Raw genomic sequence first — 105558 nt, 5'->3', positions numbered from 1 at the left:
TTGGCTTTTCGAGAAGCATTTCTCTCAAAGCGGAGGTGAATTCTAGCGAGATAATTTGAAGAGTCAAACACTTTTTCCAAATTTATTTTCTCAAGAAGTTTTTACCTCTCTAACACCGCTGAAGCCTTGTAGCGTCTGCTGTGTCAGTGGGAGCGCATTATAGGGAGTTGATTCGATAGCGCAACCTTTTTAAATAAAAAAAATCAAAAAATTGACCACTCGCTCAATTTATAGGCAAAGGCATAGAAAAAGAGAGCTCTTTGCTCTCTTTTTAGTCAATTAAGGCCAGCTTTAAATGAAAGCGTAGGCATCCGCAAACATGCGGTCACTGTGTGCACCTTTCTCTTGGGTGAACTGTTCTCTTGCAGCTCCCGCCATTTCAAAGCGTCCCGCGATATAAATGTCATATTCGGCTAATGAGTCAAAATCTTCGCTTACCGCCTGAAGGACATTACCTACTTTACCTTGCCACTCAGGTGAGTTTTGCTCAATTACCGGGATAAAGCGAACATTATTGTGCTGGCTAGCAATATCGAATAGCTCTTCTTTCGCGTAAAGCTGGCACTCATCACGAGCTCCCCAATACAAGTAAATGTCGTTTTCTTTATTCTGCGCCACACAATGGTCAAGTATAGAACGAACGTAGCTAAAGCCCGTTCCACCAGCAATCAGTAGTAGAGGACGTTCGCTGTCTTCTTTTACCCAAGCGTCACCATGAGGGGCATCAATCGCAATATCGCTGCCGTTTTCAAGCGCGAGTTTCATTGCCTCCACAACTTCTAGTGCATATGCGTTGTGTTCTGCGGCTCCAATATGAAGTTCGAGTTCGCCTTCATGGCGACAAGGGCTACTAGCAATCGAGAAAGGGCGCTTATCTTTTTCACCCATTACAACCATCAGGTACTGACCTGCCTTAAAGCGGACTGGTGATTCTGGGTGAAGTAGAATTTGATATGTATTACAAGCTAATGGCTTGATGGACTTTACTTTACATTGAATGGTCATGGTGTTCCTCTTACTTACTCCTCAAAAGTAAGCACTAAATTACTTTCGGCAATTGCCTGACAAGCAAATATCCAACCTTGTTCTTGCTCTTTCTCTGTGAGCATAGGCTCAAGGTGATAACTTACTGTCCCTTCGAGTTTGCGGCACAGGCATGCTGCACACGCCCCAACCTGGCAACGGTGCGGGAAGCGAATATTGTTGTTGAGCGCGGCTTCCAACACGGTTTGCCCATCCTGCACTTCAAATTGAATTTGCTGTGGTGACAAGATGATTGTTTTACTCATGATATTCCCAGCTTACTCCATTTCGCGTCTACCTGCGCAACGAGCTGAGGATCTTTCTTAATCGGGACGCCCCACTCGCGTTGGACTTCCCCTAGGAATTTATTGGTCGCGTCCAAACCGAGTTTAGAGCTTTGACCGTCTTGGGCGGCGATTTGTAACGTATCACGCGCAGGATCCATGCGAGTGGTCATCGCCCAGATTACATCATTCCAATCATGTACGTTGACGTCTTCATCGCATAGTACAACAAACTTGGCGTCTGTTAGCGGCTTCAAAAATGCCCAAATGCCCTCAAGTACGCGTTTAGATTGGTGGGCCTCTCTCTTATGCATAGATACAATGACAAATCGATCCTCTCCTGCAGACTCAGGCATAGCGATTTCTATCAGTTCAGGGAATTGAGACTTTAATTGTTCAATATGCTCTGGCGATATGGGCGTTGCTGCCTCGTGATTCAACTCTGGTGCGGTCGCGTTCTCAGCATCCCACTTTATTGTTGCGTCCATCCCCATTTTTGAGCCAAGGCCGACAACTGGTGAGGCAAAATCAAGTGAGTCAATCGGTGTATTCTCGATCATGAGTGTATCGCGTACTGGTTCCATGTTTTCTGTCATGGCTTTGATGACATCATCCCAGCTGCGCGCATTGACACTTTCATCACACACAACAACAAACTTGGTATACATAAACTGACGCAAGAAAGACCAAACCCCGAGCATCACACGTTTCGCGTGCCCTGGATACTGCTTCTTGATGGTAACCACCGCCATACGATACGAACAGCCTTCAGGCGGAAGGTAGAAATCTTCAATCTCTGGGAATTGCTTTTGTAAGATCGGGACAAAGACTTCGTTCAGCGCGACCCCCAGCACTGCTGGCTCATCTGGCGGACGGCCTGTATAGGTACTGTGGTAAATAGGATCTTGACGCATCGTGATATGCGTAATGGTAAACACATGGTGCTTTTCTTTTTCGTTGTAGTAACCCGTGTGGTCACCATAAGGCCCTTCGTCAGCGAACTCATTCGGATCGATGTAGCCTTCCATCACAATCTCGGCACTTGCAGGAATTTCCAAGTCGTTACTGATGGATTTGACCACCTCAGTCTTACTGCCGCGCAGCAAACCAGCAAACGCGTATTCTGACAGGGTATCTGGTACCGGCGTAACCGCACCAAGTATGGTAGCGGGATCCGCGCCAAACGCGACCGACACAGGGAAAGGTTTGCCTGGGTTTGTTTCCATCCAGTCACGTAAGTCTAACGCACCGCCGCGGTGAGCCAGCCAGCGCATGATAATTTTATTCTTCGCGATTTTCTGTTGACGGTAAATCCCCAGGTTCTGACGTTTTTTATGCGGGCCACGGGTAACCGTTAAGCCCCAGGTCAGTAATGGTGCGACATCATCCTGCCAACAACTCATGACCGGTATCTTGTCTAGGTCGACGTCATCACCTTGCCAAACCACTTCCTGACACGGTGCTTTACGTAGCCTTTTGGCTGGCATGTTTAAGACTTGCTTAAACACCGGGATTTTTTCCAGCGCATCTTTAAACCCTCGAGGGGGTTCTGGCTCTTTCAGGTAAGCGAGTAATTTGCCCACTTCCCGCAATTCTTTGACTTCTTCTCGTCCCATGCCAATAGCGACACGCTCTGGCGTGCCAAATAAGTTGGTTAAGACTGGAACGTCATAGCCAATTGGATTTTCGAATAACAGCGCGGGGCCACCTGCGCGCAATGTACGGTCGCTGATTTCCGTCATTTCATAATGCGGATCGACAGGGTGAGAAATGCGTTTCAATTTACCTTGCTCTTCTAGGTGAGCAATGAAGTCGCGTAAGTCTTTAAAACTCATAGGCCTTCTGATGGGCTGGTTAAACTGCACGCAGTATAACAAAAAGAGGAATCATTCGATCCCTCTTTTTCATGGGGTTATTCAGCGAAAGAGAACCTTATAGAGAGAGGGCCTGATCAATCGCATTGCTGCGTACTTTTTTATTGCTGCTCGCAAGATCTTTTAACCACGATTGATATCCTTGACGAGCAAGCTCATTCGCTACGATAGATGCATCTTCTTTAATGGCCATTTTACCGACGAGAAACTCTCTAATGTCTTGGGTTAGCGGCTTGATACTCGCCAACTCCTGAAATGCTTTTTCTTTTAGACTGGGGTTTTGTGTGGCAAGCATTAATTGCTCTATAGAGAAACTGTCTGCACGCGTAGCCAACCTCGAAAGCTCTTGATAGCTATTAAAATCCGCACGCATCAACCATAACAGTTTGTATACTTGTGAGTCTTCACTGACTTGAGCAAGCCTTACCATGACTGCAGAAGATGGCAGCCAACTGGTCACCGCTTCTTGCGTCAATTGATGGCTTAGGGCACTAACCGCATCAGGTGATAGGCTATCAAGCTCGCGGATTAACAAGGCTTCACGAGTTTGGACCTTATAATCACTGCCCGACAACCACTCTTTCAGTTGGAGCTCTCCACGTTCAGCCTTCATCACAAAATCGAGGGTGGACTGATCCTGCTTCCAACGGTTAAGTAAGCGGTTAGCGATAGCTGGGTAGTTAAAGGCGGGGACGGAAAACTCATAACCATCACCTCTTTCAAGGATTTGGTAAGTCGGCACCATAGCTTGCTGACGCTCGACAAATAACGCCATTTTAGGCGTTAAGATAAGGTTCTGCGCCTCAATTTTGCTCAGCAACAAATAACGAGTAACCTCTTGTTGGGACAATGAGAGTCGATCGAGAGCAAAATTCAGCGAATCGATATTACCTTCGACTGCGTATTGTAGTAGCTCTGCTACTTTTTGGTGGACTTGCTCATCCTCAAGCAACACTTCCACACGAGCGGGTGTCATTTCCATCGCTGAAATGACAGGTGCCCCCATTAGCAAAGATGCAGATAGGAGAACCGACGACAACATTCCTTGTTGCATGTTAACCTCCTTGTAACATTCTCAGCCATTCTGCTTGGTCAGCTGGGAGAATGCAAACAAAAACGCCATCGATATGGTCGATGGCGTTTGAGTCAAACTTTAATTACTGGCGACGCATTGCGTCAAAGAACTCATCATTGGTCTTAGTCATAGCCAGTTTATCGATGAGGAACTCCATCGCGTCGATTTCGCCCATTGGGTGAACAATTTTGCGTAGGATCCACATTTTCTGTAGCTCATCTGTCTTGGTTAGAAGCTCTTCACGACGAGTACCAGAGCGGTTGAAGTCAATCGCAGGGAAGACACGCTTCTCAGCAATCTTACGGTTCAGGTGCAGTTCCATGTTACCTGTACCTTTAAATTCTTCGTAGATAACTTCATCCATCTTCGAGCCAGTATCCACTAGCGCGGTTGCGATGATAGTCAGGCTGCCACCCTCTTCTACATTACGTGCTGCACCGAAGAAGCGCTTAGGACGATGTAGCGCGTTTGCATCTACACCACCAGTCAGTACTTTACCAGATGAAGGTACGACTGTGTTGTAAGCACGTGCTAGACGAGTAATAGAGTCAAGCAGGATTACCACATCTTTCTTATGTTCAACCAGACGTTTGGCTTTTTCGATAACCATTTCAGCCACTTGTACGTGACGAGACGCTGGCTCATCGAAAGTCGACGCGACTACTTCACCTTTTACTAGGCGTTGCATCTCGGTAACTTCTTCCGGACGTTCATCGATAAGAAGAACCATCAATTCACACTCTGGGTGATTGTAGGCAATACTTTGTGCAATGTTCTGCAGTAGCATGGTTTTACCCGCTTTCGGCGGAGCTACAATCAGACCACGCTGGCCTTTACCAATCGGAGAAGCCAAATCCAATACACGTGCCGTAATGTCTTCTGTCGAGCCATTACCACGCTCCATCACCATACGCTCGTTGGCGTGTAACGGAGTTAAGTTTTCAAACAGGATCTTGTTGCGGGCGTTGTCAGGCTTGTCGTGGTTAACAGTATTGACTTTGAGAAGGGCAAAGTAACGTTCACCGTCTTTAGGTGGACGAATCTTTCCGGCAATAGAGTCACCTGTACGCAGGTTAAAACGACGAATCTGACTCGGCGATACATAGATATCATCAGGGCCTGCTAGGTACGAACTGTCAGCACTACGAAGGAAACCAAAGCCGTCTTGAAGTATTTCCAGAACCCCGTCGCCAAAAATATCTTCACCACTTTTAGCGTGCGCTTTTAGGATGGCGAAGATGATGTCTTGTTTTCTTAGACGTGCTAGGTTCTCAAGGCCCAAGCTTTCGCCAAGTTTTACAAGATCAGACACAGGTCTGTTCTTCAGTTCTGTTAGATTCATGGTGGTGGATACTTGTTTAGTCAAAATAGGATCTGTTATTTAGTTAAGATGGATTTGGTCAGCGGATCGACCAAGAAGAGAATTCTGTTTAATTAACGTGCGATAAATTAGCACTAAATACTAGCCTAGTCTAGATTTTGTTGGAGCACAAAAAACAAAACCGTGCACTGTTTATCATGCACGGTCTCATCTAACTATTACAGGTTTGCGTCCAAAAACTCTTTCAGTTGAGTCTTAGACAACGCACCTACTTTAGTTGCTGCTACGTTGCCGTCTTTAAATAGAAGCAACGTTGGAATACCGCGAATACCAAACTTAGGTGGTGTACCTGCGTTCTGGTCGATATTTAGTTTACCGATAGTGAGTTTGCCTTCGTACTCTTCCGCGATTTCGTCCAGAATAGGAGCGATCATCTTACAAGGACCACACCACTCTGCCCAAAAATCAACAAGAACCGGGCCTGCAGCGTTGATTACATCGTTTTCAAAACCGTCATCAGTTAGCTGCAAAATCTTATCACTCATCTTCCACTCCAATGTGTTTTTCAGAACTGGTTGGATGATAACCAGTATTAAGATGCCCTATTGGAATGTATTTACTTTCGTATTGCAAGCTTAAGCTGATATTCTATACCCATGAAAAAGACGCATATCACAGAGCAAAAGTTCGCCGATTTGGGATTACATCCTCAAGTTACTGAAGGTTTGATGAAAAAAGGGTTCGATTTTTGTACCCCGATTCAAGCCTTGGCGTTGCCGGTACTGCTCACCGGCCAAGACATCGCAGGTCAAGCTCAAACAGGGACAGGTAAAACCCTGGCTTTCTTGACTGCTACTTTTAACCACCTGTTGAATACACCAGCACATGAAGGTCGTAAGCCAACTCAACCACGTGCCATTATCATGGCGCCAACGCGTGAACTGGCGATTCAGATCTACAACGATGCGGCACCGTTGATCGAAAGCACCGGCATTAAAGCGGCACTGGCTTACGGTGGCGAAAGCTACGACAAGCAACTAGGCAAACTAGAACAAGGTGTTGATATTCTAATCGGTACCACAGGTCGTATCATCGATTTTTACAAACAGCGTGTATTCAACCTAAACAACATTCAAGCAGTTGTATTGGATGAAGCGGATCGCATGTTTGACCTTGGCTTTATTAAGGACATTCGTTTCCTATTCCGCCGCATGCCTGAGCCAAAAGAGCGTTTGAACATGCTGTTCTCGGCAACGCTGTCTTACCGCGTACAAGAGCTGGCGTTCGAGCACATGCACAATCCAGAGCACGTGGTAGTTGAACCAGAACAGAAAACGGGTCACCGTATTCAAGAAGAGCTGTTCTACCCATCAAACGAACACAAAATGGCGCTACTTCAAACTCTGATTGAAGAAGAATGGCCAGACCGTGCGATTATTTTCGCTAACACTAAACACAAATGTGATTCAGTTTGGGGACACCTAGCTGCAGATGGTCATCGTGTTGGCTTACTAACGGGTGATGTACCGCAGAAGAAACGTGAACGCATTCTAGATCAATTCACTAAAGGTGAAGTGGACATTCTGGTTGCGACCGACGTTGCAGCGCGTGGCCTACATATCCCACAAGTAACGCACGTATTTAACTACGACTTACCGGACGACTGCGAAGATTACGTACACCGTATTGGCCGTACAGGTCGTGCTGGTGCAAGCGGTCACTCAATCAGCTTTGCATGTGAAGATTACGCGATTAACCTTCCTGCGATTGAAGAATACATTGAACATACGATCCCTGTTTCTGATTATGACCCAAGTGCGCTGATTGAAGACCTACCAGCTCCGATCCGCATGCGCTCTAACCGTCCGCAACAACGTCGTACTAACACAGGTGGTTCACGTTCAAACAACCGCCGCCAAAACACTCGCTCTCGCCCACGCCAACAAAAGGATTCGTAAGTCGTCTATGAGCCAAGCAGTTTCATCTCCGCTATACGCAGCCATCGACCTCGGGTCGAACAGTTTTCATATGCTCGTTGTGCGTCACATTGATGGCAGCGTTCAAACTATGGCTAAGATCAAACGCAAAGTGCGTCTCGCCGCTGGGTTAGACGAACACAATGCTCTTAGTCTGGAAGCCATGCAGCGCGGTTGGGACTGCCTGAGCCTATTTGCGGAACGACTGCAAGATATCCCCACAGAGAACATTCGGATTGTGGGTACAGCAACTCTGCGTACCGCGACAAACATTGATAAATTTCTGGTGCAAGCAAACCAGATCTTGGGTCGCGATATTGAAGTGATCTGTGGTGAAGAAGAAGCGGCCACCATCTATAAAGGCGTGGCGCATACTTCTGGCGGCAGTGGTCGCCGATTGGTGGTCGATATCGGTGGCGCAAGTACTGAGCTTATCATCGGTGAAGGCTTTGAAGCCAAAGCGTTAACCAGCCTGAAAATGGGCTGTGTCACCTGGCTGGAGCGTCACTTTAAAGACCGTCAACTGACAGCTTCGAACTTCACTAATGCCATCCAGGCGGCCAAAGACACACTCCAACCTATTTTGGAGCAGTACACACAAATTGGTTGGGACGTCTGTGTTGGTGCATCTGGCACCGTGCAAGCACTGCAAGAGATCATGCTGGCGCAAGGTATGGACGAAGTGATTACGCTCGCTAAATTAAAGCGCCTACAAAAACAGGCCATGCGTGCTGAACACTTAGAAGAGCTAGAGATCGAAGGTTTAACGCTAGAGCGAGCGTTGGTGTTCCCAAGTGGCCTTTCTATTTTGATCGCCATCTTTGAGCTGTTAGCCATCGACTCAATGACACTGGCAGGCGGCGCTTTGCGTGAAGGTTTAGTCTACGAAATGGTCGACGAGCTAAAGCAAGACGACATTCGTGCCCGCACGATTGCCAGCGTACAAAGCCGTTACCAAATCGACACCCACTATGGTGATCAAGTGGCGTTGCTGGCCACAAAGCTACTCGCACAGTGTCAACCTGAGTGGATCAGCGAAGAGCAAGGACACTTTTTGCTCGATACGGCTGCGAAGCTCCATGAGATTGGTCTGACGATTGATTTCAAAAAAGGAGGCGAACACGGTGCGTACCTGCTGCAAAGCCTCGATCTACCTGGCTTTACGCGTGCGCAGAAACACCTGCTTGGGGAGCTTACCCGCCGCTATCGCGATCAACTGACGTCGTTACCTGAACAGCACGCGATTTCGGGCACCAGCGCCAAGCGTGTCTTGCGACTGTTGCGTTTAGCGGTACTGCTGTCGCATCGCCGTAAGCCAGCCTTAGAGCCTAACGTCAACTTAGAGTCAGACGGCGATAAGCTGACCCTTACTCTCGACAGCCAATGGTTAGAGGCAAACCCGCTGACCGCAGCTGAGCTGGAAATCGAAGCCAACCGACAAACTGATATCGGCTGGCCGCTTACTGTCATCGCTAAATAAACTGCCAACTGTTAAGCGAGCAAATAACAAAAAGCCCGAGTGAGAACATCACTCGGGCTTTTTTATTGCTAGTCTGGCTTAATTCGCACCGACAATCTTGAACTCGGGATTCACTGCGGTCAGCTTCTTCACCAAGTAGTTAAGCAAGACGCCGTACATCGGTACAAACAGACCTAAACTGATCACCAGTTTAAAGCCGTAATCGACCAAGGCGATTTCTGTCCAGTGTTCTGCCATAAACGGATCAGGGCTTTGGTAGAAAGCAATCGCGAAGAAAGCGATGGTATCCAGCGCATTACCAAATAGCGTTGAACAGGTAGGCGCGACCCACCACTGTTTTAGCTGGCGTAAGCGGTTAAACACGTGCACATCCAGAATTTGCCCTAGTAAGTAAGCCATAAAGCTCGCCAGCGCGATGCGCGCGACAAACAAATTGAACTCGCTCAGTTGAGCAAAACCTTGGAATTGACCTTCATAAAACAGTACCGACAGCCCATACGATACCGCTAAAGCTGGCAGCATCACCAAGAAGATAATGCGACGCGCTAGTTGTGCACCAAAGATACGAACCGTTAAATCCGTTGCTAAGAAGATAAATGGGAAGGTGAAAGCGCCCCAAGTGGTATGAAAACCAAAAATGGTAAACGGAAGCTGAACCAGATAGTTACTGGATGCAATAATGATCAGGTGGAACAGGGTCAAAAAGAAAAGGGCTTTGCGCTGCTGCGCAGGGGTAAAGTTACTCATGCGATACCTTTTTAGTTTGGTTTGGGGGTGAGGGAACCCAAATCGAATCCATCCCAATTATTTGGAATGACTCTTACCAACAATGTAAATAAAGAGATTAAGATATTTTAAATAGTTGGAGTTTCAACAAGGCGACAAATGAGTACTGCCCTATGAGCATAGGGAACCTATGTGATTAGGGAGGACGAATGCAGTCAACGACGATGAAACTTCAAATATGACAAATATCGCGGCGGGCGATTATACATTAACCAATTTTAGCCGCAAGCATCGGTGATTACGCAATCGTTGGCGTACTAAAATCCGCGCTGAAACAGGCTGGCTAAGAAATCCAGTTCTTCTTGTGAATCTTCAACAACAAGCGCTTCAAACCAGACACATTCACTGTAATGCTCTGCTTTAAGAAACAGTTGGCAGCCTTCAAAATCAACCAGCCAAGAGTGGATATCAGCATCCCACTGCTTTTCCTTCACACTGGCAGACAGCAGCGAGATTAAACGCGCACCTAGCTCTGGAAAAGAATCAAAATCAAAGCGTGGGGTACGAATAATGATGCGCCCCTCTTCTGCCTGGTATTCTTGCAGGCCAAATTCCGTTTGTTGCTCAGCCATGGTTGGTTAAGTGCTCCTGAATTAAATCTAAGAATGGATCGGCGTATTTATCTAGCTTGCGCTGCCCGACTCCGTTCACCGCTAACATTTCTCCGTAGGAGGTCGGCAGGATCTCGGCCATGTCGATCAGCGTCGCGTCACTGAATACCACGTATGGCGGTAAACCGTCTTCATCGGCAATCGCTTTACGTAGCTTACGCAGTTTGGCAAATAGCTTCTTGTCGTAATGTTTGTTGGACAGTTTGTCGGACTTCGCCGCGCGCGCGGCCGTATCTAAACGCGGTACTGCCAACTCAAGCGACATTTCGCCACGCAGCAACGGGCGCGCTTCTTCGGTCAGTTGCAACGTCGAATTGCAGGTAATATTTTGGAACAACAACCCTTTGTGAATCAACTGACGGAAGACACTCACCCAGTAATCGTGACTGTTTTCACGCCCTAAGCCGTAAGTCGAGAGTTTGTCGTGGCCATTTTCGCGGATACGGATGTTCTGCATGCCGCGCAACACTTCCACCACATAGCCCATACCAAAGCTTTGATTAACGCGGTACACGCACGACAGTGCTTTTTGCGCTTGCTCGGTGGCATCGAAATGCTTCGGTGGGTCGAGGCAAATATCGCAGTTGCCACACGGCTTTTCGCGGTATTCACCAAAGTAATTGAGCAGAACTTGGCGGCGACAGGTTTGCGCTTCAGCGAACGCACTCATCGCATTGAGTTTGTGCGCTTCGACCTGCTTTTGCGGGCCGTCGTCTTTTTCATCCAACATGCGACGCAGCCAACTGATGTCTGCTGGGTCATACAACATCATCGCTTCCGCGGGCAAGCCATCACGCCCTGCACGACCAGTCTCCTGATAGTAAGACTCGATATTGCGCGGAATATCAAAGTGCACCACGAAGCGAACGTTGGGTTTATTGATCCCCATACCAAACGCCACGGTCGCCACCACGATTTGGATATCATCACGCTGAAACGCATCTTGGACGTAAGCGCGCTCGTCCACTTCTAAGCCCGCGTGGTAACTCGCGGCACGTAAACCGTTGTTGCACAGCTTCTCGGTCAGCATCTCGACTTTCTTGCGGCTACCACAATAAATGATGCCGCATTGACCACGTTGCCCTTCAAGAAAACGAACCACCTGAGAAACAGGTTTGTGCTTTTCGACCAAGGTGTAACTGATATTTGGTCGGTCAAAACTGCCCAAATATACATGCGGGTTATCGAGTTGTAGGCGATGGGTAATATCGTTACGAGTGGCATCATCGGCGGTCGCGGTGAGTGCCATCACTGGTACATGCGGAAAATACTGTTTGAGCTGGCCGAGCGAGGCATATTCTGGTCGAAAATCGTGGCCCCACTGAGAAATGCAGTGCGCTTCATCGACCGCAATCATCGACAGCGGTAGGCTCTCCAAACGTTCGATAAAGTCGCGCATTAATACGCGTTCCGGCGACACATAAACCAACTTCAACGCGCCAGAATGCATGCGGTTATAGACCGAAATCAGCTCTTCACGCGACAAAGTCGAATTCACACATTCAGCCGCCACGCCGTTGGCCTTCAACTGGTCAACTTGGTCTTTCATCAGAGAGATCAGCGGAGAGATCACCAAAGTCAGTCCGCTACGTACCAACGCTGGGATCTGATAACAAAGTGACTTGCCGCCACCTGTTGGCATGATCACCAAGCTGTCTTGGCCTTTGACCGCGTATTCGATCGCTTCCTGCTGACCATCACGAAATTCCTGATAGCCAAATACCTCCTCAAGTACGCTTTGTGGAGTCACTTTAGAATCGGATTGTTCAGCTAACAGTGTGGCAGTCATTTATTTCTCAATAGGAATAGAGTGCAGAAGTGCAAAAAGCGAAGCGCACATTGTATACCCAAGTCACAGCTGGATGCTACGTCGATCGGCCAATTGACCGCCGCGAGTTTGACGACGATTTGCCAACCAATATGAAGGATAGTGCACCAAATCGCTAGGTGATTTGTATCACCATTCGTATACTGGATGTTTCAAATTGTAAAAATAGTGTTGAGATTATCCAATGACACCAGAAGAACAACAAAGAGCGAAGCAAGGCGTCTTGCTCGCCATTGGCGCCTACACCATGTGGGGCATCGCACCGATCTATTTCAAAACCATTAGCGATGTATCGCCGCTTGAGATCCTCAGCCACCGTGTCATTTGGTCATTTTTCTTATTGGCGCTACTACTCCATGTCGGCCGCCGCTGGCGCAGCGTAGTTGATGTGTTCAAATCGAAGAAAAAGATAGCTTATCTGCTTTCGACGTCGGTGATCATCGCGACCAACTGGTTGATTTTTATCTGGGCAGTGAACGCCAATCACATGCTGGATGCCAGCCTGGGCTACTACATTAACCCGCTGATAAATGTGGTGCTCGGGATGATCTTCCTCGGCGAAAGGCTGCGTAAGATGCAGTGGTTTGCCGTGGTATTGGCGGCGTGTGGCGTTATTGTTCAACTGGTCGCGTTTGGTTCAGTGCCTATTGTCGCGATCGCACTGGCCTTTAGTTTTGGTTTCTATGGATTACTGCGTAAAAAAGTCAGCCTAGATGCACAAACTGGTCTATTTATCGAAACTCTCGTTCTGCTTCCCGCTGCGGCTATTTATCTGTTGTGGTTTGCAAGCTCACCGACGTCGAACATGGCTGACAACGCTCTCAACCTCAATATACTGTTGGTTGCGGCCGGTGTAATCACGACTCTGCCATTGCTCTGTTTTACTGGTGCCGCGACGCGCTTAAAGCTGTCGACATTGGGCTTTTTCCAATACATCGGCCCAAGCCTGATGTTCTTGCTTGCGGTGCTCGTCTATGGAGAAACCTTCACCTCAGACAAGGCGATTACCTTCGCCTTTATCTGGGGTGCACTTGTCGTGTTCAGCTTTGATGGTTTTCATTCGAGTAAACAATCACGCCGAGCCGCGCTCGCGAAGTGATCGTTTTTTACAAGACAAACCCCGTTTAGCACTATAAGCTTGGTGAATATTTCACCAAGCTTTTTTGTTCCATGGATAAGGTCAACTACCATAAAACGCAAAACCAAGAGATAAGCCTGATAGACGGAAACTATAAGAAGTTTGCCTTTCAGCGCCATTATCATCTCGATTTTCACATTGGCCTTATCATCGACGGACAACAGAAGTTCCACTACCAAGGAGCTTCATACCAAGTCGGTGCTGGGCAAATTGTGGTGATGCCACCGGACGAGCTGCACGATGGGCATTCCTTGCTCGACTCCGGCTATCAAGTCAAAGTCTTCTCGGTGGACCCGCAGTGGCTAAGTAATTTGGCTGAGCTACAACGCCCGGGCAATACCATCAGCTTTAACCAGTTGATCGTGCATGACCCAAGTGTCTTCAAGCCGTTAGCACAGCTGCACCACTCACTGGCCAAAGATAATCTCAGCCAGCTCGCCAAAGATTGTTTGCCTTATGAAGGTTTCAACCAACTGTTTGCCCGCTATGGCGCCTTAAGCCAGAAAGCGGCCATTCCTTTGGGACAACAATCGGTGACTACGCTCAAAGAGTATTTGATGGCGAACCTCGACCAGCCGGTGCGGCTAGAGCAGTTGTCTGAGCTTTGCCAACTTAGCCCGACTCAATTTCAACGTCACTTTAAGGCTAAGGTCGGCCTCACGCCGTACGCGTGGTTAAGCCGTTTGCGCCTAGAGCAAGGTATGAAGCTGCTTAAATCCGGCCTGTGTGGAACAGACGTGGCCCACCAAATTGGCTTTTACGACCAAGCTCATTTCAGCAAAGCGTTTAAAGCCACTTATGGTGTCTCGCCTTCGCAAATCAGTTAGTGTCAGTTTTTTACAATCGCCACCCAACCATTCCATGCACAATGATGTTCTGTTTTTGACTGTATTGGCCTCTTGCAATGAATGAACTCTCTATCTTAGTCACCTTAGCCACCGTCCACTTTATCGCCTTAATGAGCCCGGGGCCTGATTTCGCCCTCGTGGTGCAAAACGCCACCCGTTACGGCAGGCAAACGGGAGTCTACATCGCGCTCGGGCTGTCGTTTGGCATCTTATTGCATTCCTTACTCAGCCTAACTGGCGTCAGCTATTTGGTGCATCAACAGCCAACCTTATTCGCACTGGTACAAATCGCCGGCGGTAGCTATCTGTTCTATTTAGGCTTTGGCGCACTAAAAGGTACATGGCAAACCCTAAGCTCAAAAAGCGAAACGTCTGCTGAAGAATCCGGTTCGAGCTTACTGCTGAGTAACAAACGCCAAGCCTTTTCTCGTGGCTTTGCCACCAACATTCTCAACCCAAAAGCATTGGTGTTTTTCGTCAGCCTGATGTCGACGTTGGTCCCTGCCAGCATGTCACTGACAGGGAAAGGCGTGGCGCTGTTTATTCTCTGGAGCTTATCTCTGGCTTGGTTCTCATTTCTAGCTTGGGCACTGTCGACCGAACGCCTACAAGCGAAGTTAAAATCACTGGCGGTATACATTGATGGCTTATGCGGCATTATCTTTACCTTGGTCGGGGCGAGCATCCTTTGGCAGTCACTGCATGCCCTGCTCAACACGATCTAAGTTCTGGCTCCAAGTTACATTTTTATAACAATGAAATAGACGCATTGCATATCCACTGCCAATCTTGTTGAGCAAATACAACAAGGAGAAAAATAAATGCAGTGGACATGGAAACTTATCACTACTTCCCTTTTGCTCACATCAACGTCTGGCTGGGCTGATCAGGCAGCGGACTCGGTTGCTCCCGAGCAGAGCACCGGCGTCGAACAAAAACGCTTAGTGACCGCCAAAGATTGGATGGTCACCGCCGCCAACCCAATTGCGACCCAAGCGGGGGCAGATATTCTCGCACAAGGTGGTAACGCAATTGATGCGATGGTGACTACTCAGTTGATGCTCGGCTTGGTTGAACCACAATCGTCCGGTATTGGTGGCGGTGCATTTTTGGTGTACTGGGATGCCAAACAAAAAAAACTCACCACCTATGACGGCCGCGAAACTGCGCCACTCGCGGCGACGCCTACTTTATTCCAAGACGCTAACGGTGAACCGCTCGCTTTTTACGATGCGGTAGTCGGTGGCAGATCTGTCGGCACACCGGGAACGGTAAAACTGATGTGGGACACCCACCAGAAATACGGCCAACTCGAATGGGGTAAACTGATTGAACCGGTGATCCAACTGGCTCAACAAGGGTTTGCGATCAGCCCTCGCTTAGCTAGCCTTATTGCAGGCGATGCCGAGCGTTTGAGCCGTTTCCCTGCCACAAAAGCGTATTTCTTTAACCCTGATGGCTCACCAAAAGCCGAAGGCACAATCCTTAAGAACCCAGAATACGCCGCCACCTTAACCACGATTGCTAAACAGGGTGCAAAGGGCTTCTACCAAGGTGAGATCGCCAAAGATATCGTCAATACGGTACAAACCGCCGCTGGGAATCCGGGCGTACTTGCCGAGCAAGACCTGAGTATCTACCAGACTAAACAGCGCGACGCAGTTTGTGCGCCCTACCAAAGCTTTGACGTCTGTGGCATGGGACCACCAAGTTCTGGCGCCCTGACGGTTGGACAAATCTTAGCAATGACCGAGCAATTTGACCTCAAAGGCTGGGGAGCCGAAAGTCCAAAGTCTTGGCAGGTGATCGCCGATGCGTCAGCTCTGGCGTTTGCGGACCGAGGCATGTACATGGCTGACGAAGACTTTGTACCGATGCCAACAACCGGGTTACTTAACAGCAACTACCTCAAACAGCGCGCGAGTTCGATCACTCCAGGTAAAGCGCTGGAATCGGTCTCGGCAGGCACTCCGCCGTGGAATTATGCTCAAGTACAAAGCCAGGATGAATCAATTGAACTGCCTTCCACCAGCCATTTCAACGTCGCCGATGGGGACGGTAACGTCGTTTCGATCACCACGACGATTGAAAACGCGTTTGGCTCTAGACTGATGGTGCGAGGGTTCCTGCTCAACAACGAACTGACCGACTTCTCGTTCCGTACCCATCGCGATGGTAAGCCGATAGCAAACCGACTTGAGCCAGGCAAACGCCCTCGCTCTTCCATGGCTCCAACCATCATTATGCAAGACAATAAACCCTACATGGCAATAGGATCTCCAGGTGGTAGCCGCATTATCGGTTATGTCGCCCAAGCGATCATTGCTCATACTCAGTGGGGAATGGATATTCAAAGCGCGATTAATCAGCCACATTTACTCAATCGTTTCGGAACAGTCGACATTGAACAGGGAACAAGCCTAGAAAAGATGAAACCTGAGCTTGAAAAGAGCGGGCTAAAAGTGAATATTCGCGACTTAAATTCCGGATTGCACGCAATTCGATTCACCGAAAGTGGCTTGGAAGGCGCCGCTGACCCTCGTCGAGAAGGAGCCGCCATCGGTAAATAACGACGATCTGCCCACTTGTTTGTGAGAGATCTCTTACAAGCAAGTGAGCAAAAGTAGCTTCTTACGTAAGGCGATTCAGAAAGAAATAAACTAAGTCATTGTTTTTAAATGCATAGTTTTATTTTTCAATAATATTTCTTTTATGTAATCGTTTTCTTAGCATTGCTGAAATCCGTCAAAGTCGTAATATTAATCCTGTCGGAAGGATACTGACACGGAACAGGAAATTACCAAGGATTAGGTAATCTTCAGGAAGAAGATACGGTTACTCAGGATGAGTGGTCGGCACGGATAGCAAATTGGACATTGAACGGACGCAATAGTAACTAGGATGGTTGCTACTAAGGATGGGAAATGGACACCTCTGGACGAGGAAAGGAACTTATCATCAGGATGATGAAAGGGACACCGCTCAGGGAACAAGCGAAGTGAGCTAACGAGGATTGTTAGCAGACCAGGATAGGGTCAAGGACACCGCTAGGAAGGCGATGAAAGGATTAGCTGAAGGAAGTCAGCATACTATCAAGGATTTGATGCATGGAGCACTTTTAGTAGCCGGATTGCTGCGAGTAAGACTATAACCCCGATGGGCGAAAGCCCTCGGGGTTTTTCTTTATCTGAATCTCACCCATCTTCATTTTTCAATAAATCTTGCCATTGCTGTTGACCTCTACTTAACTTGAGGTTTTAAAGTCATTACATCCACACCGAAAATCAACTTAAAACAAGGATGTAAGACCATGAGCTATTACCTAGAACACGCTAACCTGAGCGTTGATAACGCCCAAGCCACTGTCGATTTTTTACTCGCCGCAATCCCAGCTTGGAGAGTACGTGGCGGTGGTGATTGGGACTCACCAACCGGACAAACTGTTGATTGGTATCATGTGGGTGACGACAATCAGTACATCACAGTGCAATCTGGCGGAGACGGCCCAGCGCAAGACTGGACGCTAAAATGGACCGGCGTCAAACATCTCGGCATCGCAGTCCCCAACTTAGAAGACGTGATTGAACGCTTACGCCAACACGGTTACGAACTCGATCATTTAGGTGGTGAACATCCACATCGTAAAAGCGTTTACTACTTGGATGGCAATAATCTGCAATTTGAATTTATCGAGTATCTTTCCGAGCGCACCGATGAGCGCAATGACTACACGTTGTAAGCAATAAAAAAGCGCTAACTCGGTTAGCGCTTTCTCTGTCTGGTTATAGCTTTTCCAGCTTAGCGTATGCGGTCACGAGCCACTTGATGCCCTCGCCGTTAAACGCCACCTGCACTCGGCTTTGCGGACCGCTACCTTCAAAGTTGATGATGGTACCTTCACCAAACTTCGGATGCATTACACGTGCACCCAGACTAAAGCCGGTCTCGTTAAAGCTCTCTTTGACCACAGTTTGGCTAAATCGGCCAGAACTCGCTGGACGGCTCACCTGTGCTTTCATGCGCACTTCGTCTAAGCACGTTTCTGGCAATTCACGAATAAAGCGCGATGGCTTGTGGTATTTGTCTTGGCCGTAAAGACGACGCATTTCAGCATACGTGATGTAGAGCTTTTCCATCGCGCGGGTCATCCCCACGTAGCAAAGGCGGCGTTCTTCTTCCAAACGCCCTGCTTCTTCGGCGGACATTTGGCTTGGGAACATGCCTTCTTCGACACCAACCATAAACACCAATGGGAATTCGAGGCCTTTCGCGCTGTGCAGTGTCATCAGCTGAACCGCATCTTCAAATTCGTCGGCCTGGCCTTCACCCGCTTCGAGTGCTGCGTGGGTTAAAAACGCCGTCAGCATTGGCATCTCGTCCGCTTCTTCCGGTTTTTCAAATTGACGCGTTGCGGTGACCAATTCTTCCAAGTTTTCAATTCGCGCCTTAGACTTCTCGCCTTTCTCCTGCTCATACATCGCGAACAGGCCCGAGTATTTGATCACATGGTCGGTTTGCTCGTGAAGCGGCATTTCGCAAGTGTCGTCTTCCATCGCGTTGATCAGTTCAACAAATCGGCTTAAAGCACTGGCAGCACGTCCAGCCAACACTTTGTCTTCCAACAGGCGTAAACTCGCTTGCCACATGGTGCTACCTTGGTCACGCGCGGCAAAACGAATCGTTTCCAACGTTTTGTCGCCAAGGCCACGCGTCGGGGTATTCACAATACGCTCAAACGCCGCGTCATCATTGCGGTTCGACATCAAACGCAGGTAACCAAGTGCATCGCGGATCTCTTGACGTTCGAAGAATCGCATCCCGCCGTAGATTCGGTACGGTAAACCCGCCTGAATTAACGCTTCTTCCAATACACGTGACTGGGCGTTATTGCGGTATAGCATCGCGGCATCGTTAAGCGCGCCGCCTTTGTCCTGCCACTCTTTAATCTTATTGACCGTAAAGCGCGCTTCATCCAGCTCGTTATACGCAGAGTAAACCGAGATAGGCTCGCCTTCTGCCCCTTCCGTCCACAGCTCTTTACCCATACGCTCGGTGTTATTGGCGATCAACGTGTTCGACGCTTCCAGAATCATCTTAGTTGAGCGGTAGTTTTGCTCCAAACGGACAGTGGTTACACTCGGGAATTCTTGCGTGAATTTTTCGATGTTCTCGATTTTTGCACCGCGCCAGCCGTAAATGGACTGGTCATCGTCACCCACGATCATCACGTGCGAATCCGGACCCGCCATCATTCGAAGCCAAGCGTACTGAATGTTGTTGGTATCTTGGAATTCGTCGACCAGAATATGCTTAAAGCGCGCTTGGTAATGTTCACGGATATGCTTTTTATCGCGCAGTAACTCGTGCGTTCGCAGCAAGATCTCCGCAAAGTCGACCAATCCCGCACGGTCACACGCTTCTTGATACGCGGTATACAGCTGCAAGTAGGTCTTGGTCACCGGGTCGTGGTAAGCATCGATATGATTTGGGCGCAGACCTTCGTCCTTTTTGCCGTTGATCCACCACGCCACTTGGCGCGCTGGCCACTGTTTCTCATCCAAGTTCTGAGCTTTAATCAGGCGCTTAAGTAGGCGCTGCTGATCATCGGTATCGATGATTTGGAAATCTTCTGGCAAGTTCGCGTCCAGATAATGTGCGCGAAGAATGCGGTGACAGATCCCGTGGAAAGTACCATTCCACATCCCAGACGCGCTGCCCATCATGAGTTCTTCAATACGGCCACGCATTTCTGCCGCCGCTTTGTTGGTGAACGTCACCGACATAATCGAAAACGGCGAGGCTTGTTCAACCGACATTAGCCAAGCAATGCGGTGTACAAGCACGCGGGTTTTACCACTGCCTGCGCCAGCAAGGATAAGTAAGTTTTCTAGTGGGGCGGCAACGGCTTCACGCTGCTTGTCATTCAGACCGTCGAGAAGTAATGAAGGATCCATTCTGAGCTCAGCTACTGGTTATCTATACATAGAAATTGATTATAACCTAAACACCGATGCCATTTCAGGAGAAAAGGAAGAAAAAAGTGACTGATATTTTTAGCCAACTTATCAAACACTTAAATAAACACAATCAATAATTAATCCATTTATCATTATTTATCTGAAAGTTTTCCTGCGGCTTTTCTTTCTTTTTGAATAAGCAAGCTGGTCAAGAACCAAACACTTTGAGTAGCTCGTTTGACACCATTTAAGGACAAAAGAAAACCAGAGGAAACTACCATGAAAAAATCGAATCTTGCCGTAACTGCCGCTGTGACCGGACTACTTGCTCTAGGTGGCACTATGCTCACTGCCACTCCTGCCGTCGCAGCTGAAAAAGAAAAATGCTACGGAGTTGCCAAAGCCGGTAAAAACGACTGCGCAACCAAAACTGGTTCTTGTGCAGGTACTGCGAAAGAAGACAGCCAAAAAGACGCGTTTGTGGTCGTTCCCAAAGGGCTTTGTGACAAACTTGCTGGCGGTAGTACTGAATCGTCTTAAGTTTCCTGTTCGCCTCACAAAACATTGGCGGTCTAGCTTACGAATGGCCGCCGTTTCTTCCACTCACTCGCAAGGATTCGCCCGTGATTAGCCACCACTACCACACACAGGTCGGCGTAGGGTTACGCTCACCACACTTGGAATTTTTCTCTGGTGAACGGCCGGGACTGACTTGGCTAGAAATCCACAGTGAGAACTATTTCCAACCTTACTCGGCTGCGCGGCAAACCTTGCGCCAATTGGCCAATTATTACCAAATTAGCTGCCATGGCATTGGTTTATCACTCGGCAGTGTAGCTCGTCCGAGTCAGCCTCATCTTCAACAACTGAAACATTTAGTCGATGAACTACAGCCGTTTTTGGTCTCTGACCACCTAAGCTGGAGTGAGAATGGCGGCCACTACTTCAACGACTTACTGCCACTGCCCTACACAGAAGAAGCGTTAGAGGTGTTTTGTCGCAATGTCGACGAGGTACAAGATTATCTGCAGCGTCCAATGCTGATCGAAAACCCATCGAGCTACCTCAAGTTCAATCACTCCACCATTTCAGAGTGGGAATTTCTCGCCGAAGTGCAGCGGCGCACTGAGTGCCGACTGTTGCTCGACCTAAACAACGTTTATGTTTCAGCGTTTAACCACGGTTTTGATACCGAGACCTACCTCAACGCGATTCCAGCCGACGCGGTGGATGAAATTCATTTGGCCGGCTTTACCATCAAGCATCTTGAGCAAGGCGAAATTTGGATTGATACCCACAGCAAACCAGTCAGTGATGAAGTGTGGCAACTGTTTGAGAGATGGCTGAATCAGCACGGTCCTCGCAATACACTCATCGAGTGGGATTTGGATATTCCTGCCCCCGAAGTCCTGCTCGCAGAGGCAGAAAAAGCCAGCCAAAGGCTGCAAATGCTCCCTTCACAAAATGGGAGAAAAGCGTCATGAACTTATCTCTCGCGGTTCTGCAAAACCGATTTTCTGCCGCGCTGCACTATGACGCAACAGGCGAAGAGTGCGACGTCACCAATGATGTATTTAGCGCCGACGAGCGTATGCAGATCTATCGCAATAACTTTATTATTGGCTTAAGTGATGTGCTGCAAGCAACCTACCCTATGGTACTAGCTTTAGTGGGCGAGGAATGTTTCAGCCAACTTGCCAGACAGCATGTGCTGAATAACCCGTTAACTTCAGGCAATGTCAGTCATTATGGCGAGCGCTTTGCCGATACCATTCAACACTTTCCAGCGGTCATGAAAGCCGCGCCCTACCTCCCCGACGTCGCGGAGTTTGAATGGCACATTGACCTCGCTCAGCAGCGCCATGACAGCATTGCTCAAAACAAGCGACTGCCATTCACGCAACTCCGTGCACTCCCTGCCGACAAACACGCTGAGGTCATCTTGCATCTACAGCCAGGCGTTTTGCCCTTTAGTGCCCACTTTGCGGTGTTTTCACTGCAAGTCGCGATAGATAACCAACAGTTCGACGATTTAAACCTAAACCAAGCCGAGCAAGGGGTTGTTTGTCATCTTAGCGGCAGCGAAAGCTGGAGTTTGGCTTTGCCGTCAGACGTGTTTCAACTCTTACAAGCTATCTACAACGGGGCATGTTTGGCTAAGATTCCGAGCGAGTGTCTAGTGCACTTAAGCTTTCTCGTAGACCATCATCTGTTGGCAGGATTTACACTGGCTGAAGAAGGAGGCCATTATGTCGACTGCGATTAAAAATGTTATCGAGACTTACGAGTCCCTGATTGGTAAAGCGCAGTGCGTATTCATTCCTGTGCTGCTGTTGTTTTGCCGTTTATGGGTTGCCTATGTGTTTTTTAATTCGGGCCTGACCAAAATCGCCACTTGGGATAGCACGCTCTATCTTTTTGAATATGAATACCAAGTACCACTGCTGCCTTGGCAAGTCGCCGCTTATATGGGGACGGCTGCCGAGCTGATTCTGCCCGTCTTTATCGGGTTGGGATGGTTAACTCGACCAATGGCGGCCATATTGTTTGTCTTCAATATTATTGCGGTGGTGTCTTACCCACTGCTTTGGGAGCGCGGATTCTATGACCACCAGCTGTGGGGCTTGATGATTTTAATTGTGATCGTTTGGGGAGCGGGGCCTTTCTCTATCGATAAATTATTGAAAGAGAAGTTAAAGGGTTAAGATATTTAGCTACAGCCGATAAAACAATGCCCTCACATCAGAGGGCATTGTTGGTTGATATTACGGGGTTAAGCGGTAATACCAGAATGACGCAGCAGAGCATCGATTTCTGGCTCACGACCACGGAAGCGTTTGAACAGCTCCATTGGTTCTTCACTGCCACCCATTTCTAGGATGTTGTTTAGGAAGCTCTTACCCGTTTCCGCGTTGAATATACCTTCTTCTTCAAAGCGAGAGAAAGCATCCGATGATAATACTTCTGCCCACAAGTAGCTGTAGTAGCCAGCGCTGTAACCACCAGCAAAAATATGACTAAAGCTGTGCGAGAATCGATTCCACTCCAAGCTTGGTAACACCGCGACTTTCGATTTCACTTCAGCCAGCGTTTCCAGTACGCGCGGACCGACTTCCGGGTCAAACTCGGTATGCAGGGTAAAGTCAAACAAACCGAACTCAAGCTGACGCAGGATAAACATCGCCGACTGGAAGTTTTTCGCCGCCAGCATCTTGTCTAGCATCTCTTTTGGTAGCGGTTCACCGGTTTCGTAGTGACCCGAGATAAACGCCAGGGCGTCTTCTTCCCAACACCAGTTCTCTAGGAACTGACTTGGTAACTCAACTGCATCCCAAGGCACGCCATTGATACCAGAAACAGACCCCGTTTCCACTTGCGTCAGCATGTGGTGGATACCGTGACCAAATTCGTGGAAAAGCGTCACTACTTCATCGTGGGTAAACAACGCCGGTTTGTCACCGATCGGGCGGTTAAAGTTACACGTCAGATACGCTACTGGTGTTTGTAATTCCCCTTCACCGTTGATACGGCGCACACGGCATTCATCCATCCACGCACCGCCACGCTTGTGTTCGCGCGCATAAAGGTCAAGATAGAAGCTGCCGCGTAGTTTGTCGTTCGCATCGAAGATATCGAAGAAACGCACAGACTCGTGCCAAGTATCCACACCTTCACGCTCTTTGACTGTCATGCCAAACACGCGTTTCAGCACTTCAAACAGGCCACTGACCGCTTTTGCTTCAGGGAAGTAAGGGCGCAGTTCTTCGTCTGAAATTTGGAAGAGATGCTGCTTTTGCTTTTCGCTGTAGTACGCGATGTCCCATAGGTTAAGTTCTTCAACGCCGCATTCGCTCTTCGCAAACTGACGCAGCTCTTCGACTTCACGTTCACCTTGCGGTTTGGCTTTGCTCGCTAAGTTATTGAGGAAACCAAGCACCTGAGATGGGTTTTCAGCCATCTTGGTCGCCAATGATTTCTCACTGAAAGTATTAAAGCCGAGCATACGCGCAATTTCATGGCGCAGTTTGAGTTGCTCGTTAATGATATCGCTGTTGTCCCACTTGCCGGCATTCGGGCCACGGTCCGACGCACGGGTCACGTACGCTTCGTAAAGCTCTTTACGCAACTCTTGGTTGTCACAGTAAGTCATCACTGGCAAGTAAGACGGAATGTCTAGCGTTAATAAGTAACCGTCCAGCTCTTTGGCTTCCGCGGCTGCTTTCGCTGCTGATAACGCTGAGTCTGGCATGCCTGTGAGCTCTTTCTCGTCGGTCACATGCTTGGTCCAGCCCATGGTTGCGTCCAGCACGTTGTTTGAGAACTTAGAGCCTAGCTCTGACATACGTTTGCTGATCTCACCGTAGCGGTGCTGCTGATCGGCAGGGAGCGCGATACCAGAGAGCTCGAAATCACGTAAGGCATCGGTAATGGTTTTCTTCTGCGCTTGAGTCAACTCTTCATACGACTCATCGGCTTTGATCGCTTTGTATGCTTCAAACAAGCCTTTGTGTTGGCCGACCCAAGTGCCGTACTCAGACAACATTGGCAGGCAGCTTTCGTACGCTTCGCGTAACTCATCGCTGTTCACGACCGAGTTCATATGGCTCACCGGTGACCAAATGCGGCTTAGGCGGTCATCCACTTCTTCAATCGGCGCAATTACGTTTTCCCAGCTTGGTGCCGCGTTATCTTTTAGCACTTGCTCGATCTTCGCGCGGCAGTCAGCAATCGCCTGCTCAACCGCAGGTTTTACGTGCTCGGGTTTAATCTGAGAAAACGGAGGGAGGTCAGTAAAAGTCAGTAGTGGATTAGACATAAAGCATTCCTTTTGATTCAAAGATGTACCTCTCTAGTCATCTTTGTACGTATCGTTTGTGTTAGATAGTAAATATAGGTAGGTTCTGCAATTTTCAATAGTAACGTATACTAAGTGCCATTATTCATGATGCACCTCGCACCGATTCTGAGAGAAATATTTTGTTAAGTTATCGCCATAGCTTTCACGCAGGAAACCACGCTGACGTAATAAAGCATATTGTTCAAAGCCTTATCCTAGATTCCCTCAAACAGAAAGATAAGCCTTTTGTCTACCACGACACACATTCTGGCGTGGGTCGTTACGATTTAACGCACGAGTGGTCTGAGAAAACTGGCGAATACAAACAAGGTATCGCGCGTGTGTGGGATCAGAAAGACATCCCAGCGGAAATTCAGAGTTACTTAGACTCAGTCAAAGTACTCAATAACGGTGACAAACTACGTTACTACCCGGGTTCACCGCGTGTGGCGCGTGCGCAGATCCGCCAGCAAGACCGCATGGTGCTAACCGAGCTGCACCCAAGCGACTACCCATTGCTTGAACAAGAATTTCACCGCGATCGTCAGGTCAGCATCTATAAAGAAGACGGCTTTCAGCGCCTGAAAGCGAGCTTGCCGCCAAAAGAGCGCCGTGGTTTGGTGCTGATTGACCCGCCTTACGAGCTGGCCAAAGAGTATCGCGATGTGGTGCAAGCGATCTGGCAAAGCCACAAACGCTGGGCAACAGGCATCTACGCAATTTGGTATCCTGTGGTCAATCGTCACGATATCGAAGACATGATCGAAGGATTGGAAGGCCTGGGCATTCGCAAAATCTTACAAATTGAGTTAGGCGTGGCACCGGATACCAACGAGCACGGCATGACGGCATCTGGCATGATAGTCATCAACCCGCCGTGGAAGCTGGAAAGCCAAATGAAAGAGATTTTGCCGTTCCTTAAAGAAGCAATTGCCCCGGCAACCGGTCATTGGAAAGTAGATTGGATTGTGCCTGAATAACCTTCAGTCGCAGCAAATTTAAATAGGATGGATTGAGTTCAACCGATTCGTCCTCAACTATATAAAGATTAAACACATTTAACACTCTCAGGGAGCTTGCGGCCTCACGAAAAGTGAACACCCTGCCCTCGCCCCTAGATAAACGGAGAAAGTAATGGCGACTCATTTTGACTATATCTGTATCGGCGGCGGCAGCGGCGGTATCGCATCAGCAAACCGCGCGGCAATGTACGGTGCTAAAGTAGCGCTAATCGAAGCTCAAGACCTTGGCGGTACGTGTGTAAACGTTGGTTGTGTGCCAAAAAAAGTGATGTGGCACGGCGCGCAAATCGCAGAAGCGATGAACTTGTACGCAGAAGACTACGGTTTTGACGTTGACGTAAAAGGCTTTGACTGGAGCAAGCTGGTTGAGAGTCGTCAGGCGTACATTGGTCGTATCCACCAATCTTACGACCGCGTTCTTGGCAACAACAAAGTCAACGTCATCAAAGGCTTTGCTAAGTTCGTTGACGAAAAAACCGTGGAAGTAAACGGTGAGCACTACACCGCAGATCACATTCTGATCGCAGTCGGTGGTCGTCCAACCATCCCTAACATTCCGGGCGCAGAATACGGCATCGATTCGAACGGCTTCTTCGACCTAGCAGAGCAACCAAAACGCGTAGCGGTTATCGGCGCGGGTTACATCGCGGTTGAAATCGCAGGTGTTCTTCACGCTTTGGGGACTGAAACTCACTTATTCGTTCGTAAAGAATCGCCGCTGCGTAGCTTTGACCCAATGATCATCGAGACGTTGGTGGAAGTGATGGATGCAGAAGGCCCTAAACTGCACACCCACTCAGTACCAAAAGAAGTAGTGAAAGAAGCAGACGGCAGCCTGACTCTACACCTAGAAAACGGTGAGAGCCAAAACGTTGACCAATTGATCTGGGCAATCGGTCGTCACCCAGCGACAGACGCGATCAACTTAGCGTCCACTGGCGTTGCGACTAACGACAAAGGCTACATTAAAGTCGACGAATACCAAGAAACGAACGTTCCTGGCATCTACTGTGTGGGTGACATCATGGAAGGTGGTATCGAACTCACTCCAGTGGCAGTGAAAGCGGGTCGTCAACTGTCTGAGCGCTTGTTCAACGGCAAGACTAACGCGAAGATGGACTACGATTTGGTTCCAACCGTAGTATTTAGCCACCCACCAATCGGCACTATCGGTCTAACGACTCAAGAAGCGGAAGAGAAGTACGGCAAAGATAACGTTAAGGTTTACACGTCTGGTTTTACAGCAATGTACACCGCGGTCACTAAGCACCGTCAACCGTGTAAGATGAAGTTAGTCTGTGCTGGCGAAGAAGAAACGGTCGTTGGCCTACACGGCATCGGTTTCACGGTGGATGAAATGATCCAAGGTTTCGGTGTAGCAATGAAGATGGGCGCAACCAAAGCAGATTTCGATTCTGTTGTGGCGATTCACCCAACTGGCTCAGAAGAGTTCGTTACCATGTAAATCGGTGTCTGGAAAATCCACCCTGTAGATTTGTAAACTCTGGAAAACATACTAGCCTCTATGTATATCAAATACATTGGAGGCTGGTATGGTTACTGTCGTAAATTCGAACAATTTTGACGTTCCCCGAATCTATCCGCCTTCAAGTAAATCAACATCTATTCATCTAACTGGGTTTCCTACCTTTTACTCCAAAGACCACGAATATCTACTACCGGTTAACCTTTGGCTCAATTACTTAGTGAACATTCGAAAAGCAGCCGATATAACAGCAAGTGTTCGTGCTCTTAAAAGATATTGGCAGTTCTTAGAATCGAATAATTATTCCTGGGACAACTTCCCTGCGAATGACTACCTAAAACCGACCTATCGATTCAGAAATGATGATCTGTTAAAAGCAGCCAGGTGTGGTGAGATCGCCTTTTCTACAGCGTCTATGTACATTCTTCATGTTATCAAATTCTATGAATGGGCAGCTCATGAGAGATTCATAACCTTTACTGAAGAGAACAAACCATTTAATTATCAGATAGTCCATATAGCTAACTCTGGGGTGATGAACCATAACAACCCTCGGTTTGCAGTACGCTCAACTGATCTAAGAATCAGAAAACCAGCAAGAAACGAACAACAAAAACTCAATCCATTATCTCAACAAGAACTACTTTTCTTCGCTGACTGCCTCAGAGAATGTTCCGAAGAATTTATCATTCATCAACTACTCCAGATACAGTCTGGATTACGCGTTGAAGAAGCTTGTACATTTCCATTTGATGTTGTTGAATTTCCTCAACAAAATATTCGCCGATACGAAGTTGAAATCGGAGCTAATAACGGCGTACACACAAAATTCAACAAAACACGCAAAGTAGAAATACCTAACCAGCTAATGCGCAGGATGTATGACTATTTGGTTAGTGAGCGGCGACTAAAACGGGTGAGGAAAACTGATAATACACATAAAACACTTCTCCTGAACAATTTAGGTAACCCTCTTTGTAGTAACAACGTCCAACAACATTTTCGTCGCTTAAAGCACCAAATCCAACGGAAACACAATATTGTCTTTAGCCACCGCACTCATGATTTAAGAGCAACCTATGGTACCTATCGACTCGATTCACTAATGAACCACCTACCTGTTGGTGATGCTTTAGCTTTGATCATGGGGTGGATGGGACACAAAGACGATAAAACCACATGGAAATACCTTCGATACTTAAGAAAAGAAAAAGCAAATCAAAATGCGATTGTAATGCTTGACCAAATATTGGAGGAAGCAATGTTATGACTTACACGCCTCCTAAGCTAACAATCAAACTTCGCACCGGAATCAAACAAACGTTCACTTATGACTTCACTCGTTTTTTCTACAAAGGCGTTGCTTTTAAGAGAGATTTACAGCGAGCAGAACCTGCACATCGAGATGCTGATGTTCTGAGATGGTACAGAATATTTACTGAGACAAACGAATACTCTGATCTGACAAAACAAAGCTACCTAAGAGATTTTGCAAAATACGTTCGCTTTTGTGATACGAAAAGACTTAATCCGGAAAGCTCTGCTGCCGTTGAATCATGGGAGAGACACTTGATAGAGCAAGTTCGTATATCTTCAATGAACGTCAATTCTGCGCGGAAAATGATTTCTTGTTCAAAAAAATGCTTAGAAATGCTTGGTAATCCAAGCTCAGAATGGTTCTCTCCTTATGGATTATTTCGCTCTGAACCTAATCCTACTCAAGGTTATTCAGATCGAGAGCTGTCTTCCTTAATCAAAATTATTAACTCATTTTTCAGACAGATATCCAAACAAATCATGGAGAACCCAAGCATACATCTGAATGCTTCAACCAATAAAAGAACTGCGACCTTTACCTACAACAACCATACACATGAAATCGCCTCACCAATAACAAAATGCTTTAGTGCCGCCTACTTCATGTTGTCCTATTACACTTGGGGCAATACAACCGTCCTCCTCAACATGACAAAGCCGAAAGAAAAAATATTTGAAGGTGGTAAGTGGTTTGAGCAAAGTGTTTTAAAGCCTAGAGCAAATAAGTATGTATCTATATCGATTGGGGATAACGGTACATTTCATGTTCCCAAAATAGCACTTAGATTTTTTGAGCAGCTATTGCAACTTAGTAGCCTTATTTCTTCGGATCCTCATTTGCTCTGGCAAACCAAAAGAGGCCATATTGCACCTTTGGAACAAGGACATATACAAACCTTCTCTAAATGGCTGTATGAGACGTTTGATCTAAAATCTGATGATGGTGAGCCACTAAGGCCAATGGCTTCGAAATTTCGTGCCAGTGGAAGTTACCGCTATTTAGCAAAAACGGGAAATACAACTGAAACAGCATTGCTCCTAGGCAACACCCCATACACGTTATCAAAGCACTATTCTTCCGGAAATCAGGTTGAGAACCAAAAACAATTGCTTGCAGCAACTCACACAATTGAAGGCGCAGCTCGGTGTTCAGATATTAATGCCGCAAAAGAATTTGCAAAAAAAGAGTTGGGGGTAGAAGTTCTTCCGTACGAGGAGTTCCTTGCAAAATATGCAGATAAGCACGGCGAAAAAACGATTATAGGAACGGGCTGTAAAAATGTCTATTCCAGTCAGGCTGACAAATACCGAAGGAGGAATCACTTCAGTCCGAAAGACTTTAATGTTGACCACCTGGCATGTTCTGACATTCATAATTGCTTCGATTGTGAAAATCAGGTCATCATTGAAAGTGTTGAGGATATCTGGTGTCTACTGAGTTATCGAGAATCGATCATTGATTCAAAAGTTCACCACCTTAGTGAGCAGCATTTTAATAAAAACTATTCAGACCTTTTAAACTCGATCAATCGAATTGTCTTCACCATCCATCCCAAAGTAAAAAGATTAGCAGAAAAGAAACTTCAGAATGAAGGAAGACACCCTCTATGGCCAGAAGGAATCAACATCGATTTTTAAGGACAACCTATGACACCATTGTTTGAACTACCTAAAAACATACTCAAAGAAAACATTTCCGAATATAAAAAGGTTATAGAGTTGTATGTAAATAAAAACTATAGAGAATTAGATAATGTAGTCGTAACTAAAAAATATGATGGAAGCCCTCAAAGCTACTTTGGCGATGAGGAATGGAACTTTTCCGCTTACTTAGATGCCAGAATAGTCCATAAAAAACATACTGTATTTTCATCATTCTCAGATGAGAACTTGGCTAGAGAGATGAAACTTATCTGTTTCTCATGGCTTTACATATCCGGTCATCATAGAAAAGGGGCAGTTATTAAACCAACAACACTTCTCGCACGCTTTTCAAAACTATCTCAAGTGTATAAATTTATTGAAAAAAATGGTTTTTCTTCTATTAACGATCTTTCAGCAAATATTGTTTTTCTCGAATTTCGTAACCACCTTCAATCCCAAAATTATCAACATGCTCAAGTAGCAGCAATCTATAATACATTGACCAGTATACAAAGAGTTAGTAGATACCTTCCTATAACATTCTCCATACCACCAGATCAAAATTCGACTAAGTTCTCCTTTGAATTAACAGGAAAAAATAAAGAGGAAGGATCTAATCAATTTTATGCTATGCCAACTAGAATAATGGAAAGGATATACGGCTATTGTTTTAACACCATTGATGAATACTACCCATATAGAGAAGCACTTCACGAACTATTACATGACTTAAGAGAGAACTACGTCGAAGGAAAAAGGCGAGTTGATGAAAAAATTGAAAATGGAATTTGGAAATGGATGAGCAAAGATTCTTATGACTACAGAGTAGAAGTTAACAAACACATGCCTTCAAAATATAAATCCATAATAGATGCTCATTTAGACAATACTCCTCTCGGCAATAAGCTTCCTAGAGACGCACGCAACCTCCAAAGTGCAATTATTGAATTACAAACGGTCTGCTTTATCACCTGTGGGGCTCTGACAGGAATGCGTCGTTCAGAACTATATTGCCTAAACTCGAATAGTTTTAGAGAAAAAGAAATATATGCTCGAAAATACTACGTTCTTCGCTCTGAGCATCATAAATTTACCCAAGGAAGAGGAAAACCTGCAGAGTGGGTAACAACTAAACTAGCTGGAAAAGCCATTGATATTGCAGAAGCTCTTTCTAGATACATGCGAATTCAGTTGTTAGAAGATGAAGATCCTATGAGTGAGTATAACTCTTCATGCTTGTGGTTGGGACAAGGACGAAAATCACAGAAACCAGTAATCACACAAGACAATAATATGAGGAAACACTTTCGTCGCATATGTCAAAAAGCAAACGCCATAATCACTGAAGATGATCTTGAAGAGTTTCGTCTCATCAATCCCAATAGAGAGCCACAAAAGGCTGCTGAGAATTTAAAAGTTGGTAATATCTGGCCATTAACTACTCATCAACTACGCAGAACTTTTGCTGTATTTTCAAAACGTCATAACCTTTGTCACGATATTGCGATAAAAGAACAGTTCAAACACCTAGATCTACCCACAACAGAATGGTATGGAGAAGGTGGTCTTGCCAGCAAAATAAAAGCACTACAGATCGATACAGAGCTTCAATCATTCCTCAATGACGTAATCCAAGAATCTACGACACAAAAAATTCATGAATGGTATAAAGGCTGGTATTCAGGTCAACTGATGGGTCATATGGCCGGTTCAATCAATAAAAACCGAATATCTCTTCACAAAAAATATAAATCATGGGATGCGATTAATGGGCATGTAAAAGCTGGTCGATTAACCCTTGTAGGCACGCTACACTCTTACTGTATGGCTGGCTACGAATGCCAGATGCATAAGGTTAGTTCCCCAGCCAACTGTATGAGCTGTGAAAATCAACTCATAGATAAAGAAAAAGCTGAAAACTGGAACAAACGCTATCAATGGGTGTGCAAACAAGTTATTGATATGGAAGCAATCGGTTCGTTAACCGCTTCCATGTATTCACATTTTATTACCCAAATCAGAGCCGCTGAAAAAGTTCTCCACAAATTTCAGATTCCATTCACAAGATTTGAGATAGGCAACGGTAAATATGAGCAAGTCCCAAATTACGAAGGCTGAACTAGAGCAAGCGCTAAAAAGAATCCTATCGGGAAAAACTCACCGCATTGATCCTGCGCGGAAGATTTCAGTTAAAGCGGTAGAAGAAGAAGCTGGGCTAGGCGATGGCTCTGCCTATTATTACAAAGACATAGTACAAAAAATAAAAGACTCAGTTATCCAAAACTCACCGAAATCCAAAGCTCAAAACGCATATGAAGATAAGATTTCCAGCTTAAGAGAACGGTTAAAAAAAGAAATAAGCCTGAAAGAAAAATACCGAGCGCAAACAGAAGATTTAAAAGAACAACTCTCTAATATGGCGAGCCAACACAACCAGCTCGCCTTAATGATTCAGCAATATCAGTACAAGATTGCTGAGTTAGATTCTGAAGTATCTCTGCTTCCTTACCCTACACCTAAAAGCCACCAATAACAGTGCAGATCAGATGCACGATACTTACAGACTATACTCGAACTCGGTTAGCAACTTTTACCGCTTGTAACGTCTGGTTTTGCTGAAGAACCAAGTTATAAGTATTGTTATCACCCTGCGCTCTAATAGATATCACAAGTGAGTAGTTAAGTGGCTCCAGTTCTGTTTGGCTATCTCCACCTTGCTCTCTAGCGTGATACTTAACGTCAAACACCGGCTTGAAGAGGGTATCTTTTTTGAATCGTTGAGATCTAGAAATACACGTTTCCCATTTATGTGCATCTTCCCTTAATTCCTCTTCAGTTTCATATAGATTACCAACGGAAAAGAACGTTTTAGAATCAGCATGATCAGATTCATCGCTTTTTTTCTTACTTTCATTTCCTCTAAACACAATATCAAGACCACTTCTCGTATAATGCAATGGGTGCTCTGGATCTGTAATTGCGTTGAAGCAAAACGTCGCTTTGAGGTGAACCCAAGTACAATCAATCCCATCAGGAATAGGGATAGGTATTCTCAAATGCTCTGACTTATTCAGTTCACCTTGATATACGATAATTGCTTCATCATCCAAGCATTCCACAATGGACTCTGGAGAATTTGGTAATAACCCCCACCCAACATCATTTTGTTCTTTTTCCTCACGACTTGCATGATGCACCATGAGCGCCTTTACTGTAGACGGATTCAAGTCAAAATCTGTAATCGCATCGATGCCAGCCGCTACTCTTAAAGCATAAGGGGCAGCATAGCTTGTCCCTAATGTCCCTATGATTGAATGAGTCAAAGGAGAGTAAACTTTGAAAAGTTCACTGTATGAACCTCCAAAAATGACACCATCAGGCTTAACTACACCAGGGCTTCTGCCTGGTCCAATACAGCTGTAGGGAGCTCTTTCCCACTTATCACTTTTCGAGTCACTCGCCCCAACAGCAAAACAATTAACCATGTCACTTGGAGGTTGTATCCTAGCAAACTCACCGTCGAGCTCTCCATCATTACCAATGGCAACAGTGGCAAAGCAGTGGCCATCTTGTAGAAGCCTGTCAATAACCGAGGTCCATACGTGCACATCATCATCATCTATCGCCAGTCTTGGCCCTAGACTCAAATTTATGTATTTATATTCCTTTTTCTTTAAAACATCTTCTACTCTAGTCAATACATCGAATAGATCGGGATCTGTATCCGTAGCTGATAAAACACGAACAATATCAACTTTAGAATATGGTTCTCCCATTTGGGGACTTCCATCTATGTATGGCCCAAAGAGAAATGCAGAACATACTTCACTACCATGGGCTAACAAGCTTGGGTGTCCATGAGTAACATCTGATGGAATATACTCTGTCACCCAATCATGGAGAATATGTTCAGTACCTATTCCACCATCGAATATACATACCTTAAAATCATTGTTTAACGCTTTGAACTGAGGTAGTTCAAAGACTTCTTTTAGGGACTCTCTCAGCACATCAGGGTGATTAAACCTGAGTTGAGGCATACTCCTTAGCGCTCTTAGATGAGAAAATTGTGCCAATTCCTGTTCTGTACCAGTGCCAATAGTCACGGGCAAGAAAGTCAGTCCCCCTACAGTCTTGGCTCTTTTCCAATCAACTGTTCCCCCTAGGGAGACTGAATAGTCGTTAAATGAACGTTTAACGAATTCATCATGCTCAGAAGCATGCAACACTACCTCTAACTTGAGCTCATCACTCTGCTCGTCTATATGCTTGATCTTTTCATCAGGAGTTATAGAGCTAATATTTTCGATTGATCTAATGATATCTTTTGTAGTCTCAGGTAAGTTGTCATACTGAATACTGTTCAACATTGCTTCGAACTTCGATTTAGTTCCTGACACAAAAATACACGATGTAAGCCCTTCTTCAGGGTGTTTTTTAACGGCCCACTTTTCGGGCTTTATACGCTGGGATTTTGAGCCTACATCCTTAATATCATATCGATTAAATAACTTTGTCGGGTAATAGGACTTGGCAAGGTAAGAAGGGTGTTGTAAGAACTTTATTACAACCTCACCATTTGCACATTGTGCCTCTGGTTTTAAGTCAATGTCTTCGATAACGCTAGACAGGTCTTTTACCAATCTATCTCTTGCTTCATAAAAAGTGTATGGATGCTTCTTTTCACCCCCACCGCTCCTTACTTCCACAGAGTTAGTAAGCGATTCACCATAGCCAATAATAAAGTTCTTCATTACTTTTACCCTTCCCCAGAGTCTTCAATCGACTTTTTAACCGTTGGTCTACTAATACCCAGCTTATTTGAGATAGCTCTTTGAGAGAGTCCTTGTTTATGAAGCTTTACAGCCATTACTTTCTTCTCTTCCAAGCTCAACTCTTCGTGATAACTTACGTTCTCTTCTCCAACTAGCTTCCTAAGCGTCAGTGATGAAATTACATTAGCTCGCTTTTGCTGGGTCAGTTCACGATCAATATTGCTGAATGACATACCTTCAAATTTATCGAGATATTCTTCTTTCTTATCAGCAACATCTGGCCAATAATTGGATAAGTACTCATTTACCATTCCCTTTGTAGGCATTGTAAATGATATTTCCATATCAAACCGTCTCCATATAGCAGGATCTAGAAGCTCACCATGATTTGTGGCTGCAATAAGTAATGATGTTGCAGGCCATTCATCTATAGTCTGGAGAAGTACCGTAACCAGCCTTTTAAGCTCACCTAGCTCACGATCATCATCTCGACGTTTCGCTATAGCATCAAACTCATCAAGCAGTAGTACACAAGGAAAAGACATAGCATGCTCGAGTACAGCCCTTACATTACTTCCTGTTTTTCCTAAAAAGCTACTCATCACGGTCGCTAAATCTAGAGTTAATAGTGGGAGATCCAACTGGTTTGCCAACCACCTAGCGGAAAGAGTTTTACCAACTCCAGGTGGGCCTTGGAATATAATCGACTTAGTTGGCTGTAGCCCCTCTGATAAAAGAGCGTCTTTATACTCTCTCTCTAATAACACTTGCTCAAAAGCTTCCGAAACATCCTTAGAGTAAATGGGCTCCTTCAAAAGCGACACTGGCTCTTCTACTTTGATTAAACTTTGTCTGCTATCTGCATCTACAGGTAGAGGCAATCGCCTAACGTTACTGCTCCTTAAAGCATCTGTAGCCAATTTTTTATTTATCTGCTCATATAGCGATGGGCTATCTAGTCGAACTTTTGAAGCCAACTTTCTAACAATCATTTGAGCTGTAGATTTATCTCCCTTAAGGGCAACATCTATCAAATTTAATATGAATTTATCTTCCATTTTAACCTACATGTTTAGGTTTCAATTTCAAAATGGTAAACCAACCACCAAACAATTACCACCAAAACATCTTATATTTACCACAAAGAATAAATGTTTAACCAAGAATCAATCAAAAAAACCCACCCAGACTGGTAACCAATAAGAACTACGAAAAAGCAGAAATGACGCGCTGTTTGAATACCCCTAACCGAAGGTCATCAACAGCACTAGGCGAGCCACCTGAACTGGAGCCGCTTTTAACTGTATTCCCCCAGATAAGATTTGAGTTAACTACTTCTTCACCTAACAAAGAGTTGTTTTGATCTAGTAGCCTACGGTTGTCAGCAAATTCAGATTCTTCTTGCGTAGCAAGTTTGGCAAAAAGACATGATTCAGGAATGTCTTGTTCTATCCGTTCTGCAAATTCAATCAAGCTTTTCTCTGCAAAAGTAAATAGCCAAGCTTGCTGGTTTATCAGCCCATTTACTCGAAGAATGCGTCCAAGTACTTGCCTAAAGTACAATTCAGTTTTGACCGAACTCATATGGCAACAAACTTGAAGGCGAGGAATATCAGTACCTTCGCTAATCATTCCAACACTAACGATCCACTGAGCATCACTTTGACGATATCGTTCTATTTCAACTAAAGGCTCTTCATGACGGTATGTAACTATTGAGACTGTTTGGGAGTAAAAATAGGTATGGATGAAAGCTCGGCAAGCCCAAGGATGAATCAGTACGAAAAAGGGAAACATTCGCCTGATGTTCAAACGCTGAAACTGATTGCGAATGAACTTGGTGTACCTTTAAGTTACTTTTTCTGTGAGTATGAGTTATCTGCGCACCTAGCTATTGCAATAAGTCGACTAACTCCTTCACAAAAAGAAGTACTACTCAACTACATCTCACAGCTAGATGTTGATAGCTAGTTTACTATTGCTTGAGCTAAGTACTATTAAAACTAGTAAGTTGTGGTATATCATTCTCTGTGCATATGAACGGATATACTGCGATAATGACACATATTAACCTGCACTCAAAACTATTAGATAGTACGAAGACGTTCTGCGATGCTTCTCTTGTTTCTACCTGTGCTGATGAACAGAACACCGCGCTGACCGAGCTCGTTTTCAATATTTCTAGATATCAAGAAGAAGGCACTAAGCTGCACCCCAAAGTGTATCTCACCAGCAATATTAAACTTGCGCTCCAGATGTTACCTGGTTCAGATTCGATGCAAATTGGCTCAGAAGTTAACTTATCTAACGCTATGAGATCTGCGCTTAAAAAGTGTGCACCTCTCGCCAATAATGGTTGGTGTATTTACATAGCCCAAGAAGATGCACAGGTATGCTACGGTATATTCAGAGGTGATACTAATCCTATTACGACTTCTATCGATGAAGTGGTTCTTACTACAGATGTTCCTTACAACACAATTAAAGTCCACCAAGTTACACAAGACCAAGTTGAAGTAAGATCGAACAAAGGCCCTACGTTACACATCTCTTTAAGCCCAACAGCTAACCACACATCAACACAAAGCGACTTATCAAAGCTCATAGACTGCATCACAAATGAAGTCCAAGAAAATAAAGAGTTCGTACATAGAATACTGTCAGACTCTCTATCAGAAGCAATTAAAAAGAGTCATGGATGCTTAATTGCCGTATCAACCTCCGAACAAACCCCACCCACTTTCAATGGCGATGGGATACAATTGTCACCTGTAATAGATTTTCATAAGCTCGTAACTCTATGTATCAACGAAGATAGAGAGGCTGGTGCGCTAATCAGCTTTACTCATATTCTTGAAAGTATGATAAACACAGATGGTATAGTTATCTTCAATCAAAAAGCCCAACTACTAGGTTTTAATTTCTTTGTTCAATCCTCGTCCACAAATTCTTTTGGAGGGGCAAGAAGTCGCGCCTTTGAAGCGCTGTGTTCAAAACTTGATACAGAGCTATGTGGAGCTTACATGCAATCGCAAGATGGTTTAACTCAATTTAAAGGAGCTGATAATGAGTAATATCACACTCTGGCAGCCAGATAGCCTCGTCACTATTCCTGAAACAGCAGTTACCGCTGCTGCAATTGCAGATTGTGCTCTACAGCTAAATACAAAGGATAAACATCAAATATCTTTTGCTTTAGACAACGGCTTCTATGAAATGGGTATGAACTACCTTTGGTCTCGCACGATACATGCACTTAAAGCAGAACTATCGAATGTCGGTGTTAGTCTAATAGGTGAAATGTTAGGTAAAGCTGACATCACCGAAGATGATGATATCAACGATATTATTACTACGAGAGAATCCATTAAAATCGCAGAAGAACTAGGTATGATTAGTTCAACTGAAGCAATGAGACTAAGGCACTCACATGAGCTAATAACTCATTTCTCTACGCTAAGTATGACAGAGAGTGAACAGCAAAATATAAATAAAGAAGAAGCTATCATGTCTCTAAAGGCATGTGTAAAAGCTGTTTTGGGTAAACCAAAAATTCCTGTAGCAACGCCCTTTATCGAGTTTCGTGAAGCGCTAGAAACAGAGACACTCTCAGAGTCTGACCCTAAAGTCGACATGCTCAAAAGTTCTCCATATTTTTTCTATAAGTTAACAATTAGCGTTTTAATGAATGCAGCAAAAAAATCTAATGGCGCCACCTTAGAGCACGCTCTAGCTAACAGCAACCTACTCATACCACTTATGTGGCCAAACTTACTCGACTCTGAAAAATGGCAAGTTGGTCATACGTATGCTGAAAGTTTTGCTTCGGGGAAAAATATCTCTGTTAGTGGGCTTAAAAGAACATTACTAAAAGTCCATGGATTCGATTACGTTCCTGAAAACCTTAGAAGTGACTCATTCGTAAAAGCTGCGGATGAGATAGTTAAAGCTCATGAAGGCATAGATAATTTCTACAATGAGGCAGCGCCAGTCAAAAACCTAGCTAATTTAGGTACAACAATTCCTACACCAGCTCTTCCTGCGTGTGTATCTGCTTTACTTTGCGTTGTACTTGGCAATCCATATGGAACATCTCATTCTGCTAAACCTAAAGCGCAAAACTTGCTAGATATGCTCACTCCTGACCGCTGGGAATACTACCTAAACCATGTTTTACCAAGTGACACTAGAATTCTAAACAAACTTTCGATTTCTAAGCCGAGTGAAAACTGGGTAGATGACGTAGTAAAAAGATATAAGCTTGATCAATTAACCATTAAAAATAAGAATGTTAGTTCCCTTATCAACGTATCTAAACGTTCTAACTACTCCAAGATTAGAACTCTAGCGTCAGATTTAACCTCAGCTTATTACGGAAGAAAAAACTAATAGTGAAGTATCTAATACCTAGCTGGAAAGCACTGAGAGTTCTTGGTGAAAGTAACACTGTTAAGCTAACTATGCTAACGCCCATAGTTGGATACATGATCATTTTTAGTGAAAAATTCCAACAGTGGTTCACCATAGCGTCATCCGCTCTGGGAATAGACTCTGCACAAGCAGCAGCAACCACGATTTCCAACAGTTACTTGCTTTACTTTGGGTTAATCGCCATTGCACTTGCATCAGGGCTTTACAGTTTATTAGCCCCCTCGCTTGCTAAAGAGTACCGTTCTAATCGTGAGTATGTACAAGAAAACATTGAACACATCACTCCATCCAGGCTATTCGGGCTGTCATCTTTTGTTGAGAAAAAATACGGTGACGAAAAGGAAAGGCATGAGGTGTTTGTCAAGATTTCACTGTTTGAGTCTTCTTCAAAATCAACAGGGAACTCAGATGAATCAACGCTCAGAACTCTTGCTATAGATCTACATAATCACTTCTGGAACTGCACTGTATACAGTCGAGAAAAATGTAGAGCTTTAATTACTCTGCTGTATATTTCTGGATTTGTATTGCTGATGATACCGACCGTAAAATTATTCTGGAACGTTATCTTTTAATTAATCCTCTAAAGTCTGGAAAAACTGTTTTCCAGACTCCAATTTTTTTCGAAAATCATCTAATTTTCGTGTTTTCTGGAAAACTACCTTTAGTACTTGCCAACAAAAGCTTTCCAGAAAATTTACAGAGTCGAAAATAAAGAGTATGTGATTACCATGCGATAAGCATGACGCATTAACATTCGATAACGTTTATGTACAAAAAGCAGCCGACTTCGGCTGCTTTTTAGTATGTTAACTATCAATAAAAGCTATAACACTCTCAATTTTAAGAAAAATAATGAGATAGTCATTCCAATTTTTAATACACTGTGCCGCAGATAAAATAATATTAATCAACGCGCAGTGAATCTAGATACGGGTAAAACCCAGCTGTATTATTTGTTGTTGGATTTAGACGAGCAACAAAAGCAAGCAACGCTTCAACAGCTGCAGAAAAGTCGGCCAGACCTATACAAAGAAATCTCGGCATTGGTTGATGCAGAAAGCTCTGACGATTTAGATCAGATTTTTCAGCTGACGCTGCAAAGTAGCGTGTTACAGCAAGCGGATTACAGTAATCAACAAGTCGACAAATATCAGATCCTGCATGAAATTGGCCGGGGCGGTATGGGCGTGGTATATGCAGCTTGCCGCGCGGATCACGCCTTTGATCAGCAACTCGCGATCAAATTTCTCCAATCCGACTTAACCCAAGTTTTCAGTGACCAAGCTTTATTTAATGAAGCCCAAATGCTCGCCAAACTGAACCACCCTCATATTGCCAAAGTGTTCGATGGAGGGATCCACAACGGTGACGTTTATATTGTCATGGAGCAAGTTGACGGCTGCTCGCTTGACCAGTATTTAGAAACACACAGCCTAACCAAACATGAGAAACTACATACCTTTGCGCAGCTTTGTGGCGCGATTGAGCACTCGCATCAACAAGGCATCGTTCATGGCGATCTTAAGCCCGAAAACATTCTTATCGATAAGCAACACAACGTTAAGCTGATTGATTTTAATCTGACGCAGAAAGTCTCGGAGTCCTCTGATACCTCGCTAGACTGCTTGCGCGCCTTTAGCAAAGAGTACGCCAGCCCCGAGCAACAAGCCGGGCAAAGCATAAGCAGCGAGAGCGATACCTATTCGTTAGGTAAATTACTGGAGTGGTTGTTCCCTAATGAGTCCGCCCTGTCAGACTTATGGGTGATTCAAAAACAAGCGACCAAAGCGAGTATGACTGAGCGCTATGCGTCCGTGAGCGATATGCGCAAAGACATTGAAGCGATCATCGCCACTCGTCCTGTCTCTTTAAAGCAGCATATTCCTTTTTACCCTTCTGTGCGCTTGTTTCAACGCCATCCCCTGACCTGTACCTTGTGCCTTATGCTATTGCTGTCTGGGACTTACTTCTCCATCGCTCTGGTGAACAAGAACCAGCAATTGGAACGTGAAAAGCTCATTGCTGAGAATATGATTTTTGAAGTCTCTAGCATGATGTTCCACTCCAAAAGTCAGGCCGCACAGAATATGCCGTTACACATGGTGGTCGATTCCACCAGACGCCGCATTCTGGCCAACCCGGATATACCAAAACACATCAAGCAGAAACTGCTGTTAGTCATGATGACCCCGATTGAAGAAAAAGCCCCTGCGGCAACCGTGAACAAAGAACCGAGTTAGTATCATGAAACGATTCCCTACCCTATTCCTATTGAGCGCGCTTATCCCAACGATGGCGAGCGCTGCCGAAGCTGACATTCAAACGGGTTACTTTATTGATTCACCGGTATCGGGCCTGTATTACCAAACCAGCTCTGACTTATCCGGCCGGACCGATAAAGGCTCATTCCAATACCGCGCAGGCGATGTAGTCAGCTTTTTTCTCGGTAATGACGAAAACAGCTACTTGCTGTCTACCGTATCCGCTCAGGAAGTGATTACACCTACGCTGATCTCCACCAAGCCCAGTCGCAGTATTAACATTACCCGCTTACTGTTGTCGCTAGACAGTACACCGGAAAATCGCCAAGAAATATTGTTGCTCGATTCACAGTTAAGTGATGAGCAGTTTCAAGCCAAACTTAAAACGCTCGATCTCAACCACTTGCTGGAAGAAGACATGGAAAGATTGGGGCTCCGTGAGTTAGCGTCCGCCGACGAGGCCGTGCAGCATCTCAATGAGAGCCAACAATTTATTCAGGCCAACTTCCAATCCGACAAAGTCATCTTTGAACCACGCCATCGACGCTTAAGTAACGTAGTAATCAAAAAGCGTGATGTGTATGGCCGAATCTGTGCGTATGACCTTAGGCTCAAAAATCACCCGAAATATCATCCACCCATCGGCGAGTTATCCTATGAGCTGACGGAATCATCGATCATCGAATACCCAAGCAAAGGGGATTACTTTTATAACTGTCAGATCCAGCCCAACTCCATCAAGGAAGTCACCACCACCGCCTTGGAAGATTTTCCTGATGATTTTGGCACCTTCCAATGTGCTGAAGATGGCTGCACCCGGAACGACCTCAATGGTTTTACTATCGACAACTACGATGACGAGGGAGACTGGAAATACCGCTCAATAGCCATCAACTTTGACCCGACCACCCAATTGCTGATGGAAAAATCGCAGGGCATGGGATCACAGCCCCAAATCAACCACCCAAACCGAGGGGAAGAGATTTGGTTTACCTACCCAGAAGAAAAACGCGCTTTGCTGAGTTACCAAGGGGTCTGGCGTCAAACCAATTACCTAGAAAACACCATCCAAGAAAACTGCCTGCTGATTTCAAACGGACACATAAAACAAGCCTCACTGGTCGATGGCCAATGCCCTGCAGATAGCAACCTGTATACGCAAGATGTGACACGCCAATATTCCGATATGTGGTGGGTCAACACAGACAGCAACACGGCAGCCATCGAACAACTCAATATCGTTGTACGCTGGTACCAACCGCAGCCAACTTACACCACGTGGGAATATTTACCGGCAGGCAGTCAGTGGGATAAAGGCATTTTGTACCGCTATCAACAAACACTATCGAAAGCCCCAGACGGCTCGGACGTACTCAAAACCTACGCAATTTCTGAATACGTAAAAGTGAAGGAGAATATCTAATGGGATCTTTGTCTTCTTTAACCCATATCATTCACCAATGGCAATCCGGCGACAAACAAGCCGAAAACCAGCTGTATCAGTTTGCTTATCTACAGCTCAGAAAAATTGCTCAGCAAGAACGAGAGCGCAGTGCCAAAAAATACGGTAACGAGAACAAGGTACTGTCAGACAGTGTGAACAGCACCACCGCCCTGATCCACGAAGCATACTTAAAGATGTCAGGTTCGGATTTAGGGGACGTGAACTCGCAAAAGGAGTTCTACCTGATGGCATCGAAAGTGATGCGCCAGATTCTGATTGATAATGCGCGTGCTCATCAGGCGCAAAAAAGACAGCAACGAGAGACTAATGATCCAAGCGGCGAGCAGTCATTCGAACAATTGCTCATTTTGGATAAAGCACTGGATAGTTTTAGCGTGCGCTACCCTCGTCAATCTAATGCCTTGAAACTCAAATATCTGATGGGCTTAAAGAACCAAGAAATCAGCCAACTGCTTGAATGCAGTAGCAGCTTGATTGAAAAAGACCTCAAGTTTTCTCGCAGCTGGTTACAGTCACGAATTGCATCATAATGAAGAAGCGATGGATTCTCAGCCTAACCTGTGTGTTAGGCATAGTGAGTTGGTTTCACTTACAACAGGCAAGCGGCACGCTAAATGCGAGTGCCACGGCAGCGCACCCGCAGAACGCCTCAAACTTTGAAACGAAGGCCACTTTGGACTCAGTTTCAAATAGACAAGCCTCCCAGCAAACAGGAAAAAGCCCCATTTCCGCCTTGGTGTTGATCACTGAAGACGCGGCAGATTCAGGCAATCCAACAGGCGCAGTACAAGAAAACGTAGCCGACAGCTCTAGCCATGAAGAACAAAGGCAACAAGAGGCAGAATACTGGCCCGAAACCCGAACAATAAATGGGGAAGCCAACCTTTCCAATACCGCGACGAGCACAAACGGTAAGCCCTACATCAACCAGCATGTTTATCAGCGCCTACAGCAAGAGCTGTCTGGATGGGAGTTGGTTGAAGACAAACCGACCAATTTTCGCCTATGGGTTGCGGATCTTTTTGATGACCCTGAACATGACTTTGTGTCGATACGCATTGAGCTGAAATTACAAGGCGTCAAAATGTCTGGCTCATCGGCGCTGACCTTTAGAGGGATCCCGAAAGCCACAGCTTCGCCGCAACTCAAAATATCCGCCAAAGATGACCACCACGGGAACGATGAAGAGGCTTGGGTGTCTGCCCACTTTGATCTGTCACTGACTCATGCAGCAGAACTTAACAGGCACCCGCTGGAAGGCGAAACCGTCTATCGACTGGAAACCACTCATAACTTAAACAATCAATACACGTTGTACGAAGTGGTGTACTGCGAAGCGTTTAAGTTTGTGCAGCAAGAAGTGTTCTACGCAGCGTCAAACAACAAAACCCAATGCCCAACTGAAGAGCAGCTCAGAAAAGTGGGTTCCTACACGGTTAATGCGGATACGCTTATCGTCTCGAGTAACCAATCATTTTTAGATGCAGAGCAAACGTGGAAGCTAAAAAAACAGTACCCGTCGGTTAAACATCCAGAGGTCACCAACTACTTTGTTAGCGTGCACAACGGCAAACAGTTTGAAAGCTACACCATGCAAAAAGATCGCGCGGTGTTTGAAGAGCGTATCAATGCCACCACAGGACAGTATTTGTACCAAATCGCTTGGTTCGATTATTTACTCCCACTACCAAGCGGTGACTACCTCATCACTGAAGTCGGTAACTATATTTATGACCACGGCAGTGAGAGCGTCGGGCCATATAACGAAACCATCGACTCAGACTTGAACCTGCGCAGTTACAACAAAAACCTGAGCTGCCGAAACATCGCCACTTGGTATGAGAGTCAAGTGATCGCGGGGAAAGGTAACTACGACATCGACCTGATATCGTCTCAACTGCCCTATGAGCCGACCTACAACATTGATTGCTTTGAGTATGTCAGCAACCTTGTCACTGGGCAGCGTTCATTGGCCTTTGACCTTAATTATTCACCTTATGATGAACCCGTCGCGGGCCAAGTTTACAGTTACATTCTTCGCCCAAAACCTCAGTACGCAGAGCGGCTAGAGGAGCTTAAGTTGAATCTGATTTATCACCATCCACGTAACTGACTCTCTATGTTTAAAAACGCCACAGAGCTTGCAAGCCCGTGCTAAACGTCAGCGTTTCGGCTTCTGGTAATGTGGCTTTTTTATTCTCGGTGACATACTCCTGGCATTGGCCATCCGTCATGGTGTTACAGTAGGTTGCACTCACAACATGAGAATCCGACTCTAGGCGTTTCTCAAACCCTACCATCGCGAACCACCCCAAATGCAAACCTTCCATAATTTCGTAACTCACAGTACCTTCCAAACTGGTACGGATACTATGACTATCGAAATTTGTATCACTAAATTGAGTAGAGGAAGTCTGGCTATATAACGGCAGACCAACGAGAGCTTTGCCTGAGATGTGCCATTTGTTACCTGAGAACAGTGTACCGTCATCATATACCACACCTAAATCAGCAAAGATGCTGGTCGTGGTTTCTTCCCACGTTCCCATGAAGAACTTATTACCCTGTTCGGTATAGTTTTTAACTCCGTAGCGAGTAAAGGTTTGATAGGTTAATGATGGACCAGCCACTAAACGCCAGTTATTTTCTAATTTGTAATGAAGCAGAATATTGGTCGCGGTTTTAAGGTATTCGGCTTCATTATCTTGAATAACCTGCCCATTCCAACGCCACTTTTCTTCGCTGTTTGCCGGAGAGAAGGTTGCAAGAGCGTCGATGGAGAAATCAAAATCATCGTTGACACGATATAATCCCCCGGTGTTAATCACTGGGTTAAGCAAATTCACCGAGGAATGAGCAGCACCTGACTCCTCATAGCTCACGTTCTCCATCCCCATGGTAAAATACGAATAGCCATAACGATCATCCATTTCACCCGCTACTACGGTAGGTGCCAAACACATCAAAGCTAAACCCGCGTATTTCTTCATTATTCTCATCCTTTGTATTCGTCAGTGCGGCAGATGATAACGTTGAGCAAATCAATTCCAAACTCGTAATTGATAAAAAAAACAAAATAAATTTTACGGATTTCTTGCTGTTTTTCGTGCCTTGAATTTGCTCATTTTCACTGATAAAAACGCCATCTATATATGCCGATAGCGGCGTAAAAGGCTAATTCTCCCTCTGAGTAGTGAGACTTCAATTCGATTCAAGGACATAATAAAAATGAACAAGCTTAGTTTACTAGCAGCGTCAGTAGCAATCGCCCTTACTGGATGTGGGGGCTCGGAGGGAGATTCATCGGGTGGTACACCACCGACTCCTGGAGGCTTAGTCATTACCGCTGTCGATGGTCTGTTGTACAACGCCAGCGTCATGGTAGATGCTGACCAAGATCTGTCAAATGGCTGTGAGCTCGATACTGGCGTAAAAACCAACCAAGAAGGTCAAGCTCGGATCAGTGAAGACTATGCAGGCCTAACGATTTGTGTCGAAGCAAAAGCAAACCAAACAATCGACATGGAGCGCGGTATTCTAAGCCATAACTTTGCTTTATCTGCCATGAACGTCAAAGATGGCAGCGTGGCCAGCCCGATGACTCACATGGTAGTCGAGCAGATCAAAGCCGATGGCTCTCTTACTCAAGAGCAAGCAGAAGCGAACGTTGTGGCGTCGATCACCGATTCTGGCCTAGAGGCCGATTCTGCGTTGATTTTCGGTAACTATCTAGAAACAGATAGCGATGATGCAAAAGCTCTAAAGATCATTGGTGAAACGCTGGTGGATAACGCTGATATCGATGTTGAGAAGCAGCTTGAAGTCGCAGATCTTGTTGCGAAAGAAGCGAACGATATTATCGAAAACAATGGTGATATGACCGATTTTGCACCTGTTATTACTGTACCAAAAGATGACAGCCCAGTTGTGGTCGAGGAAAACCATCGCCCAACAAGTTCTCAGACGGTCGAGCCAATCACAATCGTGCTAGGCGATGCTAGTACACCATTCACTGCATCATTTACCGATATTGACGCTGACACACTGACATACGAGCTAAAAGCTCTGAAACTAGCGAATGGACTGAACGGCTTATCCATTGACTCGACAACTGGCGAAATCAGCGGCACTCCAGAATCCGCAGGCGTATTTACCTATCAGGTGTTTGCGACTGATGAGCATAAAGCGCGCTCTTACCCGCTAACCTTCACAGTAACGGTTGAAGCGCCAAACACAGCGCCAGTAATCAACGAAACAGTGAAAGCTGAACTTCAAGCAGAGATTGATACTTGGCAGTGGGTCGAAGGCGAACAACCTCTAGATACATTAAACATTTCAGCACTATTTGACGATGCAGACTCAGACCTTCTGACTTACCGAGTACTTAGCTCACTAAGCAAAAACGGTGATGCAGAGACAGGCTTCCAAGTTCATGTTGATGGTAACGGCAACATTTCATTTGATGGTCCGCTGCCGTTCAAAGCACCCGCTGGCGCAGAGAATCTATATGTTTATGCTAAAGACAGCGTTAACGCAGATGAGCCTCTAGTAATATTTACACTGCCAGAGATCATCGAAGGCACACCTGTTGTACCAGAGCCGCCTGTCGCTTCAGTTGCCGACCTACAAAATAAATTCCTTCACTTTGTTGAAGTGGGCAGTAACGGAACAAACTATGCTAAGGCTTGGTGTGACTCGATTTACTTTGATTCAGCATCACAAAAGATTTACTGGAGCAATCGAACAGACGCTAACAAACAAACTTGTGTCGACGAAGACTTAAACAACTTCACTTCAGATATCACTTACACAATTGAAGATGGTCTGATTAAATCAACTAACTTCGCTCAAGATGGCATTAGTTTCGAACTGGTTGAAAGCTCGATTTATGATGATGACATGTCAAACCATTACCTCGTCAAGTTCAACTACATTGACGATGAGAGTGAAGAGCTTGAATCTGTGACTGAAGTTTACGGTTACTACACTGACAAACGTGAAGTTGAAAAAGAGATTTATCAACCAATCGGTCGTTCAATGGATAATGCACCTTGGGCGGTTGGTCTTACACACACGGTGATTGATGGTAAGGTCCAAGAATTTGATGTGAGCGGCATCGTTCAGCAATTTGATTATGAAGGTACGGATGGCCAGGTTCATACCTACACCGCAGCATCTCTGTACGCAGAAGATGCCCATGCGTGTGATGTGCTGAAAAACGATTACACAATTCGTGTAATGGGCTCCAACGACGCAGCAGGCTCTCACTTTGTGAGCCGAGAGTTCAAAGTCGACAACGGTTGTTATTTGAACATGCTTCCGTTCAATCAAGAAGAAGCTATTCCTGCTGGCCTTTACACTATCGAAGCAAAACCTAACCGCCTTGACGAAGGTGAGCGAGTGATCTTCAGCTTTAAGAAGTAACATTGTAAAAAGCCCCGCATTGCGGGGCTTATTTTATTTTCTCACTTTCAGCGTTCTGATTAATCTACTTCACACACAACACATTTAACTTCGAGCTACCTTTAAGGTGATTCACCTTACCACTGTAGAACAAGCCCGACTTTTCCGCGCCCCAATACGGTAGGTGAATAGGCCACTTCCCTTTTGTCATCACTTCAGAATCCAGTAACGCTCGCCATTCAGCGGCCGTGGCCAAATGCATCCCTAAGCGATAACAAGTTTTATACGCCCCTTCATAGCTCATACGATTCCATGGCAACTCATGCTCCATATAGAACAAGTCATCACTAAACATCACATAAGGTACTTTGTACTCTTTGCCATTTAGGATGGTTTGTACACGAATCGACACATCCGTTTTTTTCTGCTCTGTCACTTTTTTGGGAACTGGCTGTGTTTTTGTTGCTGTAGGTGCGGGCAGCACGGTTTGAGTTCGTTTAGGAGCTGGGCTTGCAATGGGTTTATTTTGTGAGGCTTTTGCGACTGGTTTAGCTGAAGAGGATTTGCGCACCTCTCGGATAAAGGCGTCTTTGTAACCTTGTTCTTTCCTCACCTGAGACAGTTCGCGGCTTGCCTGTGCATAATCTGAGTACGGGCCAATCAAACAGCGATATTCCTTCTTTTCTGGTTTCATCCATACATCGGTAGAAATGTGCTGATACAGGCGCTTAGCGCGCTTTAGGGGGAGTGACTCTGGATAAATACCGCATTGAATCCAAAACTGGGACTGCTGGCCTTTCGGTTTTTGCCTACCCCATAAGCCATCACCGATCGGGCAGGATTGATCGAGCTGAGGAAGTTGCTGGGTTGACGCTTGGGTTGCATCACATAAAAACTCTTCAGCGTACGCTGACACAGATACCATCGGCAAAGATAACGCCGAAATGCTTAGTAGTTTCACCAAAGGTCGCTTTAGTGTCACAGCTATCTTCGTTTCCATACTCTTATTTCAAACCTCTGTTTTATGTCCGAGCACCGGGATATGGCGACAATGTGGCGGCTCAAAGCCCTCTGGATCAAAATGCAAAAAAAGAGCCGTAATCGCTTACGGCTCTTAGTTTAGTGAGGTTTTTAAAGTGAAATCTTAGGCTTAGATCACCCTTTATAAATTTTTGGGTTAAACACATCACGTAACCAGTCACCCAACAGGTTGATGACAAGCACCAGTGTCACAAGAACGATACCCGGGAAGGCGGTAATCCACCAGGCGCCCGAGAAGATGTAGTTAAAACCAATACTGATCAGCGCGCCTAAAGATGGCTGGTCTACCGGTAGGCCTAAACCTAGGAAAGAGAGTGCCGCTTCAGACATGATGGCATTTGCCACCTGTACCGTGGAGATCACCAAGATGGGTGACAAACAGTTCGGCAGAATATGGCGGAACATGATACGAGGCGATTTAAAGCCCATCACACGCGCCGCTTCGACGTACTCTTTCTTCTTCTCGGCCAATACTGAAGCACGAATGGTACGCGCGTATTGCGGCCACTCTGCGACACCAATGATCACCACCAGCATCACAACCGCGTATTGACTGTAAAAGTCGCTACCGAAGCTGGCCTTGAAAATGGCAGAAACGATGATCGCCACCATCATGGTCGAGAACGACAGCTGAACATCGGCAAAACGCATCAGGAAGCTATCAACACGACCACCAAAGTATCCCGCCGATAGACCAATAACGATGCCCAAAATCAACTGCAGACCAACCGCTAAAAAGCCGATCGTCAGGGATAAACGCGAGCCATAAAGAATGGTCGAAAGAATGTCTCGCCCCTGCTCATCGGTCCCTAAAACAAAACGCTCTTCGCCCCCTTCCATCCAAGATGGCGGCAGTTCGGAGTCCATAATATCGATAGACGCCAAATCATATGGATCCGTCGGTGACAACAAAGGAGCCGCTAATGCCGTCACGAGGAAAAGCATAAAGACGGTGAAACTGGTCATCGCCACTTTGTCGCGTTTGAAGTGGTACAAAAAGTCCGATTGTTTGAAACGCTCCCAACGAGAAGGAGCTGCTGCTAATTGGCTCATGGTTATGCTCCCTTTCCAGTTAGGTTAACGGTTGGGTTAATCAGACCGTACAGAAGGTCAACGATGGTATTGGTGACCACGAAAATCAATCCAACAAAAATAACGTAAGCGGTGATCAACGGTGTATCGACTCGGTTGATCGCTTCAAGGAAAAGGAATCCGGTACCCGGCCACTGGAAAACCGTTTCAGTGAGGATGGTGTACGCCACCATAGTACCGATCTGCACGCCACCGACCGTCAGCACTGGCAGCATGGTATTTTTTAACGCGTGTTGGTAGTAAATCTTGTTGAGTGCCAAGCCTTTAGCTTTAGCAAACTTAATGTACTCCGAGCTCAATACTTCCAGCATTTCAGAGCGCACCAAGCGGATGAAGAGCGGCAACATAATGGATGCCAAAGAAATACATGGCAAAACTAAGTGTGCTAAGCCATCAAGCGTGAAAAAGCCTGATTCCCAGCCGAGTACATTGGCGGTTTCTCCCCGTCCATAGGAAGGCAGCCACCCCAATTCAATCGAGAATACATACATCAGCATAATCGCGGTTAAGAACACCGGAATAGAGATACCGACGCTACTGAAAGCCATAACGACTTTGGTGAAGAAGCTTTTGGGATGTATGGCGGAGTAAACGCCAAGTGGAATGGATAAAACGACAATGATAACGGTCGCCCCAAACACCAGCTCCAGTGTCGCAACCAATTTATCTAAAATCACTTCAACCGCCGGGCGTTTGAAGAAGTAAGATGTACCCAAGTCACCCTGTAGAGCGGCGCCTACAAAGCGAGTGTATTTTGTGATGAAGGGATCATTGAGGCCTAATTCGTCACGCAAAGCTTGACGCTCTGCTTCGGATACCGACTGACCGACTAACTCACGCAATGGGTCACCCAGATTATCCTGAATGGCAAACGCCACCAAACTGATCACAAACATCACTATCAGTGCCTGAAACAGGCGCTTGACCAGAAACGAAAACATTCCTTGCCCCTTAACTTTCCATAGTTTTTCAGCCTACAAGCGAAAAAGAACTGTGGCTGTTTTTTTTCAGCCTTAAAAGTGGCACTTAACCCGACTGAAACAAAGTTAAGTACCAAAGATTCCAGCTGGCATCCGACAGGTCGGATGCCATTTATTCCTTACTGACGATGGATTATTTCACCATTAGATCGCCAAAGTAAGGGTAGTTCATCGCATTTACGATTGGCGCGATATCAACGTTCGATTTTGCACCCCAAGCTAGGTTCTGCCAGTGTAGAGGTACGAATGCCGCGTCGTTGTACAAGGTTGCTTCAATGTTTTGTAGCATCGCCGCACGCTTCGCAGGGTCGGTTTCTACGTTTGACTCTTCAACCAGCTTGTCGACTTCAGGGTTCGAGTAGTAACCACAGTTGTACTGCCCTTTACCTGTCTCTTCGTTACGCGTCATGGTCAAGAATTCAGAGAAGTTCGCTGAATCTTCTGTATCTGAGTGCCAGCCGATCATTAACATGTCTGCGGCACACTTATCGAATTCAGGCCAGTATTGCGCTTTCGGCATGGTCTTCAGATCAACTTTGATGCCAATCTTAGATAGCATCGCCGCTGAAGCCTGAGCAATTTTCGCATCGTTCACGTAACGGTTGTTTGGCGCCATCATCGTCAGCGTGAAGCCTTTTTCATAACCAGCTTCTTTCATTAGCTGTTTCGCTTTCTTCAGGTCATAACGAGGCACAAGCTCCGCATCATAGCCAGCATACCCTTCTGGACCTTGCTGACCTGCAGTAGTGGCGAAACCTTTCATGATTTTCTTCACAATGCCTTCGTTGTTGATCGCGTGAACAATCGCCTGACGAACGCGCACGTCTTTCAGTGCTTCATTGCTGCTTTGGTTCATTTGGAAGGTGATGATACGCGTACCAGGCAACGTCACTAGGTCCACACCTTTCGCGCTTTTCACACGCTGGTGGTCATTTGGCGCAACTGGCGCAATCATGTCGACATCACCAGACAGCAGTGCCGCAACACGTGTTGCGTCTTCTTTGATAGGAACCAGTGTAAGCTTATCAACGTTACCTGTGTCATTATCCCAGTAGCCGTCAAATCGCTCGAACGTCACTTTCACGCCTTGCTCTCGTTGAGTAACGATAAACGGACCCGTACCAGAAACATTAGTCGACGCAAATGAGTTACCGTGCTTAACCACTTCGCCTTTATCTTTACCGTCTTCGGTTTGGCCCGAGTAGAACTTGCTGTCCATTGGGAAGATGTAAGTCGCGGTTTGTAGAACAAGCGGGTAAGCGCCTTTTGAAACTAGCTCAACCGTGTAGTCGTCTACTTTCACCATCTTTTCGTATGGTTCGAAGATAGCTTTAAAGTCTGGCGAGTTTTGCAGACGCTCAAAAGTCCAAACCACATCATCCGCCGTTAACTCGTTACCTGAGTGGAATTTCACGCCTTTACGCAGTTGGAAACGGAAAGTGGTGTCATTAACACGTTCCCACTTCTCAGCAAGACGCGCTTCAAAATCTAACTTTTGTGTATAGCGAACCAGCGGATCAAACACCATGTGAGACATTTGCAGTGTACCGCCAGATAGCTGCTCATGCGGATCAAGAGAAACTGGATCAGCATCGTAAGCGACGGTGATATCTGCTGCAGCTGCACTAAAGCTTAAGCCTGCTGCCATTAAAGCCACTGCTAGTTTGCTTTTCATGGTTTTCATTGCATAACTCCTTATGCGGGATTTATCCCTAGTTGTTGTATTTGCTTATGGTTTTTGCCCAATCAAGCGTTGGGAAATTCTATGACCTAAGCCGTCTTTACGTCTTCTCGTAAGCCGGTAAATTCTGGCATTAGTGAAATCAGTTGTTTGCTGTACTCGTGCTGAGGCGAGTTAAACAATTGCTCCGTCGGCGCGACTTCCAGCAAGGTGCCCATCTGCATGACACCCACTCGGTCACACATTTGGCGGATAACCGGCAAATCGTGACTGATGAACAGCATGGTCAAATTCAGCTCATCTTGTAAGTCTTTCAATAGATTCAAGATCTGTGCTTGGACGGAGACATCGAGTGCCGAGGTTGGTTCGTCACAAATCAGTAAGCGAGGACGAGTCGCCAGAGCGCGCGCAATAGAAATACGCTGGCGCTGACCACCAGAAAATTCATGTGGATACTTCACCCCAGCCATTCGACCCAAACCAACGTGATCAAGTAGATCATTGACGATCTGTCTGGTTTCGGCTTCGCTGTTGGTCAACTTGTGGAAACGGATTGGCTCGGCAATGATATCCGCAATTTTCATCCGTGGGTTCATGGATGAATATGGGTTTTGAAACACCATCTGCATCTGGCGACGAATTGGACGGCGTTCTTTTTCAGATTTGAGTGAAGTCAGGTCAATACCTTCAAAAGTCACTTTGCCTGAGTTAGGTTGGTAAAGACCGGCAATCACACGTGCAATGGTAGATTTACCCGAGCCGGATTCGCCCACCAAGCCGAAGGTTTCGCCTTCAAAGACCTCAAAGCTGACATTATTTGATGCCTGTACGTACTCACGGCGGCTTTCAAATAACGAGTCTTTCGTAACAAAGCGTAGGTTTACATTTTCCACATTCAATAGCGGACCGGTGTATTTACGCTGATCTTGGCTTTGACCCAGCCAGTGATTTTTCACATCGAGCAGTTCCATCTCGTGGGCTTCTTCGATATAGCTCACCAATGGGAAACGGTCGAGTTTAACGTCGGAACGTGGCACCGCTGAAATCAAACTGTGCGTATATGGGTGCTCGGGCGTTCCCAACACTTGCTTCGTTGGTCCAAACTCTACCAAGTCACCACGATACATCACGGCCACGCGATCGGTAACGTTAGAAACGACCCCCATATCGTGGGTCACCAACATGCAACCCACGTTATTTTCAATACACAAATCACGAATCAGTTGCAGGATTTGGTCTTGGATAGACACGTCGAGCGCGGTCGTCGGTTCATCAGCAATGATCAGATCTGGCTCACCAGCCAAAGCAATCGCAATCACCACTCGCTGACGCATACCACCTGAAAACTGGTGAGGGTACTGTTTAAGACGGTTTTCCGGTTGTGGAATGCCCACTTGCTGCATCAAAGCCAACGAGCGTTGGTAAGCTTCTTCGTCTGAAACGTTCATATTGGCATGAATCGTCTCTTTAAGCTGCTGCTCAACCGTAAAGAGTGGATTAAGCGAAGTCATCGGGTCTTGGAAAATAAACCCAATTTTTGAACCACGAACTTTACGCATTTGTTCTGGCGATAAACCGGAAATTTTTTCACCATCCAGGTAAACATCGCCGCTTGCGATCTGGCCTGGAGGGCTCAGCAAATCAATAACGGCGTTACCCACCGTTGATTTACCCGCACCAGACTCACCAACAACGCCTACTATTTCCCCTCGCTCAATATTAAACGAAAGAGATTTTACGGCGGCGTGTACACCATGGCGGGACGGGTACTCAATACGAAGGTTTTTAACTTCTAAAAGTGACATTAACCAGACCTCTACTGCTTCGGCAGCTTTCTGCCCTGTCTGAAAATTGAATCCATTCAAGCCAGTTAGGCACTGGCAATTTATAAGCTCATCAATTTGGCAAAAAATTCACAAAAAAGCAACAAAGGCAGAATAAAAACTCGAAGTTGCGCAGAAAACAAGCACCTTAACAAAATAAATATGCATTAGTGCCACATGATGAGTTACCAAGCCTTTTCTAAACCAACTCGATATAAACCTCTATATCGTTAGCTTATAGTTATTTTCTAGCTCCAATAGTTATAAGGAAAACCAGTAAAAAATCGAATAAAAAGTCACAGAGTGCCAACTAGGTCAATTAACAAAAATAAAACATAAATCTAGTTAAAAGTGAATTAAAAGGTAATTTGGGAATAACAACACCAAAATAACGGAATTTAAGACCACCCATATAGATAATTATAGTTTTAATAACCAGTCGGGATAATGAATAGTTTCGTTGTTTGTGGAAGTGCATACTTTTGTAGTACCGATCACGCAAGATCAGCAACGCAATGCTAGATTTAGAGGTTATGCTTCATAAGATATTAGTAAAACACAGAGACGCAATGGCGAAAATTCAAAGCGAATAACGCCTGTTATTGCTGAAGATATTTTGGATAGCTGTCGGTGAAATGCCCACTCTTTGGTATCAAACGAACCTCGACAAACAATCAGCAAGCTCAGAACGTAAAAAAGCCCCTGTCTTTCAACTGAGGCTCTAATAGTGCTCGGTGAAGAGCCAGGTTTTGAATCTCAGGCGAACCCCCGACCCAAAAACTGGCAACATTTAACAACCGCAGAATGTAAAAAAGCCCCTGTCTTTCGACTGAGGCTCTAATAGTGCTCGGTGAAGAGCCAGGTTTTGAATCTCAGGCGAACCCCCGACCCAAAAACTGGCAACATTCAGCAACCTCAGAACGTAAAAAAGCCCCAGTCTTTCGACTGAGGCTTTAATAGTGGTCGGTGAAGAGGGATTCGAACCCCCGACCCTCTGGTCCCAAACCAGATGCGCTACCAAACTGCGCTATTCACCGAGCTTATTCTTTTATAAAGAATGGGGTGGCTAACGGGATTTGAACCCGCGACAACCGGAATCACAATCCGGGGCTCTACCAACTGAGCTATAGCCACCATCAAATTTTGTTGTTTACCGCTTTAAGCGAAAAACGAAATAGTGGTCGGTGAAGAGGGATTCGAACCCCCGACCCTCTGGTCCCAAACCAGATGCGCTACCAAACTGCGCTATTCACCGACAATATTTGATCTTTTACTAACTTTACCTGAGGCTCGCCCTCTGGTCCCGCTATTCTCAAGACCTCGATGCTCTACCAAATGTAGTATTCACCGACTTTTCTTTTATCCTGACATTTATCAGAAATGGAAGCAAGGCTACCAGAATAATGGGGTGGCTAACGGGATTTGAACCCGCGACAACCGGAATCACAATCCGGGGCTCTACCAACTGAGCTATAGCCACCACTGAATTTTACCGACTTTTCCTCCGGGATATGGTACGCCCGAAAGGATTCGAACCTTCGACCTTTGGCTCCGGAGGCCAACGCTCTATCCAACTGAGCTACGGGCGCATGCCCCATCGGCGGAGTGGAATAATACGTATATCACCTTGGGCCGTCTAGTACTTTTTCAACTTTTTTTACTGTTTGACGCCTTTTTGGACAATTAAAGTGTGATAAACCCCTATTTCCCATTAGATAACTGATATGAAGGGGGTAACTTGCTGTTTATTGCAACAAGTTATCAGGATATAATCACCCATTATTTACATTGATTTAACAGCAATTCGCCTGTTGATTCAAACCACACTCTAATAATTAGGTAAGCAAGAACTTACCTTCAGGAATGTAAAGTGAGTTTAATGGATATGTCTCGAAAAATCTTAACCGCTTTGGTCGCTGCAGTAACTTTTTCTAGCGCCTCTTTCGCAGCAAGTATTAGCCAAGAAGAACATGATGCAATTGCTGAACGTATTAAACCTGTCGGTGATGTTTACCTGGCTGGTTCTGAACCTGTGGTTGCTGAGCCAACTGGCCCACGTGATGGCGCAACGGTTTACGGCACTTTCTGTATTGCATGTCACGCGTCTGGCGTGAGCGGTGCACCTATCATGGGTAACGCAGATGATTGGGCGCCTCGTATCGCTCAGGGTAAAGACGTACTAAAAGATCACGCAATTAACGGTTTCAACGCGATGCCAGCAAAAGGCTCGTGTATGGATTGTTCTGATGATGAGATCGTTGCAGCTATCGAACACATGATCGCAGGTCTGTAATTTACAGATAGCCAGAATACAAAAAGGGCTTGGTGAACTCACCAAGCCCTTTGTTTTATTTTTTGTTGAACATCGCTCTTAGGTTCGCAATATGCGCTTGTCCCTTAGCCATGCGCTCTTCTTGAGTTTGAGGCTTCTTGTGAACTTCCCACTCAACGTCATCAAAAGGCAGTTCATCCAGAAAGCGGCTTTGAGTCGGCTTAATTAACTCCCCAAACTGGCGACGTTCTTTGCATATGGTAAAGGTCAGCTCTCGCTGAGCACGGGTGATCCCAACATACATTAAACGACGCTCTTCTTCGACGTTCTCTTCATCGATACTGGTCTGGTGCGGCAAAATGCCTTCTTCAGAACCAATCAAGTATACGTACGGGAATTCCAAACCTTTAGATGCATGCAGTGTCATCAATTGTACCGCATCGCTGTCATCAGCTTCTTCACCGCGCTCCATCATGTCGCGTAGCGTGAGACGCTGAACCACCTCTTTTATCGTTTTTTCTTCTTGGTCATAGTTGTCACCTTCCAGATCCGACACAATCCAAGAATAGAGATCGGAGACGTTCTTCATCCTCATTTCAGCGGCTTTCGGGCTTGGCGAGGTTTCATACAACCAATCTTCGTAGTTGATATCACGTACCAGTGAGCGCACCGCTTCCACCGTATCACCGCGTTCAGCTTGGTCGGCGATTTTGACCAGCCAAGCGGTAAAGCGTCTTAAGTTTTCCAAGCCGCGTCCGGTCAACGACTGCTCTAAGCCCATTTCGAAGCTGGCTTCAAACAAGCTTTTACTCCGCATGTTGGCATAACTGCCCAGTTTTTCTAATGTAACCGGACCAATCTCACGACGCGGCGTATTCACAATACGTAAGAAGGCATTGTCATCATCGGGGTTCACCAGCACGCGCAAATACGCCATGATGTCTTTGATTTCAGCACGCGCAAAAAACGAGGTACCTCCAGACAGCTTATACGGCACACGGTTTTGCATCAGCGAGCGCTCAATCAGGCGAGATTGATGGTTACCACGATACAAAATCGCGTAGTCTTTATAGTCCGTCCGGTTAAGGAACTTATGCGCGATTAACTCACCAGTGACACGCTCGGCTTCGTGGTCTTCATTCTTGGCCATTAAGACTTTGAGTTTTTCGCCATCGGGGATCTCAGAGAAGAGCGATTTCTCGTACACGTGCGGGTTGTTGGCAATCAAAATGTTCGCCGCACGTAAGATTCGGCTAGTCGAGCGGTAGTTTTGCTCCAGCTTAATCAATCTCAGATTTGGGTAATCTTCACCGAGTAACACCAAGTTTTGCGGCTTAGCACCACGCCAAGAGTAAATCGACTGGTCATCATCGCCTACCACGGTTAAGCGACCGCGCTCACCCACAATCAACCTGACCAACTCGTACTGGCTGGTGTTGGTGTCTTGGTATTCATCCACCAGCAAGTAACGAATTCGGTTTTGCCAACGCTGACGCACTTCTTCATTGGTGCGAAGCAGCAATACGGGCAGCAGAATCAGATCATCAAAGTCCAACGCGTTATAGGCTTTCATTTGCTTTTGGTACATTTCAAAGCAGAAAGCGAACAACTGTTGCTGCTCTCCTTTGGCCTGCGCTTTCGCTTGATCGGGCGTCAGCATGTCGTTTTTCCAGTTTGAGATGGTACTTAACAGCTGCTTGAGCAAGTCTTTATCACCATCTAACTGCTGCTCAGTTAACTCCTTGAGCAATGCCATTTGGTCTTGGTCATCAAATAGCGAAAATCCCGCTTTCAGTCCCAGCGCTTTATATTCACGTTTGATGATATTGAGGCCAAGGGTGTGGAAGGTTGAGACCATCAAGCCTTTGGCTTCGTTCTTACCCAGAGTCTGCCCCACACGCTCTTTCATCTCGCGCGCCGCTTTATTGGTAAACGTCACCGCCGCGATGTTACGCGCCTTATAACCACACTGCTGAACCAAATAGGCAATCTTGTTGGTGATTACACGGGTTTTTCCCGAACCAGCACCAGCCAATACAAGGCAAGGCCCTGATACATACTTAACTGCTTCATCTTGTCTTGGGTTCAGCTTCATATGGGTCTCTGAGATGAAAAATGGTGGCGCCTATAATAATGGTGCATTAGGTGGATTGCCACGTTTAATCATGCCCTCGTCACATTGATGGACTAACCTCAACAACAATAAATTTTCATAAATAATAAAATGTTTTATTGCACAACCGTACAGCTTTCGGTCTATAATGAATGAACGTTCATTCATTGGATGTACAGTTTATGTCTAATAACAGTTCTTTAGATAAGAAAGAGCAGATCCTTTGTGCTGCAGAAAAGCTGATTGCCGAATCGGGATTCCAAGGTTTTTCGATGCAAAAGCTGGCCAATGCGGCAGGGGTAGCTGCAGGTACGATCTATCGTTACTTTGCGGACAAAGACCACCTTTTAGATGAAGTTCGATTGAACGTAGCAAAGCGCATTGCAACAGCGGTACAAGCAGGCGTAAGCGACGATATGCCCTTGAAAGAGCGCTATCGAACTATGTGGCTCAATATATGGCGTTTAGCCGGGTCTAACATAAATACACTGAGCAACCGTGTTCAATATGAATCTCTGCCCTGTGCCAACACGAATGAAGCGCGAGAAATAGAGCGAAAAATGTTTGCTCAAGTGGATCGCTTATTTCAAGAAGGTAAAGAGCAAGGGATTTTTAAACCTCTCGACAATCAGATTCTTTCAGGGCTGAGTTTTGAAGCTAGCGTTGCGCTTGCTCGAAAACATGCTTTGGGATTCTACCAGCTGGACGAAGCGGCCATAGAAGCGGCGATCGAAGCCAGTTGGGATGCAATCATTCAACATTAACTTGGAGTTCTAATCAGAATGAAAAAGTGGATCTTAATGCTATCAATTGTATTGATTCTATTTGGTAGCGTATTTGGATATCGCATGTACGATATCCAAAAACAAATGGAGAAATTCGCCAATATGCCAGAGCCTTCCTTCCCAGTGACCGTTACTGAGGTCAACACGGTGGATTGGGTTCCGGTGATTGAAGCGATTGGCTTCATTGAACCAAATCAAGGTGTGACAGTAGCCAATGAAACCAGCGGTGTGATTGACCAAATTCCATTTGAGTCAGGTACTCAAGTCAAAGAAGGTCAGCCTTTGGTACTGCTGGACTCGGCGGTAGAAAAAGCCAACCTAAAGAGTGCTCAAGCAAAACTGCCTGCTGCGCAAGCTAAATACAAACGCTACCAAGGCCTGTATAAGAAAGGGTCTATCTCTAAAGAAGCTTACGATGAGGCAGAAGCGAATTACTTCTCGCTACGCGCGGACATCGAAAGTCTAAAAGCGGCGATTGACCGTCGTGAAATCAAAGCTCCGTTTGCAGGTGTGGTGGGTATTCGTAATGTTTACCTTGGTCAATACCTGCAAGCAGGTACAGATATCGTGCGTCTTGAAGATACCAGCGTCATGCGCCTACGCTTTACTGTGCCGCAAACCGATATCTCCCGCATCAATATGGGCCAACAAGTCGATATCTCTGTCGATTCTTACCCAGAAACTACCTTTACCGGTTCAATCACAGCGATCGAACCCGCGGTAAACGTTCAAAGTGGTCTGATCCAAGTTCAAGCTGACATCCCTAACAGTGATGGCAAGCTGCGCAGTGGTATGTTTGCCCGTGCGAACATTATCCTACCTAAGCTAGAGAACCAGGTCACTCTGCCACAAACCGCGATCACCTTTACGCTATACGGCAACAATGTATACATCGTAAGCGAAGAAGACGGTGAAAAACGCGTTAAACAACATGTGGTCAAAGTGGGTGAACGCGCGAAAGACATCGTCCACGTCCTTGACGGTGTCAAACCTGGAGATGTGGTGGTGACGTCTGGTCAGATTCGCCTAAGTAACAATGCGAAAATTCGTGTCGTAGAAAGCGATGCGATTACTCCACCCGCTGAAACACCTATGCTGTAATTGGAGGCGTCATGCGCTTTACTGATGTTTTTATTAAACGTCCAGTTTTAGCGGTATCGATCAGCTTTTTGATAGCTCTGCTTGGTCTACAAGCCATCTTCAAAATGCAGGTCCGTGAATACCCTGAAATGACAAATACTGTGGTAACGGTTTCGACCAGTTACTACGGTGCCAGTGCCAACCTGATCCAGGGCTTTATAACTCAGCCTTTGGAGCAAGCTGTCGCACAGGCCGATAATATCGACTATATGACTTCTCAATCCGTGCTGGGTAAATCCACCATCACGGTCAACATGAAGTTAAACACCGACCCGAACGCGGCATTGGCCGATGTTCTGGCCAAAACCAACTCGGTTCGCTCTCAGCTTCCTAAAGAAGCCGAGGACCCAACGGTCACCATGTCGACAGGCTCAACGACCGCGGTACTTTACATTGGCTTTACCAGTGATGAGCTTTCTTCAAGCCAAATCACGGACTATTTAGAACGTGTAATCAACCCGCAGTTGTTTACGGTTAACGGTGTCTCTAAAGTCGACCTTTATGGTGGTATGAAGTACGCACTGCGTGTGTGGTTAGATCCTGCCAAAATGGCGGCTCTGAACTTGACTGCAACTGACGTAATGGGCGTGCTAAGCGCGAACAACTACCAATCTGCAACCGGTCAGTCAATTGGTGAATTCGTACTGTACAACGGCAGCGCCGATACTCAGGTGTCTAACGTCGAAGAGCTGAAGAACCTCGTAGTTAGCACGACCAAAGGCAACGTCACGCGTCTAAGCGATGTGGCAAAAGTGACTCTTGAGAAGAGCCACGACGTTTATCGTGCAAGCGCCAACGGCCAAGAAGCGGTGGTTGCTGCAATTAACGCAGCGCCGAGTGCCAACCCAATCAATATTGCGACCGATGTGCTAGAACTGTTGCCTCAGCTAGAGCGCAACTTGCCAAGCACCATCAAAATGGACGTGATGTATGACTCCACTATCGCGATTAACGAATCGATTAATGAGGTAATCAAAACCATCATTGAAGCGGCGTTAATTGTACTGATCGTGATCACTCTGTTCTTGGGCTCGTTCCGCGCGGTTATCATCCCTATCGTCACTATCCCCCTCTCTCTGATCGGCGTGGCGATGGTGATGCAAGCGATGGGATTCTCGTGGAACCTGATGACCCTACTGGCTATGGTACTGGCTATCGGCTTAGTGGTGGATGATGCGATCGTGGTACTTGAAAACGTCGACCGTCACATCAAGTTAGGCGAGTCGCCGTTCCGCGCAGCCATCATCGGTACGCGTGAAATTGCGGTACCCGTTATCGCGATGACGTTAACATTAGGCGCGGTATACGCACCGATCGCGCTAATGGGTGGTATCACTGGCTCACTATTTAAAGAGTTCGCCCTCACACTCGCAGGTTCGGTATTCGTTTCCGGTATTGTCGCGTTAACACTATCACCAATGATGTGTTCGAAGATGCTGAAAGCGAACCAAGAGCCAAGCAAGTTTGAGCAGAAGGTTCACCACTTCTTAGATGGCATGACTGAACGCTACGGCAAAATTCTCGGCAGTGTGATGCAAAACCGAGCGGTGGTAATCGTGTTTGCCTTCGTCGTGTTTGCCAGCTTGCCGATGCTGTTTAAGCTGATCCCAAGTGAGCTAGCACCATCGGAAGATAAAGGCGTTGTGGTTCTGGTTGGTACTGCACCATCTAACGTGAACTTGGACTTCATGCAAAACACCATGAATGACGTGAACAAGATTCTGTCTGATCAGCCAGAAGTCGAGTTCGCACAGGTCTTCACCGGTGTACCAAATTCAAACCAAGCATTTGGTATTGCCTCGATGTACCCATGGAGTGATCGTGAAGCGAGCCAAGCTGAAGTTGCCGGCCGTGTTGGTGCCTTGGTGTCAAACGTCCCTGGTATGGCGGTAGCGGCATACCAAATGCCAGAGTTGCCGGGCGCAGGTGGTGGCTTGCCTTTGCAGTTTGTCATTACAACGCCAAACGCGTTTGAAAGCCTGTTCACCATCGCAACCGAAGTACTCACGGAAGTGAAGTCGAGCCCAATGTTCGTCTACTCAGACTTAGATCTGAACTACGATTCGGCGACGATGAAAATCCGTATCGACAAAGATAAAGCGGGTGCTTATGGCGTCACCATGAAAGACATCGGTATCACGCTGAGCACCATGATGGCCGACGGTTATGTTAACCGTATCGACCTCAATGGCCGTTCTTACGAGGTGATCCCTCAAGTAGAGCGTAAGTGGCGCTTGAACCCAGAGTCGATGAACAACTACTACGTACGTTCAGCCGATGGCAACGCCGTTCCACTGGGCAGCTTGATTACGATTGACGTTGTGGCAGAGCCTCGCTCACTACCACACTTCAACCAATTGAACTCTGCAACGGTTGGTGCACTACCTGCGCCTGGCACAGCGATGGGTGACGCGATCGACTGGTTTGAGAATATTGCTGAAACCAAACTGCCAAGCGGCTACAACCATGACTACATGGGCGAATCACGCCAGTACGTCACCGAAGGTAGCGCACTGTACGCAACATTCGGCTTAGCGTTGGCGATCATCTTCTTGGTTCTGGCGATTCAGTTTGAATCTCTCAAAGACCCAATCGTGATCATGGTGTCGGTTCCATTGGCCGTGTGTGGTGCTTTGATTGCATTAGCATGGGGCACCGCCTCGATGAACATCTACTCACAAGTTGGTCTAATCACCTTAGTTGGTCTGATTACCAAACACGGTATCTTGATTTGTGAAGTAGCCAAAGAAGAGCAGCTGCATAACAACCGGAGCAAGGTGGACGCAGTCATGGAAGCGGCGAAAGTTCGTCTACGCCCAATTCTAATGACGACTGCGGCGATGATCGCAGGCCTTATCCCACTGATGTACGCAACGGGTGCCGGTGCTGCTCAGCGCTTTAGTATTGGTATCGTTATCGTCGCTGGTTTGGCGATTGGTACGCTGTTTACGCTATTCGTACTGCCAGTGATTTACAGCTTCCTAGCGGAGAAACACAAGCCACTGCCTGTCTTTGTTGAAGACAAAGATCTGGAAAAGTTAGCACGTGTTGACGAAGCCAAAGCTGCACAACGCGATTTAGCGGATAACCGATAATAGGTTGAAAGATAAAAAGGTCACTTCGGTGGCCTTTTTTCTTCCCTGTCATTTGGGTGAACCCAGCTCGATTTTTTACCACCGAAATAGCGACTTTCCTGCATCAATTACATAGAATGTACGCAAAGAGACAGGAGTTTTAGTCACCATGTTTGACCCAAAGAAACTAGAGCAAATCGCTAAGCAAATTCACGACTCTATGCCAGCCCCCGTTAAAGAGCTAGGCTCGGATGTTGACCAAAAAGTTCGCCAGGTAATTCAAGGCCAACTAAACAAGCTAGATGTTGTCAGCCGTGAAGAGTTTGATGTACAAACTCAAGTGCTACTGCGTACCCGCCAAAAGCTGACAGAAATGGAAGCAAAACTGGCAGAGCTTGAAACAAAACTTGCCGACAAGTAAGCATCACTTTCAACAAAACTCAAAAGGCTGACATTAATGTGTCAGCCTTTTTTATACCTCTCTTCAAAGCAAACGCGCCGAAAACAAAAAGGCTTGGTCAACGGAGACCAAGCCTTTTAATTAGATGTTGTGTTTTATTTTGTATTTATCACTCCAGTCTGCCTGGAGTTCATTTTATGTTTTCAATGCTGTAAAGCTTAAGGTCGCGGAGGAAACACGGAGTTTGCGCGAGCAAATGAGTATTTCCGACAAAGAGATTAAGCTCTACAGCGAAGAAAATTAGCCCCCCACCGCGATGCGCTTCATATCCGTCATATACCCACGTAACTCTTCACCGATGTACTCAACTGGGTGATTACGGATGGCTTCATTCACTTCGATTAAACGCGCGTTATCTACTTGGTTAGACGTTTCACCGAGGCCTTTACCGATAACATCTGTACCGACTGAAGGCATGAACTTCTCGCGTAGTAGTGGTGTTGCTACGTTCGCGAATAGGTAGTTACCGTATTCTGCTGTATCCGAGATTACGACGTTCATCTCGTATAGGCGCTTACGAGCGATCGTGTTGGCGATTAGCGGTAGCTCGTGCAGTGACTCGTAGTACGCAGACTCATCGATGATGCCTGACGCTGTCATTGCTTCGAAAGCAAGCTCTACACCTGCGCGAACCATAGCGATCATTAGGATGCCGTTGTCAAAGTACTCTTGCTCGGAGATTTCTACGTCTGACGCTGGGTAGTTTTCGAATGCCGTTTGGCCTGTTTCTTCACGCCAGCCTAGTAGGTTTGCGTCGTCGTTCGCCCAGTCTGCCATCATAGTGCCAGAGAACTCACCTTCGATGATGTCATCCATGTGCTTGTTGTACAGCGGGCGCATTAGGTCTTTTAGCTCTTCAGAAAGCTCAAATGCTTTGATTTTCGCTGGGTTTGATAGGCGATCCATCATATGCGTGATGCCACCAAACTTCAGAGCTTCTGTTACTGTTTCCCAACCGTACTGTAGTAGTTTGCCTGCGTAACCTGGGTCGATACCTTCTGCAACCATCTTCTCGTAACATACGATAGAACCCGCTTGTAGCATGCCACATAGGATAGTTTGCTCGCCCATAAGGTCAGATTTAACTTCTGCTACAAATGAAGACTCTAGACAGCCTGCGCGGTGACCGCCCGTTGCTGCCGCCCATGCTTTGGCGATATCCCAACCTTCACCTTTAGGGTCGTTCTCTGGGTGAACCGCGATTAGCGTTGGTACACCGAAACCACGTTTGTACTCTTCACGTACTTCGGTACCCGGACACTTAGGCGCAACCATCACTACCGTTAGGTCTTTACGGATCTGCATACCTTCTTCAACTACGTTGAAACCGTGAGAGTAACCTAGTGCAGCGCCTTCTTTCATTAGCGGCATTACGGTTTCCACTACGTTAGTGTGCTGCTTGTCTGGGGTAAGGTTTACCACTAGATCTGCTTGAGGGATCAGCGTCTCGTAGCTACCTACTTCAAAACCGTTTTCTTTTGCGTTTTTGTAAGACTGACGCTGCTCATCGATCGCGGCTTGGCGAAGCGCGTAAGAAACATCAAGGCCAGAATCACGCATGTTTAAACCTTGGTTAAGACCTTGTGCGCCACAACCAACGATCACCACTTTTTTACCTTTCAGGTAATCGGCTTCTGTTGCGAACTCACTGCGGTCCATAAAGCGACAACGACCTAGTTGGTCTAGTTGCTGACGTAGGTTTAACGTATTGAAATAGTTAGCCATGGGCGGGCTCTCCTTGTAAGAATTTTTCCATTTGGTCGATATTTCTCTATCGAATGACTTGATACTAAAACAGACATTCGATTGCTTAAAGTGATATATTCACAATTAGTTATTGCAAGAAATGCAACAAGGAAATGACGCTTTCATGAACATTAAAAGTCTGCAGCTATTCATACATTTATGTGACAGCAAAAGCTTTGCCAAAACCGCCTCAGCCATGCATATCAGTCCTTCTGCGCTCAGTCGGCAAATACAAAAGCTGGAGGCGGAAACCGGGCAAGGTTTGTTTGTGCGTGATAACCGCAGCGTCGAGCTAACCCCTGCGGCCAAGAAGTTACTCCCTGTTGCACTGCGCATTATTGGAGAATGGCAGGCCTACAACTCGCAACTCAAAGGGATGGAAGAGGAATTAAAAGGAGAAATTCGCCTGTTTTGTTCGGTCACCGCCAGCTACAGTCATTTACCCAATTTGCTGACCGAGTTTCGTATTCAACACCCTTTTATCGAACTTAAATTGCAAACTGGCGACCCCGCCACCGCGATAGAACGCGTCATGGCAGATGATGTCGATGTGGCGATCTCTGCACTACCGGAGCAGCTGCCCTCTCGCATCGAGTTTGAAACGATCAGCGAAATTCCTCTCTCGGTCATTGCGCCGGTGGGCGTCAGTCACTTTGTTGATGAGTTGCAAAAAGAAAAGCCAGATTGGTCTGCAATTCCATTTATCGTGCCGGAGTCTGGCACCGCGCGTGGGCGTGCTAATGCGTGGTTTAAAAAAATGAAGATAAAGCCCAAAATTTACGCGCAAATATCTGGCCATGAAGCGATTGTGAGTATGGTCGCGCTTGGCTGTGGCGTGGGGATTGCGCCGGACGTGGTGATCAACAACAGTCCGGTCAAAGAAAAGATTCAGCGCTTAAAGGTCGCTCCTATTCGTCCGTTTAAACTGGGCGTGTGCTGTAAACGCTCCCAATTGGATAACCCTCTTGTGCAAGCACTTTGGAAAGTCGCCCAATCCACTTACATTGCCCCATAACGCAAAAAGCCACCTTAATCGGTGGCTTTTTCAATTAGTTGCTCGGTTAAATCACGCGAGAAAACTGTTGCTGACGCGCTTTGGCACGTAGGTACTTATCAAAACACATACAAATATTGCGGATTAACAAACGTCCACGCAGTGTGACTCGGATCTCGCTGTCATCCACTTCAACCAACTGGTCATCAATAAAGGTTTGCAGTAGACCTAAGTCTTCTTTGAAGTATTGATTAAAGTTAACCTCAAAACCTGACTCAATAGCGGTTTTATCCAACTTAAAGTTACAGATTAGTTGCTTGATAACTTCGCGGCGTAGCAAGTCGTCATTGTCCAGCGCGACACCTTTCCATAAAGCATGACGCTGCTCACCGACTTGCGCGTAGTACTTTTTCAGCTCTTTTTGGTTTTGCGCGTACGCGTTACCGATCATGGAAATCGCCGATACACCAAAGCCAACTAAGTCACATTCACCTTGAGTGGTGTAACCCTGGAAATTGCGGTGCAATATGCCGTTACGCTGCGCAACCGCGAGCTCGTCATCCGGCAGAGCAAAGTGGTCCATGCCGATGAACTGGTATCCCGCACCTGTCAGTGTGCTGATGGTATCTTGCAAGATCGTCATCTTCTCTTCAGCTAAAGGCAAATCTTCATCTTTGATTTTACGCTGCGCAGCGAAGAGTTGTGGCATGTGCGCGTAGTTAAATACGGATAGACGACCTGGTTGCATCTCCAACACTTGGCTCAGCGTCTTGGCAAACGACTCTTTGGTTTGCTTTGGCAGGCCATAAATCAAATCTAAGTTGGTTGAGCGGAAACCAAGCTGCTTAGCGCGTTCAACCATGGCGAAGATAAACTCTTCGTCTTGCTCACGGTTCACCAGCTTTTGCACTTCTTTGTTGAAGTCTTGTACACCGATACTCAGACGGTTAAACCCTTCGCCACGAAGGTGGTCCAGCACATCGAGTTCGATTTCACGCGGGTCGACTTCGATGCTGATTTCGGCGTCAGATTCAAAGCAAAACTCACCACGCAGAATGGCCATTAAACGACTGATCTGCGCTTTGCTCAAGAAGGTCGGAGTACCGCCGCCAAAGTGCAATTGGGTAACCTTACGACCATGCAGTAAGGCTGCTCGCGTGCGGATTTCCAGCTCTAAAACGTCTAGGTATTCATCTGCTTTGTGCGAGTGACGCGTGATGACTTTATTACAGCCGCAGTAGTAACAAAGCTTATGGCAAAACGGAATGTGAATGTAGAGAGACAGTGGTCGCTCTGGGTATTCGGTACACGCCATATCATAATCGGCAATAGTAAACGCCTCATGGAACTCCAACGCGGTCGGATATGAGGTGTAACGTGGTCCGGAGTAGTTGTATTTATCAAGAACTGCTTGGTCCCACACTATTTGCTGACTTGCGACAACTTGCTGCGACATAATGTTGTTTCCGTTTGGGCTGTAATAAATGTCCGGCGACTAAGCCTTCATCAATAGGCGGCTATTTTGCCATACACAAAGTGCACTCGTTGCTAGACAGTTCGCTTTTTAGTTAACAAAGCTAAGATTTGATAACCCGATCACTTAGTAAGAATAGAAAGTAATCGGGCTTTCTCTAGATCATTTGGATGTTGATCTGATTATTTAAAGGCTGCACCTTTTTATGAAGCAGTTTCAATTCTTCGATAATGGCATCTTGCAGACGAGATTCCGCCTTGTGACGCGCTAGATTTTGTTGCATACGCTCTTTCTTTGCCAGGTTTTGACGTTCGTCACCGCGCGGCATATCTTTTACGATATGAAACAGTTCTGAAGTGGCTGGATACTCTTTATCAAAATCAACGCGCTCTTCACCTTGAACATAGTCCATGATGTTATACACACGGATACTGATCTCAGACAAATCACACTGACCTTGGATCCCGGCCAAACACAAGACACTCACACTCTCGAAGATATTGGCGTTGCGCTTTTCAATCGCCAATTGCTTATGCTGCTCTTGCAACTCCTTTTGCTTTTTAAGCTGGAGCAGAAGGTAACCTGCATAAGACGCTAGGCCGAGAATAATGACTCCACCAGCAATGGCTAACAAGGTTACGTTCATAACAGGCTCTTATCCTTTAAATTGGTTCAGATCCAAATCTTCAAATTGCGATAGCAGATCGTCATCAGTCGCGACTTTCTTACTCGCTTTTTTCGGCGCGGTTTCTACCACTTCTTCTTCGCACTCTTCTTCCGCTGGCTCTTCTTCGTAGAGACCAAGCTGCTTCATAAGCACTTCAATGCGCTCTAGTTTCTCGTCTACGTATTTTTGCAGACCTGCACCTAGGCTATCACCGTTGTCTAGACGGTCGAGAAGCACGTTTAGTTGCGCATCGTTCTCTAGCATTTCCAGCTCTTTCTCAGCGTTAGCACGACGATCGGCTTTGCTCAGTTTTTTCGGCGCTTCAACGACTAGAGGAATTTTTTTCTTGCTACCAAGGCGTGGGTCCTGTTTTTGACCTGCGCTTTGTTGCTTTTGTGCTTTAGCTTCAGAGTTGCGCGCACCTGTCTTTAGACCTTTGCGCTTTTTCTCTCTTTTACGTAGACGTCCTTCCACGTCTGACTGTGTACGGTTACGAACAACGACTACGTCGACGTTACCACCTGATCTTGCTTTCTTACTACGGCTCATTACTGGGGCTTCCTCAGTAAAATTACATCATTACCAATAAATTCAAGCTCGAGCTGATCCCGCTCTGCCAAGTACTGAAACGTTCGGCGACTAAAGAAAACCACATGAGTTGGGTCATTTTTATAGTGCCAGCTTGCAAACGCTTCGACATTGATGACCATCTTGGTCATAAGACCAATCCAGCCACCTGGCTTAACCAAATTTAACCATTGCTGCCACACAGTATCGGGCTCGTATAAGTGCTCGATCACTTCTGTGGACGTCATAAAGTCATACTGTTTATCTAATACCGTTCTCTCTGGTTGGTAGTAGATATCGTACAAACTCATAGCATGGCCCTGTTCTTCCAACATTAATGATAACGTTGGACCTGGGCCACAGCCAAAATCTATCCCTTCAGATGCAGGGGCGATGCGTTCTAACATGGGGTCAGCAACCCGAGATAAAAAGCGTCGATAGCCTTCATCGTTTGGATCGTTTTCATGCATATCGTAGTGGGCTTTTTCAGCCTCTGCATCCAGTCTTTGTTCTGGATTGACGAACACGAGCTCACATTGCATACATTGAAGATACGCACGACGCTTATCTTCAAAGTAATGTTGGGTATCCAAGCTATGACAAAGTGGGCAATTGTGCATTGTTACATCTCCAAACAGGGATGCGAAACATACCAGAAACTGGCTTTGGAGTGGAGTACTCTTGTGCAAATAATCGTCAATTTAATAAAATTAACCAATAAAAAAAGCGATAGGTAAACCCATCGCTTTCTAAGTGCCTATTGGCGAAACTGTGTTGCACTCATGTTAGTGCACCAAATGTCCTTTTGTTTTTTGTGCTTTCCCTGCAAAAAGGTGTCGTTGTTCACCATCCTAGTGAGTTTTGGCTATCCTTTTTTACTTCCTGTATTTCGGCGATTCCTTCGCCTGATCCTTGTTACTGTCTAAACCATTAGACAAGTTGACCATCCCTATCTGGTAAGCATCCTGCCTACCCTTTCCTTTTCTTACTTGCGAGTAGAACTCACATCCCTTGAGACCATCATGGTCTGCTTTCCTGTATCAGCACCCCTGCCGATGTAGATACTTTAACGCTCTGGTTGATTGATACAATCCATCGAAGCAAAAAGTGACGCTTAAATTTCGTCAAATTTCATAAAGCTTTTAACTTCAATCAATTACAACACAGGGTTTCTTATATTTGGTCAATTGAATGGACGATCTCGCACAAAGTAATGAGAAAGATGAGAAAAGCACGCCAATCTATCAGTGTGACCGCGATCAAATGAAAAAGCCCAGAGAGAACTCTGGGCTTTTTCATTACAACTGTGCTCGAACGAATAAGTAGGGCTTAGTGCAGGCCACCAACGTATTTAGAAAGAACTGCAATATCTTCATCTGTCAGCTTTTTAGCTACATCACGCATCATCGCGTTCATGTCGTTCCCACGGTTTTCGTCGCGGAATTTTTCTAGCTGAGCTTTGATGTAATCTGCATGCTGGCCAGAGATCTTAGGAAAACCTGACAGCTCTGTACCATTACCACGTGGACCGTGACAAGCAATACAAGCAGTTAGGCCACGCTCTGCGTCACCTGCTGTGTATAGCGTTTTGCCTTGCTCCACAACATTTTCCGGTGTTGTGTTATGCGAGATAGGCAGAGATGAGTAGTAAGCCGCAAGATCTTTCATGTCTTGCTCTGACAGTGGCATTGCCATACCACTCATAACAGGGTCGTAACGACCTTGCTTACCATTACTAGTCATACCCAGCTTCAGGTCTTTCAGCTGCTTCTCAATATATTTAGCATGCTGACCTGCAAGTTTAGGGTACATTGCGAGTTGACTGTTGCCATCAGCACCATGGCAGGCAACACAAGTTTGGGATTTTGCTTTACCAGCTTCAATGCTGCCTTGGGCCCACACAGAGCAGCTGGCTAAAAGACTCAAGATTAGCGCTAATTTCTTCATGACATTCCATTATAATTATCAAGCTTCCAGTACCACTCTGCGTTAACACTCATGGTACAATAGGCGACCTTATGCCGAGCACGGTTATTTTACACAATTTCACAAAAAAGTAATCAATCGACTACACAAAGTCGAGATGGAGTTAACAGTGAGCGTAAAAATTCATTATCAAAACACCCATTTCATCACCAGCGCACCTGATATTCGTCATTTGCCTGAAGATGAAGGTATCGAAGTTGCGTTCGCAGGACGTTCCAACGCCGGTAAGTCTAGTTCGTTAAATCGCCTGACAAACCAAAAAAGTTTGGCCAAAACCAGTAAGACACCGGGCCGAACTCAGCTTATTAACTTATTCAAAGTAACCGATGGTTGCCACATTGTGGATTTACCAGGATACGGCTTTGCACAAGTACCACTCGAAATGAAGAAAAAGTGGCAAAAGTCGCTGGGCGAGTACCTGCAAAAACGCCAATGTCTGAAAGGGCTGGTTGTATTGATGGACATCCGTCATCCAATGAAAGACCTCGACCAGCAATTAATCTACTGGGCGGTAGACAGTGGTATTCCTGTGCAAGTGCTTCTGACTAAAGCAGACAAACTGAAGAGCGGAGCGCGCAAAGCTCAGGTTCTGAAGATCAAGCAAGATGCTGTCGGCTTTGGTGGTGATGTCAGCGTTGCGGCGTTTTCTTCATTAAAAGGCCTCGGTGTGGATGTGCTGCGCAACAAACTGGATGAATGGTTCGCGCCAGCATTCGCTGAAGAGCTAACGGAAGAAATCGTCCAAGAAGAGCAACAAAGCGACGAGCAAGAGTAACGTCCCAAAGCGCTCACTCTTTTAAATTGGCCTCACTATTAATAGTGGGGCTTTTTATTTGCACCGCTTTTACAGCCCCTTGTTGTGAATAGAAAGCTATAGATACAAAAATCCCCACCATCCTGGCGGGGAAACGGGAGAGAAATAGGAGGTAATAGTTATTATTTGTTTAGCATTGTTCAATCGCTCCTTTATTGCAATCCCTCACTCAAAGATAAAAACGGGCTCATTTCTTTACCAAAACAAACCTAATACATTGATCTTGATGCATTTAATAAATAGTCTCACGACAGTGCTTTACTTGGGTTATAGCTAAAAATAACCAAACTGTGATTGGAGTTTTCTTACAAAATTTGTCTAACTTTCAATTCAGGACAGAAACAGTCGAGTTGAGCTTTGGTGATGTGAATGAGGAGCGTTGCGGCGGAGCACTGGTTGGATTTTTCTTTGCCACAATAAAAAACGCCCCAGTCAAAAGGCTGACTGGGGCGGCTGAATCAGCCTAATCCAATAACGTGAAACAAAAGGTCTGAAAGATAGAACATCTTACCTCTGTACCCTACGCCGTTTAATGTACAACAATTGGTCAGAGATGCAAACTATTTTTGTAAGTTTTTTTCATTAAAGTTTTATTAAACTACATTTATCAATAACCACCTCAAACTTTTTTAGGGGTAAAAAAAAGCTGGCGTTTGTGCGCCAGCTCATGTTTAAAGGTCAATATTGGTCAATAAACGTCTAATGCGCTTGATCCCAGTTGTCACCGTGACCAGCTTCAGCAATTAATGGCACATCTAGCTGTGCTGCTGATTCCATCAATTGTTGTACTTTACTTTCAATTTCGGCCAAAGATGACTCTTGCACTTCGAAGACCAATTCATCGTGCACCTGCATCAGTAGCTTCACGCGACCATCACCTTCTTTTTGAATCCACTCATCCACAAGCAACATGGCTTTTTTGATGATATCGGCAGCGGTACCTTGCATTGGTGCGTTAATCGCCGCACGCTCAGCTGCTTTGCGGCGCATCCCGTTACGCGATTTAATCTCAGGTAAGTGCAGTCGACGACCAAAAATGGTTTCCACATAGCCCTGCTCTGCAGCCGTGCTACGAGTGTCTTCCATGTATTGCATCACACCTGGGTAACGCTCGAAGTATCGATCCATGTATTCTTGCGCTTCACCGCGAGGAATTCCTAACTGTTTGGCCAGGCCAAAGGCACTCATACCGTAAATCAGGCCAAAGTTAACCGCTTTAGCACGACGACGCTGTTCAGAGCTCACTTGATCAATGGTTGTACCCATAATTTCGGCAGCCGTTGCCGCGTGGATATCTTTACCTTGCTGGAAGGCTTCAAGCAGGGCTTTATCACCCGATAGATGGGCCATAATGCGCAGTTCAATTTGCGAGTAATCGACAGCCATGATCTTATAGCTATGCGGGGCAATGAATGCCTGACGAATGCGGCGACCTTCTTCGTTACGAATTGGAATGTTCTGTAAGTTTGGATCGGTTGAAGATAGACGACCTGTCGCTGTCACTGCCTGATGATAAGACGTATGCACTCGGCCTGTCTCTGGGTTAATCATCTTCGGCAACTTATCCGTGTAAGTTGACTTCAGCTTCGCCAAGCCGCGGTATTCCAGAATCAATTTTGGCAACGGGTAATCCAGTGCCAGCTCTTGCAGCACCTCTTCATTGGTCGAAGGTGTGCCAGATGGGGTTTTCTTGACAACTGGTAGGCCCATCTTCTCGAATAAGATCGCTTGCAGCTGTTTCGGAGAGTTCATATTGAACTCTTGTTCCGCCACTTCATACGCTTTTTGTTCAAGCTCATCCAAACGCTGGGCAATTTCTTGTGACTGAGCCGCCAGCTTCATGTCATCGATCATCACACCAGTACGCTCAATGCGCGATAACACTGGCACCAACGGTATTTCAATATCGTCGTAGATGGCCTTTAACTTGTCATCGTTCTCAATACTCGCGATCAGACGATTGTGCAAACGCAGTGTCACATCCGCGTCTTCCGCAGCGTAAGGAGCGGCTTCATCCAACTCAATCTGGTTGAATGTGAGCTGTTTTTTGCCCTTTCCAGCGATTTGTTCAAATGAAATGCAGCTGTGCTGAAGGAAACGCAGTGCCAGGCTATCCATATCATGCTTACCGCCGACACTGTTGTAGACGTAAGACGCGAGCATGGTGTCGTGCTTGATGCCCTTCATTTCAATGCCGTATCGCGCTAAAACGCTGGCATCGTATTTTAGGTTCTGCCCGACTTTGGCTTGCTCCTCGTCTTCTAGGATTGGTTTTAACTGCGCCAACACCCAGTCACGCTCTAACTGTTGTGGTGCATCAAGGTAATCGTGCGCCACAGGTACATAAGCCGCGACACCTTCTTCTGTCGCAAAAGATAAACCGACTAGGTTCGCGACCATGTAATCTAGGCTGTCGGTTTCAGTATCAAAGGCAAACACCTCTGCCGCTTTAAGCTTTTCCAACCAAGCGTTGAAAGTTTCTTGGTCTAGAATCGTTTCGTACTGACTACGATCGATAGTTACCGCCGGTGTGTCTAATTCAGGCGCTTTTTTCGCGGAAGATGCAGCTTTACCCGATTTTTCAACCGCTTCAACGACACCTGTACCACCATCTAGCAACTCGTTGAGCCAAGATTTGAATACCAGCTGACCATAAAGCTTGATCAGTTCATCTTTATTTGGCGTGGTTTTGATCAGAGAGTCTGGGGTTTCCTCTAACTCTACGTCCAACTTAATGGTCGCGAGTTGGTAAGAAAGCATCGCATTCTCTTTATTGTCTAGCAGCTTTTTCGCCATGGTCTTGGAGCCGCGGAAACCGAGCGGTGCGATGTCATCAAGGTTGTCATACAGCTTGTCTAAGCCACCAATGCCTTGGAGTAATGCTGTCGCTGTTTTATCACCAACGCCTGGTACACCCGGGATGTTATCCACCTTATCGCCCATCAACGCGAGATAGTCGATGATCAACTCAGGCGGGATACCAAATTTCTCAATCACACCTTCGCGATCCATCACGACGTTCGTCATGGTATTGATCAGGGTAACGTTGTCATCCACCAGCTGCGCCATATCTTTATCGCCCGTGCTGATCAAAACCGGCATACCTTGCTGTGATGCCTGGTATGCCAACGTACCGATCACGTCATCGGCTTCCACACCTGGAATGCAAATTAGTGGTAAACCCATGGCGCGAATCACGTCGTACAACGGTTCTATCTGGCAGCGCAAGTCATCTGGCATAGGCGGACGATTGGCTTTGTATTCCGTATACATTTCATCACGGAATGTTTTCCCTTTTGCATCAAACACAACCGCGATTCTTTCACTACTGAATTGACGCATCATACTGCGAAGCATGTTGACCACACCGTAAACAGCGTTGGTTGGGATATCACCATTGCTCATGGTGCCCGGATAAGCGTGAAATGCACGATATAGATAAGAAGAGCCATCAATCAGGATCAATGGGTTGTCTGGAATACGAGCCATAGTCTTTTAGTATCCATAAAATAAAGATCTGCTTAGGATGCCATGACTCCTCCAGTGAATCCATTTTAACTCCAACAATACTACTCACACATTGTGATGATTGTTTTTCCACTGCAAGCACCCACTTGTGGATAACTCTGTTTATATTATTTATCCACTGACTATTAACGGGGATAATCAAAGGCCAAAATAAAACCTAAACCATTGTAAATAAACAACAAAAATACAGATCGATCGCAAGAAGATCGATCTAATTACGATCCTCGATTGTGGACAAGACTATTGGTGCCCTTTTATTCACTCTTGATCTTCAGGCATAAAAAAAGCGACATCTAATGATGTCGCCTAGCAAAAAAGGGTCAAAGCGGATTCATATGAATATGGGCTTTGCCGTAAAGCTATAAATTACACTGGAAGCAATGTGAGCAATGTCGTGTCAAAAAGAACTCGTGCAAGTTCGTTTAAATTCAGTGTCATCACCGTCTCCAATATTGAATCTGGTAACTCGACGTCCTTGTGAACTTCTCTCATTCCCTAAGACGAGATAAATAATAACCATTCTCATTTGATGCGTCAACACCTAAATGAGAAAAAATCTCATTTAATTTTTATGACCGTTTTGTAAAGGCTTCACAAAGTGAATACGGTGTTCGATCACAAGCTCTTTTTCTTCGATTCCCTCAATCAGGTAACCATTCCTTAATAGCAGCCTGAGCATCGCTGGATACTGGTTGCGTGACTTCACTTTGATCCGATCATAGCCACGCTGGCGAACCCAAATTTCTTGTGCTTCTAATAGCGCCTGCGCAACACCTTTATTTCTCGCTCGGCTGGTCACTCCGCCGAACCAACTGTAAAACGTGTTCTTATCCCTCTCATAACCAATTTTAAAACCAAGAATGTGGCCTTTTTCTTCCGCGACCAGGATCAGAGAGCGCTTCCCCGCTAAACGGTCAGACAAAGACGCGACACTTTCTTTACTGACAAACTCGTCTATTTGGTTAGCCGCCAGAACACACTCCTGTAGCGTCCCTTGCCGATACGTCACTGCCATAACACTTTCCTCAGATAGAACAAAGGCCAGCAGTTGCTGGCCTTTGGCGATCATCGATTAACCAGATTTGTAAGGTCTCTTTTTACTCAGCGTCTTTCAAATACTGAGATGCTTGCGCATTTTCTGCCGCTAACCACTCCGCCACGTCTTTTGCAAAGTACGTTAAGATGCCATCTGCACCCGCACGCTTAAAGCAAAGTAGTGACTCCATTACGGTGTCTTTTTCTTTCAACCAACCATTTTGGAACGCGGCTTTATGCATCGCATACTCGCCAGACACTTGGTAGGCAAAAGTTGGCACCTTAAGCTCGGATTTAACACGGCGAACCACGTCTAGATATGGCATACCTGGTTTCACCATCACCATATCTGCGCCTTCACTCACGTCTAGCGCAACTTCATGGATGGCCTCATCACTGTTGGCCGGATCCATTTGGTAGTTCTTCTTATTGCCACCTTTAAGGTTGCTTGATGAGCCGACTGCATCACGGAACGGGCCGTAGTAGCATGACGCGTATTTCGCTGAGTACGCCATGATTTGTGTGTTGATGTGCCCTGCTTGCTCAAGTGCTTCGCGAATCGCACCAATGCGGCCATCCATCATATCTGATGGCGCAATCACGTCCGCGCCTGCTTCAGCGTGTGACAGTGCTTGTTTCACCAAGACTTTGGTGGTTTCATCATTTAACACGTAGCCATCTTCATCAATGATGCCGTCTTGGCCGTGGGTTGTGAACGGGTCTAGCGCCACGTCTGTGATCACACCGATTTCTGGCACGTGCTCTTTCAAAGAGCGGACTGCACGCTGCACTAAGCCTTCTGGGTTATACGCTTCTGTCGCACACAAGCTTTTTGCATCTTGGTTGACCACAGGGAATAGAGCAATCGCAGGGACACCTAGTTGAGCCAGGTACTGCGCTTCTTCTAGCATCAGGTCGATAGACAAACGCTCGATGCCAGGCATGGATTCAACGGTCTCACGACGATCTTTCCCCATCAGGATGAACATCGGGTAAATAAGATCGTTTACCGACAACTGGTTTTCAGCCATAAGACGACGACTAAAGTCATGTTTACGCATACGGCGCATACGACGGCCAGGGAATTGACCTTGAATGGAAACTGACACTCTATTCTCCTTGTCTGGTGAAAGTGTTGTGAAACTGCTTGAGCTGCATAATATCACTCCAAACGGTTGAGACCAGTGACAGAATAGAAAAATGCAAAAAATGACCAAAGGCTCACACTGCCTTATACTCTCCCCATCTAAGCAGACTTGAGAAACAACATGATCGATACGCACGCCCACATTTATGCCAGTGAATTTGATAATGACCGTGATCAGGTCGTTGAACGCGCTTTGGCTCAGGGCATTGAAAAGATTCTATTGCCAAACATCGACCTTGAGTCCATCGAACTGATGCTCAAGACAGAAGCGGCCTATCCAGAGGTGTGCCGCTCGATGATGGGCCTACATCCGTGTTATGTGGATAGTAATGTAGAGCAAACGCTTGAGGTGATTCATTCTTGGTTTGCCAAGCACAATTTTATCGCGGTGGGTGAAATCGGCATCGACCTGTACTGGGATAAAACCTATAAAGCAGAACAAGAAATGGCGTTCACCACTCAGCTCAACTGGGCCAAAGAAATGAATTTGCCTGTCGTGATCCATACGCGAGATTCAATTCAAGAAACATTGTCGCTGCTAGAGAAAGAGCAAGATGGCTCACTGTCTGGTGTATTCCATTGTTTTGGTGGCAGCGTCGAAGAAGCAAAAGCCATCAATGACCTCGGCTTCCACCTTGGACTCGGTGGTGTCACCACGTTTAAGAATGGTGGTATGGATAAAGTGATCCCCCACCTAAATATGGACTATGTTGTACTCGAAACCGACTGCCCTTACCTCGCACCGGTGCCACACCGCGGTAAGCGCAACGAGCCGTCCTACATCCCGCTGATTGCGGAGCGTATTGCCTCACTCACGGAATTATCTGTGGAAGATGTCATAAGAGTCACTGATAAAAATGTTAACCAGCTATTTCTATTGTGAAAATACGCACATTTTTAGTGGATATTATTGCAACATAATGTGAACTAATACTCATGTTCAACTTTAATACGAACAGCAACTAGATTACTATTACGCCTCTAACAAATATAAAACAGGTGTCATACATGTGTGATCATAGTAATTACTTACAAAGAAAGCACCGTACGTTTTGGCAAAAGTTGCTAGGTATTAAAGAAGTCTATGTGTGTTCAAACTGTGGGCATGTCATCAAGATCCGATAATGCTTAAGCGTTGTAACCTTAATCCAAGGCTTACTCTTCTACACTAAAAAAGGTTGGCATTTGCCAACCTTTTTTATATTTAACTCTCGCTTTCTGTCTCTTCATCGTCGTTTTCTTCTTTCTTACGCACATAAAAGCGCGCAAAGAACAAACCAACTTCAAACAGCAAACACATTGGAATCGCCAACAACGTCTGCGAGATCATATCTGGTGGTGTCAGCATCATCCCAACGACGAATGCCGCAACCACAATATAAGGTCGTTTCTCACCGAGACTTTTCGGGGTTGTCGCTCCAGTCCAACACAACAGAATAATCGCGACCGGCACTTCAAACGCGATACCAAACGCCAAAAACAGCGCGAGCACGAAATCGAGGTAACTCGAAATGTCCGTCGCAAACTCGACGCCACCAAGAGAAATAGCGGTAAAGAAACCAAATACCAGCGGGAAGACCACATAGTACGCAAACGCCACACCACAATAGAATAAGAGCGAACTTGAAAACATTAACGGCATAATCAAACGACGTTCATGTTTATACAAGCCAGGCGCCACAAACGCCCATACCTGATGAAGGATGAACGGTACGGCGACAAAGACGGATGCGATCAATGTCAGCTTTAGTGGGGTAAAAAATGGCGATGCAACGTCTGTTGCGATCATGGTCGCCCCTTCAGGTAAACGTTCTACCAAGGGCTTCGAGATAAACTCGTAAATTTCGTTAGAAAAATAGATCAGGCCAACGAACACCACCAAAATTGCTAAAATAGCTTTTAGTAGGCGGTTTCGAAGTTCTAAAAGATGGCTGATCAAAGGTTGTGTCTGCTCAACCGAAGACATGGCTAACCTCGTTTATAAGATCAAAAAGGAGCCGCACGACATGCAGCTCCTCCAGAGAGACTATTCGGCTTTCTTATCTGCTGTAGACTCGCGAGTGTCTGATGCAGTACCGCTTTCACTCTCTGCATCGTCCGCTTTCTTTTCTGCGGATTGCTCACTCGCATAAGGACGCTGGACTTCTTGCGCGGCTCGTTTGAGCTCTTCAACAGAAGATTTCAGCTGAGGAGCTAAATCCTCCATGCCCATCTGCTCAGCTTTACGCAAGTTATCTTGCAGCTCCTGTACCTTCAGCTCATGTGAGAGTTCGTCTTTCACACTATTCGCCATGTTTTTCGCAGCACCAACAAATCGGGATATACTACGAATGGCATGAGGTAAACGCTCAGGTCCAAGAACCACCAGCCCGACGACAGATATTAATACCAGTTCCCAAAAACCGATATCAAACACGTCTTATGCCTGCTCTTTGTCTTTCTTAGTTTCAGAAGTCTCTGCTGACTTCTGCTGTTCGATGTTCTTTGGTTCAAAGTCCGCATCTTTGCTCGCGTCCGCGTCTTTCTTTGCAGACTCGTCGTCATTGATTGCTTTCTTGAAACCTTTCACAGCACTACCTAGATCACCACCGATGTTGCGTAGCTTTTTTGTACCAAAAAGCAGAATAACAATCACAGCAATGATCAGAAGTTGCCAAATACTAATACCACCCATTTTTCTTTACCTCGGGTCTTATTAAAAATAACTTATTTAAAGAGTTTAACGCCTATTGACGGTAAGCTCGCCAACTAAGCAACCAAAATGTGACACCGCCAATAGCGCTTGCCATAGAAAGCTGCTCAAAGGTGCTGTTGACTAATATTGCCGAGCATACGACCAATGTAGCCCCAACACCAAATAAAAATTTCCCTGTCGCCTGCTGACGTTTAGTTGAGCGGTACCCTTGGTAGAGTTGATCCATGCGCTCATTCATCATTTTGCCCTGACGTAAGCTATCGTAAAGTAGCTCCGGCAGTTCAGGTAATTTCTCTGCCCAGAATGGTGCCCTGTCTTTTACGGCATTAATGACCGCTTTTGGTCCCACCTGATTCATCATCCACTCTTCTAGGAATGGCTTGGCCGTTTCCCACAGATCAAGCTGCGGATAAAGCTGACGCCCTAAGCCTTCGACGTAGAGTAGCGTTTTTTGCAACAGTACCAGCTGCGGTTGCACCTCCATATGGAATCGACGTGCCGTGTTAAACAGGTTCAACAGGACGTGACCAAAGGAGATTTCACACAATGGTTTCGCGAAGATGGGTTCACATACAATGCGAATCGCAAATTCAAACTCGTCGATATTGGTTTCACGTGGAACCCAACCGGACTCAACATGTAATTCTGCGACACGGCGATAGTCTCGGTTGAAAAACGCCAAGAAGTTTTCCGCCAAGTAACGCTTATCTTCGCTATTCAACGTACCGACAATGCCACAATCCAGCCCTATCCACTGAGGGTTTTCTGGATGCTTAGGCTCAACAAACACGTTGCCCGGGTGCATGTCAGCATGGAAGAAGCTGTCGCGAAACACCTGGGTGAAGAACACACTTACACCACGTTCAGCCAGAAGCTTCATGTTGGTGCCGTTTGCCTTCAACCCTTCAATATCAGAGACTTGAATGCCATATATTCGCTCAGAAACCATGACAGTTTTATTACTGTAGTCAGAAAAAACTTCTGGAACGTACAGCTCTTCGCTGCCTTCAAAGTTTCTGCGCAACTGAATCGCATTGGCGGCCTCTCGGCGCAGATCCAGCTCATCGAGCAAAGTCTTCTCGTACTCACGTACCACTTCAACAGGTTTCAAACGACGTGCTTCAGGAAGTGCTTTGGCGACTATACGTGCCATTCGGTACATCAGTTTTAGATCTGCATCAATGACGGGGCGAATATCTGGCCTGATGACCTTTAATACTACTTCTTGGTTAGTCTCTTTGAGCTTGGCAGTATGCACCTGAGCGATCGAGGCCGAAGCTAACGGTTTTACATCAAAGTCAGTAAACCAGTTCTCTAGCGCTCCACCCAGTTCTTCTTCCATCTGCTCTTTGGCGCGCTCACCATCAAATGGCGACACTTGGTCTTGCAGCAAGGCAAGTGGATCAGCGATATGAGGAGGGAACAGATCGCGCCGAGTCGACATCATCTGGCCGAACTTGATCCATACAGGCCCAAGCTCCTGAAGTGCTAATCGTAAACGCTCACCCAGCTCTTTTTCTGGGTGCTTGTTCTTGATCCAAAACAGTCCTTTACGCGCTAGCAAAGGGGCTTTGGAGAGGTGGTGATTAGGCAGCAGTTCATCAAGACCATATTCGAGCTGAACTTTAGTGATATGGTATAAACGCTTTAGTTCAGCCGGGGTCATGTGCGCTCCAGAAGTTGATTCAACTTGGCTTCTACGCGTGCGGCATGGCTTTTCAGTTCATCCACTTGATCGCAGAAATGCGCGACCTCTAACGGTGCTGGCGCAATTTTCCACTCTTCCGTCAGTACCTGACCAAGATGGCTTTGGTGCTTATTGGCCTGAGCTTTGACAAACTGACCGAAGTTCTCCGCCCCTTTCACCAACGTGTGTGCAACGACATCACCTGTGGCGCGGGACAGCCACTCTTCAATGTCTGGCTTGCAGTCGGTCATAAGCTGGGAAAACTTCTGCGCTAACTGAATATCCCCTTCCAGCACCAGCTTATCTTGTTTGATCAGCTTGGTGATGTTTGACTGATCGCGTAACTCTGGCAGTACGGCCAAGTTAAGCGATAAATAACAGTCCGGCTCACCTTCGTAGTTCGCCAACACATCGATTTGCTGACTGAAGACAAACGTCAGGGTTTTGTTGAGTTCTTTCAGATGCACCTGAATGACTTGGCCTTTCAAGCGCGCAAGACGACGACCCAACTCAGGATCGTCTTTAATCAAAGTGTTTAGGGACGTTTCAACGACCGCCGTTACCAGAGGATCAAATGGCATAGTACCCCTACCTTAGAACTTGTAACCACGGTGCAGAGCAACGATACCACCCGTCAGGTTGTAGTAGTTGGTTTTATCGAAACCCGCGTCTTCCATCATGCCTTTCAGTGTTTCTTGATCTGGGTGCATGCGGATCGATTCTGCAAGGTAGCGGTAGCTTTCTGCATCGTTCGCGACTAGTTCGCCCATTTTTGGCAATAGGTGGAACGAGTACGCGTCGTAAATTTTTGACAGTGGGTCAAACACTGGCTTAGAAAATTCTAATACCAATAAGCGACCACCTGGCTTAAGCACGCGGAACATAGAGCGCAGTGCTTTGTTTTTGTCTGTTACGTTACGCAAACAGAAACTGATGGTGATCGCGTCAAAATAGTTGTCTGGGAACGGCAGTTCTTCTGCGTTCGCCTGAACATAATGAACATTACCCACAATACCAATATCACGCAGTTTATCGCGACCGACATTCAGCATTGAATTGTTGATGTCGGCTAGGATGACGTGGCCTTTATCACCCACCATACGGGAAAATTTAGCCGTCAAATCACCTGTACCGCCACCTAGGTCAAGTACGCGTTGACCCGGACGAACACCACTACAATCGATCGTAAAGCGCTTCCATAGACGGTGAATACCACCAGACATCAAGTCATTCATGATGTCGTATTTTGCTGCGACAGAGTGGAATACTTCCGCCACTTTCTCGACTTTTTCTTCTTTTGCTACGGTGGTGAAACCAAAGTGCGTTGTTTCACTCGATTCTAAAGCTGTATTCGATTGCACGCTTGTATCCGTCATGATGTTTCCTCTTCAAGCAGTACTGATAAATAAAAATGACCTGAGCACTGCGGGCGATTAGTTTACTTTATCCTCAGCCGGATGTCTTTGTGCGATAGGCTCATTTTTATTCAGCGCTGTATTTTCTGTGAGCCCATCGTAGTGCGCCATTTCGGTCAGTTTGGTCGATATCGGCCGTTTGACCTCCACGCCCAGTTGCTTAAAGCTTTCAGCTTGTCGGATAACGTTGCCGCGGCCCGTCGCCAATTTATTCATCGCGCCTTGATAGTTTTGGTTTGCGCGATCCAGCGCGCCGCCCAAGCTTTCCATATCATCGACAAACAATCGTAACTTGTCATAGAGCTTACTGGCCCGCTCTGCGATCACTTGCGCGTTCTGGTTTTGCCTTTCATTGCGCCATAAATTGTCAATCGTACGCAGCGCCACCAGCAAAGTGGTGGGACTGACCAAAATGATGTTTTGCTCCATCGCGTCTTTGACCAAGCTTGGGTCGGCCTGAATCGCGACCTGAAACGCAGGTTCTACCGGAATAAACATCAATACATAATCAAGGCTCTGGATGCCCTTAAGCTGATGGTAATCTTTTTGCGATAAGCCTTTGATATGTGCTCGAAGCGCAAGTAAGTGGTCACTTAGGGCTTTATCTCTTTGGGTATCCGTTTCAGCGTTGAAGTAGCGCTCGTATGCCACTAAAGCGACTTTGGAGTCCACCACCACTTGTTTGTCTTGCGGTAAGTGAACAATCACATCCGGTTGATAACGCTTGCCCGCTTCGTTTTGCAAACTGACCTGGGTTTGGTACTCATGCCCTTCACGCAGGCCGGATTCTGCTAACACGCGAGCGAGTACCACCTCACCCCAGTTGCCCTGCTGTTTGTTGTCACCTTTTAAAGCTTGGGTCAGGTTGACTGCTTCGCGCGTCATTTGCTCGTTTAAGCGCTGCAGGTTTTTCAACTCGTGGACCAGGGTATGGCGCTCTTTGGCTTCGACGGTAAAGCTGTCGTTGACTTGTTTTTTAAACCCTTCCAGTTGGTCTTTCAACGGTGACAACAACCCTTCTAAACTTTGGCGGTTTTGCTGGTCAACTTTGGCAGTCTTGGCTTCAAACAACTGGTTGGCCAAATGCTCAAACTGCTGTTTTAGGCGTTCTTCGGCCTTCTCAAGCAATTGAAGCTTTTCATGGTTGGCTTTGTTTTCTTGTTCGTGGCGCGCTTCTTGTTCCCGTAGCTGAGCTTCAAGCTGAGATTTTTGCTCGCGAATACGGTTGAGGTCATCGGCGTACTGCTGCCTTTCTTGTTTTACGGCTTCGAAATAACGTAGCTTCTCCATCACCGCCATCAGTTTGCCGTGAGACTGTTTTAGCTCGTACGCCGCTTTATCTCTTTCACTATCTAGCTCATCAAGCTCTTGTTGCTGTTGTTCAAGCTCACGCTGCAATTGGCTAATTTGATTGCCGGAGAGTTGTTGGCTGGACTCTAACTGCTGCTCCATAAGCTGATGACTAAACAGCATTTTTTGCTTAATCCACCAGCCAACGCCTAACCCACTTACCACGGCGCCACTGAGCGCGCTGATGATTAGGCTCTGATTCTCTAGAATCCATTGCATAATAAAGGTTTAACTCGTTTTTCATCTATTGATTTAATGGTATTTTAGCACTGGATAAATGTCCAGTTTGCCGGCTAGATATCGAACAGATAGACTGGGCTCACCGTATTCCATCCCATTTTCTAAATAACAAGGGAAGTTACCCATTTTGGGTTTATGCAAGGAGCATTATGAACGAACGTCGCGCGCTAGGGTTCGGCCTGTCTGCCGTCCTATTGTGGTCAACCGTGGCCACAGCCTTCAAATTAACTTTGGCTGAGTTTACGCCTATTCAAATGTTAACGGTGGCCAGCATCGTTTCTGCCATTATTCTGATCGGTATTTGCGCGGTGCAAGGCAAGCTCTCTTTACTACCACGTACCTTTCTGTCCAACCCTTGGTATTACTTACTTCTTGGCCTGATCAACCCACTCGCTTATTACATCATCCTGTTTAAGGCCTATGATTTGTTGCCTGCCTCACAAGCGCAGGCGATCAACTACAGTTGGGCGATCACATTGACGCTGATGGCTGCCTTTTTCTTGGGGCAAAAGATCCGCAAACAAGACTGGATTGCCTGCTCACTGAGTTATTTTGGTGTGATTGTGATAGCAACCAAAGGCGATATCCTTGGGCTCAACTTTGAAAGTCCCCTCGGCGTGGGTTTAGCTTTACTGTCCACACTGCTATGGGCGGGCTACTGGATTTTAAATGCGAAAAACCAAGCCGATCCGATTGTGGCCGTGTTATTGGGTTTCTTAGTCGCGATCCCTTTCGCAATAGGTATCAGCCTCTATGAAGGGGCAAGTTGGTCTCACATTACCACGCAAGGTTGGCTGGCCGTCACTTATGTCGGGCTGTTTGAGATGGGTGTGACTTTTGTACTTTGGCTTAGTGCGCTGAAGCTTACTCAGAATACCGCGCGCATCAGTAACCTTATCTTTGCCTCACCGTTTATTTCGCTGATCCTGCTGTCGACCATTATTGGTGAAGAGATTCACCCCACTACACTGATTGGGTTGGTACTCATTGTGGGAGGCCTAGTGATCCAACAGATCAAATTTGGCAAAAAAGATCTCTCACAAGCTACGGGTTAACAATTTATAAACATCCGAGAAGTGAGATACTTTTTGCCGATAAAAGTAATATGCCGGACACGTCCGGCATATTTTCTGATTCATTGAAATTGCGAACCTAAACCCACTGCCCGGCCACAAATCCAGAACTCCAGCACCATTGGAAGTTGTAGCCACCTAACCAGCCCGTCACGTCCATCACTTCACCAATAAAGTAGAGTCCTTTAACGTTTTTGCATTCCATCGTCTTGGAAGACAAATGATCGGTATCCACACCACCCAGCGTGACTTCGGCGGTTCTGTACCCTTCGGTACCGTTAGGCGCGATATGCCAGTTTTCTAATGTTTCGGTAATGTGTTTAAGCTGCTTAGGACCAAACTGCTTAAGCGGTTTGTCTTCCAACACTTTTCTTTCGATCAGCACTTCAACCAAGCGTTTTGGCAACACTTTTGACAAGGTGTTTTTGAGTGTTTGGTTTGGGTGCTTCTCCAACGAGCGTTCAATCAACTCGTCCACATCCACTTCGGGCACTAGGTTGATGTTCACTGGTTCACCCGGTTTCCAATACGACGAGATTTGCAGTACCGAAGGACCAGACAAACCACGGTGGGTAAACAGCAAGGCTTCTTTAAAGACCTTATTATTTTCTGATTTGATCTCGACCGGAATCGCGATGCCCGACAGATCCGCAAAATCTTCTTTGTCTTCTTTGTGCAAAGTAAACGGTACTAAGCCCGCCGTGGTTGGTAGTACAGGTAAACCAAACTGCTCTGCAATTTTATAGCCAAATGGTGTCGCACCCAGCTTTGGCATCGAGAGGCCGCCTGTTGCCACGACTAAAGACTCACACTCGATAACGTCGGTATTCGAATGCAGCACAAAACCAGAGTCACTCTTTTCAATATGGTGGATATCTTGCTTGTAACGCTGCTCGACAGAAGGCAGGTCACACTCTGCCATCAGCATTTTCACGATGTCTTTCGAATCGCAGTCACCCACACAGAACAGTTGGCCATGATCGCGCTCTTCAAACTCAATCCCATGCTTGTAGATCATCGAAATGAAATCCCAGTTGGTGTACTGAGCCAGAGCGGATTTAACGAAATGAGGATTGCTACACAGATAGTTTTTGGCCGTCACATCGTAGTTGGTGAAGTTGCAGCGCCCGCCACCTGAAATCAGGATTTTCCGGCCTGGCTTTTTCGCGTGGTCGAGCACCAGAACTTTACGTCCGCGTTTGCCTGCTTCTGCAGCACACATTAAACCCGCAGCACCTGCACCAATAATGACGACATCAAACTTTTCTGCCATGACAACTTCTCAACGTAAACCAATAAAAAAGGATGTGCATACAGCACATCCTTGGCAATTTAGGTCGCTATTCTATCGGTATTCTGGCTGCTTGCCAATTCACCAATCAGAGAATAAATGAAGCAAAGAGAGTCACACCCACCAAGGATGCGGAAAGGATAAAAAGCTCTCGAACGCGTTCACACTTACCCGTAAACACCTCATCATGATGGTGATGGTATTCTTTGGTTTTTAGGTAGTGATAAAGCCTGACTTGTTTGGTGACATTGCCATGCGTGGTAAAAAAGCCATTGCCATCAACTTGTTGGTATAACAGTGGATGGGCTTCACGCATAATGTAAATCAGAGAACGCAGCGCTGTCAGGTATCTCGCAATATTAACGATAGTGACCAGCATAAGCGCAAATAGAATGGTATCGGCATTGATCATCTTTTCCTCCCTACATCTTCATTTGATGCCCAGAAGAAAAAGACGATCTTACTAGAGAGTCTTTCGCTGAAAGTTATTCAGCAGGGGCATCCATAATAGAAGATGAACCTTCTTTTGCTAGAGCCGCTAGATCTTTATCGATAAAGAACAGCGCTTTGCCATCTTCACCAACCAGTTCCAGCTTATCTAAAATCCCTTTAAATAACTTCTCTTCCTCGTGCTGCTCAGCCACGTACCACTGCAAGAAGTTGAAAGTTGAGTAGTCTTGAGATGTAAACGCCAGATGAGCAAGCTTATTGATTTTCGCGGTAATCATTTGCTCGTGCTCGTACGTTTCACGGAACACTTCACCCAGGCTAGCAAACTCATGGTTTGGTGCTTCAATTGCACCTAGAATTGGCATTGCTCCTGTTTCACTTACATACGTAAACAAACGCTGCATGTGCTCCATTTCTTCTACGGCATGCGCTCGTAAAAACTCAGCTGCGCCTTCAAAACCTTTGTCTTCACACCAAGCACTCATTTGTAAGTATAGATTGGATGAGAAAAATTCGAGATTAATTTGCTCATTCAATTGATCAACCATCGCTTGTGCAAGCATTTGCCACTCCTACTAAGTCTATGAACTTAAACTGACTATAACATGACTGCAACGATAACACTTTGTCGAATGAATGTGGATCTGAGATCATGGCGGCATAAATTATTTATCCTTGGTGCTAACCTTTAGATAGTCACCTAAAGGAGCTAGCACTATGACTTATAAACATATTTTGGTTGCCGTCGACCTAACTGAAGACAGTAAACTTCTGATCGATAAAGCGGTTTCACTGGCTAAACCGCTTGGCGCCGAAGTCTCGTTTGTTCACATTGATGTTAACTATGCCGAGCTTTACACGGGCCTTATCGATATCAATTTAGCAGAAACACAACATCAAGCGATTCAAGCTTCTCAAACACAGCTACAAAATTTTGCTGATCACGCCAACTTCCCGATTAAACATACGTTGGTAGGCAGTGGCGACCTTGGCAATGAGCTGTGCGAGACTATCCAAGAATTCAACTTTGACCTTGTGGTATGCGGACATCATCAGGACTTTTGGAGCAAACTGCTTTCATCAACCAGACAACTGATTAACTGCACGCCTGTTGACCTATTGGTCGTGCCACTTAAAGACTGATAGTTAACCAGTTTTGATATAGACTGCAGAGCAATTATTGATAATGAGTATTAATCATGGGTTATCTCTCTGCAGTCACACTATTGTGGGCGTTCTCGTTCAGCTTGATCGGCGTTTATCTTGCTGGTCAGGTTGATTCGTGGTTTTCTGTGCTGATGCGCGTAGCATTGGCCAGTATCGTGTTTATTCCTTTCTTAAAGTTCAAAGGCGTCGATAAATCGCTTATCGCCAAACTCATGGTGATCGGGGGTTTTCAGCTCGGCCTGATGTACTGCTTCTACTACCAGTCTTTCTTGTTGCTGTCGGTTCCGGAAGTTCTGCTGTTTACGGTGTTCACTCCGATTTATGTCACGCTGATTTATGACTTTCTCAAGGGACGTTTCTCACCTTGGTACTTAGTCACTGCGATCATCGCGGTTGCAGGCGCAGCCTTCATTAAATTCGCTGGCATTAACGAAAACTTTATTTTGGGCTTTTTGGTCGTTCAGGGCGCGAATATCTGTTTTGCGATCGGTCAGGTGGGTTACAAATACCTGATGGAGAAAAAGCCACTCGATCTCCCTCAGCACGCCATTTTTGGTTACTTCTACCTTGGTGCTTTATGTGTCGCACTCGTGGCGTTCGCGCTGATGGGCAATATCGAAAAGATGCCAACCACCAGCACCCAATGGGGCATTTTGATTTATCTTGGCTTGATTGCTTCTGGCCTGGGTTACTTTGCTTGGAACAAAGGTGCAACCATGGTGAACGCGGGTGCACTAGCTGTAATGAATAACGCGTTGGTTCCGGCCGGTCTGATCGTCAATATTGTGATTTGGAATCGCGACGTCGACTTGCCTCGCCTTGCGATTGGCGGTGCAATTATTATGTTTTCACTCTGGTTCAATGAGACTTGGGTAAAACGAAAAGTGGCACAGAGTTACCGCTCAGCCAGCTAAAACGAAAAACGCTCTCCAATTGGAGAGCGTTTTTGTCAGGGTCTCTGTCACACTCAGTGCACCTTGGACTCATTTTGTACTTCGAGCAAGCCCGGCAGTAAATTCGGCACATCAGAGCGAGTATCTAATTTCTCTTCTAATCTGCGTTGGCGCTTTAACAACTTATGTTGTTTCTTCGCCAATTTGAGTAATTTCTTCTGCTGCTTGTAATGCTTCTTCAGCGCCTTCTTAGCTTTCTTCAACGCCTTTTTATCTGAGATATCGATTGACGCGACAAGTGAAGATTGAGCTGCGATTTCCGTCTCATTTGATGGTGCCGTAACGGTAGCGCGCGCTGATTTTTCTTTGACTCGCTCGATCACGCGGCGCACCGCCTGCGCTTTTTGCTCATCTTTCACTTTTGCTGGTGCGGCTTGCTCAGGAAGCGCTTCCGCCAATAAGCCACACGCTCTTTGTTGCTCGATAGATTGGCTTTGGCATTGTTGGGGAGGTATTGCTGCTGGCTTACACAAGGAGCCTTTTGAAGCCGACGAACGCGCGCAAGAGCGACACATAAATTGAGGTTCAACAACCAGACGGTGAATATCACCAAGGTTTTCCGCTATCTGCTTGCGACTCATTTTACACAGACGTTTAGCCATACCATTACCTAAGCTAAGAATACGAATAATTCTTAGTAAGATATACTCTGACATGAGTTATTAAGCAAGCACTAAATTATGTTTTGCCGTACTCTGTGGGTTAAGTCATAGAGGCTTTGACATACACGTCGAAGCGGTTCTTTTTGGTTTCAATCGCCATCGTCGGTTTGTGCTCTGCCAGCCAGTTTGCGTAGTCTGGCCTTTTCACCACCACCCTTTTTGTCGCCAGGGCTAAAGCGGGTTCTAACAAGTTATCCGCATCCAGATCAGCCCCGACTAACGACTGAAATACGCGCATCTCTTTTTTAACCAATGCCGATTTCTTTTTGTTTTCTGGATGCGGATACATTGGGTCGAGATACACCACATCCGGTTTGGTAAAACTCTTATCTTGAGCTAAATCGTCCAGTGCAGTGTGGCTAGACGCATGAAGCAACGACATACGCTCACTGACCCAACCGCCAATTTCTTCGTCTTGCTTAGCGCGCTCTAAGCCATCATCCAATAATGCGGCCACCACTGGGTGACGCTCTACCATTTGTACCTTACAGCCTAACGATGCCAGCACAAAGGCGTCTCGACCTAAACCCGCAGTCCCATCGAGAATCGTTGGCGTCGCCCCTTTATTGAGCCCCGCCGCTTTCGCGATGGCCTGCCCTTTACCACCACCAAATTTACGTCGATGCCCAACGGCGCCACCAATCAGGTCAACGTAAATTGCGCCTAATTTCGGTTCGTCTGTCTTACGTAGTTCTAATCTTTGTGGGGTAAGCACCAAAGCGAACTCGCTGTCTTGGCAGTGAGTCAGCCCCCAACGTTGAGCGATGGTTTCTAGCTGCTCATTTTGATTAGGGTCTTCACAAATAAGTTGTATCTGCACGAGATGCTCCGATGGTGGTAATTGAACAAGCGCAAGTGTAATGGATTTTACTGGGGGGTACTAATTTCTTCGCCAAGAGAGCACAAATACACCTAGTAGTTCAGGCTCAATGCGCACTAGAATAAAGGCTCATTGTAGAGAATCATGTTTATGGGAGAGCAGTATGCACGCGCACAACACAAAACTGGACGATTTGGATCGTGCTATCTTGAAGACGCTGATGGAAGACGCACGAACTCCCTATGCTGAAATGGCGAAGCTCTTTGACGTGAGCCCAGCCACGATTCATGTGCGTATAGAGAAAATGAAATCGGCAGACATCATTCAGGGTACAGAAGTGATCGTCGATACCAAAAAGCTCGGCTATGACGTGTGCTGCTTTATTGGGATTAACTTAAACGCGGCGCGTGACTACCATTCTGCGTTAGAAAAGCTCAATGCGTTGGAAGAAGTCGTCGAAGCCTATTACACCACTGGCGCGTACAATATCTTCGTGAAGTTGATGTGCCGTTCGATTGAAGAGCTGCAATATGTGCTGATCGATAAGCTGCAAGCGATTGATGAAGTGCAATCCACCGAAACGCTAATCTCGCTGCAAAACCCGATCAACCGCAATGTGAATCCATAATAAAAAGGCTCGCGTTTGCGAGCCTTTTTATTAACGAGATTCTAGATATTTTTGGAGGTCTTCTACCGAGATACCTTGCTCAGCAATGGACTTCGCCATCAATTCGACCTGTTCATCTTTACGCGCTTCAATCACTTGTTGAAACTGGTAGACAATGTCGCGCAACATATGAAGTGGTACTTGTTTTGCCGCACTGCGAATACGTTCACCACTCTGGTTGCCAAGCTCGTTAAGCAATTTGCCAAACATAATTTTTTCTGGAGATTCTTCTAGTTGCTCCAGTACACGAGCCATCTCATAAGTTGTCATCGACATCTTTAGTATTGTTCCAAAATTTTTAAGGAGAGAAGGTCAAATATACAACGTTTTCAATTCGCTTCAAAGCAAATAACTCGCTATTGTGCGACAGCGCTGTGCCAGCTTTTACCGCTCTTACTCATCAGTATCAATAATCCTGGAACCACGATCAACATGTGGGTCGCAATCATGGTTTGCGGCTCTAAACCTAAACGCTGCACTGTCCCGACTAATAAGCCAGAACCACTCATTTGGAATAAGCCAAGTAAAGCCGCTGCCGTTCCTGCTTTGTCTCCAAATGGTGCAAGTGCTTTACCTGCCGCTCCACCAAGAATCAGCGCGAAGCCAACCGATGAGAAGAAGATAGGCGTCATAAAGGCCAACGCCGTTTGCTCATGAGCAAGGATAAGCATGAGGATGCCACCCAATGCTAGCGTCACAATACCCACAATCAGCGTCACGTGTGTGCCATATTTGTCCATCAGCTTCGGTGCCATCATGCAAGCGATGATATTCACGACCGCATTCACTCCGAACCACATGCTGAACTCATTCATCGACAAACCATAGTTTTCCATCAGTACCACGGGCGCCGATGTGACATAAGCCAGAATCACCGCCATCGCCAGCAAACAAAGTGATGCATGGAAAACAAATGATGGGGTCTTTAATACAGCCATGTAGCGGCTCGGACGAAAAACAGGTTCCGTGCTCGGTGCAGGATTGGTCTCTTTCATAAAAATAACCATTGCCACGAGTGAGATGCTGGCAAAGCCTGCCAAGAAACTAAAGTTGGCGCGCCAATCAAATTGCTGCGTTAACCAGCTGCCTAAGATCGGTGCCATTGCCGGGATAAAGCAGATCGCGCCATTGAGGTAGCTGATCATTTTGCCACTTTTTTGCGGGCCAAAGATATCGCGAACTGTTGCAAAGGCTGCTACCGATGTCGCGCACGCACCTAAGCCTTGTAGCAAACGTGATACCAACAACCATTCGATGTTCTGAGCGCTCCACGCCAATAAAGCACTCATCGCATAGATTGTGATACCACCCAATGCAACAGTTCGACGTCCTAGTTTATCTGCTAAAGGTCCAGCAAAAAGTTGCCCTACACCCATAGCAAATAAGAACCATGTAATCGTGTCTTGCGCCAATGCATGTTCCACGTGAAACGCAGCCGAGATAAGAGGTAATGCTGGTAGATAGATATCAATAGCAAGCGGGCTAAATAGCACCAGTAGTGTCAGCAGGACAAGTTGCATTCTGCTGTTTGCGGCTGGTTGAGTGGTTTGCACTGGAGTCTCCACAATAACAAATGAAATTGACCGTATTGTAGGTTAAATTTAGATATGCCAACCAATGATTATTCATCATTAAAGATATTCCATATAGGAAATTCATATGAATCTGGAAAAGCTGGTTCGAATCGATATCAATCTACTGGTCTGCTTAAAGGTCCTGCTTGAAGAGTTAAATGTGACTCGCACGGCACACAGGCTTTGCCTTAGCCAGTCAGCCATCAGTAAAAACTTAGCCAAGTTGCGAACGCAATTTGATGATCCCCTGTTTGTACGCCACTCCCATGGGCTCACTCCAACGCCAAAGGCATTGTTCCTCAAACCCAAAATCGACCTTCTTATTAACCAACTCGAACAGATAACCCAGCCAGAAATTTTCTCGCCAGAAACCAGTTCGTACCGATTTCAAATTGCCACCGTGGAAAGTGTCTATCCCCTGATCTTACCGCATTTCCTTCCAGCGATATTTCATCAAGCCCCCGGGGTTACCATCAGTACCCACGCTTGGTCAGATAACACATTTAAAATGCTACAGCGTGGCGAGCTCGATTTAGGACTTACAGGTAAAGACATCGATATCAATGATGCCAAGCTCACCTTGCTTCCACCCAGTGATATCTGCGAACAGGAGATTTACCGAGATAATCAAAAATGCTTAGTCAGAAGCGACCACCCTGCACTCTCGCAACCGTGGAACCTACAAAGCTATTTATCCTACCGACATGTGCAAGTCAGGTGTGATGGCAACGACCGCTGGCTACTCGACTATCGCTTAGCCGACATTGGCCACGAACGAGATATCGCGATTACCGTGCCAGATTTTAACAGTGCCGCAAGTTTGTGCTCGTATACGGATTTCATCTTTACTGCTCCGAGCCATTTTGTTGAACTCGCCTCCGAACAAATGGGCTTATCGGTATTGCCACTGCCCATCGTGTTTCCGCCCATGGCCTATACCTTGTTCTGGCATAGGGACAGAGAAAATGACCCTGCGCTGTCTTGGATACGCCAGATGATCACAGATAAAACGACACCATTGAGATAATTTGCAGCCATTCTTTAAAAAGAGTAGCTTATCTCCATCGTCCGCACACTGAATGGACGCCTGATACATATTGAAGGATTAACAGATGCTAACAACGACAGAACAACGTCTGACTGCCATCAGAGAATGGCTCTCTCAGCACCAGATTGACGCTTTACTTGTCCCACATGAAGATGAATACCTCGGCGAATACGTACCTGCGCACAATGAGCGCCTTCACTGGCTTACAGGATTTACTGGCTCTGCTGGTGCCGCAGTAATTACACAAGAAAAAGCAGCGATTTTTGTCGATGGACGTTACACCGTTCAAGTCACCAAACAGGTTCCTGCTGAGCTGTTCGAGTACCGCCACCTAATCGAAGAACCCGCGTTAGACTGGATAAAAGAAAACGTAGCAAACGGCGCGAGTATCGCGATTGACCCACGCATGCACAGTTCTGCCTGGTTAAATGCCGCTCAAGCAAAACTGGCGGGCGCATTCGAACTTAAGATTCTGGATACCAACCCTATTGACCAGATCTGGCATGACCGCCCAGAACCATTCGTGTCAGAAGTGCGCCTAATGCCAACAGACGCTGTAGGTCAATCAAGTGAGAGTAAGCGCAAAGAAGTCGCCGAGTTAATCAAGCAAGCAGGCGCAGATAGTGCGATCATTACTGCGCTGGATTCGGTTTGTTGGCTGTTAAATGTCCGTGGTTTGGATGTGTCTCGTTTACCCGTTTTATTGTCGCACGCAATCTTACACAGTGATGCCAGTGTCGAGTTTTTCTTAGACCCAGCGCGACTGCCTGCCGACTTTGAATCCCATGTTGGTCCTGGCTTATCGGTACACGCACCTGAGCAGCTTCAGTCTCGCCTTGAAGCTTTGCAAGGCAAGCAGGTTTTACTGGACCCTGCCATCAGTAACGCTTGGTTTAAGCTTGTGTTGCAAAACTCTGGTGCTAGCGTTGTCAGTGCCGCGGATCCTTGCTTAATGCCAAAGGCTGCCAAAAACGACGTCGAAATCGCCGGCATGAAAGCGTGTCATATCCGCGATGGCGTTGCGATGACTAAGTTCCTGTGCTGGTTGGATAGTGAGGTCGCATCCGGCAACCTACACAATGAAGCCACTCTCTCGGATACGCTTGAGAGTTTCCGTAAGGAAGACCCTACTCTGATGGACTTGAGCTTTGATACGATTTCGGCTGCTGGCAGCAATGCCGCTATGTGCCACTACAACCACGAAAACCAGCCAGAGCCTGGCCAGTTAGAAATAGACACACTCTACTTGGTCGATTCAGGTGGCCAGTACCTAGATGGCACCACAGATATCACGCGCACCATTGCGATCGGACAGCCAAACGAAGAAATGATCAAACAGTTCACGCTGGCCCTAAAAGGTCATATTGGTGTTGCACGCGCGCGCTTCCCGAAAGGCACTCGCGGCTACCAAATCGATACACTTGCTCGTCAGCATTTGTGGGCGGAAGGCTATGACTATGACCACGGCACAGGTCATGGTGTCGGTCATTTCCTCAGTGTTCACGAAGGTCCGGCAAGCATTTCTAAGAAGCATGTCGATGTTCCTTTGCTTGAAGGCATGGTGCTTTCAAACGAACCTGGCTACTATCGCGCAGATGCGTTTGGTATCCGTATCGAGAACTTGGAGCTGGTTGTTGAAAAACAGACGTCAGGCGACTTCCCTGTCTTAGCCTTCGAATCACTGACCCGTTGCCCAATCGACACACGCAATATCAATGTCAACATGTTAACCCGGCCAGAACTTGCATGGTTAAATGACTACCACCAAAAAGTATGGGATGACATTAGCCCATTGGTTGAAGGCGAAGTGAAAGAATGGTTACGAGCTGCGACACAACCGTTGACGCATGCTTAATCCATAAACCGATTCGTTAAAATGCAAAAGGGATTGATGACATCATCAATCCCTTTTTTAATGTTTCACGTGAAACATGATCACTAACCAGAATATACGGAATGCCAATCACGCCACACAGGATCGAATCCTCTGGCGCGAATCATCGCTTCTACCGACTCGGCGCTGCGTTCATCGCTGATCTCAAACTGCTCCAGCTCAACATCATCATTCGCATACCCCCCAGGTTGGGTCTTGGATGCAGCTGACATCGAGGTAATCCCAAGAGGCAATACGTTATCGCGGAATTCCGGTGACTCTCGCGTAGAAAGTGATAGCTCTACTTCAGGGTTGAATAAGCGATAAGCACAAATGAGCTGCACTAATTGCTTATCAGTCATCACTGACTTAGGTTGCAACGCCCCTGCACACGGACGCAAACGAGGAAAAGAAATCGAGTAGCGTGTTTTCCAATACGCCTTTTCAAGGTAGTCCAGATGAGCCGCGGCATAGAAGCAATCTGTACGCCAGTCTTCCAGACCGATCAAGGCACCAATACCAATTTTATCAATCCCGGCTCGGGCTAATCGATCCGGGGTTTCTAAGCGAAACTCAAAGTTCATTTTATTGCCACGCAAATGGTGCTCGGCATAGGTCGACGGGTGATAAGTCTCTTGATACACCATCACGGCATCTAACCCAAGTGTCTTAAGTTCTGCGTAGTCTTCTTCTTCCAGAGGCTGCACTTCCATCGCGAGATAGTTAAAGTGCTGCTTAATTTGCGGTAACACTTTACGAAAGTAGTTCATCCCAACTTTGGTTTCATGCTCTCCGGTCACCAACAACACACTGTCAAACTTCATCTGTTTGATTGCTCGAATCTCGGCATCGATTTCCTGCTCGCTGAGCGTTCTTCGCTTAATGCGGTTCTCCATTGAAAAACCGCAATATGTACAAGCATTCGCGCACAAGTTAGAAAGGTAAAGCGGGATATAAAGCGACATGGTGTTACCAAAACGCTTACGCGTCAGAGCTAAAGACTGTTGTGCCATTTGCTCTAGATACGCTTCAGCGGCTGGAGATATCAAGGCTTTAAAATCCTCGAGATCACGTTTGGTTTTACTCAGCGCACGCTCTACATCTCTGGCTGTCTTCGCATTGATCGACATAGACACATCGTGCCAATCGAGCTCGTTAAAACGTTCGACGAAACTCATTTTTTACCTCCGCGCTAGTTATCTAAAAAGGAGGTCAACGGGCTTGATGCCACCGCATGAGAAACCTTTCCAGCTAAACCCGCTTCATACGCCATCCTTCCCGACTCGACGGCAATCTTGAAAGCTTTTGCCATTGCGACAGGGTTTGATGCCGCAGCAATTGCCGTATTAACCAAAACAGCGTCCGCGCCCATTTCCATCGCGCGCGCAGCATGTGAAGGCGCACCTATCCCAGCGTCAACAATAACCGGAACCGTCGCTTGGTCGATGATGATTTCAATAAAGTCGTGTGAAACAATTCCCTTGTTAGAGCCTATTGGCGCGCCCAACGGCATCACCGCAGCACAGCCCACTTCCTCTAGCCGTTTACATAAAACGGGGTCAGCATGGCAATACGGCAAAACGGTAAAGCCATCTTTTACCAACTGTTCAGCAGCGGATAACGTTTCGATGGGATCAGGCATAAGATATTTAGGGTCCGGATGAATTTCGAGTTTCAACCAGTTGGTTCCTAATGCTTCTCGCGCTAAGTGCGCGGCAAAGACGGCATCTTTTGCGTTCTTGGCACCGGAGGTATTTGGTAGCAAGCCGATACCCATATCGACAATCGGTTTGAGAATATCATCTTGTTGATTGTTCACGTCGACACGCTTTAGCGCCATCGTTGCTAATTGCGAACCTGATGCATTAATGGCTTCGGCCATCAATTGGCTGTTGGCAAATTTACCTGTGCCTGTAAACAGTCGAGATTGGAATGTCTTATTTGCAATAGTCAGCATGCGATTACCCTCCTGCAATTGCTTGAAAAAGTGATATCGCATCACCGTCATTTATGTGTGTACTCGACCACTCACTGCGCGGTACAACGCTATTATTAATTGCAAACACGCACCCCATTTCTGGTAACGAAAGCTGTTCTATTATCTGGGCCAGTGAGCTATTTCTCGGCACCGTATGAGCTTGCTCGTTAATTACAACTTGTATTATATCCATGTCATTAACTCTCTATCTCTGCTGGGCACAAACACTGCATTGCTTATCTTGCCTAACAGCGAAGCATTGCCACTGTAATGTCGTTCCATCAAATACGTTCAATTCATTGGTTTGGAAATTGAAGTGGCCTGTAGCCAATAATTGAATAGTCGCCAATGCTTGGTAGTTACCCATCGTCCCAACAACCGGGCCGATGATCCCGCTGTCACTACAACGAGCAGGTTGGCTTAGTTCCTCATCCGGCACTAAACATTTGTAACAACCATGGTCAGTATTCTCTCTGAAATCGAACACAACAAATTGCCCTTTCCAGCCAATGGCCGAAGCGGAGATCAAAGGTGTCCGTTGCTGATAGCACGCTGCGTTGATTAGCTGCCGAGTGGGCAGGTTATCACTGCAATCAAGCACGACATCCGCCAACATCACTTCAAGATTCAACTGCTCTGGACCAAGCCGTGTATTCAATTGACGGATACTAATATCGGGATTGATGGCTTTGAGTTGCTCGCCCATCGCGTGAACTTTGTCCAAGCCGATATCATTTTCTCTATAGATAAGTTGTCTTTGCAGGTTGCTTTGTTCAACCTGGTCATCATCACTAATTACCAACTTGCCAACCCCTGCGGCCACGAGGTACATAGCAGCGGCACTGCCCAAACCTCCACAGCCAATAATAAGGACTGTCGAATTTTTCAAGGCAACCTGCCCGCTTTCTCCAATCTCGGGCAGAGCAATCTGGCGTTGGTAGCGTAAAAAATCGTGATCATTCAACATGGCTTGGCTCCCTAATCTCTTTAGGGAAACGCATCAGTTGCTTAAACGAATCAATCACCTCTTTAGGAGATGAAGCAAGAGTAATGGCGCGTACAACCGCTAAGCTCGATACGCCACATTCCCAAACTGATTTGGCATTATTCAAATCAATACCACCAATCGCAACGGTTGGGACACCTACCGATTCGCCATATGGAATGGTATTAATAAGTTGCTGATAGAGCTCTAATCGAACGAGTCCCTGGGGTTTGGAGGGCATCTGCTTGGTAGTGGTGGGAAAAATATGCCCTAATGCGATGTAACTCGGCGCTATTTGGACAATCCTAAGCAGTTCATAATAACCATGGGTCGATAAACCGAGTCGAATGCCAGCACGGCTTAACTGAGTTAAGTTTGACTCTTCAAGATCTTCCTGGCCCAAGTGAACACCATAAGCGCCATGCTTGATCGCAAGTTGCCAGTAGTCGTTGATAAACACCTGAGCGTCCGCTTGATTCCCTAACTCAATAGCGCGCTTAATTTGCAGTTCTAGGTCGTCTTGAGCGGGGTTCTTTATTCTTAGCTGAACCGTTTTGACTCCTAGATCTAATAAGCGCTCGACCCATTCGACACTGTCGACCACTGGGTACAAACCCAAACTTGCTTTCGTCAAAGTAGGAAATTGGGTTGTATGTTTCCCGACACCCCAACCGACTTTGATGCCAAGTCTGGTATCTTCTATCACTGGAGTCGGAAATTGATCGAACTGATTGGCCCATGTTCCACGTGAAACATTCACCATCGCGCGCGCTAAAGTCAGACAATCTTCAATAGGGAAATCGAGCGCTAACAACGCAGCAATCCAAGAGAAATGCGTCTTGTAAGTTTCATGGCTGCATGACGCTGCCTTGAAAGACAGTGCACGTACTTCCTGATCAAGAGGATGATGCCACATATCGAGAGACTGATTGCCATCCTCTACCGACAGGTAGATAGCATGCTTAGGTCGGTTTACCAGTTCATGCAAAGAGCATTGGTGAGAGTAATTGAGCAAGTAGAAAGATGAATATTCTTGGTCAGAAACCGCAGAGGCTTCAGTATAAGTATCAGCCACAAGTCCAATACTCTCATCTTCCTTAATCACTTGAAGTACATGAGTTGGGCTAACACCCAACTCAATATCATCAACTAAGAATCCTTGCTCTTTTGCTTGCAACAAGCACTGCTGAATCAAACCTGTCAGTTCGATGACTTCAGCAGGAATAAGGATTTTAGTCATTACTCCTCCGCTTGCGCAGTGACTGCTGGGTGATACAGCTCAGAACCCGTTGCACGAAACTCTTCTGATTTTTGACGCATACCTTCAAGCGGATCATCAAGCAGTTTTACTGAAATAGCCTGATCTGCAGCAACTTGTTTTGTGTCTTTCGCGTATTCGCGCACTTCTTGGGAAATTTTCATTGAACAGAACTTAGGTCCGCACATTGAGCAGAAGTGAGCCACTTTGCCTGACTCTTGCGGAAGAGTTTCATCGTGGAAAGTGCGAGCAGTATCCGGATCTAAAGCTAGGTTGAACTGGTCTTCCCATCTAAATTCGAAACGTGCTTTGGATAGTGCATTGTCACGAACCTGCGCTCCAGGGTGCCCTTTCGCAAGATCGGCGGCATGAGCCGCAAGTTTATAGGTGATTAGGCCGGTCTTAACATCTTCTTTATTTGGTAGCCCCAAGTGTTCTTTTGGCGTTACGTAACAAAGCATCGCACAGCCGTACCATCCGATCATTGCGGCACCAATGCCGGAGGTAATATGGTCATAGCCAGGAGCAATATCAGTAGTAAGTGGACCAAGCGTGTAGAAAGGCGCTTCATGGCAATGTTCCAGCTGCTCTTCCATATTCTCTTTGATCATGTGCATTGGCACGTGACCAGGGCCCTCAATAATCACTTGTACATCGTATTCCCAAGCAATTTTAGTTAGCTCACCTAGGGTACGTAACTCTGCAAACTGAGCTTCATCATTGGCGTCAGCGACAGAACCAGGGCGCAGGCCATCGCCCAATGACAGCGCAACATCGTACTTCGCACAGATTTCACAAATCTCGCGGAAGTTGCTGTAAAGGAAGCTTTCTTGGTGATGAGCAAGACACCATTTAGCGATAATTGAACCACCGCGAGAAACAATACCCGTTACACGTTTAGCCGTCATTGGCACATAACGTAGTAATAGACCCGCGTGAATAGTAAAGTAATCGACACCCTGCTCAGCTTGCTCAATAAGCGTGTCACGCATCACTTCCCAATTCAGGTTTTCGGCAATACCATTTACTTTCTCTAAGGCTTGGTACATAGGCACAGTACCGATAGGCACTGGGCTGTTACGTAAGATCCATTCGCGCGTCTCGTGAATGTTTCGCCCAGTAGATAAATCCATTACTGTATCGCCGCCCCAACGAGTCGACCAAACCAGCTTCTCTACTTCTTCCTCAATCGAAGACGTCACGGATGAGTTACCAATGTTCGCGTTAACTTTGACTAGAAAGTTACGGCCAATGATCATGGGTTCAGATTCAGGGTGGTTAATGTTGGAAGGGATGATGGCACGCCCTTCTGCAACTTCTTTACGTACAAACTCAGCGGTAATATCTTTAGGTAAGTTCGCCCCAAAACTCTGGCCGGGGTGCTGTTGATTCAGCACTTCATCACGGTATTTGGCGCGCCCCATATTTTCACGTAGCGCGATAAACTCCATTTCGGGCGTAATAATACCTTTACGAGCATAATGAAGCTGAGTAACACACTGTCCTTCTTTCGCACGTCTTATACGCGGTAAGTTCCCATAACGAAGCTCATCAAGCGTATCATCTTCTAGCCTCTCTTTGGTGTACACCGAACTGACGTCATCGAGGATTTCAGTATCTGAACGTTCCTCAATCCATGCTTCTCTGAGCTTCGGTAAGCCACTGTAGAGATCAATTGAGTAATCTGGGTCTGTATAGAACCCCGAAGTGTCATATACGCGTATAGGTTCGTTTGGTTTGAAAATGGGTGACTCTTTAGTACCACCAACTAAGCTGTCAGCAAGCGTAATTTCACGCATTGGAACACGAATATCAGGACGTGAACCTTCTACGTATACTTTCTTTGAGTTTGGGTATGGTTGTACCGATAGAGTATCAATAAACTGTTTTGCTTCCAGTCTCGCTTGTTTGCGACTCGACATAGCATTTTTCCTTGCTTTGTTATGCTAGATAAAAAGATTTTGGATAAAAATGCTTGGCGGATAGATGCGACAAGAGGTGTCAAACTGTGGCTTAGTAGAACGTTATACTTATACACCACGTTTGAGTTTGTGATAGGTCAGCCAGATAGAACTCTAGCGTAGATATCTTCTCCTGTTCCCTTCGCAGGTGTTAGCCTGATCAGGTTCAACGGATCCCGAATTAACGGTCTCAGCCTTATGGCACTCCGACAAGTTGTACGAGTATATAAAATCGGCTTGGATAAACCAAGCCGACCTGTATAAATTTAACTCAGATGATAACTAACTTTTAATCAAAAGTTGAAAGCCAACCCAGGCAGCTGAAATACTTAATATGATATTAAGTAAGATATTTAAGCCCATCTTAAAAAATGCACCCTGCTGAAGCAAAAGGACATTATCCATAGAGAAAGTAGAAAACGTGGTGAGGGCTCCTAAAAAACCTAAGCCGACGATCTGACGCCATGGTTCAGTTGCTAGAGTGCCATTTTCAAACGCAGCTATAAGTAATCCCATTAGGAATGAGCCAATGACATTGACTGAAAGTGTACCGTATGGAAATCCACGGCCAAACAAAGTAATACAAAACTCAGATATCAGGTAACGAGAACAGGCACCAAAAGCTCCGCCGACCGCAATAAACCCTAGTATATAAAACTGCCCCATAACTCCCCCCTTGTTGGATAGCGATACATTGTAGCGGTAAGTGCTGAACTTTCGAACAACAAATACAAAGCTATGCCTCAAACATTGTTTGAAAAATAGAAAGTTACAGGCGTCACATTGTTGGTCATTCTTAAATAGTGAACTGCATGAATGCAAAAAAGCCTTAGTCTTTCGACTAGGGCTCTAAATATTGTTGGGGGGCTGGCGACTCAGAGATTCGAACTACTGGCATACGCTATTTCTAGTAATACGGGAGAATACGATGATCTATCAAGATGATCTATCAACTGGAGACTTAATATTCTAATCAAACGAAAAAGGCTCCAGTCTTTCGACTAGAGCCTTAAATATGGCAGGGGTGGAGAGATTCGAACTCCCAACACGCGGATTTGGAATCCGCTGCTCTGCCAATTGGAGCTACACCCCTGTAGATCTTTCGAATTTTAGATTCGAAAAAACCTCGCTAAAAGCGAGGCTATCG

90 protein-coding genes, 6 tRNA genes, 2 pseudogenes and 1 riboswitch are annotated in these 105558 nt (G+C 46.2%); of the genes and pseudogenes, 40 read left to right on the top strand and 58 right to left on the bottom strand.

Annotated features, from left to right (window positions below):
* Positions 1–291 precede the first annotated feature (291 nt).
* The 6 genes from fre to trxA form a co-directional block, all read right to left on the bottom strand.
* Positions 292–1005 (bottom strand): NAD(P)H-flavin reductase, encoded by a 714-nt coding sequence (fre, locus tag VNE01S_RS14045; protein WP_053396236.1) that lies wholly within the window; start codon positions 1003–1005, stop codon positions 292–294.
* 14 nt (positions 1006–1019) lie between these two features.
* A complete protein-coding gene (locus VNE01S_RS14040) occupies positions 1020–1289 on the bottom strand; it encodes a 2Fe-2S iron-sulfur cluster-binding protein (protein WP_053396235.1) in 270 nt (89 codons plus the stop codon).
* Entirely contained in the window at positions 1286–3142 is a 1857-nt protein-coding gene (gene ubiD, locus VNE01S_RS14035) for a 4-hydroxy-3-polyprenylbenzoate decarboxylase (RefSeq protein ID WP_053396234.1), read from the bottom strand. Before ubiD ends, VNE01S_RS14040 begins: the two co-directional genes overlap by 4 nt.
* 97 nt (positions 3143–3239) lie before the next feature.
* On the bottom strand, positions 3240–4235 hold the full coding sequence (locus tag VNE01S_RS14030) for a hypothetical protein (RefSeq protein WP_053396233.1): 996 nt from the start codon (positions 4233–4235) through the stop codon (positions 3240–3242).
* 103 nt (positions 4236–4338) lie between these two features.
* The gene (rho, locus tag VNE01S_RS14025) at positions 4339–5598 is read right to left on the bottom strand and encodes a transcription termination factor Rho (RefSeq protein WP_053396232.1); all 1260 of its coding nucleotides are present in this window, start codon (positions 5596–5598) and stop codon (positions 4339–4341) included.
* Positions 5599–5795: 197 nt separating this feature from the next.
* Positions 5796–6122 carry a thioredoxin TrxA gene (gene trxA / locus VNE01S_RS14020; protein ID WP_053396231.1) on the bottom strand — a complete coding sequence of 109 codons (327 nt, stop codon included), beginning with the start codon at positions 6120–6122 and terminating at the stop codon, positions 5796–5798.
* 111 nt (positions 6123–6233) lie between these two features.
* Here trxA and rhlB point away from each other — a divergent pair, with 111 nt between their 5' ends.
* Positions 6234–7535, top strand: a complete 1302-nt coding sequence (gene rhlB / locus VNE01S_RS14015; protein ID WP_053396230.1) for an ATP-dependent RNA helicase RhlB — start codon at positions 6234–6236, stop codon at positions 7533–7535.
* A 7-nt stretch (positions 7536–7542) separates the two neighbouring features.
* Complete coding sequence (gene gppA, locus VNE01S_RS14010) at positions 7543–9033, top strand: guanosine-5'-triphosphate,3'-diphosphate diphosphatase (protein ID WP_053396229.1); 1491 nt, start codon at positions 7543–7545, stop codon at positions 9031–9033.
* Positions 9034–9111: 78 nt separating this feature from the next.
* Here gppA and VNE01S_RS14005 read toward each other — a convergent pair whose 3' ends face one another.
* From VNE01S_RS14005 to recQ, 3 genes are all read right to left on the bottom strand, one after another.
* Positions 9112–9780 carry a 7-cyano-7-deazaguanine/7-aminomethyl-7-deazaguanine transporter gene (locus VNE01S_RS14005; protein WP_053396228.1) on the bottom strand — a complete coding sequence of 223 codons (669 nt, stop codon included), beginning with the start codon at positions 9778–9780 and terminating at the stop codon, positions 9112–9114.
* A 296-nt stretch (positions 9781–10076) separates the two neighbouring features.
* Positions 10077–10391, bottom strand: coding sequence for a DUF3630 family protein (locus VNE01S_RS14000; RefSeq protein WP_053396227.1), 315 nt, complete (start codon positions 10389–10391; stop codon positions 10077–10079).
* The gene (recQ, locus tag VNE01S_RS13995; RefSeq protein WP_053396226.1) at positions 10384–12219 is read right to left on the bottom strand and encodes an ATP-dependent DNA helicase RecQ; all 1836 of its coding nucleotides are present in this window, start codon (positions 12217–12219) and stop codon (positions 10384–10386) included. The genes VNE01S_RS14000 and recQ overlap by 8 nt, the downstream gene beginning before the upstream one ends.
* Before the next feature lie 223 nt (positions 12220–12442).
* On the opposite strand from recQ, the gene rarD reads away from it, so the two are divergent.
* From rarD to VNE01S_RS13970, 5 genes are all read left to right on the top strand, one after another.
* Positions 12443–13357, top strand: coding sequence for an EamA family transporter RarD (gene rarD, locus VNE01S_RS13990; protein WP_053396225.1), 915 nt, complete (start codon positions 12443–12445; stop codon positions 13355–13357).
* A 71-nt stretch (positions 13358–13428) separates the two neighbouring features.
* The gene (locus VNE01S_RS13985; protein ID WP_053396224.1) at positions 13429–14223 is read left to right on the top strand and encodes an AraC family transcriptional regulator; all 795 of its coding nucleotides are present in this window, start codon (positions 13429–13431) and stop codon (positions 14221–14223) included.
* Between the two features lie 77 nt (positions 14224–14300).
* Positions 14301–14969: a LysE family translocator gene (locus tag VNE01S_RS13980; protein WP_053396223.1), complete on the top strand. Its 669-nt coding sequence runs from the start codon at positions 14301–14303 to the stop codon at positions 14967–14969.
* Between the two features lie 96 nt (positions 14970–15065).
* Positions 15066–16814, top strand: coding sequence for a gamma-glutamyltransferase (ggt, locus tag VNE01S_RS13975; protein ID WP_053396222.1), 1749 nt, complete (start codon positions 15066–15068; stop codon positions 16812–16814).
* Positions 16815–17554: 740 nt separating this feature from the next.
* Entirely contained in the window at positions 17555–17983 is a 429-nt protein-coding gene (locus VNE01S_RS13970; RefSeq protein WP_053396221.1) for a VOC family protein, read from the top strand.
* 43 nt (positions 17984–18026) lie between these two features.
* On the opposite strand, the gene uvrD is transcribed toward VNE01S_RS13970, so the two are convergent.
* The gene (gene uvrD, locus VNE01S_RS13965) at positions 18027–20198 is read right to left on the bottom strand and encodes a DNA helicase II (protein ID WP_053396220.1); all 2172 of its coding nucleotides are present in this window, start codon (positions 20196–20198) and stop codon (positions 18027–18029) included.
* A gap of 282 nt (positions 20199–20480) precedes the next feature.
* Here uvrD and VNE01S_RS13960 point away from each other — a divergent pair, with 282 nt between their 5' ends.
* The 4 genes from VNE01S_RS13960 (at position 20481) to VNE01S_RS13945 (ending at position 22906) form a co-directional block, all read left to right on the top strand.
* Entirely contained in the window at positions 20481–20741 is a 261-nt protein-coding gene (locus VNE01S_RS13960; RefSeq protein WP_053396219.1) for a BufA1 family periplasmic bufferin-type metallophore, read from the top strand.
* Positions 20742–20827: 86 nt separating this feature from the next.
* Positions 20828–21685 (top strand): MNIO family bufferin maturase, encoded by an 858-nt coding sequence (gene bufB / locus VNE01S_RS13955; RefSeq protein WP_174522341.1) that lies wholly within the window; start codon positions 20828–20830, stop codon positions 21683–21685.
* Positions 21682–22467 (top strand): HvfC/BufC N-terminal domain-containing protein, encoded by a 786-nt coding sequence (locus VNE01S_RS13950; protein ID WP_053396217.1) that lies wholly within the window; start codon positions 21682–21684, stop codon positions 22465–22467. Before bufB ends, VNE01S_RS13950 begins: the two co-directional genes overlap by 4 nt.
* Positions 22451–22906, top strand: a complete 456-nt coding sequence (locus tag VNE01S_RS13945) for a DoxX family protein (protein ID WP_053396216.1) — start codon at positions 22451–22453, stop codon at positions 22904–22906. Before VNE01S_RS13950 ends, VNE01S_RS13945 begins: the two co-directional genes overlap by 17 nt.
* 68 nt (positions 22907–22974) lie before the next feature.
* Here the strand turns inward: VNE01S_RS13945 and prlC are convergent, their stop codons facing one another.
* Complete coding sequence (prlC, locus tag VNE01S_RS13940) at positions 22975–25017, bottom strand: oligopeptidase A (RefSeq protein WP_053396215.1); 2043 nt, start codon at positions 25015–25017, stop codon at positions 22975–22977.
* A gap of 161 nt (positions 25018–25178) precedes the next feature.
* On the opposite strand from prlC, the gene VNE01S_RS13935 reads away from it, so the two are divergent.
* The 6 genes from VNE01S_RS13935 (at position 25179) to VNE01S_RS13910 (ending at position 33040) form a co-directional block, all read left to right on the top strand.
* Positions 25179–26018: a 23S rRNA (adenine(2030)-N(6))-methyltransferase RlmJ gene (locus tag VNE01S_RS13935; RefSeq protein WP_053396214.1), complete on the top strand. Its 840-nt coding sequence runs from the start codon at positions 25179–25181 to the stop codon at positions 26016–26018.
* 154 nt (positions 26019–26172) lie between these two features.
* Positions 26173–27525 carry a glutathione-disulfide reductase gene (gorA, locus tag VNE01S_RS13930; protein ID WP_053396213.1) on the top strand — a complete coding sequence of 451 codons (1353 nt, stop codon included), beginning with the start codon at positions 26173–26175 and terminating at the stop codon, positions 27523–27525.
* Between the two features lie 88 nt (positions 27526–27613).
* A complete protein-coding gene (locus tag VNE01S_RS13925; RefSeq protein ID WP_053396212.1) occupies positions 27614–28816 on the top strand; it encodes a site-specific integrase in 1203 nt (400 codons plus the stop codon).
* Positions 28813–30501 carry a hypothetical protein gene (locus VNE01S_RS13920; protein ID WP_053396211.1) on the top strand — a complete coding sequence of 563 codons (1689 nt, stop codon included), beginning with the start codon at positions 28813–28815 and terminating at the stop codon, positions 30499–30501. The genes VNE01S_RS13925 and VNE01S_RS13920 overlap by 4 nt, the downstream gene beginning before the upstream one ends.
* A gap of 9 nt (positions 30502–30510) precedes the next feature.
* Entirely contained in the window at positions 30511–32625 is a 2115-nt protein-coding gene (locus tag VNE01S_RS13915) for a hypothetical protein (RefSeq protein ID WP_053396210.1), read from the top strand.
* Positions 32597–33040 carry a hypothetical protein gene (locus tag VNE01S_RS13910; protein WP_053396209.1) on the top strand — a complete coding sequence of 148 codons (444 nt, stop codon included), beginning with the start codon at positions 32597–32599 and terminating at the stop codon, positions 33038–33040. Before VNE01S_RS13915 ends, VNE01S_RS13910 begins: the two co-directional genes overlap by 29 nt.
* Positions 33041–33071: 31 nt before the next feature.
* Here VNE01S_RS13910 and VNE01S_RS13905 read toward each other — a convergent pair whose 3' ends face one another.
* The 3 genes and pseudogenes from VNE01S_RS13905 to VNE01S_RS13895 all read right to left on the bottom strand — a co-directional run.
* A complete protein-coding gene (locus VNE01S_RS13905) occupies positions 33072–35261 on the bottom strand; it encodes a S8 family peptidase (protein ID WP_053396208.1) in 2190 nt (729 codons plus the stop codon).
* A gap of 5 nt (positions 35262–35266) precedes the next feature.
* Positions 35267–36340 (bottom strand): AAA family ATPase, encoded by a 1074-nt coding sequence (locus VNE01S_RS13900; RefSeq protein WP_045609657.1) that lies wholly within the window; start codon positions 36338–36340, stop codon positions 35267–35269.
* Positions 36341–36488: 148 nt separating this feature from the next.
* Positions 36489–37016: pseudogene (locus VNE01S_RS13895) on the bottom strand (diguanylate cyclase); the annotation flags it as partial.
* Between the two features lie 9 nt (positions 37017–37025).
* Between VNE01S_RS13895 and VNE01S_RS13890 the strand changes: the two are divergent.
* From VNE01S_RS13890 to VNE01S_RS13855, 8 genes are all read left to right on the top strand, one after another.
* The gene (locus VNE01S_RS13890) at positions 37026–37253 is read left to right on the top strand and encodes a helix-turn-helix domain-containing protein (RefSeq protein ID WP_082331706.1); all 228 of its coding nucleotides are present in this window, start codon (positions 37026–37028) and stop codon (positions 37251–37253) included.
* 86 nt (positions 37254–37339) lie between these two features.
* Positions 37340–38356 (top strand): hypothetical protein, encoded by a 1017-nt coding sequence (locus tag VNE01S_RS13885; protein ID WP_053396207.1) that lies wholly within the window; start codon positions 37340–37342, stop codon positions 38354–38356.
* On the top strand, positions 38349–39671 hold the full coding sequence (locus tag VNE01S_RS13880; protein WP_053396206.1) for a hypothetical protein: 1323 nt from the start codon (positions 38349–38351) through the stop codon (positions 39669–39671). The genes VNE01S_RS13885 and VNE01S_RS13880 overlap by 8 nt, the downstream gene beginning before the upstream one ends.
* 95 nt (positions 39672–39766) lie before the next feature.
* The gene (locus tag VNE01S_RS13875; protein WP_156309886.1) at positions 39767–40288 is read left to right on the top strand and encodes a hypothetical protein; all 522 of its coding nucleotides are present in this window, start codon (positions 39767–39769) and stop codon (positions 40286–40288) included.
* A gap of 345 nt (positions 40289–40633) precedes the next feature.
* The gene (locus tag VNE01S_RS13870) at positions 40634–41956 is read left to right on the top strand and encodes a serine/threonine-protein kinase (RefSeq protein WP_053396204.1); all 1323 of its coding nucleotides are present in this window, start codon (positions 40634–40636) and stop codon (positions 41954–41956) included.
* Between the two features lie 4 nt (positions 41957–41960).
* Complete coding sequence (locus VNE01S_RS13865) at positions 41961–43400, top strand: hypothetical protein (RefSeq protein WP_053396203.1); 1440 nt, start codon at positions 41961–41963, stop codon at positions 43398–43400.
* Complete coding sequence (locus tag VNE01S_RS13860; protein ID WP_053396202.1) at positions 43400–43972, top strand: ECF-type sigma factor; 573 nt, start codon at positions 43400–43402, stop codon at positions 43970–43972. Before VNE01S_RS13865 ends, VNE01S_RS13860 begins: the two co-directional genes overlap by 1 nt.
* A complete protein-coding gene (locus VNE01S_RS13855) occupies positions 43972–45555 on the top strand; it encodes a hypothetical protein (RefSeq protein WP_053396201.1) in 1584 nt (527 codons plus the stop codon). Before VNE01S_RS13860 ends, VNE01S_RS13855 begins: the two co-directional genes overlap by 1 nt.
* 10 nt (positions 45556–45565) lie before the next feature.
* On the opposite strand, the gene VNE01S_RS13850 is transcribed toward VNE01S_RS13855, so the two are convergent.
* Positions 45566–46432, bottom strand: coding sequence for a hypothetical protein (locus VNE01S_RS13850; RefSeq protein ID WP_053396200.1), 867 nt, complete (start codon positions 46430–46432; stop codon positions 45566–45568).
* 238 nt (positions 46433–46670) lie between these two features.
* Between VNE01S_RS13850 and VNE01S_RS13845 the strand changes: the two genes are divergently transcribed.
* A complete protein-coding gene (locus VNE01S_RS13845) occupies positions 46671–48866 on the top strand; it encodes a putative Ig domain-containing protein (RefSeq protein ID WP_053396199.1) in 2196 nt (731 codons plus the stop codon).
* 64 nt (positions 48867–48930) lie between these two features.
* Here VNE01S_RS13845 and VNE01S_RS13840 read toward each other — a convergent pair whose 3' ends face one another.
* The 10 genes from VNE01S_RS13840 to VNE01S_RS13795 all read right to left on the bottom strand — a co-directional run bounded on the left by VNE01S_RS13840 (position 48931) and on the right by VNE01S_RS13795 (position 57051).
* Positions 48931–49845, bottom strand: coding sequence for an SPOR domain-containing protein (locus VNE01S_RS13840; RefSeq protein ID WP_174522340.1), 915 nt, complete (start codon positions 49843–49845; stop codon positions 48931–48933).
* A 155-nt stretch (positions 49846–50000) separates the two neighbouring features.
* On the bottom strand, positions 50001–50939 hold the full coding sequence (locus VNE01S_RS13835) for an ABC transporter permease (RefSeq protein WP_053396198.1): 939 nt from the start codon (positions 50937–50939) through the stop codon (positions 50001–50003).
* A gap of 2 nt (positions 50940–50941) precedes the next feature.
* Positions 50942–51919, bottom strand: a complete 978-nt coding sequence (locus VNE01S_RS13830) for an ABC transporter permease (RefSeq protein WP_053396197.1) — start codon at positions 51917–51919, stop codon at positions 50942–50944.
* A gap of 172 nt (positions 51920–52091) precedes the next feature.
* Positions 52092–53642: an ABC transporter substrate-binding protein gene (locus VNE01S_RS13825; protein ID WP_053396196.1), complete on the bottom strand. Its 1551-nt coding sequence runs from the start codon at positions 53640–53642 to the stop codon at positions 52092–52094.
* Positions 53643–53728: 86 nt separating this feature from the next.
* The gene (locus VNE01S_RS13820; protein WP_053396195.1) at positions 53729–55444 is read right to left on the bottom strand and encodes an ABC transporter ATP-binding protein; all 1716 of its coding nucleotides are present in this window, start codon (positions 55442–55444) and stop codon (positions 53729–53731) included.
* Positions 55445–56422: 978 nt separating this feature from the next.
* A tRNA-Pro gene (locus VNE01S_RS13815) sits at positions 56423–56499 on the bottom strand.
* Positions 56500–56520: 21 nt separating this feature from the next.
* Positions 56521–56596: transfer RNA gene (locus VNE01S_RS13810), tRNA-His, on the bottom strand.
* A 44-nt stretch (positions 56597–56640) separates the two neighbouring features.
* Positions 56641–56717, bottom strand: a tRNA-Pro gene (locus VNE01S_RS13805).
* 149 nt (positions 56718–56866) lie between these two features.
* A tRNA-His gene (locus VNE01S_RS13800) sits at positions 56867–56942 on the bottom strand.
* A 32-nt stretch (positions 56943–56974) separates the two neighbouring features.
* Positions 56975–57051: transfer RNA gene (locus tag VNE01S_RS13795), tRNA-Arg, on the bottom strand.
* A gap of 290 nt (positions 57052–57341) precedes the next feature.
* Here VNE01S_RS13795 and VNE01S_RS13790 point away from each other — a divergent pair.
* Positions 57342–57755 carry a c-type cytochrome gene (locus tag VNE01S_RS13790; protein WP_053396194.1) on the top strand — a complete coding sequence of 138 codons (414 nt, stop codon included), beginning with the start codon at positions 57342–57344 and terminating at the stop codon, positions 57753–57755.
* A 55-nt stretch (positions 57756–57810) separates the two neighbouring features.
* Here the strand turns inward: VNE01S_RS13790 and rep are convergent, their stop codons facing one another.
* On the bottom strand, positions 57811–59829 hold the full coding sequence (gene rep / locus VNE01S_RS13785; protein WP_053396193.1) for a DNA helicase Rep: 2019 nt from the start codon (positions 59827–59829) through the stop codon (positions 57811–57813).
* A gap of 200 nt (positions 59830–60029) precedes the next feature.
* On the opposite strand from rep, the gene VNE01S_RS13780 reads away from it, so the two are divergent.
* The 4 genes from VNE01S_RS13780 to ubiK all read left to right on the top strand — a co-directional run bounded on the left by VNE01S_RS13780 (position 60030) and on the right by ubiK (position 65267).
* Positions 60030–60611: a TetR/AcrR family transcriptional regulator gene (locus tag VNE01S_RS13780; protein WP_053396192.1), complete on the top strand. Its 582-nt coding sequence runs from the start codon at positions 60030–60032 to the stop codon at positions 60609–60611.
* An 18-nt stretch (positions 60612–60629) separates the two neighbouring features.
* On the top strand, positions 60630–61733 hold the full coding sequence (locus VNE01S_RS13775; RefSeq protein ID WP_053396191.1) for an efflux RND transporter periplasmic adaptor subunit: 1104 nt from the start codon (positions 60630–60632) through the stop codon (positions 61731–61733).
* A gap of 11 nt (positions 61734–61744) precedes the next feature.
* The gene (locus tag VNE01S_RS13770; RefSeq protein WP_053396190.1) at positions 61745–64867 is read left to right on the top strand and encodes a multidrug efflux RND transporter permease subunit; all 3123 of its coding nucleotides are present in this window, start codon (positions 61745–61747) and stop codon (positions 64865–64867) included.
* 148 nt (positions 64868–65015) lie between these two features.
* Positions 65016–65267: a ubiquinone biosynthesis accessory factor UbiK gene (ubiK, locus tag VNE01S_RS13765; RefSeq protein ID WP_053396189.1), complete on the top strand. Its 252-nt coding sequence runs from the start codon at positions 65016–65018 to the stop codon at positions 65265–65267.
* 279 nt (positions 65268–65546) lie between these two features.
* Here the strand turns inward: ubiK and ilvC are convergent, their stop codons facing one another.
* On the bottom strand, positions 65547–67031 hold the full coding sequence (gene ilvC / locus VNE01S_RS13760; protein WP_053396188.1) for a ketol-acid reductoisomerase: 1485 nt from the start codon (positions 67029–67031) through the stop codon (positions 65547–65549).
* A 145-nt stretch (positions 67032–67176) separates the two neighbouring features.
* Here ilvC and ilvY point away from each other — a divergent pair, with 145 nt between their 5' ends.
* Positions 67177–68067 carry an HTH-type transcriptional activator IlvY gene (gene ilvY, locus VNE01S_RS13755; RefSeq protein WP_053396187.1) on the top strand — a complete coding sequence of 297 codons (891 nt, stop codon included), beginning with the start codon at positions 67177–67179 and terminating at the stop codon, positions 68065–68067.
* Between the two features lie 46 nt (positions 68068–68113).
* Here ilvY and hemN read toward each other — a convergent pair whose 3' ends face one another.
* From hemN to VNE01S_RS13730, 5 genes are all read right to left on the bottom strand, one after another.
* Complete coding sequence (hemN, locus tag VNE01S_RS13750; protein WP_053396186.1) at positions 68114–69502, bottom strand: oxygen-independent coproporphyrinogen III oxidase; 1389 nt, start codon at positions 69500–69502, stop codon at positions 68114–68116.
* Between the two features lie 175 nt (positions 69503–69677).
* Positions 69678–70166 (bottom strand): DUF2489 domain-containing protein, encoded by a 489-nt coding sequence (locus VNE01S_RS13745; RefSeq protein ID WP_053396185.1) that lies wholly within the window; start codon positions 70164–70166, stop codon positions 69678–69680.
* Between the two features lie 9 nt (positions 70167–70175).
* Positions 70176–70736, bottom strand: a complete 561-nt coding sequence (gene yihI / locus VNE01S_RS13740) for a Der GTPase-activating protein YihI (RefSeq protein ID WP_053396184.1) — start codon at positions 70734–70736, stop codon at positions 70176–70178.
* Positions 70736–71374, bottom strand: coding sequence for a class I SAM-dependent methyltransferase (locus VNE01S_RS13735; protein WP_053396183.1), 639 nt, complete (start codon positions 71372–71374; stop codon positions 70736–70738). The genes yihI and VNE01S_RS13735 overlap by 1 nt, the downstream gene beginning before the upstream one ends.
* A 709-nt stretch (positions 71375–72083) precedes the next feature.
* On the bottom strand, positions 72084–72701 hold the full coding sequence (locus VNE01S_RS13730; protein WP_053396182.1) for a c-type cytochrome: 618 nt from the start codon (positions 72699–72701) through the stop codon (positions 72084–72086).
* Between the two features lie 148 nt (positions 72702–72849).
* On the opposite strand from VNE01S_RS13730, the gene yihA reads away from it, so the two are divergent.
* Entirely contained in the window at positions 72850–73515 is a 666-nt protein-coding gene (gene yihA, locus VNE01S_RS13725; RefSeq protein ID WP_053396181.1) for a ribosome biogenesis GTP-binding protein YihA/YsxC, read from the top strand.
* A gap of 497 nt (positions 73516–74012) precedes the next feature.
* Here yihA and spfP read toward each other — a convergent pair whose 3' ends face one another.
* From spfP to hemB, 4 genes are all read right to left on the bottom strand, one after another.
* Positions 74013–74060 carry a small protein SpfP gene (spfP, locus tag VNE01S_RS19805; protein WP_438356636.1) on the bottom strand — a complete coding sequence of 16 codons (48 nt, stop codon included), beginning with the start codon at positions 74058–74060 and terminating at the stop codon, positions 74013–74015.
* Between the two features lie 193 nt (positions 74061–74253).
* Positions 74254–77043 (bottom strand): DNA polymerase I, encoded by a 2790-nt coding sequence (gene polA, locus VNE01S_RS13720; RefSeq protein ID WP_053396180.1) that lies wholly within the window; start codon positions 77041–77043, stop codon positions 74254–74256.
* Positions 77044–77644: 601 nt separating this feature from the next.
* On the bottom strand, positions 77645–78097 hold the full coding sequence (locus VNE01S_RS13715) for a GNAT family N-acetyltransferase (RefSeq protein WP_053396238.1): 453 nt from the start codon (positions 78095–78097) through the stop codon (positions 77645–77647).
* 82 nt (positions 78098–78179) lie between these two features.
* On the bottom strand, positions 78180–79226 hold the full coding sequence (hemB, locus tag VNE01S_RS13710; protein ID WP_053396179.1) for a porphobilinogen synthase: 1047 nt from the start codon (positions 79224–79226) through the stop codon (positions 78180–78182).
* Between the two features lie 159 nt (positions 79227–79385).
* Here hemB and VNE01S_RS13705 point away from each other — a divergent pair, with 159 nt between their 5' ends.
* The gene (locus tag VNE01S_RS13705) at positions 79386–80147 is read left to right on the top strand and encodes a TatD family hydrolase (protein ID WP_053396178.1); all 762 of its coding nucleotides are present in this window, start codon (positions 79386–79388) and stop codon (positions 80145–80147) included.
* Positions 80148–80468: 321 nt separating this feature from the next.
* Here VNE01S_RS13705 and tatC read toward each other — a convergent pair whose 3' ends face one another.
* From tatC to rmuC, 7 genes and pseudogenes are all read right to left on the bottom strand, one after another.
* Complete coding sequence (tatC, locus tag VNE01S_RS13700; RefSeq protein ID WP_053396177.1) at positions 80469–81230, bottom strand: twin-arginine translocase subunit TatC; 762 nt, start codon at positions 81228–81230, stop codon at positions 80469–80471.
* 155 nt (positions 81231–81385) lie between these two features.
* Positions 81386–81680, bottom strand: a pseudogene (tatB, locus tag VNE01S_RS13695) (Sec-independent protein translocase protein TatB); the annotation flags it as partial.
* A 3-nt stretch (positions 81681–81683) separates the two neighbouring features.
* The gene (gene tatA, locus VNE01S_RS13690) at positions 81684–81938 is read right to left on the bottom strand and encodes a Sec-independent protein translocase subunit TatA (protein WP_053396175.1); all 255 of its coding nucleotides are present in this window, start codon (positions 81936–81938) and stop codon (positions 81684–81686) included.
* A gap of 52 nt (positions 81939–81990) precedes the next feature.
* A complete protein-coding gene (ubiB, locus tag VNE01S_RS13685) occupies positions 81991–83625 on the bottom strand; it encodes a ubiquinone biosynthesis regulatory protein kinase UbiB (RefSeq protein WP_053396174.1) in 1635 nt (544 codons plus the stop codon).
* The gene (locus VNE01S_RS13680; RefSeq protein ID WP_053396173.1) at positions 83622–84227 is read right to left on the bottom strand and encodes a ubiquinone biosynthesis accessory factor UbiJ; all 606 of its coding nucleotides are present in this window, start codon (positions 84225–84227) and stop codon (positions 83622–83624) included. The genes ubiB and VNE01S_RS13680 overlap by 4 nt, the downstream gene beginning before the upstream one ends.
* A gap of 12 nt (positions 84228–84239) precedes the next feature.
* Complete coding sequence (gene ubiE / locus VNE01S_RS13675) at positions 84240–85022, bottom strand: bifunctional demethylmenaquinone methyltransferase/2-methoxy-6-polyprenyl-1,4-benzoquinol methylase UbiE (RefSeq protein ID WP_053396172.1); 783 nt, start codon at positions 85020–85022, stop codon at positions 84240–84242.
* Positions 85023–85079: 57 nt separating this feature from the next.
* A complete protein-coding gene (rmuC, locus tag VNE01S_RS13670; protein WP_053396171.1) occupies positions 85080–86630 on the bottom strand; it encodes a DNA recombination protein RmuC in 1551 nt (516 codons plus the stop codon).
* Positions 86631–86800: 170 nt separating this feature from the next.
* Between rmuC and VNE01S_RS13665 the strand changes: the two genes are divergently transcribed.
* Positions 86801–87706, top strand: a complete 906-nt coding sequence (locus VNE01S_RS13665) for a DMT family transporter (RefSeq protein WP_053396170.1) — start codon at positions 86801–86803, stop codon at positions 87704–87706.
* Positions 87707–87803: 97 nt separating this feature from the next.
* Here VNE01S_RS13665 and VNE01S_RS13660 read toward each other — a convergent pair whose 3' ends face one another.
* From VNE01S_RS13660 to ftnA, 3 genes are all read right to left on the bottom strand, one after another.
* Positions 87804–88997, bottom strand: a complete 1194-nt coding sequence (locus VNE01S_RS13660; protein ID WP_053396169.1) for a BaiN/RdsA family NAD(P)/FAD-dependent oxidoreductase — start codon at positions 88995–88997, stop codon at positions 87804–87806.
* A 106-nt stretch (positions 88998–89103) separates the two neighbouring features.
* A complete protein-coding gene (uspB, locus tag VNE01S_RS13655; protein WP_053396168.1) occupies positions 89104–89427 on the bottom strand; it encodes a universal stress protein UspB in 324 nt (107 codons plus the stop codon).
* Between the two features lie 73 nt (positions 89428–89500).
* A complete protein-coding gene (ftnA, locus tag VNE01S_RS13650) occupies positions 89501–90028 on the bottom strand; it encodes a non-heme ferritin (protein WP_053396167.1) in 528 nt (175 codons plus the stop codon).
* 154 nt (positions 90029–90182) lie between these two features.
* Between ftnA and VNE01S_RS13645 the strand changes: the two genes are divergently transcribed.
* Complete coding sequence (locus tag VNE01S_RS13645) at positions 90183–90608, top strand: universal stress protein (protein ID WP_053396166.1); 426 nt, start codon at positions 90183–90185, stop codon at positions 90606–90608.
* A gap of 56 nt (positions 90609–90664) precedes the next feature.
* The gene (locus VNE01S_RS13640; RefSeq protein ID WP_053396165.1) at positions 90665–91546 is read left to right on the top strand and encodes a carboxylate/amino acid/amine transporter; all 882 of its coding nucleotides are present in this window, start codon (positions 90665–90667) and stop codon (positions 91544–91546) included.
* 53 nt (positions 91547–91599) lie between these two features.
* Here the strand turns inward: VNE01S_RS13640 and VNE01S_RS13635 are convergent, their stop codons facing one another.
* Both VNE01S_RS13635 and VNE01S_RS13630 read right to left on the bottom strand, forming a co-directional pair.
* Positions 91600–92187, bottom strand: a complete 588-nt coding sequence (locus VNE01S_RS13635; protein WP_053396164.1) for a hypothetical protein — start codon at positions 92185–92187, stop codon at positions 91600–91602.
* A 100-nt stretch (positions 92188–92287) separates the two neighbouring features.
* The gene (locus VNE01S_RS13630) at positions 92288–93067 is read right to left on the bottom strand and encodes a class I SAM-dependent methyltransferase (RefSeq protein ID WP_053396163.1); all 780 of its coding nucleotides are present in this window, start codon (positions 93065–93067) and stop codon (positions 92288–92290) included.
* Between the two features lie 163 nt (positions 93068–93230).
* On the opposite strand from VNE01S_RS13630, the gene asnC reads away from it, so the two are divergent.
* Entirely contained in the window at positions 93231–93695 is a 465-nt protein-coding gene (asnC, locus tag VNE01S_RS13625) for a transcriptional regulator AsnC (protein ID WP_053396162.1), read from the top strand.
* 30 nt (positions 93696–93725) lie between these two features.
* Here the strand turns inward: asnC and tsrA are convergent, their stop codons facing one another.
* Both tsrA and VNE01S_RS13615 read right to left on the bottom strand, forming a co-directional pair.
* Positions 93726–94010 carry an H-NS-like global regulator TsrA gene (gene tsrA / locus VNE01S_RS13620; RefSeq protein ID WP_053396161.1) on the bottom strand — a complete coding sequence of 95 codons (285 nt, stop codon included), beginning with the start codon at positions 94008–94010 and terminating at the stop codon, positions 93726–93728.
* 80 nt (positions 94011–94090) lie between these two features.
* Positions 94091–95254 (bottom strand): multidrug effflux MFS transporter, encoded by a 1164-nt coding sequence (locus VNE01S_RS13615; RefSeq protein ID WP_053396237.1) that lies wholly within the window; start codon positions 95252–95254, stop codon positions 94091–94093.
* Positions 95255–95393: 139 nt separating this feature from the next.
* Here VNE01S_RS13615 and VNE01S_RS13610 point away from each other — a divergent pair, with 139 nt between their 5' ends.
* Complete coding sequence (locus VNE01S_RS13610) at positions 95394–96335, top strand: LysR family transcriptional regulator (RefSeq protein ID WP_053396160.1); 942 nt, start codon at positions 95394–95396, stop codon at positions 96333–96335.
* 85 nt (positions 96336–96420) lie between these two features.
* Complete coding sequence (locus VNE01S_RS13605) at positions 96421–98211, top strand: aminopeptidase P family protein (protein WP_053396159.1); 1791 nt, start codon at positions 96421–96423, stop codon at positions 98209–98211.
* Positions 98212–98294: 83 nt separating this feature from the next.
* Here the strand turns inward: VNE01S_RS13605 and thiH are convergent, their stop codons facing one another.
* The 8 genes from thiH to VNE01S_RS13565 all read right to left on the bottom strand — a co-directional run bounded on the left by thiH (position 98295) and on the right by VNE01S_RS13565 (position 105504).
* On the bottom strand, positions 98295–99407 hold the full coding sequence (gene thiH / locus VNE01S_RS13600) for a 2-iminoacetate synthase ThiH (protein ID WP_053396158.1): 1113 nt from the start codon (positions 99405–99407) through the stop codon (positions 98295–98297).
* Positions 99408–99421: 14 nt separating this feature from the next.
* Positions 99422–100186, bottom strand: a complete 765-nt coding sequence (locus tag VNE01S_RS13595) for a thiazole synthase (RefSeq protein ID WP_053396157.1) — start codon at positions 100184–100186, stop codon at positions 99422–99424.
* A gap of 4 nt (positions 100187–100190) precedes the next feature.
* Positions 100191–100400: a sulfur carrier protein ThiS gene (gene thiS / locus VNE01S_RS13590; protein ID WP_053396156.1), complete on the bottom strand. Its 210-nt coding sequence runs from the start codon at positions 100398–100400 to the stop codon at positions 100191–100193.
* Between the two features lie 12 nt (positions 100401–100412).
* Entirely contained in the window at positions 100413–101174 is a 762-nt protein-coding gene (locus VNE01S_RS13585) for a HesA/MoeB/ThiF family protein (RefSeq protein ID WP_053396155.1), read from the bottom strand.
* Complete coding sequence (locus VNE01S_RS13580) at positions 101164–102432, bottom strand: thiamine phosphate synthase (protein ID WP_053396154.1); 1269 nt, start codon at positions 102430–102432, stop codon at positions 101164–101166. Before VNE01S_RS13580 ends, VNE01S_RS13585 begins: the two co-directional genes overlap by 11 nt.
* The gene (gene thiC / locus VNE01S_RS13575) at positions 102432–104372 is read right to left on the bottom strand and encodes a phosphomethylpyrimidine synthase ThiC (RefSeq protein WP_053396153.1); all 1941 of its coding nucleotides are present in this window, start codon (positions 104370–104372) and stop codon (positions 102432–102434) included. Before thiC ends, VNE01S_RS13580 begins: the two co-directional genes overlap by 1 nt.
* A gap of 159 nt (positions 104373–104531) precedes the next feature.
* Positions 104532–104630: riboswitch (TPP riboswitch) on the bottom strand.
* Between the two features lie 63 nt (positions 104631–104693).
* Complete coding sequence (crcB, locus tag VNE01S_RS13570; RefSeq protein ID WP_053396152.1) at positions 104694–105077, bottom strand: fluoride efflux transporter CrcB; 384 nt, start codon at positions 105075–105077, stop codon at positions 104694–104696.
* A 350-nt stretch (positions 105078–105427) separates the two neighbouring features.
* A tRNA-Trp gene (locus VNE01S_RS13565) sits at positions 105428–105504 on the bottom strand.
* Positions 105505–105558 lie beyond the last annotated feature (54 nt).

It is taken from the genome of Vibrio nereis NBRC 15637, from assembly GCF_001591105.1.
Taxonomy (GTDB): domain Bacteria; phylum Pseudomonadota; class Gammaproteobacteria; order Enterobacterales; family Vibrionaceae; genus Vibrio; species Vibrio nereis.
This window is presented reverse-complemented; position numbering and strand designations above follow the sequence as displayed.

Excerpts from the sequence above, each read along its gene's own strand:
- fre (WP_053396236.1), bottom strand. The coding sequence starts at position 1,005 with ATGACCATTCAATGTAAAGTAAAGTCCATCAAGCCATTAGCTTGTAAT.
- VNE01S_RS14040 (WP_053396235.1), bottom strand. The coding sequence starts at position 1,289 with ATGAGTAAAACAATCATCTTGTCACCACAGCAAATTCAATTTGAAGTG.
- ubiD (WP_053396234.1), bottom strand. The coding sequence starts at position 3,142 with ATGAGTTTTAAAGACTTACGCGACTTCATTGCTCACCTAGAAGAGCAA.
- VNE01S_RS14030 (WP_053396233.1), bottom strand. The coding sequence starts at position 4,235 with ATGCAACAAGGAATGTTGTCGTCGGTTCTCCTATCTGCATCTTTGCTA.
- rho (WP_053396232.1), bottom strand. The coding sequence starts at position 5,598 with ATGAATCTAACAGAACTGAAGAACAGACCTGTGTCTGATCTTGTAAAA.
- trxA (WP_053396231.1), bottom strand. The coding sequence starts at position 6,122 with ATGAGTGATAAGATTTTGCAGCTAACTGATGACGGTTTTGAAAACGAT.
- rhlB (WP_053396230.1), top strand. The coding sequence starts at position 6,234 with ATGAAAAAGACGCATATCACAGAGCAAAAGTTCGCCGATTTGGGATTA.
- gppA (WP_053396229.1), top strand. The coding sequence starts at position 7,543 with ATGAGCCAAGCAGTTTCATCTCCGCTATACGCAGCCATCGACCTCGGG.
- VNE01S_RS14005 (WP_053396228.1), bottom strand. The coding sequence starts at position 9,780 with ATGAGTAACTTTACCCCTGCGCAGCAGCGCAAAGCCCTTTTCTTTTTG.
- VNE01S_RS14000 (WP_053396227.1), bottom strand. The coding sequence starts at position 10,391 with ATGGCTGAGCAACAAACGGAATTTGGCCTGCAAGAATACCAGGCAGAA.
- recQ (WP_053396226.1), bottom strand. The coding sequence starts at position 12,219 with ATGACTGCCACACTGTTAGCTGAACAATCCGATTCTAAAGTGACTCCA.
- rarD (WP_053396225.1), top strand. The coding sequence starts at position 12,443 with ATGACACCAGAAGAACAACAAAGAGCGAAGCAAGGCGTCTTGCTCGCC.
- VNE01S_RS13985 (WP_053396224.1), top strand. The coding sequence starts at position 13,429 with ATGGATAAGGTCAACTACCATAAAACGCAAAACCAAGAGATAAGCCTG.
- VNE01S_RS13980 (WP_053396223.1), top strand. The coding sequence starts at position 14,301 with ATGAATGAACTCTCTATCTTAGTCACCTTAGCCACCGTCCACTTTATC.
- ggt (WP_053396222.1), top strand. The coding sequence starts at position 15,066 with ATGCAGTGGACATGGAAACTTATCACTACTTCCCTTTTGCTCACATCA.
- VNE01S_RS13970 (WP_053396221.1), top strand. The coding sequence starts at position 17,555 with ATGAGCTATTACCTAGAACACGCTAACCTGAGCGTTGATAACGCCCAA.
- uvrD (WP_053396220.1), bottom strand. The coding sequence starts at position 20,198 with ATGGATCCTTCATTACTTCTCGACGGTCTGAATGACAAGCAGCGTGAA.
- VNE01S_RS13960 (WP_053396219.1), top strand. The coding sequence starts at position 20,481 with ATGAAAAAATCGAATCTTGCCGTAACTGCCGCTGTGACCGGACTACTT.
- VNE01S_RS13950 (WP_053396217.1), top strand. The coding sequence starts at position 21,682 with ATGAACTTATCTCTCGCGGTTCTGCAAAACCGATTTTCTGCCGCGCTG.
- VNE01S_RS13945 (WP_053396216.1), top strand. The coding sequence starts at position 22,451 with ATGTCGACTGCGATTAAAAATGTTATCGAGACTTACGAGTCCCTGATT.
- prlC (WP_053396215.1), bottom strand. The coding sequence starts at position 25,017 with ATGTCTAATCCACTACTGACTTTTACTGACCTCCCTCCGTTTTCTCAG.
- gorA (WP_053396213.1), top strand. The coding sequence starts at position 26,173 with ATGGCGACTCATTTTGACTATATCTGTATCGGCGGCGGCAGCGGCGGT.
- VNE01S_RS13925 (WP_053396212.1), top strand. The coding sequence starts at position 27,614 with ATGGTTACTGTCGTAAATTCGAACAATTTTGACGTTCCCCGAATCTAT.
- VNE01S_RS13920 (WP_053396211.1), top strand. The coding sequence starts at position 28,813 with ATGACTTACACGCCTCCTAAGCTAACAATCAAACTTCGCACCGGAATC.
- VNE01S_RS13915 (WP_053396210.1), top strand. The coding sequence starts at position 30,511 with ATGACACCATTGTTTGAACTACCTAAAAACATACTCAAAGAAAACATT.
- VNE01S_RS13910 (WP_053396209.1), top strand. The coding sequence starts at position 32,597 with ATGAGCAAGTCCCAAATTACGAAGGCTGAACTAGAGCAAGCGCTAAAA.
- VNE01S_RS13905 (WP_053396208.1), bottom strand. The coding sequence starts at position 35,261 with ATGAAGAACTTTATTATTGGCTATGGTGAATCGCTTACTAACTCTGTG.
- VNE01S_RS13900 (WP_045609657.1), bottom strand. The coding sequence starts at position 36,340 with ATGGAAGATAAATTCATATTAAATTTGATAGATGTTGCCCTTAAGGGA.
- VNE01S_RS13890 (WP_082331706.1), top strand. The coding sequence starts at position 37,026 with ATGGATGAAAGCTCGGCAAGCCCAAGGATGAATCAGTACGAAAAAGGG.
- VNE01S_RS13885 (WP_053396207.1), top strand. The coding sequence starts at position 37,340 with ATGACACATATTAACCTGCACTCAAAACTATTAGATAGTACGAAGACG.
- VNE01S_RS13880 (WP_053396206.1), top strand. The coding sequence starts at position 38,349 with ATGAGTAATATCACACTCTGGCAGCCAGATAGCCTCGTCACTATTCCT.
- VNE01S_RS13875 (WP_156309886.1), top strand. The coding sequence starts at position 39,767 with ATGATCATTTTTAGTGAAAAATTCCAACAGTGGTTCACCATAGCGTCA.
- VNE01S_RS13865 (WP_053396203.1), top strand. The coding sequence starts at position 41,961 with ATGAAACGATTCCCTACCCTATTCCTATTGAGCGCGCTTATCCCAACG.
- VNE01S_RS13860 (WP_053396202.1), top strand. The coding sequence starts at position 43,400 with ATGGGATCTTTGTCTTCTTTAACCCATATCATTCACCAATGGCAATCC.
- VNE01S_RS13855 (WP_053396201.1), top strand. The coding sequence starts at position 43,972 with ATGAAGAAGCGATGGATTCTCAGCCTAACCTGTGTGTTAGGCATAGTG.
- VNE01S_RS13850 (WP_053396200.1), bottom strand. The coding sequence starts at position 46,432 with ATGAAGAAATACGCGGGTTTAGCTTTGATGTGTTTGGCACCTACCGTA.
- VNE01S_RS13845 (WP_053396199.1), top strand. The coding sequence starts at position 46,671 with ATGAACAAGCTTAGTTTACTAGCAGCGTCAGTAGCAATCGCCCTTACT.
- VNE01S_RS13840 (WP_174522340.1), bottom strand. The coding sequence starts at position 49,845 with ATGGAAACGAAGATAGCTGTGACACTAAAGCGACCTTTGGTGAAACTA.
- VNE01S_RS13835 (WP_053396198.1), bottom strand. The coding sequence starts at position 50,939 with ATGAGCCAATTAGCAGCAGCTCCTTCTCGTTGGGAGCGTTTCAAACAA.
- VNE01S_RS13830 (WP_053396197.1), bottom strand. The coding sequence starts at position 51,919 with ATGTTTTCGTTTCTGGTCAAGCGCCTGTTTCAGGCACTGATAGTGATG.
- VNE01S_RS13825 (WP_053396196.1), bottom strand. The coding sequence starts at position 53,642 with ATGAAAACCATGAAAAGCAAACTAGCAGTGGCTTTAATGGCAGCAGGC.
- VNE01S_RS13820 (WP_053396195.1), bottom strand. The coding sequence starts at position 55,444 with ATGTCACTTTTAGAAGTTAAAAACCTTCGTATTGAGTACCCGTCCCGC.
- VNE01S_RS13790 (WP_053396194.1), top strand. The coding sequence starts at position 57,342 with ATGGATATGTCTCGAAAAATCTTAACCGCTTTGGTCGCTGCAGTAACT.
- rep (WP_053396193.1), bottom strand. The coding sequence starts at position 59,829 with ATGAAGCTGAACCCAAGACAAGATGAAGCAGTTAAGTATGTATCAGGG.
- VNE01S_RS13780 (WP_053396192.1), top strand. The coding sequence starts at position 60,030 with ATGTCTAATAACAGTTCTTTAGATAAGAAAGAGCAGATCCTTTGTGCT.
- VNE01S_RS13775 (WP_053396191.1), top strand. The coding sequence starts at position 60,630 with ATGAAAAAGTGGATCTTAATGCTATCAATTGTATTGATTCTATTTGGT.
- VNE01S_RS13770 (WP_053396190.1), top strand. The coding sequence starts at position 61,745 with ATGCGCTTTACTGATGTTTTTATTAAACGTCCAGTTTTAGCGGTATCG.
- ubiK (WP_053396189.1), top strand. The coding sequence starts at position 65,016 with ATGTTTGACCCAAAGAAACTAGAGCAAATCGCTAAGCAAATTCACGAC.
- ilvC (WP_053396188.1), bottom strand. The coding sequence starts at position 67,031 with ATGGCTAACTATTTCAATACGTTAAACCTACGTCAGCAACTAGACCAA.
- ilvY (WP_053396187.1), top strand. The coding sequence starts at position 67,177 with ATGAACATTAAAAGTCTGCAGCTATTCATACATTTATGTGACAGCAAA.
- hemN (WP_053396186.1), bottom strand. The coding sequence starts at position 69,502 with ATGTCGCAGCAAGTTGTCGCAAGTCAGCAAATAGTGTGGGACCAAGCA.
- VNE01S_RS13745 (WP_053396185.1), bottom strand. The coding sequence starts at position 70,166 with ATGAACGTAACCTTGTTAGCCATTGCTGGTGGAGTCATTATTCTCGGC.
- yihI (WP_053396184.1), bottom strand. The coding sequence starts at position 70,736 with ATGAGCCGTAGTAAGAAAGCAAGATCAGGTGGTAACGTCGACGTAGTC.
- VNE01S_RS13735 (WP_053396183.1), bottom strand. The coding sequence starts at position 71,374 with ATGCACAATTGCCCACTTTGTCATAGCTTGGATACCCAACATTACTTT.
- VNE01S_RS13730 (WP_053396182.1), bottom strand. The coding sequence starts at position 72,701 with ATGAAGAAATTAGCGCTAATCTTGAGTCTTTTAGCCAGCTGCTCTGTG.
- polA (WP_053396180.1), bottom strand. The coding sequence starts at position 77,043 with ATGGCTCGTATTCCAGACAACCCATTGATCCTGATTGATGGCTCTTCT.
- VNE01S_RS13715 (WP_053396238.1), bottom strand. The coding sequence starts at position 78,097 with ATGGCAGTGACGTATCGGCAAGGGACGCTACAGGAGTGTGTTCTGGCG.
- VNE01S_RS13705 (WP_053396178.1), top strand. The coding sequence starts at position 79,386 with ATGATCGATACGCACGCCCACATTTATGCCAGTGAATTTGATAATGAC.
- tatC (WP_053396177.1), bottom strand. The coding sequence starts at position 81,230 with ATGTCTTCGGTTGAGCAGACACAACCTTTGATCAGCCATCTTTTAGAA.
- tatA (WP_053396175.1), bottom strand. The coding sequence starts at position 81,938 with ATGGGTGGTATTAGTATTTGGCAACTTCTGATCATTGCTGTGATTGTT.
- ubiB (WP_053396174.1), bottom strand. The coding sequence starts at position 83,625 with ATGACCCCGGCTGAACTAAAGCGTTTATACCATATCACTAAAGTTCAG.
- VNE01S_RS13680 (WP_053396173.1), bottom strand. The coding sequence starts at position 84,227 with ATGCCATTTGATCCTCTGGTAACGGCGGTCGTTGAAACGTCCCTAAAC.
- ubiE (WP_053396172.1), bottom strand. The coding sequence starts at position 85,022 with ATGACGGATACAAGCGTGCAATCGAATACAGCTTTAGAATCGAGTGAA.
- rmuC (WP_053396171.1), bottom strand. The coding sequence starts at position 86,630 with ATGCAATGGATTCTAGAGAATCAGAGCCTAATCATCAGCGCGCTCAGT.
- VNE01S_RS13665 (WP_053396170.1), top strand. The coding sequence starts at position 86,801 with ATGAACGAACGTCGCGCGCTAGGGTTCGGCCTGTCTGCCGTCCTATTG.
- VNE01S_RS13660 (WP_053396169.1), bottom strand. The coding sequence starts at position 88,997 with ATGGCAGAAAAGTTTGATGTCGTCATTATTGGTGCAGGTGCTGCGGGT.
- uspB (WP_053396168.1), bottom strand. The coding sequence starts at position 89,427 with ATGATCAATGCCGATACCATTCTATTTGCGCTTATGCTGGTCACTATC.
- ftnA (WP_053396167.1), bottom strand. The coding sequence starts at position 90,028 with ATGCTTGCACAAGCGATGGTTGATCAATTGAATGAGCAAATTAATCTC.
- VNE01S_RS13645 (WP_053396166.1), top strand. The coding sequence starts at position 90,183 with ATGACTTATAAACATATTTTGGTTGCCGTCGACCTAACTGAAGACAGT.
- VNE01S_RS13640 (WP_053396165.1), top strand. The coding sequence starts at position 90,665 with ATGGGTTATCTCTCTGCAGTCACACTATTGTGGGCGTTCTCGTTCAGC.
- VNE01S_RS13635 (WP_053396164.1), bottom strand. The coding sequence starts at position 92,187 with ATGGCTAAACGTCTGTGTAAAATGAGTCGCAAGCAGATAGCGGAAAAC.
- asnC (WP_053396162.1), top strand. The coding sequence starts at position 93,231 with ATGCACGCGCACAACACAAAACTGGACGATTTGGATCGTGCTATCTTG.
- tsrA (WP_053396161.1), bottom strand. The coding sequence starts at position 94,010 with ATGTCGATGACAACTTATGAGATGGCTCGTGTACTGGAGCAACTAGAA.
- VNE01S_RS13615 (WP_053396237.1), bottom strand. The coding sequence starts at position 95,254 with ATGCAACTTGTCCTGCTGACACTACTGGTGCTATTTAGCCCGCTTGCT.
- VNE01S_RS13610 (WP_053396160.1), top strand. The coding sequence starts at position 95,394 with ATGAATCTGGAAAAGCTGGTTCGAATCGATATCAATCTACTGGTCTGC.
- VNE01S_RS13605 (WP_053396159.1), top strand. The coding sequence starts at position 96,421 with ATGCTAACAACGACAGAACAACGTCTGACTGCCATCAGAGAATGGCTC.
- thiH (WP_053396158.1), bottom strand. The coding sequence starts at position 99,407 with ATGAGTTTCGTCGAACGTTTTAACGAGCTCGATTGGCACGATGTGTCT.
- VNE01S_RS13595 (WP_053396157.1), bottom strand. The coding sequence starts at position 100,186 with ATGCTGACTATTGCAAATAAGACATTCCAATCTCGACTGTTTACAGGC.
- thiS (WP_053396156.1), bottom strand. The coding sequence starts at position 100,400 with ATGGATATAATACAAGTTGTAATTAACGAGCAAGCTCATACGGTGCCG.
- VNE01S_RS13585 (WP_053396155.1), bottom strand. The coding sequence starts at position 101,174 with ATGTTGAATGATCACGATTTTTTACGCTACCAACGCCAGATTGCTCTG.
- VNE01S_RS13580 (WP_053396154.1), bottom strand. The coding sequence starts at position 102,432 with ATGACTAAAATCCTTATTCCTGCTGAAGTCATCGAACTGACAGGTTTG.
- thiC (WP_053396153.1), bottom strand. The coding sequence starts at position 104,372 with ATGTCGAGTCGCAAACAAGCGAGACTGGAAGCAAAACAGTTTATTGAT.
- crcB (WP_053396152.1), bottom strand. The coding sequence starts at position 105,077 with ATGGGGCAGTTTTATATACTAGGGTTTATTGCGGTCGGCGGAGCTTTT.